This is a genomic window from Estrella lausannensis, from assembly GCF_900000175.1.
GTDB classification, from domain to species: domain Bacteria; phylum Chlamydiota; class Chlamydiia; order Chlamydiales; family Criblamydiaceae; genus Estrella; species Estrella lausannensis.
In genome coordinates this window covers 221,052-336,394 of the sequence record NZ_CWGJ01000011.1, presented here as the reverse complement: position 1 = coordinate 336,394, position 115,343 = coordinate 221,052, and the positions used below count along the sequence as shown (strand labels likewise).

Here is a 115,343-nt window from a genome sequence, read left to right as displayed (position 1 = left end):
CAGATGCGGTCGTTTTTTCCTATTCAGTGGGCGAGCTTAAGCAAGAAATTCTTCTCCCCCTTATCGATCGGGCGTGGGAGTCTGCCGGGCAGCTGCTGCTGATCGTAGAACCGGGCACCCCTGCCGGGTTTGAAAGAATCCGCTCCATTCGACAGCACTTGATCGATAAGGGGGCGTTTCTGATTGCCCCATGTCCTCACCCCGGGGCCTGTCCGATGACCGGTAGCGATTGGTGCCATTTCGCGGCCCGGGTCGAACGCTCCTCGCTTCACCGCCGCATCAAGGGGGGGACGATGGGTTTTGAGGATGAAAAATTTTCATATGTCGCTGCTGTTAAACAATCTGTGATATTACCCGGATCCCGGATACTTGCCGGTCCAGAGATTCACTCAGGGCATGTGACACTCAAGCTGTGCACTCTAGAAGGGCTGAAGCGCGAGACAATCTCCAAAAAGAGAGGCGAACTCTACAAGCTCGCCCGCAAAGCCGAGTGGGGAAGCTCTCTGCCTTAAAGACCAATCCCGTTTGCGCGCACCTTTTAATTCAACAATATGAGACACTTGCGTCAATCCTTCCTATTTCACATGTCTTTTTTGGCTCGTAAGAAAGTTAATGTGGTAATAGCCTTACAACCACTTGTGTGATAATGAACTTAAACAATAGATGTTAAAATTATAAACACTTTCAACTGCTTATAAATATTTTTAAATATATAATAGGAGTTATCTGTTTAGCTAAGGAGGGCAAGTATGCTCATACCTAACGCGAGTGTTGTGCGGGGAATTTACGAAAGCCACGATTACCTGAGCTATCCTGAAATGACCAAAGCGCTCGATGCGGCGCTGAAAGATCCCACCCGGCCTATCGAAGTTCCCAATAACTTTTTAAATAAAAAAGCCGAGAGCCAAGGATTTTTCTCCGGACTGCTCAGCAAAATTGCCACTAAATGGCAGGGAGCTATGATCAGCCTAAAGTGCGCTCTCAGCAAGGAGTACTCCGTCAAGTTCAACCGCGCAGTCAAACAAATTGAGACCGCCTACTCAAAGAAGATCTCCGATATCAGCAATCTGGCGCAGATCATCATGTGCAGTAAGGAGCCCATCGAAAGCACGAAGGAGATAGTCTACAAATTACAAGGGCGGATCAAAGAGTTGGAAGAGTCCGTTGAAGAAGATGAGATGTCGCTCAAAGAGATGATCGAAGCTAAAAATCTGATTATTGATGATGCAAGGGCTCTACTCAAACTGCAATCCGAGCCGCAAGAGGACACGAACTTTTTCTGGAAATTCATCGGCTTTTTCACTCCTCAAAAAACCGATCCCGCCAAAGCTCTGATGGAGGAAATCAACGACATCGATGCTTCGTTCCCGACGGGCAACATCTCCGAAGATCTCATTGAAGCCTACGAGAGAGAACAAGTCGAAAACTCACAGCTGCTCACCAGCATCCAACTCAAGAAGAGACACATCACCCATGTTCAACAGCTATTAGTAAAAGAGCAAGAGCTGCTTGTAGAGGCGCAGGCTCTTTTGAAAAAGGCGGCGGCTCAAATATCCAAGGCAGCTCAAGATATCGAGCGGCTGCAGCTGGAAGACTATTTTGACGAAGACGATCTCGAGGTTCCTGACATTTCTCTAGATTCAGCCGCACCCATGACGCCAAAGGAACTGACGCCCCAGGAGAAAATGATGGAAGATATCGGCAAGGATATCAGCACCAAGACTGGAGTCAAAGAGCTTTCAACGCTGTTTAAACTGCTGCTTGGACGATTTCCTGAAGACGCGGTCAAAAACTGGAATTGCGATGACCAGGGGAAATTCTCACTGGAGCTGAAACAGTGTTATCAACTTTGGATACCGGGTGGAAGCCTTCCCGGGGGGGCGGTGTTACTGTTTGGCGATCCCGGTAGTGCGCTCATCAAGGGTAAACTGGAAAAGAACAAATTCACCTTCGAGAGCGGCATCAGCAGCTATGTAAAAGTGTTTCCTCTCGGCTTCATCAGTCCTACCCTGGATACGATTCATTTCCAGGATAAGACCGATATCGCTCTGTCAGGAGCCTATCTTGGACAATCTGAGACCAAGCATAAAACCTTCACTCAGCTGAAAAGTGATTGGGGCTCGAAGGGATCGATGGTTCCTACCGATTACCCGGGAGGGTATCAAAAGTTCCTGCAAGATAAGATAGCCGAGGGCTAAACGCCCTCATTTTCTCTAGCCGTGAAGAGAGTACAAGCAGGCTTCGATTCCGGTTATCCAACGTCTACATCCATCTCATCATTGTCAGAGGCTTCAACTTTTTGATAGATGTAAAACTTTTCACCTTCGTATCCGTGTCTTTTTCCTCTGATGGCCTTACTGACGTAGGAAAGATCTGTGATGTGTTTGAGCTTTGATTGCATATTAGCTTTCAGAAGATCACAGATTTTTTTATCACCAATTTTGGTGGTGGAAAATTGGATAGCGACGATGCCTTGATTGCGCACTCCTTTTTTAGCCTGATCTACAAGTTTGTAGAGAAAGTTATTCACCCACTCGTCAATCTCCGGGTACCTGGCAGTGGACTGGGTGTTCCCGTGGTCTTTATATTTCTCATAATCGAAAAAAGGCGGAGAGGTGATCATCAAATCGCTTGGCACGCCATCAACTATCAGCTCTTCTTCGCTGAGATCTTCCATGGGTTTGTCGTATAATTTGCAGGTAAATTGATAAGGCTCTCCCATCTCCCGGTCAAGCACTTTGAGACATGCGTCAAATATGTTTTTGTAGCGAGGTGTTAAATCCTTGTTGGGATCGGTGCCGATATAGCGGACAACTTTAAATTGTTTGGCTGCCGCCATCGCGCCAACAAGCCTGTCTCCCCAACCCGTACAGAGATCTAATATTCTTGTGATATTGCCTGCCACGTTAGATTGCTTTAAGTAGTTCAAGACATCAAAAACGGCTGCCGGCCGAAATTGGCCGGGAGCGTTCATTAAAAAATCGTTCGTAATTAGAGGTAGCCCGAGGCAGAGGTAGGGGGCTTTCCCCTGAGCGTGATACTTAAAAATTTTGGTGATTTTCTTCCAGCGGAGTTTCTCATCTTCCCATTTTTTGGATGGAGACTTGTCTATTCCTGTGGATGCTTTGATGCGCTCTTCGTTCATGTAGAAAGCCGACATCTTCAGGCCTGCTTGCATCCCGGTGTATGTCCTGGTAAAATCATAGTTTCCAAGATTGAGCAACAATTTAAAACTCTCGGCTGCAACATCTGCGGTGATCACGGGATTGGAGCGGCATTGGCCGTTGTGCAAGTGTGGTAGTTTGTATTGATGCTTGGTGATTTCATCTGAAAGAAGCTCTCCAATCCGCTCATAGAACGCCTCCTTCTCCTCTTGGGTGACATCCAGTGTTTCATTCAGCTTTTTCTGCATCCAACTTTTCAGTGCGTCGAAATCGAGGGAATACACACCGTCACCTTTTGTTTTAGGGAACGTGAAGCCCTTAACCATCGCCTCGATTTTTTCCTCAACACTATTAAAAACTTGAGCGACCTCTCTTGTCTTCGGAGGAGGATTGATGCCGGCGAGCGCTGTAGGGTTTAGCCCTCTCCAAGGGCCCATGCCCCCCATCAGCGGTTGAGTTTGAGGCAGATTCAGGGAGGCAAAGCCGCGCAAGGGAAGTTGATTTTCCAATGCATTGGAAGAAATACGAGGGATAGGCGCAGAGAATTTTCTCGGCTCAATGCATTCACTATGCATGGCGGCAGAGAAATCAAATTTTTGCCTTTTTAAGGGAGAGGCTCTCTCCTCCTCTGCAAAGTCCCGTTCCCTGACGCGTGCAGGGAGGGGGGGAGAGCAGATTTCCATCATTGTCGGATAAGGGTAGATGCGCAGGGGAGGCAGCAGATTTTGAAAAATCGGAACCGCTCCCGCCGGTAGCGAACTTTTCCCGATCGTTGATACGAAACGTTTTTGTAGCACGGGAGGAGGTATTTCCCGCGGGTAGGTATTTTCCTGGTTTTGTTTCTCAAAAGCAACCGTAGGAGGTATTTCCCGGGGATGGCTATTTATCTGATTTTGTTTCTCATAAGGAACCGTAGGAGGCACTTCCCGCGGGTTGCTATTTTCCTGCTTCTTCTGAGGACCGGGAGCTAATAATTCAGCCCTGATTTCTTTTAATGTTCGGCATTTTTGGCAGGAACCGCATTCGTTGTCAGGGGTGTCTTCCCCCTTTTTTCTGTTCGTGTTTTGCCAGTGTTTGAAATGTTGCATGGAGGCAAAGCAGGAGGAAACGAGTTTGGACAAGGCAGCCTGTTCGCTGCTGAGTAGCTCAGCGACGTACTGCTTTTTTGTGTCGAAAGGAATGCAGAGGTTGTGCGGTCCGATCAGTTTCTCGGCATATTGCTTAAAGAGATTGAAAGCCGTTATCGTATCAGAAAAATGAATTGCTTGCGGCGACTTATCTGCCGCAAAAAGAATTGTCCCGCACTCATGTTTTTGCATGTAGGGGAGGGATATCAGCCAGATGTATTGGTTTTTAGCGGGATTTTCCTGAAGATTTTTAATTTTCTCCCGATATCCTTTGATCTTGCGGCAATTTACAGGGTGTTTCACCACGATAAGCCTGTCGCGCAGTCCTAGGGCGTTGCAGATATTTTCAACGGCCGTCATTTCACGCGCCCCCGAAGCGGGATTGAGCATGTAGACATGCAGCGGATAGATATGCATTCCCTGGCGCTTAGCCCAGATAAGGGCGGCTGTGCTGTCCGTCCCTCCCGAGAAGGGGATGATAACGCGGTTTTTAATAAGCGGCACCACCCGAGGAGTCGCGTCCATCTCTCTGCCTTCGATGATATTTTCGGTCGGCAGGCCATGGTGTTGGCAAAGAGCCTTGGCATACTCAAGCTGCCCAGGCGGAACTTCCATAGCCTCGGGTAAAGTCGCGTAATTTTCATACATCCGAATCGCTCGGGAGTTGTCCAGATTAGCGATTGTTGATCTATTAGCCGATGGGAATGTTATATTCATGAATATCCAAACCTTTTTAAATTAAAAAAAGAGGAGGATGAGCTTTTCTTTAATTTATTTCAATAAGATACGATAGTTAACAAAAGCGACTCTATTTGATGAATATAAATATATTGTATGGTGTAAATTGTAGTCTTTTTGTCTATCGCAGGTTTATCAGCGCGCTAGTGAGTTGGAAAACAAACTCTGTAGGGCTAAGCGGGCACTGAGACGCTCACGGTGCTAATCGGCGAGCGCCTTCAGAAGAAGGGATGAGTAGGATTTTAAAAGCACTCTTCCTGTAGCAATCACGGGGGCATCCGTTTCATGAAAAAAATCATCGGGAGGTGCATTGGCGGTGTTGACAATTACATACCAGCGCCACCCGGTAGGCAGGGATGGTAGATGCACCGTAGCGTCGTAGTCATGAGCGTTGAAAGCGACATAAAGATGCTCTCCTTGGAGAGAGTCTTTGAGTGTAAAGGCCAAAAATTGGGTCTCTTCCTGCCAATTGGGATTGTGAGGCTCGCGCGAGTGCCAGTCGATATCTTCTGGAGTCAGAAACTCTCCTTTATTCAACACAGCATGCCTCTTTCTGAAATGGATCAGCCCTTTTGTAAACCGATAGAATGGGTTGCCTTTGATTGAGCTCCAATCAAGCCAGTTCAGTTCATTGTCTTGGCACCAGGTGTTGTTGTTGCCTTTTCTTGTAAGACCTATCTCATCTCCCATGTGTAGCATGGGGATGCCTTGAGAAATCATTAATGCTAAATGGAGATTCCGCATCTGCCGGGATCGCAGGGCGATTATGGCTTTATCCTTTGTCTCTCCCTCCACCCCGCAATTCCAACTGTTGGTGCTGGGGTTGCCGTCCAGGTTGTTCTCTCCGTTCGGCGTGTTGTACTTTTGATTGTAAGACACCAGGTCTCTCAAACTTAAGCCATCATGGGAGGTGATATAGTTAAGGGAAGCCAGGGGAGAGCGGCCATTGAAAATATCCTGAGAGCCGGATATACGGCTTGCAAACTCTTGATTGACGCTCTTGTCGCCTTTGATAAATCTTTTGACAATGTCCCGATATTTATCGTTCCACTCGCTCCAGCGGTCTTCGGAAGGGTAGAAATTACCAAGGCGATAAAGGCCGGCGGAGTCCCATGGCTCGGCTATCAGCTTCAAATCGGAAAGAAGAGGGTTTTCTGAGATGGCTTCGATCAGTGGGGGGGAATCCAATACCTCAGTGTGTGTACCGCGCGCGAAAACTGCGGCGAGATCAAAGCGGAATCCATCGACGTGCATCTCGCGCGCCCAGTAGTTTAAGCATACCAGAATAAACTCCCTCACCATCGGATGATTGCAGTTCATCGTATTGCCGCATCCACTGTAGTTTTGGAAATGGAGTTTGGGATCAAGATGGTAGTAGACCGCTATGTCAACGCCTTTAAACGAAAGGACAGGGCCTAATTCGTTTCCTTCGGCAGTGTGGTTAAAGACGACATCAAGAATGACTTCGATGCCATTTTTATGCAGCTCCCTGACCATGAATTTAAATTCCTCTTCCGCCTGGCAGTAACCGTCTTTTGTCGCAAAACGGTTGCAGGGGGAGAAGAAATTGACTGTGGAATACCCCCAATAGTTGTAGAGACGCTCTCCGTTAATGGGGTTGAAGCGGTGGTATTCACATTCGTTGAACTCTTGAACGGGCAGAAGCTCGACAGCGTTCACACCAAGATCAAGCAGATAAGGAATCTTTTCGACAACTCCCAGGAAAGTACCGGGGTGCTTAACCTTGCTTGAAGGGTGCTGGGTGAAGCCCCTGACATGCATCTCGTAGATGACCAGGTCTTTTCGAGGAATCTGCAGTTGCTTGTCCCCCTGCCAGTCAAACTCCTTGTGAGCGCGGACGAGACCTAAAGGGCGGTAGTTGTCGTTGGAGCCCCAAGCGGAGGGCGTATTGACAGCCCTTGCATAGGGATCGAGGACTAACAAATCCTGTTCCGGCAAAAGCTTGGCCGCCTTGCTTTTCTGACGCACCCGGAAGCCATAGCACATTTGTGGGGGAAGGTCTTCGACAAAAATGTGCCAGATATCACCTGTTTTATTGATTTTCGGGTTTAGCTTGATTTCGGCAACGAGATCATTGGTCTCCCCTGAGAAGAGACAAAGTGTTACGGCATCGGCATGTTTTGAGTAGAGCGTAAAGTTTACCCCCTCTTCTCGCTCTTGAACGCCAAGCGGCAGGGGGCTCCCTTCAGCAGTTTTGAATTTGTAGCTCATCTCTCTCCCGTTAAAACTGCTTTCACCATCTTTTTAAGCGACTTATCTAAAGCGATTCTTTCAACAGGCTCTTTGAAGCGCACTCTCCAGTTCAATGCTCTTCTGTCGTTGGCCGGATCATTGATGCGGGCGGATTCTTCGCTCTCAAAGAAAAGCGGCGAAGTTTCAGGAAAATATTCCTGGAGGGGATTGATGTGAAACAGGCTGCTGCCCCCGTGCGAGAGCCTGAGCACTGCTTCGCGCATCTGATCATCATACCGCTCACTGTAGAGGATGGAGTTGGCTTCAGCAAAAGCTTGTGCTGCCAGTTTATTGGATTCCCACCAGCTTTTCATCGTCTCCGTATCATGTGTCGCGATGGTTGCCATGCTCATGGCAGGATAGGACGAAACCGGCGTGAAAATGGGGTTGACGGGATCTGTAAATTCCCAGCGTAGAACTTTAGTTCCAGGCACTCCCAGTTGCTGCAAAGTAGAGCGCACCTCTTGCGGGACCGTTCCTAAGTCTTCAGCGATGGGAAGCAGTGGACATTCATTTAGAAAAGAACGGATGACTTTTGTCCCGCGAGGAATCCAAAGGCTCTCATCCCGAGGGACAAAGAAGCCTTGCGTCGGCTTTTCTCCGGGAGGCACTCCCCAAATTCTGAAAAGCCCCACAACATGATCGAGTCGGTACAGATGGTATATTCCCGCCACAACCTCCAGCCTCTCTTTCCACCATGCCAGGATTTTATCTTGTGCTCTGTCCCAGTCATAAAGTGGAAAGCCCCAGTTCTGCCCGTCTTTGCAATAGGTATCGGGAGGGGCTCCTGCAGTCAGATCGATTCGGAAAAGGTCTTCATTCAAGACAACGTCAGCGCTTCTTTCCGCAATTAAGATAGGAACATCCCCTTTGATGAGGATGCCTTTTGCTTCGGCATAGTCGCGCACCTCGCTCATCTGCTGAAAGCAGAGGTACTGAACAAACGCGTGATAATCCGCATCTTCAAGAAGGGCGTTATTCACCTCTATCTTTCCTTCGCCGAGCGCCTCATCCCCTCGCATTCTGATGGCTTTATACAGGGAGAAGCCCTCAAGCCAGGGATGCAGGTCTAAGAACTTCTGATAGCGCCCGCTTTGCATAAACGCCCGCCCTTCCTGCTCGAAAAGGTCGCGCAAGAAAGCCTCTTTCATTTTCATCACAGAGGGGTAATCGATAGCACCCCTGTTGATGCTTTTTTTTATCCGCCCACCGTCAAAACCTCTGAGCGCGCTTAGTGAGAGATGAATGGGGTTGAGGGCAAAGGCGGATACGGCGGAGTAGGGGCTTGCCTCTCCCTGGGTGTCATTTAGCGGCAGCAGTTGGATGATGTTAAATCCAACCTCCTGGCACCAGTCGATCAGAGGAAGCAAATCGAGATATTCTCCGACCCCTGTGCTTTTTTCGCTCCACAGGGAAAAGAGCGGCACGGCAATTCCATGATGATGCCGAAAACCGATTGTTTCCCATTGTTTCTTCGCTGCAAGGTCTTTGGGCAGTGTCATCTAAAGTTCCAGTGCTGACGGTTGGATATCAATATTATATGTCTAGAGAATGCCCGCTCTCAAGTCAAGGAATTTATTGATGTTTTCAGTTGCGGCAGAGTTTCCAAGCCTGCTAATATGGAGATGGCGGCGTTAAACGAACAGGTGCATTCAAGAGAGGAGCAGTCGTTATGAATCACGATACCGATCGCAGCATAGCCTATTTTTCTATGGAGATAGCCCTAGAGTCTTCGATGCCGACCTATAGCGGGGGCCTCGGGGCGCTCGCCGGCGACACTATCCGGTCCGCGGCCGATCTACGGGTTCCGATGGTAGGAGTCTGTCTGCTCTATCGCAAAGGGTATTTTTTTCAAACGCTGCAGCAAGACGGTCAACAGTTAGAACAGCCCACAGAGTGGGTGGTGGAAAACTTTTTAACCAAGACCCCCGGAAAAGTCTCCGTCATGATCGAGGGGCGGCAAGTCTTCATCGAGGCCTGGCGCTATGAAGCTGTTTCCAGAAAAGGGTTCACCATCCCAGTCTATTTCCTTGATACGGATCTTGCGGAAAATAGCGATGAAGATCGCAAGTTAACCTACCACCTCTATGGAGGGGATTCAAAATACCGCTTGTGCCAGGAGATTGTCCTCGGGATCGGCGGGGTAAAAATGCTAAGAGCGCTCGGCTACAGCCACATCAACACATTCCACATGAATGAGGGCCATGCCAGCCTGCTGACAGTGGAGCTTCTCGATGAATCGTGCAAAGAAGCGGGAAGGACGGATATAAACCAGCAAGATATTGAAAAAGTGCGCAAGATGTGTGTCTTCACCACGCACACGCCGGTTCCGGCTGGTCACGACCAGTTCCCCTTGAGCCTGGTTGAGCAAGTCTTGGGCAGGCACTCGATTTTCGAGATGAAGAACATCTTCTGCCATGAAGGCAATCTCAACATGACCTATCTGGCCCTGAACTTAAGCGATTACGTCAATGGAGTTGCTAAAAAGCACGGCGAGATTTCGCGGCTGATGTTTGCCTCGCATACCATCGATGCCATCACCAATGGCGTATACGCGCCCTATTGGGTCTCTCAACCCTTCCAGACCCTCTTCGACCGCTATATCCCAAATTGGCGGGAGGACAATTTCGCTTTCCGCTACGCATTGAACATTCCTACCGGCGAAGTCTGGGATGCCCACCTGAAAGCCAAAAAGCAACTTTTCGATTTCATCACGCAAGAGACCAACATCGCGCTCGATATCCACACCTTCACCATCGGCTTTGGCAGGAGATCGGCAACCTACAAACGAGGCGATCTGCTCTTTCGTAACCCCGAGAGGCTTAGGAGAATTGTAAAGGAGGGAGGCAAAATCCAGGTCATCTATGCTGGGAAGGCCCATCCCAAAGACCAGGAGGGTAAAGCCTTAATTCAACGCATTTTCCACGCCATGCATGACCTGAAGGATGACATCAAGATTGTCTATCTTGAAAATTATGATCTGAAACTTGCCAGGCTGATGACATCCGGCTCAGACATTTGGCTGAACACGCCCCGCCCCCCGATGGAAGCGTCGGGAACTTCAGGGATGAAGGCGGCGCTAAACGGCGTGCCCTCCTTAAGCATATTGGATGGCTGGTGGATCGAAGGGTGCATCGAGGGAGTCACAGGATGGTCAATCGGTCACTCGCATGAGGACTATCCATACGATCCAGACCAACATGATTTCACCAAAATCGACGACGAGGATGCCGACTCCCTCTACAATAAGCTGGAAGGAGCGGTTATTCCCCTCTATTATGAGAATCGCGATGAGTTCATCCACATTATGCTTAACAGCATCGCCCTGAATGGTTCCTTTTTCAATACGCATCGCATGGTGCAGCAATATATGCTCAACGCGTACTTAAGATTCCGCGCTATGGGCCGCTTTGAATAGACTTTAACAGTTTTTTCACCTTAGCAAGCGGATGGGTATTCAGCACATCCTCCGCCTGCAGCCACCCTTTGCGAGCCATCGACACACCCTGCGCATAATGGAGCAAACCCTCTTTGCTATGGGCATCGGGGTTAATCGAAGCGAGCACGCCTTTTTCTTTTGCATAGTGCCAGTGGCGCCAGTCCATATCGAGCCTGTCAGGGCTCGCGTTAAGCTCAATGATCTTTCCGTTGTCCGCGGCCGCGTCGATCACCTTTTTAACATTCAGAGGATAGGCGTCTCTCCTGAGAAGGAGCCGGCCGGTTAAGTGGCCTACCATTGTTGTGTATGGATTTTCAATTGCCTTGATAAGCCGTTTTGTCTGTTCCTCTTTACTTAAAGTGAAGAACCGGTGGATTGAAACGATAGTGAAATCAAGCTTTTCTAAAACGGCTCTCTCATAATCTAAAGATCCGTCCTTCATGATATCGCACTCCACCCCTTTGAAAAGGTGGATCTTTTTGTTTTTACTCTCATTGTATCTGTCGATCGCTTCCATCTGTTCAAAAAGGCGCTCCTCAGAGAGGCCGCCGGCCTGAACGCTCGACTTGGAGTGATCTGATATGCCGAGATATTCCCAGCCGAGTTGAGCGGCAAACTCCGCCATCTGCTCTAAAGTATTTTTGCCGTCAGAGGCTGTTGTGTGGACATGAAACACTCCCCGGATATCGGTTTCCCGGATCAATTGGGGTAAATGGTTGGATTCTGCCGACTCGATCTCTCCCAGCCCTTCCCGTAGCTCAGGTGTGATATAGGACAGCCCTAATAGTTTGTAGACCTCTTCTTCGTTTTCGGCGATAAGCTCATCGTCATCTTGAGTCAGCCCCCACTCAGACAGCTTCATTCCCATCTTTTTGGCACGGTTTCTGAGTTGAATATTGTGCTCCTTCGAGCCGGTGAAATAGATCAGGTTGAAAGGATAGGTGTCGTCTCCCGTCACCCGCAGATCGACTTGAATTCCCAAGCGATGCTTGATGCTCGCTTTGAATTTACCTTTGGCAAGAGTCGTTTCCACCGATTCCATCGAGGTGAAAGCTTCGATCAGCTCTCGGGAGGGGCCTGAAGCGAGAATATCGATGTCCGCAGGGGTTTCAGCGAAGCGTCTGATGCTGCCCACAATGTCGACATGGCTGACGCCGGGGACAGACATGAGTCTCTCCTGAATAGCCCGCGCTACCGGCTGGATTTCGCCATAAAGACGCCTCTCTTTCCATTTGGCGTGATGCGATAGCGCCTCCAGGAGGTTGTGCTCCATCTTCTCTCCGAAATGCGCTAGCTTGCTGACTTGGCCCTTTTCACAGGCGGCCTTAAGCTCTTCTTTGGAATTTATTCCAAGACCTTCATGCAAGAGACGCACTTTCTTTGCGCCCAGCCCCTGCAGCTCCATCAGTTCGATAAGGCCCGGAACGATCTCTTTTTTCAGCTTTTCGAGAGCGGGATGGGTTCCTGTACGGTAGAGGATTTCAATCTTTTCCTTTAGGGCCTCTCCGATTCCCGGCAAGTCTGCCAGCTTATTCTCCTCTATTAGGCACGAGAGGCTCTCCTCGCTCAATTCCAGGCTGTCAGCTGCCTTCCTGTAGGCGATCACCTTGTAGGGATTTTCATCTTTCAGCTCGAGCATTTGAGCCATTTCTCTCAGCTTATCGGCGACTTGATGTTTATCCATGATCTGAACTGCTTTATAATCTGTTGAATTATCGGTATGAAACTACGTAGCCCACAAAGATTCAACAGATAGTTAACGCCCCAGCCAATTTACGCCTTTGTTATTAATATGCAGTGTCTTACCATAATTTACGCTATTTACTGCATATTACTTGCAGAAGAACCCAAAAATCGAGTTAGAATAGTTCGTGCTCTGTATACCGGCAGCGTTTAAAAATTTGACAAAGGGGCTGTGAGAGAGCGTCGGGATTGAAAGATTTTCTAATAGTAGGTGACTTGTCATCTTTCAATTTTGAGGAGCTTCCTCTTTGCCAAAGCCAAATTTTGAAACACTTTCGGTATAAACGTTTTGCTACACCATTGACAAAAGAGGGAGAATAATGTCTTTAGTGTCCGTTCTAAAAGAGTTTAAAGAGTTCGCCATGCGCGGCAGCGTCGTGGATCTAGCGATCGGCCTTATCATCGGTGCCGAATTCAGCCGCATCGTAGATTCTTTCGTAACCGATATCATGATGCCGCCCATCGGCTACCTGATCGGTGGGGTTGATTTTAGCAATCTAGCCTGGACTCTCACAATAGGAAGCGCTGACTCGGCTCCTGTCAAGATCAACTACGGGCTGTTTATCAATCATGTGATTAATTTTCTGATCATCGCGGTAGTTGTATTTGCTGTTGTCAAAGGAATGAACACGCTGCGCAAGGCGCAGACCAAGGAGCGGGCCACCACCAAAAAGTGCCCGGACTGCCAGATGGATATCCCCCTGGACGCCAAAAAATGTGGTCACTGCTGGTCTGAATTTAACCGAAAAAGCGCAGTATAGCCATGCTAGGTGATCGCTTCGGAGAACTCAATGAAGAGATTGCCGCATGCCGAAGATGTCCAAGGCTTGTCACTTTCCGTGAGGGAGTCGTCCCCAAAAAGTGCTTCCAGGAAACTTACTGGAAAAAACCGGTTGCCGGGTTTGGTGACACGGAGGCTTCGATTCTCCTTCTGGGGCTAGCTCCCGCTCCTCATGGCGGCAACAGGACAGGCAGAATATTTACCGGCGATCAATCGGCGCGCTTTCTGATGAAAGCGCTTTTCAATACGGGACTTTCCAACCAAAACCACTCGGAACACGCAGATGACGGGCTTGAGCTTCGGGGGGTCTACGTGACCGCCTCGGTAAAATGCGTCCCCCCACAAAATCGCCCCTCTGCTCTGGAAACCAAAAACTGCAGCGCTTTCCTGCAGAGGGAGTTTCTTTTGCTCAAAAGGTTGAAGGTGGTGCTCGCCCTTGGCCGGCACGCCTTCGAAGCCTATTTAAGTCTTGCCGCGAAAAGGGGAGAGTTAAAGAGCGCTGCCTTTTCCCACGGCGCTTTTATTCCTTTTAAATCACTGCCCCTGCTGATCGGCAGCTACCACCCTAGCCCTCAAAATACAAACAGGGGACTTTTAACGACTCGTATGTTAGAAGAGGTTCTTGAGCGAGCGAAGCGGGAATCCGGATGGGAGCAATTCAAAAACAAATAGCGGTTCTGACGTGTGTTTCCCTGCTGGTTGGGACAGCGGAGGTGTTTTCCTTCTATGACTACCGTTTCGAGGGCACTTTTTGGCTGCTTTGCTTTCTTGCCACCGCCCTGATTTTTGGCTATCCAACGCTTCTGAAGGGACTCAAGTCCCTCTTAAGGCTTCAATTTGGCAACATCAACCTCCTGATGACCATCGCCTTCCTGGGCGCTTTCACTTTAGGTGAATATCCGGAGGGAACCATTGTGATCTTACTTTTCACGCTGGCAGAGCTTTTGGAGAGTTTTGGCATCATGAAAAGCCGCAAGGCTCTGGAAAACCTGGCAGCCCTGATTCCCAAAACCGCCTACCTCAAAAAAGAGGCCAAGGAGGTGGCAGTCCATGAGCTTAAAGTGGGAGATGTTGTGGTGGTCTTCCCGGACAGGGCTATTCCGGCCGATGGTCAAGTGATCCTCGGCGTCTCGGCCGTGGATGAATCGGCCATCACCGGAGAGCCCTTCCCCAAAGATAAAACAGCGGGAGACTTGGTCTTCGCCGGAACCTTCAATCTAAAGGGCCTCCTCGAGATGGAAGTGAGCCGCACCGAACAAGAATCGGCCATCGAGAAAATAAGGCGGATCACCCTCAGCGCAATGGAAAAAAAAGCGATCGCTGAGAGGTTTATCGAACGCTTTGCCAGGATCTACACTCCTTTGATCCTCTGCATGTCGCTTGCTGTGTTTGCCTTTTCGTCCCTATATCTCAAATGGCCCCTTGCCTTAGCGATCAAGCAGGCGCTTGTCCTCCTTGTCATCTCGTGCCCTTGCGCGCTTGTGATTTCGACACCCATTGCCTTCTTCTCATCGATCGGCAACGCCACCCGAAGCGGCATCCTGATTAAAGGGGGAAAGTGGCTTGAGGCTTTAGCTTCCGTCAACGCCTTTCTCTTTGACAAGACAAAGACTTTGACCAAGGGAAAACCTAAAGTGGCCGCGGTGATCCCCATGAACGGGACGTCGAGAGAACAACTTCTCGCCTGCGCCGCAGGTCTCGAGAGCTATTCAAGCCATCCTATCGCCGAGAGTATCATGCGCCTCGCTAAAGATGAGGGGTTCTCACCCCATCCCGTGGAAAAATTTGAACAGATCTTGGGCCGGGGTGTCAAAGCAGACTGCCTGATCTGCGGCGATCGACACCACTGTATCGGAAAGCTGCAATTCATTCTTGAAGAACATCATGTGCCTCCGGATGTGATTGAAATGATCGACAGTCTCGAGCGCCAAGGGAACAGTGTGATTGTTCTGAGCTCATTCCGCGAGGTAAGGGGGATTTTGGCATTCCAGGATGAAATGCGGGAAAGCAGCCGGGAGTGTATCAATGAACTTAAAGCCATGGGAATCGTGCCGGTCCTGGTGACGGGAGATACCCAGCGGGAAGCCGAAAGGGTGGCGGATAGTCTGGGGATTAAAAAAGTGATTGCCGAAGCACTTCCTGACCAAAAAGCGCGTGTGGTTGAAGAAGCAATCCGTGAATTTGGTAAAGTGGGCATGGTCGGTGATGGCATCAATGACGCGCCAGCCCTTGCTTTATCAGACGTTGGGATCTCTTTCTCGCAGAATGCCAGTGAGATAGCGAAAGAAGCTGCTTCAATCATCATCTTGTCTGACCGCTTGCAGCTGCTGCCGGAGCTGATTAAATTGGGAAGAGCAACGGTCGCCACGATCCGATTCAACACGGCCTTGGCTATTGCTACCAAGGCCACGGTACTTGCTTTCGCCCTTGCCGGCTTTGCCAGCCTGCCTCTTGCAATTTTTGCCGATGTCGGCATTACGCTTATCGTCATCGCGCTCAGTTTAAGGCTTTTCAACTGGCGCTCCGATAAAAAAGCAGGAAGTGCTAGAATAGGGTAGGTGCTTTGCAACCAGGAGGGTCGTGATGAAAGGATTGATCGCCCTGCTTACTCTATCTTTTGTCTTCGCCTCATTTCCGCTGACAAGCCAAGAAGTCGCCGCCTCCTCTCTCTCCACATGGGGCAAAGGGCCAGGACCTTGTGTCAAATACATGGGCAGCCGGCCCTACCAGGGAAACTCACGATACGCTCTAAGATTTTTCAGCTCCTGCCCGGATAAGGTTCTTATCAACGTCTGTGTCACCTATGATGACGGGAGTAGTAAGTTCTACCCTTCCGCGAGGCGTGTGCCGGTAGCTGGATCGATGGAAATCTATACAGAACCCTGGAAACGGCCCGTCGATGTTAACTTCACCTTCGGATATTATGCGGCGGAAATTCCGCCCCCATGCAAGGCTGTCTCCCTAGTGAATCCTTCTTCTTAGGGAAATAGGGGAGGCGATACAGGACTGTTGCCTATCTCATGAGAGTTCCCAGGCGCTCGGCCACTTGTGCCATATTCGGCCTTTGATCCGGCGAGACGTTGATCATCTCCTTCAGAAGATTATTCAGCTGGGCCGCCTTCTCCTTATCCATTCCATTCACCACCAAACTATTTGTCAGAACATCGACATACTCGCTCAAAACCTCCACTTGCTTGTTCTGATTCTCCAGCGGCTGCTTATCGAGCGTAGCTTGCCTTGGAAGGCGACGGAACAGTTTGTCAGAGAGGCTGGGTTCGTCGATGCCGGGAAACGCTTTATGATCGACGATCAGTTGCTCAACACCGCGCCTCTTATCGAGAGCCAGCTTTGAATCGCGGTCTCCCTCTTTGACTGGGACGAGGGGAGCGCCATGTTCTAAAAGAGGGTCTTCCAGGGTGCGGATTAAAACGAGAGCTGCACTGAAAACGTCGCCAGCCTGACTAAGTTTTCCCTCGGGAGGGGCAAAACGCAAGTTGCCTTTGTAGGTTTTTTCTTCTCCCGGGCGAACTTGCTCCGCTTTCCCGAAATCGGAAAGCTTCAAGGATTTTTCACCGGTGGCCGGATCTTGATAGATGAGGCAGTTTTCCGGCTTCACATCGCCATAGGCATAACCGGCACTGTGCAAGTCTCTCATCCCGCGCGCATAATCGGTGCAAAAACTTAGGCGCTGCTGCAGGGTTGAATCGCTTTTCCTCAGCTCTTTTTCAAAGTCGTTCACAGCCGCGTCCACTTCAAGGGCAAAGGTGCCACCAAACTTAGCCCTGTCTTCGACAACTTTCGACTCCACCGCCAGGTACTTCCCATTCGGAACGCGGCTCTTGATATCCTCCATTTTAGCGTGTTCGCCCTTCAGTGCTTTTTCTTTGGAGAAGAAGTATTTTCGGACGGGGACGTAAAAAACTTTTTCGGGCGCTTCGCTACCGCTCGCCTTGATCGAATTTTTGGGAATAAGCACGTGTTTTTCAGCGCCGCTCGCCAGCACTTTGAAACCCAATTTATCGAGACCGACTTTGTTGGTCTTAAATTCTTTGGGGCTTGGAGCCCGCTGCATCAATTTACCAACCCCTTCCTGAAGGTAGTTGACTGCCTGGCTGATTTTGCTAGCTCCCACTCGCATGTGATCCATCACGTCACCTGAATTGATAAATTTGAATGACACTTTTAGAGACCGTTACCGAATGCAGTCTCTTAGACATAAACACCGCTTACACTTAATTATAATTAAAAAATAATTGATTTACCACCAATCTTCGTTTGTTAACTAAATCTTAATTTAAAATAAATTTTACTTGATTATTATTTTTTAAAGTTAAACAAAGAGGTGATGTATGACGTTTGAAGTGACAGCAAGCCGTGGACGCGTTGCGGCTCAGATGAATAGAAACGAACAAGAAGTCGATCCTGCAGGCGAGACGGGGCAGAAAGCGGGTGCTGTAGCTCTGAAAATTTTGGCGGGTCTAGGAAAAGTGTTGGGATTTGTGGCTGCGATAGCAGGGGCGGCGCTCGCCACAAAATTCGCGATCTCCAGCGGACTCATCGTTCCGCTTGTCCTCGCAGGGGCGGCAACAGGTACTACCCTTCTATATTACACGTCGGTACTCTGCACCAACCCCATCACGTCGCTTGGCGCCGTGGTCACTCTTCCGGCTGCCGGTGTCGCGTTTGGCGCACCTTTTGTGTTCCCCGCATTTGCAGGAGCGCTGCCGGGAATAGGTCTCATGAATTTAAGCTCATGGGCCTGGAAAGCGCTCGCCTAAGAGGCTGTCCCAGGGTTGCACTGCGAGAGGAGGAAGGGGGTCGCATTCATTGTGTTGAGCTCCTCCGCCTTCTTCCAGCTAAAATCCATAAGGGTTTCCGGGTTTTGATGAAGAGGGTAGATGCCGTCGGCTGCATAAATTAATCCAATTTGGTAGAGGTAGAAGGGGGCGCCCCGCAGTCCGCGCTGGGATTCTGCTTTTGCAGTTAAATTGGCGATAAAGCGCATCTTTTCAAATCCCATATCGACCTCTTCGGCCATCTCTCGTCTAAGAGCCTCCTCCACTGTTTCATCCGCCTCGACTTTCCCCCCCGGCAGATCGTATTTTCCGGCATGAGGTCCACCCACTTGCCTCACTGTCAAAATTGTATCGCCCTGGTGCACCGCTGCATAAACACCCGTTCGGAACTCTTCAGGCAGCTTAGGCAGAGGATGGGCATCGCGGAGGTGGAGTCCCATGACAAGATCATCGATATAGCCACTGACGGTTTTAAGATGCCGGGTGAGATATCCCTCCACCCGAAAGCCCCATTTTTTATAGAGCTGGATAGCCCGAGTGTTGGTAGCTCTGACATTGAGTTCGATTTTTTCGAGGTTGGGATCTTTTTCGGCCCATTCGATGAGCGCTTGCATTAGCAACATGCCGATTCCTTTACCCTGCCAGTCAGGATGCAGGGCAATCGTTAACTCGGCGACGTGCGACAGGTTTTTTAGGGGATGTTTCAGCAAATAGCCATGACCGGCAATTTTTTCCTGATCTTCGGCGATAAGGTAGACTCCTTGTTCGCCGCTCTCCAGCCGCTCAATAGTTTCCCGAAATTTTTGCGGGTCCAGCTCAGCAGGGATAGAGCAAAGATAGCCTGGGTCGGCAGCGATCGTTCTTTCGGTTTCCGCAAGCGACGGGGCGTCATGGGGACGGGCCCTCCTGATATTAATTGCCATTGTATTCTCCAGACAAGGAACATGGATAGCCCTGCATCATATCATGAACTCCATTTATTCCCCCTGCTTCAGTGGTGCCCGCAAAAAAAACTTGTCGACAATTAAAAAGTTTACTAACACATCTTAATAAAACATTCATGATAATCTTAATTTGTGTTAATCTGGTGCGATTATAATTTTCCTTAGTTTATAATAAGATTGTCTCAAATCCTAATAATAAGGACTCCGCTATGAACATCTTCGGCTACTTTTTCGGGGGCAAACCTGCCACAGAGATTCCCCCTGTTGTGGAAGAGAGACCTGAACCTTCTGCCCGCGAGACGCAGCAGGTTACGGGAACAGACGAGAGAGGGCGTCTTTATACGGAAGTTACCAGGCAGACAACTAATGTAGAAAACACAGAGGGAACACCCAGCCCATCAACCGGTTTTTTCGGCGGTCTGATGAACGTGGGCGGATATGTCGCCAATACTGCCGGAATTGCCGGTGGGTATGCGGCCAATGCTGCGCTGAAAGCGGGTGCTTTCGCGGCAGGGAAGTTGAAGCAGGGCACGCATGGTGCAGTCAAGTGGGCGTTGTTCACGCCGGAAGGCCAACAGCAGTTTAAAGATAATTTGGTCAGAATCAGCGGCAACGAGCGCCTCGTTCAAGTCGTGGATGCAATCACGCCCGGCCTTGCGCAAGGGGCTTTCCAACTTCTTGATAACCACCCCTACTATTCCTATCTAAAGCCCTTATACGATGGCGAAAATGACTTTGTAGAAAATTTACTGAAGACGGTGCTGCTCAAAATCGTCAGCAACACAGCGACCGACATCGAGCAGAAAGCGCTTGTTCAGTCCGGCATTTTAGCTGAAGAAGAAGTGACTGTTCCCAATTTAACCGTAGCTGTCTTAAGCAACCTGGCAGAAGTGGTGAAAGGTGAGTTTGATAAGATCGCCCTCAGCCACAGCCAGTACCAAGAGCTGATGGATATGGAAGATGGAGAAGAAAAGACCGCTGCCATCCGAGAAATCTTCAGACCAGGAGCCGAACAACTTTTGAGAATCGGTTTTCCCGGAGGTGCCGCCGACCTCAAAATTAATTCCTATATCCAGGACTGGGCATTCTCGAGCATTCAAAACGCTCTTGCCGATTACCTTCAAGTTATCTACCAGCAAACAGTCGTTCCTTCTCATCACGAAGAGAGAGATCTTGAAGTCTTCAAGGCAGAAGGGGGACAGGCTCTGAAAGCGTTGGCCAAGATGATGGCCGACAAGGGCACGGATGGGGCCAAAACGCTTATCAAGCAAAACAAAGATTTTATTGTCGGATTTTTAGATCCTGTTCTTCAGGGAAGAGAAACTGCGCTTGTCAAAGCGTACCTCGCCACAGAACTTGAGCAGTTGGCCGGGTCGAACGATCAAAGCATCCAGTGGCTGTTTACGCTGCTGCACAATAACTTAACTTCTTTCAGCGTGCGCATTTTAAGCAAATTAGCCGAGACATCGCCCGATCAGACGGAAACTAACGTCACTGCCAAAGCTTTGAAAAACCTTCTCACTATCGGGGTGAACTTCTTTGGAGAAGACGGAAAAGCGTTTGATATCGAGCTTGCCAGGATCAATAAGCTCACCGACGAGAAAGAGATTCAGGCGGAGAAGCAGAAACTGTTCAACCCGTTCATAGAAGAATTCTTAAAAAAGACCGGCCTTGAAGGCAACCCTATGGTAGAGAAGTTTAAAGAATCTTCGCTGCCCTACCTTGTTGAAACGCTCTATACCGAAGCAAAAAAAATCTATCCGGATCAGTCTAAGGAAAAGGCTGCTCTGGAGAGAGCACTGAACAGCAACAAGGCTATCGAAGGATTGAAGAAAGAGACCGCCCATCAATCCAAAAAGAACAAGATACAAGACCGTCAAGCGCAGGTGGAAGACTCGGTCGAATTGCCGGATACGCTCTCCACTGCTTTTTTCGGCTCCACAACTGGTCTGGGAGCTGACTCCGTCGCAATTCTGCCTAAGCAAACAAAAGGCGTTACCCCGCCGACAATTCTTGACCAAGAGATAGAAGCGGATTTGGTGGAATCGCTGCTTGAGGTGGATGAGGCTACCGATAAACTGGAATTAGGTTGCGGCGCGATTGCAAAGGACATCAAAGAGGTGGTAATCGGCTATATCACCAAAAACAAAGAAGCAGTTGCCGATGCATTTGCATCCTACCTTGGACCCTCTGCTAATAACGTCGCCGGACAGGAGCTTGCTGACGCCCTTGCAAAAGTGCTCGGATCTTCAGACACGGCGACAGAAAAGACGTTGGAGTTTGCCGAAAGCACGTTAAAGACGGCTCTTTTCAAGATTTTTGTGCTAGTTGCCGATAACGCCAAAGAGCAGGCGCTCGGGGAGAACAAAAAAGACCCTGTTGCAGCCGGTTTGCACAAAATGCTCTCTCTGGTCACAAAAAAAATTCCTTCGCTTGAGCCCGAAGTAAAAAACATCATGAACTCTCAGGTGCTGACCAAGGAAGAGAAAGACCACTTGATCGTAGCTCTCTTCAATCCCGTGGCCATTGAACTTCTCGCCATGGCGGGCGTCAATGAAGACGGCAGCCTGAAAGTGAAAGATGCTCTCCCCATACCCGAAATTTTGAAACCCTTTGCCTTAAAGGCAATCACCCAGTCGCTCTTGCCTCAGCTGATGAGCCGCGTCTATCTGGACATCACCTCATCGCAGTATGAACTGGAGAAAAACCAAGAGAAGCTGGCAGCCCTAGTGCCCTCGGCGCAAGGAAGCATCAAGACAGTTGCGGACTATATCGCCAAATACGTTCCGTTCTACCTGAAGACCAACGCTGACACGATCACGAATTTAGTCTTTTCCAGCGGAAGCAAGTACCTGAGCTTTATGGATCCTGAAGCGCAGGCGGAAGTCAAGAGCCTGATCGGCCGCAATATCACGGATTTCACGAAAGACAAAGCGATGAATCCTGTCTGGCAGGGGATCGCCACTTATGCGCAGGCGTTCTTAACTAAGGCTTTCTTGGGTACCGCAGAGAACATCAACCTTGCAGAATCGCAAGGCAAAACAGCTAAGACCAACCCTCTGCTGATCAACTTGCTGATGAATGTCATGGAGGGCGGCGAGAAACACTTCAGGCATATCTCCAATATGCAAAAAGCGACGGGTAGAGATGAGGCGCATACTCTAACTTCGGATGAGGTCAAAGAAAGTTTTGCCTCAAACGGCCTTCTGCACCCAGCTCTCTTGATGGACTTAAACCCTGATTCGACACCCGAGCAGAGAGTGGAGATGCGGCTAGAGCACTTCTTTAAGCCGCTCGCGAAGAACCTGATCGCTCTCTCAGGTCTGGATAAATCGCGCGACTTCCCGATACCGGAAGCGTTGAAAGACTCCGGCTGGGAGCTTTTTCAGGATAAGATTTTACCAGAAGTGCTGATGGGGCTTTATAACGAAACCTTAAAACCGCAGAACATTGTCCAGATCATGAGCAACCTGATCGACAATCTGAACCTGGCTTCGGAATCTTTTGAAGAAGCCTCTGCAGAAGTCATGCTGCCGGTCGATGAGACACAGACAAAACTGAACCAGCAGATCGGAAGCCTGATCAAGTCGTTCGTCGACATGCTGCCGACCTCGGCATCGCAGACCCTGTTCAGTATCAAGCAGATTAAAGATATGTCTTCCGAGGCAATCGGAGATATCGTCCGCCGAAAGACCAACGCGACAAGCTTGCTTGATGTTGTCAACGGACTCTTGTCTGGCATTACCTTGACGGCTCCCGATGTCAACGATCCAAGAACTCCGGAAGAGATCGCCCGTGACGACTTGAAAGCGTCCAAAGTGCTACAGTCCAAACTGACCACATTTATCAGCTCGCAGGCTAAAAAAACCGCCCGCGACTGGATCACCAACAAATGGGATGCCTTCCAGAAAAATTTCGATAATACCGTCGAAAAATACCTGGGAACTCCCGGAAAAGCGGTAAAGACCTTCTTCGACTGGGTGTTCGGCTCGATCATGCGTTTTATCATGCCGGTACTCGACTTTATCGTCTTTAGGATGATCTGGGCGTTAGTGGATTTACACATCTGGAATAAATCGGGTGAGATCATCAAAAATTCCAGAATGGATATCCACGAGAATCTAGCTTTCAAAATCACCGAGAAAGCGACAGCGGCCATCAAAAGGCAATTGGAAGAAGTGCACAGAGAACAGGAGCTTAAGAAGCAGCTGGAAGAAAAGGCAAAGCTGGATGATATCCGAATGGCAGAGGCGATCAAGAAGAAGATCAAACTCAACCAAATTCCCACCGCTCCAGTAGCTTAAAAAAACAGTCATCAAAGACCCTCCTCAAGGAGGGTCCTTTCTAAAAATTCCCCATCTGACTTCTTTATAATTTTCCTTTATTGAACTACTCTGTAAAATAGTCTCTTTGCAACAGAGCTTTTGATTAAACCATGAAGAATCCACTACACATCGTATCCCACAATAATCAAGAAGATAGGGAAACTCCCTTCATTCCCCGCGCTGAAAAAGGTGATACCTATCGCATCGTGACACTAGGATGCCGCACCAACCAGTATGAATCGCAGGCCTACCAGGATCAATTAAGGGAAATGGGGCTTAGAAAGGCCGAAGAGGGCGAGAGCGCTTCGCTATGCATAGTCAACACCTGCACCGTGACCGAACAGGCGGAGAGCTCCAGCCGCTACGAGATCCGCTCGCTTGCCAAGGCAAATCCCGGAAGCAAAATTTTAGTGACCGGCTGCGCGGCAGAGAGGGATCCCGACTCCTTTAAGGCCCTTCCCGGTGTGCATGCGGTGATCGGCAATGCCAAAAAAGATCAGCTTTTAGCGTCCGTCTTCGATGAGGCAACCTTGCCGGAGTTTAGCATCAAACGTTTTGAAGCACACACGAGAGCCTTTGTCAAAGTGCAAGACGGCTGCAACTCCTTTTGTTCTTACTGCATTATCCCCTATGTGCGTGGAAGATCGCGCTCCCGTTCAATTCCTGAGATCTTGGTCGAACTTCGGGATCTTGTGCAGAACGGGTTTAAGGAAGTGGTTTTGACGGGTATCAATATTGGGGATTTTGACGGCAAGGACGCGTCGGGCAATCCCTGGAAACTCGCGCAACTTGTCCGCGAAGTGGATAAAATCGAGGGGATTGAAAGGATCCGCATCTCTTCGATCGACCCCGATGAAGTCGACGACGACCTTCAGGATGCCGTATTTAACGGAAAGAAAACCTGTCCCTCGATGCATATCGTTTTGCAATCCGGCTCCAACGCCGTGCTGAAAAAAATGCGCCGCAAATACACGCGCCAGATTTTCTTTGAGACCATCGACCGTTTAAAAGAGAATCCCGACTTTACCTTCACAACCGACGTGATTGTCGGCTTTCCGGGTGAAACCGAAGAGGACCACTTAGAGACTTTGGATGCGATGAAATATGTACGCTTTGCCAAAGTGCACATGTTCCCCTACAGCGACAGACCAAGAACGCTTGCGTCGAAGATGCCAAACAAAGTACCCCACGAGATCATTCAGCGAAGAAAAGCCGAAGTGCTGGCTGCTGCCGAGCGGTACTCTTTTGATCTAAGAAGCTCCTTTATTGGAAGAGAGTACACTGTCTTGACCGAGAGCCAAGATCCCAAGCGCCCGGGCCATATGATGGGTCACACGGAAAACTTTCTCTATGTCAGCTTTCCCTATGAAAACACCAGATCGAATGAGATTGCAAAAGTCAGACTCTTAGAGAACGCGCCTGATTGTTTAATCGGCCAAGTGGTGAGGGGAGCTTAAGAGATGCGTATCGAAATTAGAGACCGCTATAAGCCATTTACCGATCAAAGAGGGGCGGAGGTTCTACTTCCGAACTCTTCGTATGGGTTGACTGTCTACCCCTGCAAAGTCTTCATTCACGACTTGACTCGAGATGCCAAAACGGTCGCTGAAATCGATATCGCACTTCCGGGGCCCTCTGATGAGTTCGTCACTCAGCTTGACCTCGAAAGGGGAGAGATCGCTGTCTTTGGAAAATGCGCCAAAACCTTCTTCCGCTACTTTATCTCTTTTGCCGATGGTAAAATTCTTTTCATCAAAAACAAGCCCGAGTCTCTATTCGAATTTCACATCGTCGAAGACACCCAAAACCTCATCTCCACCAATCAAGAGATTGACTCCCGGGTACCCATCATCCCGGAGAGGCTCTCCTTCGGCTCGTTTAAGAAACAGCATATCGACACAGTACTCAAGAGGGGAGACTTAAGAGACATTTTACCTCTTTGGCACGCACTTGCCAAGGTAACTCCCGCACACAAGGCTGCCAAAACGCCAACCACACTCCTTTCCAACCTCGCAGAAGCTGTTTCTGCAAGGAACAAAGAGCTCGTGACGAAAGAGTTCAAAAGCCTGATCAGAGCCGGCTTCCGCTCGCTACTCTATCCCCAGAAAAAGGACAGCCTGCACCAAGGCTACAGCAACGACGTTGTTCAGGCCGACTCCTCACTGGCACTGATCCATGAAGGCGCCTGCATTATCCGCTCGCTGATCCTGGAAACAGCCGGCACAACGGTCGCTCCTCTTCCTTTTTTACCCCCACCCCTCGCCTCAGGCAGGATGACCGGAGCCTCCATTGGCAGCAACGCCTACTGCTCGCTGGAGTGGCGGAGCGGCAAGCTGACCCGCATGCTCCTAACAGCTCAGGAGCCGCTCCAAATCCATCTCGCCTTGCCAAAAGATATCGAGTCCTTTAGAGCTAGAAACTTGAAAAATGGCATCACTTGGAAACAACCGAGAGATCAAAAACTCGACCTTTCCGAAGATTCAGCACTCTACCTAGACCGCTTCCAGCATTAGCGTCTTGTCCTTATTATGAGTGGGAAAATTCAGCTATTGCGGTCTTTAGAAGTAAAAGAAATGATAAAATCCAAAAAGCAAGTCGCTCATAAACAATGATTTTAATAGAAGATTGTTATAAAGTAAGCTGTCTTTGAGTAGGAGTAAAACGTGAAAAAGTATTTGTTGTCTTTTGTCATATGCTTATTAGCAATAAATTTCGCTTTGCATGCGACGCATCTTGATTACGAAGATATAAAAAAGATAGAAAATTGCATATCGAATGATAAAAGTTGGCACCCTTTAAACTATGCAATAGAAATTAATGATTACGAAACCGGATTAATTATTTGCAAACATTCGGACAACGTAAATGTTGTTGATGATGGTTTTAATCCTATCAATAGGATACTCCATAAAGCTAGTAAAACAGTCAGTTTAAATAAACCTGCAGAAACCCGCCCAAAATTAGGCGAAGAAAAACTGAAGTTAATATGGGCTATACTTAAAAAGGGAATTAACGTTAATTACACCCCATCAAACTACGGTATTCCCCCACATTCTGCTACCTCATCAAGTTCATTTACCTATATATGTTTTTTAGGGCTTGAAGATCTATTCCATGAGTTCGTTAAAAGAGGAGTTAATTTAAACCAGTGCAAAGGTGCTCCTTTAGTTGCAGCGATTAAGGCTGGGCAGATGAAAATAATTCAAAATCTACTCGAGGAAGGAGCAAATGCAAATTTTATAGCATTGAGACAGGCAGTTATCTCTGAAAACTTCGAGGCTGTCAATATATTAGTTCAATTTGGTGCTAACATCAATGAAGGAAATTTATTAATGACTGCCATTTGTCAAAATAAAAAATTAGGAAACTATCTAAAGGGGATTCAAATGCTAAAATTCTTGCTTGAGCTTGGCGCTAACCCCAATGCAATAGCACCTGGAACTAATGATCCTGTTATAAAAGTTGTTTTGAAAATGCCTTCTGACACTATAGAACAGAGGGCATATAAAGTGGATGTTATTAATATATTAATAGAGCACGGAGCATCTATACATTAGATTGTATTTCACTCGATCGTTAAATTTTAAACAAAGAAAGCGCTATACCAGTTCAACTAGCACCTCATATTATGTGACGGTCTTGTGTGCTCTAGATAAATTCCTTTAGTCTTAATACCTGCTACAACAGGCAGAGCCTGTTACTATCTATTGTTTTTAGTCGCTTTTAGCTCTGGAGTCAACGAATAGGACAGTTATTATGATTGCTTAAGGAACTACAATTTAATTTAATACGAATCGATCTCCAAAAACGTATTTGAGATCGAACAAGGAGGGTGTGTTTTATAAATTGGGATAATCACTGATTTAGGAGGCGGCTAGGGCTAGACAATTTAGACCCAGACTGATAGTGGAGGCACACGATTGACTTACACTAAATTGATTCGAATCTGAACGATTCAATATTTAAATAATGATTTAAAAAATCCACCTGTAGTTATCATAAAGTTTTGGCTTAAAAGAACAAGAAACTTTCGAGGCGAAGCGAGTCATTAGCAATGACAAGAGTGTTTATCGTATCGTTTGGTGAAGCAAAATGCCGCCTTTAGCAGTGGTATTTTAGGATAAAAAAGAGGGTTTACAGGAAAAGAGGAAATAGATCTCGTCTTGCCAAAAAATATCGAGTTTCTTAGATTTAGAAACCTAAAGTTTGATGAAACCTGCAAGCTATAAAGGAAATCGAACAATTGAGTTCAACGCGGACTCATCTTTCTTTATAGGCTGCTTTTAGCGTTAGTGTTCTTTCTGTCTATAAACTAGAATTTCTTCTACAGAAGAGTTTTGTGTTTGTATGGTATGCAAGGAGTGGAAATGAAAAATATGAATAGATTTTAATCTAACTATTTACATAATACCACTTTCAATCAGCAAAAAAAACTATTCCTCAAAGAGTGGGATTATGAATGAATATCTTAATGCCGTTTTAGAATCCCAAAAAATAACACAGAACGAAATTAAAAATTTAAATTATCTAGCACAAACGATTAAAAAGCAGATTTCTATATTAGAAGGACATCCGCAATTTTTTATTGGGGGGTCGTTTGGCAAACAAACAATGATTCGATCTCGATATGATTTAGACCTGCTCGTTTATTGGCCTAGTTCAGCTAAACAATATTCTATCAAAGATCTATACATCGCCGTTGGGGATATCCTACAGCAATATTATCGTCCTGTAAATTCAAAAAACGTTTGTTGGGAAATACCGTTCAACGGAGGATTTCATATTGATGTCGTCCCTGGGCGAGCTTTAGACTCAAACTTCAATGAAGCAAATCTTCATCGCAATGACACAGGAACAACACTTAAAACAAGTTTGAAAGCACAAGTGGATTTTGTTGCAAACTGTGGTAGAGTCCCGATTATTAAATTGTTGAAACTCTGGAGGGTGAAAAAGCAAGTTCCCTTTAAAAAATCTTTCCTACTAGAAATCATGGCAATTAATGGATGTGAGGGAAAAGGCTATAACGACTATCAAGATCAGTTTTTTACAGCTCTCAGGTATATTCGAGATAATATTCTTACATGTAAGATTCAAGATCCAGCCAATAGCAACAATTTTCTTACAGACGATCTTACCCCTGAAGCACGGATAAAGATTAGAGATGCGGCAGAGCTAGCAATTTCTGCACGATTATGGGACCATATTTTCAAATAGTAATAAGCAAAAATGACAAGAACTAAGGCTAAAGGGATCGCAAAGAAATCTTCATCTAACTCTCCTATCAAGCAAGTGAGAAAGGTGCATTCTTCAGCACGAATCCAGTTATTCGTAAAAGCTGGTGGCAGGTGTCAATTTTGCAATAATGATGTCATGAGCCACCATTTGACTCAGATGCCTGGAACTTTTGGAGATATTGCTCACATTGTTGCCTTCAAAGAAAAAGGCCCTCGTGGAAACGATTTAAATAGACCCAAAGATATTAATGCTATTACCAACCTAATGCTTCTCTGTCTAGACTGCCACAAGTTAATTGATGATTTCCCTCTGAATTATCCTCGTAGCACATTGGAGGCTATTAAAGAAGAACATGAGACCAGAATCAAAACTTCAACAGAGATTTGTCCTGAGAAGCGCAGCGCTGTTCTTATTTTCACATCACCTATAAGAGGACAAGAGGTTTCAATACGTAACGACCATATTCGGCAAGCAATGTATCCATATTATCCTGTCTCATCGAAATGTACGCAAATTGATTTAACAAGTCTGAAAGGCCAGAAAGAAACTCCTAATTTCTTATCGTTGGCAAAAACTCAAATCAAACGAGCTGTAGATTCTCTATTCGATGTAGGAGGAGAAGCTGAAAAATGCATGCACCTATCGGTCTTTGGAATAGGGCCAATGATACAATTGATGATTCTTGGCTCAACATTGAGTAATAAAGTGCCAGCCTGCTTTTATCAAAGACATCGAGATACAGAAGATTGGACCTGGAAAAATGAGGGACAACCTGCAAAATATAAACTTTCGAAAATCCAAACAGGAGACGTCAAGGATCTTGTGGCCTTAATACTATCCCTGAGTGGAACTATTCCCATTGCAAATCTTCCCACACTTTACAAAGAGAATGCGTCAATTTATGAAATCAAATTGGACGAACAAATTCCAAATCCAATGTTTTTAAGACAGTATGCTGATCTCGAAGCGTTTAGATCTATCTATATTGAGACTCTAAGGGTTATTGCGGATGCTCATGGCTTACAGAAGACTATTTCGGTTTTCCCAGCGGTACCCGCACCAATTGCAATTTTGTGCGGAAGAGAAAGACTCCCAAAAGTAGATCCAAAACTTCGCGTTTATGATTTTGATCACACCAATAAAGGGTTTAAATTCCAGGGAATTATTGGTGACTAAAACACACAAAAAATACAATTTAATCACAGTGATTTCGTATAGACCTTTTTAATCGTAGTAAATGGCTATAATAATCACACAAAAAAAGAGAATTGCAATGCCAACAGAATCTGTTACTCATCAAGAGTACGTAGATCTTTGTAAGAAAATTTGGAGATTAAATCACCTTTACTTTGTAGAGCATAAACCAGAAATCAGTGATGAGGAATTTGATTTTCTTTTAGATAAGTTAGAACAAATCGAGAAACATCATCCTGACTGGGTGACACCCGATTCTCCAACCCAAAAAGTGATGGAATCTGTATTAGGGCAGTTCAAAGAAGTCAAGCACATCACCCCCATGCTCTCGCTGGCTAACACCTACACCAAAGAAGAAGTGGAGGATTTTCTAAAACGCGTCCGTAAGCTGACAGGTCATGAGAAGAACCGCTATTCCCTGGAGCTGAAGATGGACGGCATCGCCGTCTCGATTCACTACCACAATGGCAAGCTTAAAAGAGGTTTGACAAGGGGCGATGGCAAGACAGGCGAGGATATTACCGAAAACATCCGCACTATCCGTAGCCTTCCGCATGAGCTCAAAGACAATAGTACGATCGAAGTGCGCGGCGAGATCTACATGCCCCACAAAGCCTTCGAAAAACTGAATGCCCATCGCAAAGAAATCGGCGAAGACCTCTTTGCCAATCCCCGCAACGCCGCCGGTGGGTCGTTAAAATTGCTCGATTCATCAGAAGTTGCCAAACGGGAGCTGGACATTGTCTGCTACGGCATCGCGGAAGAGACGCTCGGAGAGCTCAAAAGCCAGGGAGAGGTTTTGAAAACACTGAAGCATCTGGGGCTTCCGGTCGTTTCCATGCACGGCACTGCCGAGAGTGCAGAGGACATTTTCACCTTTATCGATGAGGTAGAGGAAAAGCGGGCGCATCTTCCCTTCGCGATTGACGGTGTTGTCGTCAAGTTAGACAGCCTGGGCGATCAGAAAAAACTCGGCGCCACCGGAAAAACACCCCGCTATGCGATCGCCTACAAGTATAAGGCGGAAGAGGCCGAGACAGTGCTGCTCGGTATCACAGTCCAAGTGGGTAGGACGGGCATTTTGACGCCAGTAGCGGAATTGGAGCCAGTCTTTTTGGCCGGCAGCAAAATTTCAAGAGCCACATTGCACAATGCCGACGAGGTGCTCAGGAAAGATATCCGTGTAGGGGACAGGGTCGTCATTGAAAAAGGGGGCGATGTCATCCCCAAAGTCGTGCGCGCCATCGCGGAAAGTAGGAAAGAGGGGAGTCAACCCTGGCACATGCCCTCGACCTGCCCCTGCTGCGCTTCCGAAGTGGAAAAAGTGCCCGATCTGGTGGCGTTTAGGTGTCCCAATATCTCGGGATGTCCGGCGCAGAAGTTGCAGCGCCTTCTCCATTTTGTTTCCAAAGGAGCCATGGATATCGAGAACATCGGTGAGAAAGTGGCTGAGCAGCTCATGCTAAAGGGCATGGTGGACAAACCCTCTGATCTCTATCGCTTGACTTACGATGACTTGGAAAAGCTAGAGGGCTTTAAAGACAAATCGATCAAAAACCTGCTGGGGGCCATCGAAAAATCCAAAGAGACAACTTTGGATCGATTCATATTCGCGCTCGGCATCAAATACATCGGCCAGCAAACGGCTCATACCCTTGCTAAAAGAGTGGGTTCACTCGCTCAGCTGCAGTGGATGTCCCACGAAGAACTCACCGCAATTGAAGGGATTGGCGACAAGGTAGCCTCCAGTATCCAGGCATTCTTCAACTCGAAGGAGCATCAGCAAGAAGTGGAAAGGCTGCTCCAATCCGTTCACCCGAAGACAATCGAAGTTGCGGCCTTTAAAGGCCACCCCTTTGAGGGTAAGACCTTTGTTTTGACCGGTTCACTGCAAAATTATACCCGTGACGGAGCGGGTGGACTCATCAAAGAGAGGGGAGGACTCATCGGCAGCTCGGTCGGTAAAAAGACAGACTTTGTCTTAGCAGGAGCTGATCCCGGTTCAAAAATCGACAAGGCAAAGAGCTTGAACATCCCCGTTCTGACAGAAGATGAGTTTATAAAAATGCTATAGGCGCTCTATACAATTTTTACCCCATCGACTATAAGAGGCAATTTCGAAGCAACGGAATTGAGATGATCCAGCCAGCAAAGAAACGACTCGCCCTGACAGCCCTGTCGATGGCAATAGCTACCTTTTCACTCCTGACAGGCTGCTCCGAAGAGTGCGAATGCCCCGATTTTAAAAAGGCAAAAGCCCTGCTAGAACCTATCGATGGTTCCAATGTAAAGGGCGTTGTCACCTTTATAGAAGAGAAAAGGGGAGTCAAGATCATCGCCGACTTCACCGGGCTAACGCCAGGAGAACATGGGCTGATCATCCATGAGTCCAACGCCTGTTCGGGACCGGGAGCGATGGATGCAGGACGCCATTTCAACCCCTCCAAAGCCCCTCATGCAGGGCCGAATGACAGCCCGCGACATGCCGGCGATCTTGGAAATGTGAAGGCAGATAGCAAAGGAAAGGCCCATCTGGAAAGACTGGACTTCGTGATTCGTCTGGACGGTCCCGAATCGATCTTGGGCAAAGCGATTGTCGTTCATAAATATAGGGATGACTACATCTCCCAGCCGGTTGGAAACACCGGTGCCGGACTGGCCTGCGGCCTCATCTTTCCGACAGAGTCTGTGCCGAAGTGAAATCAAAAATGCCTTCCATTTCGGCACGATTCAATGTATATCGAAAGTGTCACAAAATTGAGGCTTTCTCAACGTAAAATTTGCGACATATTCGATAGAAGAGACTGCCCACTGACTCAAACCGTATGTTCTGCTACTCCCTATTTGTGGAAGACCCCTAAGGAGTCCTCTGATGAAAAAGAAATTATTGACGCTCATGAGCGTTTTTGCACTCAATCCCTTTTTTCCCTTGAAAGCCGGTCACACAGAGGTCTTTGTCACACTACAGCCTGTAGGAGGCAGTCAAGTGAGCGGGCAGGTGCGTTTTTCGACTAAAAATGAGGGAGTGCATATTTATGGCTATATCGAAGGGCTTAACCCGGGAAGTCACGGACTGCATATCCATGAGAAAGGGGAGTGCCCAGCAGGCGACAGTGCGTCAGTAAGTTCGCCTAGTGGCGGAGAAGCGGGACATATAGCAGATCTTGGCAATGTCAGTGCCGATGAGGACGGAATAGCCGATTTTCATATCGAGACGAGCACAATCTCCCTCGAAGGCCCCAAGTCCATCGTCGGGAAGACTCTCATCATTTTGGAAGGGGAGAGTGCCGCAGGAGGAAGGGTTGCCTGCGGCTTAATCCATGACCAAATTTAAGAAATAACCCGAAGACTCGTTCCGATAGAGGCGGTCAGATCGCCGAGCAGCGTGTGGTGGTTAAAGCTCTTCACCTCCACGTTCTGCAGTGTGCCGACCAGGTGTCTGGGCCCTTTGAAGACCACGTTTTTCCAGCATCGGGTGCGGCCTTTCAGCATCGTTTCGTCGCGTTCGGTGACGTCTTCAACTAACACTTCCACGGTCGTGCCGAGCATTTCCTGGCGGTGGCGGCTCATGATCTCTTCTTGCAGATCAAAGAGGAGACGATGCCTTTCGGCCTTCACCTCAGCCGGAACATCATCTTTGAAGCGCATCGCTGGAGTTCCTTTACGGGGGCTGTACTCAAAGAGGAAGGCAACTCCGTACCCAATCTCCTTCAGCGCATCATACGTCATCTGAAACTCTTCGTCAGTTTCTGTCGGGAACCCTACGATGATGTCTGTGCCCAAAACCACTTCCGGATAGATCGAGCGGAAAAGAGCCACTTTTTCCATATACTCCTCTTTAGTGTACATCCTGTGCATCTTCCGGAGAATGCGGTTGGATCCGGCCTGGAGGGGGAAGTGGACAAATTCACAAAGGGATGGCAGGTCTCTCACCGCTTCCATCAGCTCTCGTGTGATGTCTGTCGGATGGCTTGTCATGAACCTGACACGCTCAAGACCTTTAATCTGGTCAACACGGTAGAGCAAATCATGAAACAGGCAGCTCCACTCAGGCTTGTCTTTGCCGTAGCTGTTGACGTTCTGACCAAGGAGCGATATCTCCTTATATCCCTTATCGACCAACATTTGGCACTCTTCGATGATGCTCTCCGGAGAACGGGAGACTTCAGGGCCGCGGGTGTAGGGGACGACGCAATAGGTGCAGAACTTGTCGCATCCACGGATGATGGAAACATGGGCCTTGACTTTGTCGTTGCGGCTGGCTGAGAGATAGTCGATCTCATGCTCAAATTTGGCGTCGGTCTTCAAAACCTTCGTTTTTTTAACTAACACATCATCCAATACACTGTTTAATTCATGGATGTTGTTGGTACCGAGCACAAAGTCGATTTTCGGGAGTTTTTGGAACAGGGTCTCCTTCTTGGCGTTGGCCATGCATCCGGTGACACCGATAATAGCCTCTTTTTTAAGGGTTTTTCCCAGTTTACCTATCTTACCCATTGCCTTGCGTTCGGCAAGATCCCGGATAGAACAGGTGTTGAAAAGGAGAAGATCGGCTTCATTTTCATCGTCCGTTCTCTCTAAGCCGCGCTGCCTGAGCATGCCGGCCATGACGTCGGTATCCAGTTCGTTCATCTGGCATCCGTAAGTCTTTACGAAAAATTTCTTTACTTCAGTTTCTGCTTGTTTGTCTGTCATGGCTTTACTTGTCTTTTTGTCAAATCAATGCTACAGTTTAGTCCATTAATACTCTTTTTTCAAGGGTTCTAAAGAAAGGTTCTTAAAAAAGATTGGCAAAAATTGTTGCCAGCTGTATCATTGGACTACCCTGAAAGAAAGTATTATTTCTGCACACATACACCTATAGGTTATTGAACGATGACTCCTAAAAAAGAAGTTGCGCAATTGCAAAAGACGCACCTGGTAAAAAAAGAAGGACATCAACACGGTTGGTTAATTCTTGATGCCAAAGGAAAGACTCTCGGCCGCCTTGCAGCTGAAATCTCAAAAATCCTGAGAGGGAAACACAAACCCTCCTTTACTCCCAGTGTTGACATGGGAGATGGCGTGATCATCATCAACGCCGAACATGTTAAAGTCACTGGAAACAAAGAAGCTCAAAAAATGTACTACACGCACACAGGTTTCTTAGGCGGACTCCGCGAGACCAACCTGCGTACGATGCGTGCAAGAAAACCTGACATGATCATCGAATTGGCAGTCAAAGGGATGATGCCTAAGAGCCGTTTGGCCAAAGCGCAAATGAAGCGTCTCCGCGTGTTCGCTGGCGAACAGCATGCGATGGAAGCGCAAAAGCCAATTCATGTAAACATCTAATGCGAGAAGGAGATACCCCTTGGCTGACGAATATATAGACACAGGAAGAAGAAAGACTGCCGTAGCATCTGTGCGTATGCGCAAAGGAACCGGCAAAGTCGATGTAAACGGCCGCGAGTTTAAGGATTATTTTCCTCTCGAACTGCAAAGAGCGACAGCAATGGCTCCTCTGACACAGAACAATCTGGAAAAAGAATTTGACCTCGTTATCCGCGTTAAAGGCGGTGGAATCGAAGGTCAGGCCACTGCGATCCGTTTAGGCATCGCCAGGGTGTTGGTTCAGCTCAACCAAGATCTGAGACATGGCCTGAAAGAAGTCGGTTACCTGACTCGCGACTCCAGAATGAAGGAAAGAAAGAAATACGGTCAGAAGGGAGCAAGAAAGCGCTTCCAGTTCTCGAAACGTTAACACTATATTTCCATTATATGTTATGACTATCAGCCCGGTACGCTCCATAAGTGTATCGGGTTTTTTTATGTAATCTTTAATTTTATAATTTTAAATATTCAATATTAAAGGAGTCGTTATGATGCCAATCAGAATAGGAGAGGAACCTCTCTCCCGCCAAAATCTTCCAACAACAAGACCTACACCCATGGGAATGATGGATGGGCGCACTGTCACTCATATGCCTTCAGCAACATTAACTGACAGAGTCGGCCATGTTGTTCCTGGCCAAGGCCACCATTTTTCTCCGGGAAGAGTGAGCGGACTAGACCACAGCTTCTCGACGACGCGCCTAGAGCACCCAACCTTAAGCCCAACTCATTTTGGCCGCAGGCACGATGCTTTCCGTGTTAGGGAAGAACCTATGCTGGTCACGACTGGTGGGCACGGAAGACATGCGCACCTTGTCAGCTCCAGATCCGGCTTTAGCGGTTGGGGTACAACACTGCTCGTGATCGCTGCTGTCTTCCTCATTTTCCCCGTCCTTCTGATCGGACTGGTTGGCTAAGTCGTTCTAAAAGCAGCCCCTTTAAACGGGCTGCTTTTTCTCTCTTTCAATTTAAACTCAGATCTTCCGGAATCATTGAAATCGTCGCGTATTTCCCACCCATCTCTCTAAGAAGAGTTTGCCAGAGTTTTTCCGGCGGGGTATGGAAAATATGCTTTTTAGTGGCGGGGTACAAAAACCAGTGGCCATCCAAAAACTCTCGCTCCAGTTGACCGGCACCCCAGCCGGAATAACCGAAGCAAAGAAAGATACTGGGACCGCTCGGGTCGGCTATGCACTCTTGGAGAAACTGCAGGTCACCGCCCAGCTGGACATTTTCACAAATTTCGAGAGTCTGCTGGGGGATTTTTGAGGAGGTATGCAGAAGCATCATCTGGTTGGTCTGCACCGGGCCTCCCGCCCTGATCTGGACATTGGGGTTGGAAAGCTCCTCCACGTTGATGATGTCTTCCGGCAGGTCAATCGCGAGCGATTTGTTGATGACGATTCCGAACGATCCGTTCGGATTGTGCTCGCAGACTAACACGACAGACCTGAAAAATATGCCGCCTTCAATATCGGGTGTGGCGATCAGAAAGGTTCCTTTCTGAATCTGGGCGTAAGGGACGTTTTCCATGGGTTAACACCTGTCTTTTGCGGTTAGTGTGAGCAGCATCGTGGCTGGCAGCAAGGACTCAGTTCGGTTTCTCGAACGCGGCACTCGTTTAGCTGAGTATTATAGAGTTTCAAGTTATCTTCGATCTCCGCCGTTCTGCGGAGGAGCTCGGAAAAGACCTTGGAAAACTCCAGGTTGCGAATCAGGCATGGGTTGCCGCAAGGCATTCCCGACTCATCGAGTATCATATTGACGCGGGCGAGCGATGTCTGGATCTGATCCACTTCCTCATTGAAGAAGTTGCGGAACTCCTGGGGAGATCTAAGCGTATAGAGCAAGTTAACGCGCCTTGCCCTGATGCGCTGCCAGTTTTTATCCAGATGGAAAAGAACCCCATAGTGGTTGATGTCGTTCATGACCGTCTCTCCTTTGGAAAGAAGCGAGGAGATCTGCAGGTATAGGTCGTCTCGCATGACAACTTTGCCAACGGTTCCTTTGCCGTTCTTAACGGTGGCCACAATCTCTTTTCCGTCCTCCGTCATGGAACGGGCGTTATCGGCAGCATCGGCCAGGGAGTTGATCGTCTCATCGATCTTGGGCCACGAATCTTTGGCGCTGGTCGTGATATCGGTGACGTTATCCAAGATGTCGCCCCACTTATTGGGCTGGTCGAGCGTCGCGCTGATGTGCTTGATGTGGGCGATTGTTTTGCCCAGATTGGGGATGATATGGGCGTCTTTGATGTCGTGGATGACTTGGATCACCTCGTCGAGGGCCTCTTCGAGCTTATCCGCCACCTCTTTGAACTCCTTGAAGGTCTCTTCGACGCTTCCCGTCTCGTTGGCGTAGATCACTTCGTTTGTGATCAGTTTTACCTGCTGATCTTTTCGGGCCGGCAGGGGAGTGATGTTAACAGATTTCTCGCCAAGGAGGCCTGATGTTCTTAAAGACACCTCGTCAGTGTTATAAACCTCAACGCTCGAGTCGACAGCGAGTGTTAGCTCATAGACATACACGATGCCGTTATGAGTCTGCCGAGGATAGGGATCTTCGATGATCTCGCGGATGTCAACGACTTCTCCAACCGGTCTACCGCCGAATGTGACTCGGGTGCCCTCATTGACCTTGTCGATGTTGGCAAAGCGCACGCGCAATACTCTTCCTTCATTTCCGACAGTGGGATGGATAAAAAGAATGATGAAGACGATCAGGCTTATTGCAGCGACGACAAAGATACCGATCATGAAATTTTTCGTCTGGTCAATCATTTTTTAAAGATTCTCCCTTTTTAATCTCTTGCGCAGTGGTGGAGGTCAAACTGGCGTTTTGAAAGAACGCTTGGATCTGAGGGTCTTGAATTTTGAAGAAATCCTCTTTCCTGGCGATATGAGATATCGATTTATTATGGTGCAAAGCCAGCCGGTCACCTACGTAAAGCGCTGATTTAATGTCGTGTGTCACTACGATTGACGTCGCCTGAAGCTGATGCTTGGTTTCGATGATCAGCTCGTTGATCTGCATCGCCGTGATGGGGTCTAGACCCGTCGTCGGTTCATCATACAGTACGATACGGGGGCGATAAGCGATCACCCGTGCAAGAGCAGCCCGCTTCCTCATGCCGCCGGAGAGATCAGAAGGCATTTTAGCCTCTGTGCCTTCAAGCCCCACCAGATGCAGCGACTCAGCGACACGCTTCTGCAGCTCTTTTTCGGTGAGACCCAGCTTGTGCTGCCTTAAATAAAAAGCGACATTCTCACCGACCGGGAGCGAGTCAAATAGAGCCCCGCTCTGAAAGAGCATTCCCATCTGCTTGGTGATCTTCTGCTTTTCCTTACGGCTGAGGGCATTGAGGTTTTTTCCCTCGATCTCGATGGAACCGCTGTCGGGTGTTTCGATACCGATAATCTGACGTAAGAGAACACTCTTACCCACGCCTGAGCGCCCCAAAATGACAACCGTCTCGCCATCTTGTACTTCAAGATCTAAGTCGCGCAGCACCTCGAGAGGGCCATAGCTCTTGCGCAGCTTCTTAACAACGATCATTAGAAATACATCTCCAGGTATTGGTTGACGTAGGAGTAGGAGTCATTCAAGAACATCGTCAGGAAGAAGTTGGCGATTAATATGACGGAGTAGCAAATCACAACGCTATTGGTTGTCGCCTGGCCGACACCGGCGGCACCGCCCCTTGTCGCTAGGCCGCGATAGCACGAGATAGTCACGATAATCACACCGAAGACAAATGCTTTTGTCAGGCCTGAAAAAAGGTCAAAGTTCGTTAAGTGAACGGGGAGGGGATCCATGAAGGTGGAGTGGGGCATCCCATAGTAGAAGACGGCAATCAGGTAGCCGCCCAAAATGCCCATAATGGAGCTGAACATCGTCAGAAGCGGCATCATCAACGTGCCGGCTAAGAATCGGGGAGCGACCAGATAGCGAAGGGGCTCGACCGTCATCGAGCGCATCGCGTCGATCTGCTCGGTAACACGCATTGTACCGAGCTCGGCGCACATCGCCGCTCCGACGCGGCCGGTCACCATGAATGCCGTGAGTACGGGACCGAGCTCGACTAGCATTGCCTTAGAAACCATGATTCCTGTCGCGCCCGCAAGACCTTTGTCTTGCAGCTGAAAGAAGGACTGCGCGGCAAGCACCATTCCTGTGGAAAAGCCGGTGATGGCCACCACAGGCAAAGACTGCACGCCGATCGCATAGAGCTGATCGCGCAAAAGCCACCACTCAGGCGGACGTCTGAGCGACACCCAAATCACGTTGATGATCAGGTACGTATAGTCGCCCAGCGCGCTTATAAATTTTACCCAGGAGTCATTCATCTTTCAGCCAGAGAATCCACAGTCACGAAAGTTTACTAAGCACATCTTTCGCATCTTAGGAGATCTAAGCGAAAAGGGCAAGCTTACAAAAGCGTGAAGATGTCTGCAGGCTGTAGGGTACCGTCCGACATCATTTATGAGATATGCTGATAATCAGGGAGTTCAATACCGATTTGCTGCATCCGCTCGAGCACTTGCTCCATGCTGGGTCTTTTATCCCACCACGGCTCTGTCATCTGCGATACTAATTCGCACAGTTGTTGCAACTTGACTTCATCCGCATTCGCATCCATCTTGATATTGGGGGCAACATCATCGAGGGTGATTTCTTCCTCGATTGATTCAGGGCTTCTTCCTGCAATCAAAGTGATAAAGACCAGCCCCATGTTCCTTACATCCAAACTGCGGTAAAAGTCGTTAATGTGGGCTTTTGCATGCATAGTAAGGGGTTGAGTATCACCTTTTTCTAACAACTGTTTAATCAACTTCTCGTCTTCCGTTAAATATTTAGGGGAGTCCAGAACGTTCGAATGAACCTCTCCGTCTGCAAGGTGCGCGCTGTCAAAATCGCAAATACAAAACTGGAGCTGTCCTTTTGATTTACCGAATAGAATGTTCTCAGGCTTCATGTCTCTGTGGACAAAGGCGGGCTTGGCATCGCCCATATCCCGATGCATGTGGGCTAGTCCGAATGCTAAGTCAGCGACTCCCTTCATGAGATCATTATAGGAAATCTCTCTTTCCAGGTTTGTAATATCACTTTCAAACAGCGTAAACACCTTGACAGTTCCTTCCTCCGCTGTGATTTTAGCCTGGGGCTGCAGACCGGGAATCGACTTGACCTCTTTGCCTGTTATCGGGTTGATATAAAGGGATTTCAATTCCGATTCATTGCTGCTGGATTCGGCATCGTGGAGAATTTTGACGGCTTTCTTTGTGTTATGCGACTGCGATTTATAAGAAACCACTTCTCCGCCTCCGCCAACACCCACAGTTTCATGGCGATGAAGCTCTTTTTGAACAAACGAGCCAGATTTTTTAATTTTCTTAAGTTGTAATCGACTTTTATTTTTCGAGAGCTTGGCTTCAATGGACTTAGACTTTTCCAGCAGAGGATTCACATCTGCTTTTTTAGGTTGATCCGGAGGCGTCGCACGCACCCTTTCTGCTTCGACATCCCTAAGCGCATCGATTGCTGTTTTAAGGTTGGTTTTCAAACCTTGCATTGATCGCAATGTGTCCGGCTCGACCTTTTGGTGAATTTCGTCAAGTACCCGTGCCAATTCTTTGAGGTTAGGCTCTCTTGCGCCCTTATTATCGGAGGCCCAGTCTTTCAGAGAGTTTGCCAGCTTCTCGCCGATTTTACGCTCGAGCCGCGGGGTGTCGAGAAGTTCGGCCAGCGCCTTAGTGAGAGTTTTCTGCTTCTCTGAAGCATGACCGGCTCCTTTACCAGAGAGGGCCTTGACTCCTTTTTTAGAGATTGACTCAGCCGATGCCTGTTTGACGACCTCCACTCGCGGAGGGCTAGACATCTCTTCAGGTTTCGATGCGCCCTTGCTGGATGCTTTGGAAGCGACAGGGGAGTGACTCGTTGCTTTTTCACTGACGGGGGGTGATACTTTAGGTTCAGGTTTCACGATAGCCCGTCTTGAAAAAACCTTCCTGGATGCGTTGGAGACCCCATGAGAGCGGCTCTTTGACTTGTCACTGATGGGAGGCGAAACTTCAGGTTCAGGTTTTATAACACTTCGCTTTGCAGCAACCCTATCAGACGCTTTGGAAGCGCCATGAGAGCGGCTCTTCGCTTTATCACTGGCAGGAGGCGAAATATTGCTTTGCTGTTTCGACTCCGCATGTTGCATCGGTTTTTTCGGGCTCAAGCTTAACGGCGACTCTAATTTGGAGGCTTCCAAAGCTTGAGCTATTTTGAGCACATTCTGTGCTTTGTTCACTAAGTTCTTAGCGATGAATTGATTGGAAGAAAGGCCGTTGCCGAGATTTGTGATGGACGCCAAGCAGTTGACCAATTCTGCTTTCTGATCTGCGGTTATGGCATGCGCTTGCATGCAATCATTTACAATAGAGGCAATTTTATCTAGGGAGGGCTTCGCATCTTGATTGACACGATTTTTAGGTAGCTCCATTTCCTTGGCGAAACTTTGAATCAGACCATAAGCTGTATTGATATTCATGTTGCCCTCATAAATAATTACTATTTTTAAGAAGCAGAATAAACAACAACCAATAAATCTACTGACTAACTATATAATAACTGAATTTAAATTATTTTTTAAACTGGATTTGTTTTTGCGGAAAAGGCAGGATTTGGGGCTATTTTCTAACATAACATAGATTATCAGACCTTACAAAATGAAGAAAAAGGAGGTGCCCCCCCCCCTCTTCCTTAAACGACAGCTTACGGTATAAGACCGCTCGCTTTTTCCAGCGAAAGCATGAGATGACGCGGAATTTCACAAGGAACTCCTTGCGTGACGGTAATTCCGCGTTCATTGAAATAATGAACCGCATTTTCCAGGTGCCGCTCCGGGCAAAGGAACCCCTGCCGTAGGTCGCAATAGCGGAAATCGACAGAACCGTCTTGCGAAGTCATATCAAGAATATAATATCCAGCTTTCTTCAAGTTGCGTTCAGTCTTTTCAAACTCTGACGAGTTACAAGAAACCGATGGGAACCCACTTCTAAAATCGGAAACCGCTGCCATATTTATCTCTCTGCCATTAAAGGTCTTTTGTGTCTTTTTCGATATGTTTAGTATGTGCTAGACGCTCAAATTGGAACGTGCCGTCAGCTGTTTTGAAGAAGATTGCTGCCGCAATATAGACTTTGAGTTTTTTGCTATCGATAACATCGATTTTCCAAATCATCCGCCCCTCTTTTTTTAGTGCAGATTCAAATGCATCAAGCTGCGAGGAGCGTATTTTATTGGTGATAATCGGTATCACAACCGAGGCAATCATCTCATATTCTTCATCCTCTTTCGCGCGGGACGAAACCTTCCCGCTGCGTGGGGATGTGACGGAAGGTTTTATGCGCCTAGCTCCGACGACCGTGTAGTCTTTGTGGTTCGCCCAATAGATCAGCTCCGTGAGATCTGCCTCATGAAAACGGATTTTAAGGCATTCGTTGCTGTTCATAAAAACCTTCTGTAGGAATGATCGATTTAGCGCTCAAAAACGAAATAGTCGCTGGCTGTTTTAGAGACGATGGCGGCGCAGCTGAAAACTTTGAGCCTCTTTTTCCCCTCTTCTTTGATCTTGCAAATCAATTTTCCGTTTTTCCTTAATGCTTCCTCAAGAGAATCAAATTTCGATTTACGCACTGTCTGCGCAACCGTCGGCATATAGAGGGAGACAATCAAAATATTGGTGTTGCCAGTCTTTTTGCATCGGGTTGGTTCACCTCTCGCTACACCGCCGTTGTGTTCGGAGGCGCGAAAGATCAGCTCCTCGAGATCGCCCGTATGACATTTAACCGTAATCGATACGCTACTCATAAAAATCCTTAACCATAAAAACGATAATTTAGATATCGTCAGTTTTGTTCAATTTGAAGAAAAAATAAAAAAATGTCCCAAGAAAGTAACAAGAAAGCGATAAAAAGTAAATAAAATTGGAGTTTGATTCGGAAGGACTTGGCAACCACACATGTCTTGCGAATCGTAATTTTCCCCTGAATATAACAGGTATCTTCTATGCGATGGATGACAGTTCCTATAGCTGCAATCAAAGGCTTTGTCAAAGACGAATGCTTTTTGAAAGCTTCCGCACTCACCTATTACACCCTTTTTTCCATTGTCCCGGTGTTGGCTGTCTTATTTGGCATAGCCCACGGCTTCGGCATCGAAGATGTTCTCAACTCAAACCTAAAAGTGGTGCTTTCGGACCATCCCGAAATTGCGGCTAGGTTGACCGAGTTCATTGACTCCACACTGAGACATGCCAAAGGAAGCCTGATTGCCGGCTTCGGCATTATCTTACTAATCTGGTCGGTCATCCTTCTGTTCAGCACTATCGAAACAGTATTTAACAGCATTTGGAAGACTAATTCGTCAAGGACATTCGCCGCCATGCTGCGCGACTACCCGCCCATCATTCTCTTTGCCCCTCTCTTTTTTGCATTCATCTCCTCCTTTTCAATCTACATTTTCAATGACATGGCCCGCTACGCCAGAATTTTTGGTTTGGAGCACATACCGGGAGGTTTTGAGACCCTCTGGATTCAGGCGACAACCTTTGCCTTGAGCTGGCTATTTTTTGCCTTCCTCTACATTTTCATTCCTGCAGCGCATGTGAGACTGGCTCATGGGGCACTCGCGGGATTGATAGCAGCTATTCTCTTTTACCTTCTACAGCAGAGTTTCATAGCCTTCCAGGTAAACCTAACCAGTTACAGCGCCCTTTACGGCAGCTTTGCCGCACTTCCCCTTTTTCTGCTCTGGCTGCAGTTCAGCTGGTGGATTGTGCTGCTCGGCGCAGAGATAGCCCGCCACCTGCAGGACAGCGTTCTGCTGTCGGAAAGTCAGGCAGATGGGGAAAAAATAGCAGCCGCCCTTCCGGCAATTGGCTCACTGCTGCTGGCAGAGTCGTGGAAGCGTTTCGAGACACGTTCCCCTCCCCTCTCACCCGAGGAGTTTTCAAAAGAGTTTCAACTCTCCCCTTCCCTCTCGCTCCAGCTTTTTTCCATGCTGGCGCACGCGAATTTACTTGTGAAAGTAACCCATGAAAGACATGAGGTGGAAAGCCGCTACCAGGCAGCATGCCCCTTCGGAAGCATTTCGATGTATCACCTGATTGAGGCGCTAACGCCCGATTTGGTGCGGAAAGAGGCTGTGCTTTCAGGGCGGAACCCTCAATTTTTCGTCCAGGAATGGAATGCTTTTTTTGATGAACTTAAAAAACGCACTTTTCTTCCTAACAATCAACAGCCTAAATAAAAAACAGCTGTCGCGCAAATGTCAACAAAACAATCTTGTCTATTTCGGTATAGTAAACTATCTATAAAGTAACCGTGTTTTTCATTAAATAACATTTGATTTAATGTTAAATGATCATATAATACCTCAAGAAAAAACAAAAAAAATCACTCAAACAACACCTTACGTTAAATAGGCCTACAGTTTACTAGGCCCTTAGGACTCAGCAAAACGATAAAAGCCTGAAGGATACGATAACAACCGCAATTCAATTAATTAGTTTTTCTAAAATTGAGACCACAGGTTGAAAACAAGTTCTCTGATTTCACTCCCTCATAAAAACCTGTTCATTCGCAAACATCTAAAAATTCTTAATTTTGGCTTCGCCCCCTGCCCGAGGTAACACTCTAAGGTACCGTCGCATAAAGTAATAGGCTGCCAAAAATGATAGAACATAAAAGTAAAAATAGGTACGCATGCAACCAATCCACCACACTAGCCAAATCAATCACGACCAGCCCGCACCCCTTTCGAATCCCCCGTCACCGGAATTGAATGCTGACAATCGCACTGAAAGGGTTGGCAAGCGCCTAAGGGATGCAGTAGCCCAACCGGAAATCCCCACAAAGAAGCGGCGCATCCAGTCCCTGGAAGACCACAACTTAAATGAAATCGATGAGCGGATTGTAGAGACATCAGCTCCGATCAAAAAACTGAAAAAATCCGATGCGGTAGACTCCACTACCAAGAGAAAAAGAACGATTTGGACAAAAAAAGCGCTCCAGTTCGTGGTTGAGAAAATTTCCCTTTTCAAGGTCTTGCAAAAAGAGTCGCCGGATTCATTCGATAAAATTCTACAGCTGCTAACCCTCATGCTTGAGCTGGGGCGGTCAAAGGGGATCGGAGCCAGTCTGACAGAGGGTCACTACAAAGGGGCCAACTTTTTGTGGCTTACCACATATTTCAGCGATTGGAAGATTGCACTCAATATAGCAGAACTCTTTCCCGAACTTGATGTCAACGCTACGCCGGAAGATCCACTTTTCAAAGGACACACCTGTTTATACAATGCAACCATGAAGGGAGATTGGCACTATGCCTTTTCGCTTTCTGAGACACGACCTCTCATCGACTGGAGCCTTTGTCCTGAAAACACACAATCCCCTCTTTGGTGGGCAGCTTCTCAGGGTAAGTGGGAGATTGTGCGCCAGGCTCTGACTGCAAGTCCTTCTCTGAATATCAATGAGGCTCCGAAAGACGGGAACGAAGAAGGTGTTACTATTTTTCTTCTAGCCTGCGCGCAAGAGTCGTGGGATACCGTGCAGTTTATGCTCGATCTTAACTTACCAATCGATTTCGATGTCGAGGCAAAGCCTACAAGCCTCCTATCAAGCGGCGGCACCCCCCTTTATCTAGCCTGCTCCGATCAAAAGTGGGATATCGCCACTCAAATCCTTCGTCTTGATGCCAATCTTGACTGCGATGCCGCACCTCGGTGGGGGCCAAGCGTGGGGATAACCCCTTTTTGGAGCGCATTATGTAAAAAACAGCACGATATGGCCAGGCTTCTGCTAGAGCGTAAACCCACTCTAAATCTGGATGCTACCCCCCTTTGGGCGCCCCAACTGTGGACAACATCCTTCCGCTTTGGGACTCATGAACCTTCCAAGTTCATCTTGGAGCATAAAAATGCTCCGGATCTATCATTATCACACTTTGGTGAGATAATGGGTGATATTACTCCCATGAATCTTGCGCTTATGACTGACAGAGGGTTCGCTAAGTTGCTAGTTATTCTTGGCGCCAGCAAGTATGGATCTAAATTTGACTCTTTACCTGATCAAGATGGCAAATCATACAGCGCTACCGAAATACTCGAAGCGATAATGAATGAGTTGCACTCTACAAGAGTTAAAATCTTTGAACTTTTGTATAATCAATGGAACATTTCGGAAATTGATGCGTTTGAAGAAATCCGCCGAGCCGGATCTATCCAGGGCCAAGACTCCCCATTCAATCGCATCAGGCGCAAACTGGCCCTGCAGATCCTTCTTGATGATCACCCCGACATCATCCCCATCAAGGGATTGGAAGACCATATGGATCGCTTTGCCGACCTCGAGAATGCAAGAAATTGGCAGGCGAAAGCAATTATCTCCTCGTTGGCTTATCGGGAATATCGCTGGAGCAATGAAATCACCAAGTACATGGCGCCAAAAGCGATATCAGACATCAAAAACATGATAATGTACTGCCTGGATAGCGAGCAAAAAAAGAGAGGCACTGAGTACACACAATCTCTCAGGCACAAAATCATCGAGCAGATTGGCAAAGAGCAAGAAGGTGAGCCAAAGCTCACAAAAGCCTTCGTAAAAAAGGCGATCCGCACGGCTGTCGATTTTCACAGCACAGTGAATAAATCATAATCATCCAAAACCAACTTATTGTAATCATATGCAACCTACTCAAGACCGTCTATTTATCAATCAGCAAGCTGCTCTTTATCAAAGCGAAACCTCTGCCCCGAGCAAGAGAGTCCGCGAGAGCCTTGCTGAACGCACTGAAAGTGCTGCCAAGAAACATAAGATCGAAACAGGCGAGGCTTCCCAGATTCCCGCTGATTCGGTCATGAAAGATATATCTGATGCAAATGCACAAGTTGCCATGCAGATCGAGAGCGTCAAGCATGGAAATCCTGTGTTCGCCCCAGCATTCTCTACAGAAGTTGCTGGGCAGTTAAAGTTGCAAGAGGAAATCCTAAATTTCATCGAATCGGTAATTAAAACTGTATCCTCTAAAAGCGCAAATCAATCCGCGCTGGAAAGTGCGGAGAGAACCCTTACTTTTCTCCATTTAATGCATGAGCTCGCCTCGGCCAATCGTCTAAATGATGTGCTGGCAGGCGGAGAATTTGAAGGAACTTCCATTCCCTGGTTTCTGGCACATCATGGGAAATGGGAGCTCCTCACGAAAATGGTCGATAGTAATATCGATATCGATTTTAACAGCTCGCCAACAAGCGGAAAACATCAAGGAATTTCTGTTTTCATAGCTGCTATTGTTAAAAAACAACAGAATCTTGTGCGCCATATTCTAAGCAGCAAAAAAACGATCGACATCAACGCAGTTATCTCTGGCGGCCCCTTCGCCGGAGCTAATGCGCTTTACCTGATGGCGGTGAAAGGTCAATGGGATCTCGTGAAGGAGACACTGGCCGCCTACCCGCGTGTCGATATCAACGCCCGCATCCATAATATAGAGGCACCTGGGCCTGTCGGGGCTAATCTCATCCATATTGCTGCCGTAAATGCGCAATGGGATATTGTCAAGTCGTTGCTCGTCAGCAGACAGGATTGCCAGGTGAACAATCGGATCCATACAAAAGCTTGTCCCGGAATAACGCTGCCAATGATTGCCGCCCGAGAGGCGCAATGGGACGTTTTTGAAACGATCCTCAAGATGCACCCAGGGCTAGACATTAACGCCGCGATCACAGATGGCAATCAAGCAGGCTACACAGTTCTATTTTTCCTTGGTTTGGCTAAGCGCTGGGACCTCTTTTCCACCGTCTTGGATCTTTATCCCTATGCTTCAGTAAGTGCGACAGCTCACCAAGGTCCTCTGAAAGGCTTAACCCCTCTTCTGATGGCGGCTGAAATGCAGCAATGGCCTATTGTCGCAAAAGCAATCCAATTGCAGCCCAATGCCAATGTCGATACTAGTTACGAGAGATCCCTTTGCAGAGGAGCTACTCCTTTTTGGCATGCTGTTAACCATAGGCAATGGCCCATTGCTCTGACAATGCTCTCGATCAATCCTTTTCTAAACGTCGAGTGCGGTTCTGAGGCAACCTCGCCGTTAACTTCCGCCCTTATGAAAAATCAGCACGGCTTTACCAAACTTCTTTTGCTTCTCGGAGCTAAAGATCCACTGGAGGGTATAATGATAAAGAGCCCAACAAATGGTTTGCTAACCCCTCTTCCCATTGAGTTCATCGCCCAAACTTCGCGGAACGCTTTAGAGCAGACGCGCGTCAAAATCTATGAAACCCTTTATAACAGCTGGAACCGCCCGGAAAATGATTCGTTTGCCTGGGTAAGGAGCAATAAAGAACTGCGCAGTCAAATCGCCTGCGAGATTCTAATCGCAGAGCACCCTGAGATCCCATTCTTCCCAGGATTGCAAAGAATCGTCGAAAAGTGGGTGAATCTAGATGATCAAAGAAACAAGGCCGCAAAAGAAAGAGTCGCTATTTTGGCCTTCAGGCAATATCGCTGGAATAACGGCATATTTGAAAGCCCGACGCCGAAAGTGGTCAGGGAGGTTAGGCAACTGATCGTTGAATTGATTGCCGAGGTGGAAAAAAGCTATCCATTTGAGTGTACACACGAGACGCGCCGCAAGATTATCAAGCAGATCGGGGGGGGGCAAAAAGGTGATCCCCGTCTCACAAAATCATTTGTGGAGAAAGCCATCAAGAGCGCTGTCATGCCGGAAAATCCCGTTTCCCCAGCTAGATAATTTTACCGCAGGCGATTGTAAATTGCGTACAATCGCCTCAATCCAAAGAAGGGATTGGAAAGGCATAAGGATCTCTTTACCGACTTCGAGAATACAAGAAATTGGCAGGCAAAGAGATGTGTCGCCACTTTGGCTCATCGGGGTTATCGCCGGAGCGATGCTATTAGCAAGTAACACGCTGTCGACTTTCACAGCACAATCAATAACTCATAATCATCTAAAACCAACTTTTGTGATCTTATGCAACCTACTCAAAATCGTCTATTTATCAATCAACAAGCTACTCTTCAGCCTATTGAAACCTCTGCTTCTGGCAAGAGAATCCGCGAGAGCCTTGCTGAACGCACTGAAAGTGCTGCCAAGAAACATAAGATCGAAACAGACGAGCCTTCTCGGATTTGCGCTGGCTCGGTCATGAAAGATATGTCTGATGCCAATGTGCAAGTTGCCATGCAGATCGAAAGCTTCAAGTATGGAAATCCACCCTTCGCCACAGCAGTCCCTGCAGGAGCTGCAAGAGGATTGGGATTGCAAGAGGAAATTCTAAATTTCATCGAATCTGCAATTCGATTCGAATCCTCTGGAAAAGCAAATCAATCTGATATGGGCATCAACGATAAAGCACTTGCTTTTCTCTATTTAATGCATCAGCTTGCCTCGCTCAATCGCCTAAATGATGTGCTGGCAGATGGAGAGTTTCAGGGAACTTCCATTCCTTGGTTGTTGGCATTCAATAGAAAATGGGACCTTCTTGAGAAGATGATCGTCAATAATATCGATATCGACTTTAACAGCTCGCCTGTTATCGGACAGCAACACGAAAACTCGATTTTTCTGCTTTCCATTTTTGCACAGCAATCGAATCTTGCGCGCTTCATTCTAAACACCAAAAAGCCGATCGATATCAACGCAGTTATCAGCGAAGGTCCCTTTGCCGGAGCTAACGCTCTGTACCTGATGGCGATTACCCATCAATGGGACCTTGTGAGGGAGACATTGGCTGCCTATCCGCATGTCGATATCAACTCCAGCTCATATCAACCGCTGCCAGATACGCCTCTCGGAGCTAAGGTCATCCATCTTGCCGCCCTATGCTCACAATGGGATATTGTCCATTGGTTGCTCTGCAACAGGCTTGATTGTCAAGTGAACAAGCCAATCGATACAATTCATGAGAAGGGAATAACACTGCCACTACTTGCCGCGAGCCATGGGCAATGGGACGTTCTTGAAACAATTCTCAAGAGGCATCCAGTACTCAACATCAACGCTGCGATCACAACTGGCGATCATGCTGGCTACACTATTTTATCTATCCTTGGTCTCCATAAACGCTGGGACCTCTTTTCCACTGTCTTGAATCTTTACCCGCATGCCTCAGTGAATGCGTCACCTCACCACGGTGATCAAAGAGGAATGACACCCCTTCTGATGGCGGCAGAAGCCCAGCAATGGCATATTGTCGCAAAAGCAATCGAATTGCAGCCCGATGCCGATTTGGATACTACTTATGAGAGATGCCCTTTGGGAGGAGCTACTCCTTTTTGGCATGCCGTTAACAATAGGCAGTGGCCCATCGCCCTGACAATGCTCTCAATTAATCCTTATCTAAACATTGAATGCGGTCCTGATTCGTTCTCACCGTTAACCTCGGCTCTTGTAAATAAACAGACCGGCTTTGCCAAACTTTTCTTACTTCTTGGAGCCAAAGATCCACCGCAGGACGACCTGATAAACGGCACGCTAAATGGTGTGCAAACCCCTCTTCCGATTCAGTACGTCGCCCAAACTTGGCGGAGCGCTTTAGAGCTGACGCGCGTCAAAATCTATGACACCCTTTATAACACCTGGAACCGCCCGGAAAACCATTCTTTTGCCTGGATAAGGAGTGATAGAAAACTGCGCAGTCAAATCGCCTGCGAGATTCTAATCGCAGAGCACCCTGAGATCCCATTCTTCCACGGGTTGGAAAAAATCGTCGAGAAGTGGGTGAATCTCGATGATCAAAGAAACGTGGAGGCTAAAGAAAGAGTCGCTATTTTGGCCCTCAGACAATATCGCTATAACAATGGCACACTTGAAAGCCCAGCGCCAAAAGTGATCAGAGACATAAGACGACTGATCCTTGAATCGATTGCCGAAGTGGGAAAGAACTATCCATTTGAGTGCACAAACGAGGTGCGCCGCGAGATTGTTGAGCGGATCGGGGTGGAGCAAAAAGGTAATCCCCGTCTCACAAAATCGTTTGTGGAGAAAGCCATCAAGAGCGCGGTCATACCGGACAATCCCGGCCCCCCCACTCGATAAGCACAGCATGGGCGATTGTAAATTAGATGCAATCGCCTCTTCTCCTTACAAAACGCATTTCACTCGCTAGTGTAATCATATGCAACCTACTCAAAATCATCTATACGCAAATCAACAAAGCGCTCATCAAGAGGGTGAAACCACCGCCCCCGTCAAAAGAAACCGCGATACGCTTGAAGAACGCACTGAATCTACAGCCAAAAAGCGCAAAATCGAAATGAATGCGGATGCTCGAATCTCCCCTGATTCGGTCGAGACAAGTTTATCTGATAAGAACGCGCGAGTTGCTATGCAAATCGACAGCGTCTCGGAGGGAAGTCCTGCCTTTGCCACACTGTTTACTACAGGAGCCGTAAAGCATCTGAGTTTGCAAGAGGAAATTTTAGAATTTATTGAATCCAAAATTAAAATCGCATCTTCTGCAAGATCAAATTCGTCTCAAGGAGAAGGTTTTGAGCGATTTTTCGCCTATCTCAATGTGATGCTTGAACTCGCCTCGACCAATCGCTTAAGTGATGTGCTGCAAGATGGAGAGTTTCAAGGAGCTTCCATTCCCCTCTACCTGGCAAAAGAATCGAAGTGGGAGATTCTGCAGAGAATGATCGATAGTAAAATCGACATTAACTTTGGAAACTCTCTTGCAAGAGGGCCATACGAAGGAGCTTCTGTTTTTCTGATTTCCATTCTCGCTGCCAAATGGGATCTTACGCGTTTCATTGTAAAGAATAAAAAACCTATCGATGTCAATGCAGTCCTCTGCAAAGGGCGTGCAGCCGGAGCAAATGCGCTCTATCTGCTGGCATATTTCAGGCGTTGGGATCTCGTGAATGATATTTTGACTGCCTATCCGCATGTCGATATCAACGCCCGTCCCGACCAGGAGTTTTTACATGCGCCCGCGAAAGCAACCGTCATCCATCTTGCTGCTTTGGGTCGGCAATGGGATATTGTCAAGTCGTTGCTAAACCGCTGCTCTGAGTGCCAAATGGACACAGTGCTCGAGTGCAGTCAATGGCATGGGCTAACGCTGCCAATCATTGCCGCTGCCGACAAGCAGTGGGACGTGTTGGAAATGATTCTCAAAAATTATCCAGGACTTAACATCAACGCCGCACAAACAGGCGGTGAGCAAGAGGGCTGCGCTGTTCTATATTTCCTTGCCAAGTCCCGGAAATGGGATCTCTTTTCTACCGTCTTGGATCTGTACCCTCATGCTTCGGTGAGTGCGGCAGTTCTTCAAGGCCCTGACAAGGGACGGACTCCGCTTTTACTGGCGGCCGAAATGCGGCAGTGGGAGCTTGTCGCCAAAGCCCTTAAATTGCAGCCTGATGCCGATGTAGATGCTAGCTGTCAGAGCACCGGTTCCCTGGTGTTTACACCTTTTTGGTACGCTGCCAACAACCACCAGTGGCCCATCGCGCTAAGCATGCTTTCAATCAAACCGCATCTAAACTTAGAGTGTGGTCACGAATTGAACTCTCCGATAACAGCCGCCCTGAATAATAAGCAACATGGGTTTGCCAAACTTTTTTTGATTCTTGGGGCTAAAGATCCGCTTCCCGATTCGCAGGAATTTGGCGCTATGCATGCCGCGCAAGGTACCGTTCCGCCGGCGCAGATCGCCAGATATTTACGCCAGTCTCTGGAAGAGACGCGTGCGAGAATCTATGATGCCCTCTGCAATGCCTGGGATCAGCCGGAAAACGATACGTTCGCCAGGATAAGGCAAAATAGTGACTTGCGCTCGCAAATCGCCTGCGAGATTCTACTTACAGAACACCCTGACATACCGCACTTCCAAGGGTTGTCCACCCTCATTGACAAGTGGGCAAATCTGGATGAACGGCGAAATGTTGCAGCCAAGGAACGAACGGCTATTTTGGCCTACAAGCAATATCGCCGGAACAATGGTCTATTTGAAAGACCGATGCCAAGGGCGATCAAAGACATCAGGCAACTGATCATTGGATCGATTACCGAGGTGGAAAAAAGCTATCCGTTTCAGTGCACACGCAGCACACGCCGCAAGATTGTTAAGCAGATCGGAGTAAAACAACAAGGAGAACCCTGCCTGCCCCAAACTTATCTGCTGAAGGCCATCACGAATGCGGTCATGCCGGACAATTCTGTTTCCCCGGTTCGGTAGCTAGCCCAACGGCAACTCACCATCAGCTCGAAGTACAGCTGCTAATTTTCCAAAAGTGCATTAGCACCCAGTCTGAAATGAACAGACAGAGCTGGGTGCTAATTACCTATGTACCCCTCATTCTCCTCCCCCCGCTTCGGCAAAGCCTGTATTGTGAGTCACTTAAAGTGAAGAAAAAGGGTGGGCACCCCTTTCTTCGATGATATTTCATTATTAATTTAATATAAAAACAAACTGTCAAATAGATTTACAATATAACAACCGTTTATAATTATAAAAAACCACAAAAGGTTTTTTATGAATGTAGGCAGGGAAGTCTCATTTATTCAAGCCATCCAACATTTCGAGAAAGATATCTCACGCATGGAGGGTAGAAACGACTCGCTTGATCAACTGGTGAGCGAGTGTGCCTCCAGGATTGAGGGCAATCTGGATCTTTGTACTCTGCACAACCACTCACTCCTCACTTCCATTTCACACATCAAGCAGATCTCCGAATCCAAAAGCTCGCCAGGCGCCAAGGCTAAAGTCCAAGCCGCCTACAATAGGATTCTGTCATCAAACACCCAGCAGTTTAAACAGGAGATGGAAGATTTTTTTTCCAGCGTGCGCTCTGGTGGTGGGCAAATACCTGCGAGGTTAGACTTCATCAGGAACTCAGAAAATCTAAACGACCTGAGTGAAAAATTAAAAAAATACCTAACAACCGATGAAGGCATGGCATTTGTCATGGCGCACTCAGACGAGGAGCTCTTGCGCGAGATTCTCTTTGTCACCGAGTTTACTCCGGACAGCCCGATATCGCATAAGCTGATCCAATCGGCTATCGATCACGATAACGCGGCAGCTGTTAGAGCTCTTATTGGAACGGGTGTCCCCTTGCGCCAGGTTATGGCATATATCAGCGTCAACTCTCCACAAACTTTGGTCATAAGTTGTTTGAAAAGCCTGATTAGGGAAGACGCTTCCAAGCTGGGTTTCTCAAAAATTAGCCAAAGTGACGCTCGCATCAGCTCTGGGCCGTCTAAACCCAAGTCAGACGTTATTAATTATATCGGTTCCGGAGTAGAGGGAATAAAAAAAGGCAGTGAACTTTTAGAGGCTAATATCAAAGTGCGCGAGGAGCACTACGAGAATCCCACTAAAGAGCAAAAGGAAGAGATTAAATCACAGAAGGACCTACTGAAAAGGATCAATCTCGTGGGAAAGACGGGAGGTTTTGTCAAAGCACTCGCTATAGCTCTCAGCCAAAACCCTAAACTTGAAAAGGAATTGGAAAGCTTTGTCAAAGAAAAGAGAGTCCTTCAAGAAGAGCTTAGGAATAACCCTGCCAACGCATTTGAGATCGAGAAAAAAATTAAGGCGGTGGACGAAAATGCAGCCGCTTTTACCCACTTGGTTGTCAACATGCAGAGATCTCAAAAAACATCAGTTGTCGAAAAGGGAATCGGCCTGGCAACCGGTGCGATCAAATATGCGAAAGCGGCCGATGATTATCTCGTCACGATGAAATCGCTGACGCTGATCGGCGAAGCTGCGACAGCATGGCAAAACTGGCTAGGCTACAAAGAAGGCGCCATCAAAGCACAGCACCTCGGCCAAGTACGGAATAGTTTGCACGAAGCTATAAAAGAGTTAGTCGACCTGAAGCACCACTACCCTGGAAATAGCGCCATCCAAGTTCTTATCGATTTAAAAAGGCAGCAGCTTACCTCGCAGCTTAATTCGCTAGAGCAAGAAGAGCAGCAGCTATCACGGAAAGGATACTTTCTCATCGGTGCAGCCGCAGCGGGTCTCTTCTCCGTTTGCGCTATAGCGACAGCAGCTTGTATGTATGGTGTTAAGACCTCCGAGCAGGAAAGTAACGCTGCAGAGCTCCAACAAAATGAATACGCATTGCTCACTGTAGGCTGGGGGCTTGGGCTTGTAGCGAAACATCTACCCTCAATACCGGAGGGGAAATTGCTGGGTAGTTTAATCGGCGGTAAACTCGGAGAGATTGCCGATAAGATCGCGCAACCTATTTGGAACCAAGGAAAGGTAAGTTTAGCCCATGCATCCCTCCTCGGAGAAAAAAGCGACCTCTCCGGCAGATTGACCCAATTGGAGAGAGCCTGGATGGATGGAGACCGAAGCGAAGAGACCTATCACAGCATGATACAGACGCAACAAGCAATCGATGAGGTCAACACTAAGATTGAAAATTTTGAACTGGAGATGAAATCGGCAAAAGAACCTTCATACGATAGTTTGATCAAAGAAAAAAAAGAGTTGGAAGAGTTGCGAGAGCGCCTTGATAAAGCCTGGCTTGAGGGCGACAGAAGTGAAGTAACCTATGAAAAACATACCTCCACTAATGATCGACTGCAACACCTCATAGCCCTCATTCCTAAAACCGCACTTGCCCAAAAGCTTGGGTTGCGGGTGAATGAAGTGGAAGAGAGATTATCGCTCATCCAAGAAGCTCTTTCAAAAGACGGTGAAGAGCCCTTTTTGGAAGAGTTTCTTGCCGGAGTCGGGGTCGACGTCTTAGATTTTCGAGATAATCCTGCGTCGGCTCTTTTAGCCGCATTTAAAAGCTGAGGGGCATCATGAAAACTCACCAGATTACCGTGATAGATAAACTACTGAAAAAAAACGGCTTCATCAGCAAGTTGCGCTCGCAAGAAGACGGAGACGACTCCTCGTGCATCATGCTTTCACTCCCTGTGGATTTACAGGGAAGAAAAAGAGAGATGCTTATCAAAATAGAGGAGTTCGAAGGCATAGGCCATCTTAAAAGTGCTGCTGGCGTGCAGCTGATTTCAATCTTACCCTTTAGCCTGATCGCGGGTACTGAGCAAGCGACCATTCAGGCCGTTAACTTCTTCAATCGGGGACTCCCGAGTCCCGTGTTTGTGTTTGATGAGGCCCTCCGCAAAGTCTTCGTTAAATATTCGTTTCTGACACCTGCAGAAGGGGCGACAAAGGAGATGTTCATTCCCCTGCTAAGGTCGCTCATTCTATGGATGGATGCGGGAAGCGAACCGATCGAGAGGGTTGCGGCAGGAGAGGATCTTCTCAATGTAATCGAGAACTCCCTCTCAGAGACTTAAATGCGGAAAGATTTGAAAGCATCTCATCACAGAAGATGTTGAGATGCTTTCCAGTCGACATTTTAGAATATAGCCGCGGCTAGAGCGCCCACTATATAGGATATTAAAGCGATCAGACTAATATTTTTCACATACCAGCTAAACGTAACTTTCTCCAAAGACATCAATGCGATACCTGGTGCCGAGCCGATGACCAGAATGCTTCCGCCAACACCCACGCAATAAGCCAGCATATTCCAAGTCGGGTGGTCTTGCGGGTAAATATCAAGCCCAAACATCCGGATGGTCGCTGCCACTAAAGGAACGTTATCCACCACCGCCGAAAGCATGCCGAGCATAAAGGCGAAGATGTTTTCCGAAGGGAAACTTGTCCTGACCCAGGTGGCAAGAGTACTCAACACCCCGAAGGCTTCCAGGGCATCGACCGCAAGTAATATTCCCAGGAAAAACATGGCCACCGAGAAGTCAATTTTGGAAAGGATATGCTGGATGCGCAGATGCTGCATTTCGCTGTCATTGCGGTGTACGACATCGGTAAAGGCCCAAAGAACGCCCACGCCGAGCAGTATTCCCATGAAAGGTGGCAAGCCGATCAGCGCCTTCAAAACAGGAACCAACACAAGAGCTAATACACCAAGAACTAGGATCGTAAAGCTGTAGGGAGTCTTCCGCTGCTCCTCCCCTTTCGGTACTGAAAACTCCAGATTCACTTTTCTTTTAATGCATAATCCAATCACGACAGTTGTAAGGACGCAAGGCACAAACAGCGATTTCATGATGGCAAAAGTGGATATGCGGTCGGCGATCCAGAGCATCGTCGTTGTGATATCCCCGATCGGAGTCCAGGCCCCGCCGGCGTTGACAATCGAAACCAGTGCCGCAGAGAGAAAAATCCTTGAATCCCTCTCCGGGATCACCCTTTTAAGTATGGATATCATCACTATGATGGTTGTGAGGTTGTCCAAAATCGATGAAAGAAGAAAGCCCGCGAAAAGAATGATCCAGAAAACGACCGTTTTCGAGCGGAAGTTCAAAAATTTTTCGACTGACTGAAAGCCTTTATGACTGTCAATGACTTCAACAATCAGCATGGCGCCTATGATAAAAAATACGACCTGGCTGATATCGGCCAAATGGTGGTATAGCTCGTGCGCCTTCTGCGCATGGTCGCCATCCCCGATAATAAAAAAGAGCGCCCAGCAAAGCACGCCGGTTAGGATCGCGGTCGCAGCCTTATCAAAAAAGCGGTGTTCAAAAACAATACCGAAATATCCTAGGATAAATAAGACAGAAGCCCCAATCATCTAATTTTTCTCCATCTTCTTGGTCATAAAGAATATAAAACAACAAGTCTAGTCTCAAACTTATTTAAAAGCTAAAAAAAATTACCTTTTTCACTTTAAAGACTGACAAGTCCTTTAAAAAACCAATTTAAATATTTGATTGTCATGTAAAATATCACTTCCCTTATTCACTTAAGACTGTGATAATAGGAAACTTAAAGGGCATTTTCAAAATCCGATCGGATTAAAATTGCCCGATTCTGTTTCGCTGACACCTTTGTAGAGCCTCTGGCGCATGCCGGAACAGAGGTGTTTGGAAGTCATCTTTTTGAGGTAGGTTTATGAGAAAAGGATTGAAGCTGACCCTATTTACACTGGCAGGCGTGCTGACAGGCTCTCTGGCCTTACTTCTCATGACGCCCTCTCTCCTTAAGACGGAACCGGGTAAAAAACTCGCGCTGTCATGGCTCAACAAGGATATTCCAGGTGAGTTTTCAATTCACCAACTCGACCTGGGATGGTTCAGCGGCCAGAATGTTCAGGGAATCAGCTACACAAGTAAAGACGACGCGGTGTCAGTGAACATTGATGCCCTGCAACTCAGCGACTCCCTTTTTTCGCTCCTGTTTAAAGGCGGTATCAATAGCTCGCTTCAAATTGAAAACATCAAAGCCAGCATTATCGACAAAACAGACGCGAACGGTGCTAAATCCCCTCTGAATATCACAGGCGGAAAGTTAACTATCGAAACGAAAGGACAAGGCGATCACTACTCCATCAACGGTTCAGCGCATCTGACCGACGGCAATAAAGCAGAGGAGTTTTCCTTAAGCGGCCGCATTCCAATCGACTCGCCTCTCGCCAAGCCGGAAGATATCCATTTCGATATTGTCAACCTTCCCTCAGCCCTGATCGACTGGTTCCTATCCCTCTCAAGCGGCACCGAGAGTAAAAGCGCTGAGCTGCTCTTTGGCAAGCAGGTAGATATCGCATTAAATCAAAGTGCAAAAGACTTGAGTAAACCCGTCCAGCTGACGATCAGCTCCCAAAATGTCCAGGGTACGATGGACTTTGCCGTCGACCCATCGGGACAAACTCTGGAGGGAAGCGGCATCCTTACAATCAAAGCGACGCCGGCACTGGTACTCGAAGCGTTTCGTCAAGGAGGAACAGAACCCCTGCTAACACTGGGCAGCTCCGCAGAGATTAAGACAACCCTTCAGCAAATGCGTCTTCCGTTGAAAAAGGGGCTTCCAGAGGTAGTAAACTTAGCGCTTATCGACCTGCTCTTAGAAATTAAGCCCACGGATCTCTACGTCAAAAATTCCCCCCAACCTATTCAACTTAGAAATTTTGCGCAGAAGATCCACCTTGCCGAAGGAAAAATCAGGGCAGAAGCACTCACTCAGTTAAGCACCGGTTTCGGGGAAACAAAAATTGCCGCCGAAGCTATCGCCACTCCCCTTGCCAACAAAAAAGGGATCGCGGGATTTGAGAACCTGCAATTTAGCCTGAAGGGAGACGGCATTCCTCTTGATATTGCAAGTCTTCTCATCAACTCGAAGGAGTCCTTGTTTAGAGGGGACAAGGCCGATGTCGAAGCTTCTTTAACCTATAACGAGTCCATCGGAGAACTTTCTCTTTCCATTCACTCAAACACCCTCGAAGCCACTCAGTTGACATTCGCTATCGGTGATGAGATCTCCTTGCAGAAACCAGCCAAGATTAAAAGCCATATTTCCAAAGAAGCCGTTACTGCTTTTTTTCCTCAGGCTGTCACCATGACCGGTGGCGACCTCCAAGCAGAGGGTGTGCTTGAGAATGTGCGCCTTCCCAGGAAGGCCTTACAAACAGGGCAGGCTCTGGACGCTCTTGCGGAAACGACTTTTAAATTCCGGGGCGACTTTCGGGGGCCTCTCACCATCACAGCAAATCAAGAGAGCATTACGGTAGCGGACGCCTCCCTATCGCTCGAGGGAAAGAGTCGCTCTCAAATAGCCTTCGATATCGAGACGACCCTGAAAGCTAATTTGCAAGCTCCCTATAGAGCCCTGATAAACGAACCCATCAAAGCTTCCGCTAAGGGAAAAGTCATTCTCTCCAAAAAACAGCCGATTTCACTGAGCGAAGTGAACCTACACGCTGCGTCTGATAATCTTGACCTGCACTCCCTTTTCTCTTTTGCCGATGGCAAAATCAAACTTATCACACCGGCAACCTTAACAATCGGCGTGACGCCTGAAGCACTCTCCTCTTTCGAGTTTTCTAAAAATGGCAGCTTTAACCTGAAGAAGAAAGCCACTTTCACGGCGACTTTAACTCCAGTCGCTGAGGCAATCGATTTAAAAGAGCTGGCCACGAGTGATCTCTCCGGCAGCATCCGCGCGGATCAGATGAACTTTTTCTCGAGAGGCAATGAGATTATCCTCAAGGAGATCAACATCCCCCTTGAGCTCTTGGGAAAGGAGAGCAAAATCCGTTTAACACCGTCGATGAAATCCTACATCCCCAAATTGAATAAAGAGGGCTCTGTCGCTGCTAAAATTGCCGTGAAAAACTGGGCAGGAGCGCTTGCAGGAAACAGGGACGGAGTCTCAGTCAAAACGCGACTGCAGCTGCTTGACTTTCCGACAGAGATTCTCTCAATTGCAGCTCCCGGGGATCTTCCTGGACTTTTAGGGCCGGTCTTCTCTCTTGATGTCGAGACCGTCTATCAAGATATCCTCGATATCACAGCAACACTCCAGGCCGACGATCTTTCAGGGCAACTTTTTATCCAGACAGACACTCAGCTGGCCCCGGTCAAGGATAAAACAGCCCTCAAAATCCAGATGGGATTAACCCAGCGCCGGCTGGAGCTGATGTCAACGTTCTTCAAAAATGATGAGAAAACCAACATCAGACTGGCAGACACTCCCTCGATGACAATGACCCTTTCATCGGTCGCTCTCCCCGGGTTCGAGCCATCGACTCCCCCATGGAATCTGCTTGCCAGAGCCGCGTTCAAAGCAAATCTTGATATCGAACGCCTCAGCTTCAGTGATCTAAAGCGTAAACAAGCAGTTCATTTAAAGAAGATTTCAGCCGAATTGGAGACCGAAGATGTGAGCAGGACGCTGAAATTCACTCTGAGAGCCACCCCGGCCGAAGCCGAAGAGTCCACCGGTTCCCTTCTTTTAAAGGGCTTTATCACGGAAGCTCTCACTGAAGGCGGAGCATTTAACAAAGAGGGCCTTACCTTAGATGCGTCCCTGATGGCAAAATCCTTTAAGACAGCCTCCCTCTGCGAACTCTTTTGCCCCTACCCTGCCGTGCCGACAAAATTGGAGGCGCTACTCGGCGACCAGATCGAAGCTGACATCAGGCTTCAAATCAAGAAACAGGAAGGACCTGTTTTCGGAGCGGTGCAAGGGATCAACGGCAGCATGAAACTGAATGGCTACCTACGAGAAGGTCGTCTAATGCTCAAAGAGCCTCTCTTAGCGACAGTCAAAGCCACGCCACTGCTTGGAAAACACGTCTTGAGCGATATCGCCCCTTTTCTAAAAGGGCTTGAGTCCTCCAGCGCGCCGCTCAAGTTCACCATACACAACGAAGGCTTTTCCTTTCCCCTGTTGACCTTCGACGTCAACGAGATCCAAGTGAAAGATGCCAGTTTAGAGACAGGGAAGATGATATTCCGCAACTCACCGGAGCTCAGCTCGTTGATCGGCATGCTTAAAGGGCCGCAAAAAGACTATGAGTCGATATGGCTCACTCCCCTCTATTTTTCGATGAAAGACGGCAAGCTCAAGCTGAGAAGAGCTGATATGCTTCTCTCAGATACCTACCACTTGGCAAGCTGGGGGTCGGTGGATCTTGCCAATGAAAGGGTCGACATGATTATTGGCGTTGCGGCCGATACGATCACCCGCGCTCTTGGCATCCTGGGACTTAAAAAGGAGTTTATGCTGCAGATTCCTTTCAAGGGCCCTCTGTCAAATCCCAAAATTGATAAAACCAAAGCCGCGGCAAAAATTTCTTCCCTCGTTGCCTCCAAGCAAGGGCCGGAAGGTCTTATCCTGGGTACATTCATCGATCTGGCCAGTGGCGGGCTCATGGAGCCGGATGCTCCTCCTCCCACGACAAATCCCCTCCCTTGGTCAGATACCTTGACTGAGTCGGAGCCACGAGAGTCGATTCAAAACGGATCTGATGGCAAGCAAAAGATGATCAATCCGGCCGCGGAAATAGAGAAAGGAACGAAGAAGCTGATCAGAAAGCTATTCCAGTAGCCCTGAAAAAACAAGCTCTTTGCCGCAAGGGATATTCGAAAGTTGTGGATGAAAGGCTAAAGGAAGAAATATACAAAATCTACCCACTTGACTTAACTGGGTAGATTTTGTAGAATCAGGGTATGAGACATTCAAAATATAAAAAGCAATTAGAACCCTTTCAGCATGTCCCTTTCTTCACAGCTCAGCAAGCTGCGGATCGGAACGTGCCAAGACATGCGATCGCTTATTTAGTCAAAAAAGGTACTTTGGAAAGAATTTACCCAGGGACATATCGCTTTAGTGAATATGAACCCGAAGTCGACTTTCAATGGGAAAATCTGGGACTAATAGCAGCGAGTATGCCGGAAGGAGTCATCTGCTTGATTTCTGCTCTTTGCTATTATGAATTAACAGATCAGGTGATGCGAGAAATCTGGATTGCTATTCCGCACAAATCTTATGCTCCTAAAAGGCCAAATACAAAAATCATCAGGATGCGTAACATCTCCCTCGGAAAAACCGAAATTTCTTTTGGTGAATATAAGGTAAAAATTTTTGATCGAGAGCGTTGTGTCATTGATGCTTTTCGCTACTTAAGCAAGGAAATTGCTATTAAAGCTATTCAAAGATATTTCCAAAGTACATACTACAAGCCTGACCCCAAGAAATTAGGCGCATACGCAAAGACATTACGCGTCAACATCACCCCTTATATTTTATCCTGTACAACATGACATCAGACTTGGAAAAATCTTTTAAAGCTAAGCTACGCGCAGTCGCAAAAGAAAAAAAGCGCGATCCGGCAGAACTTTGGCAAACTCTGACGCTAGAGCGTTTTCTCGCACGCCTGGCTAAATCAGAGTACCGCAAACATTTTATCTTGAAAGGCGGCATTCTCCTATCAAAATATATAGAAATCGGAAGGGAAACGACAGATTTAGATTTTCTTGCAAAGAAGATAAGTAATGAGCTCAACAGTTTAAAACTTGTTTTTGAGAAAATCGCAAACATTAATTTACAAGATGGCTTTCTATTTCAAGAAATTAAAGTTAGCGAACTTACCCATCCACATATGGGATATCCAGGAGTGGAGGTATCGATGATGGCTTATTTTGGAAAGACAAGGTTTAAAGTCGCAATTGATATTGGTTTTGGTGATATTGTCGATTCTATTGAATACTCGATTCCGCTTACAAAATCCTCCAAAGGCAGCCTTTTCGAAGGAAATATTACGCTCTCCTGCTATCCCAAAGAATTTATTTTTGCAGAAAAGTTAGAGACAATCATACATCGTGGATCATTCAATAGCCGTATGAAAGACTTTCACGACCTTTACTCCATGATATCCTCACAGCCATCCCTTGGTCATGTTGAAGAGATTATCCGTACGGTATTTGAACATCGAGAGACACAGCTTGCTCTGCCAATTACTCATGACGCGGATGAATTGAGCCGATTACAGATTTTTTGGAATGAATACTTGAGAAATTTACGTACGGGAAATTTAGCACCCCTCCCCGAAAAGATCGCTGATGTTATTGCTAAAATCAACAATTGGTTACGATTGAATACTGGGTTATTCACTAGATAAGCGTCTTTTAATTCTTCAAAATCTGCCCAACCATAGAAATCGCGTAGGTTTTAAAGAATTAGTGCAAATTCAGGCCTTGCCACAAAATTTCAGATAGGAATCGGCCTCTTTTTGATTTTTGAAAATAAGAAACTGGGTGTGCGGGTATTTTTGTCTAAGCTCATCAATCCGCGCTCTCTTATCCTTGTCAAAGTTCCAGGTATATTTCAAAATCCCCCAAGTAACAGATCTCAAGCTACCGAAGTCTTTTGTGTAATTAAATACTCTTTTGAAAAGTCTCAAAAAACAGACGATACGGGAAAAATGGAAATATACCGAAACAACTTGAAGAATTGGTCTTTGGCTGCGTCGGGCTTAATTAAGAATTTTCGTTCTCACTCGCGCCTTGCCTCTCGGCAATGGTCGCTCGCTCCGGACAAAAATTCTTAAGGCCCTCCTGGCCAAATTTCCAATTCTTCAGGTTGTTTCGGTATAGATCAGAACCTCTGCCTTAGCAAACCTCATTTCGAAAGTCGAAAAAGAACACCCTTCAACTATCCAAGCCTCTTCGCTCAGAATGGCTTGCTGAATCTCTATAAATTCCCGTTTATCTTTCTTTTTTCCATCCGGCTCAAACATATGCCTATCTAGATGGTGAACGGGAATCTCTAAAATTCTACCTAGATTGGAGGCAAATGTAGATTTTCCGCTCCCAGGAAGACCAATGACAGCAATTTTTTTGGGTGGGATTTTTTTCATTGAATGAACTCGCTACATTTGTGCTTTGATGGGCAAAGAATGATGCACAATCAAACGGACTGACGCGCTGGACTTTCCTTAACCAAAAGCGAAAAGGCAAGAGAGGCAAGCATGAACACAACGGCCCCGATCGCCTGGACCCAAAAGCTTCCAAACACACCCAATAGATAAGCGCCGATCGCCGGGGCCAGAGCCCCGCGCAAGGCGACGGTGATGATATTCAAACTGGTATAGGGACGGCTCTCTTGCTGCCCCGCAAACAGTGGACCGGACATATTCCACGCCAGCTCAGAGCCTGCCTGCATGACCCCGTAGACGATATAAGAGACGTAGATAAAGCCAATACCCCATTTGGCCGCCATTAGAAACAGTGGGAATAAGACGGCGAGTAAAGAGACGACTGCTGAAAAACGAAAAATACCGCCGTCATGGAGCTTTCGGGCGAAAAATGGCGAGGCGGCGGCGTAGCTGATTCCCTTGCAGAGAGAGAGAGCCAGCGCAAGCTCGACATAAGTTAAATGGAGCTCGTCGACAAAATACACGGGCATCGCAGGCTGCAAAATCATCAGCCCCGACCCTAAAATCATGAAGGAGGCCTGGAAGGCTGCAAAATCAGGCCTTTGCCTCAAAAGGCTGAAGGAGCGTTTCCAGGGATCGGTAAAGAAAGAGAGGCTAATGTGCCGGAACGGATTACTCTCGAGCGGAATGACCTTGTCGTTAGTGGTGGTGATTCGGAGGACGAGAAAGGTCGAAGTCAGCGAGAGGAGGGAGGCCCCAAAAAATATCCATTTCCAGCTGTACTGATAGTGATCGAGAAAAAAGGCAAACACAAACGGGAGAACCGCTCCCCCGAGATATCCGAGCGATGAGCCAAAGGCAAACGTTTGCTTCTGCTCCGCCTCACCTAAATTATTTTTCATCAGCTCCAGCCAGGCTGGAACTGTTCCTACCGCCATCGCCATGTAAAGACCGTAGGCTGCCAAGATAAACCCAACACTTTCTACAAACGGGAACAGGAGAAAAAGGGCGATTCCGGCGAATCTTGCTACCAAAATCGTCTGCGTCAACCTGAGCCTTGTCATCAAATGGGTAAAATAAAAAGAGGCAATCGATGTCAGAGGTTTTAGCGACACTAAAACGGCAAGCTGGAACGGGGTGGCGTGCATGTCCTTGTACAATATGATGAGAAGCATATTGTAAATTGCCCAAAGCGGGGTATCTAAAGCTCGTATGGCCAAATAAGTAAAGCGCGTCCTTACAGCCAGCCTGCTTTGATTGCTATCCGATACGGAAAGATGGTGCGTCATCAACAAAACATGATAATTAAAAAACTTTCCACCCTTAAAGTGATCTTACTTTGCCGACTCAAGCAGCACGAGATGAAGTGGTAAAGGGCTTAAGGAAGAGTCTACCAGAAAAGGAAGCAAAAATTCCCGAAAAATCGACTCAAACTTTTTAGTACGACAGGCTCTCTATACCGAATCAACTTGAAGAATTGGAAATTTGGCCAGGAGGGCCTTAAGAATTTTTGTCCAGAGCGAGCGACCATTGCCGAGAGGCAAGGCGCGAGTGAGAACGAAAATTCTTAAGTAAACCCGACGAAGCCAAAGACCAATTCTTCAAGTTGTTTCGGTATAAAAAAATCCCCAGAAAACAAAGTTTACCGGGGATTTTCATTTAACAAATAAAGAAATCGCTATTTATTTTTCAATTCCTTAAAAAACTTATATCTTTCAATAAAGCTCTTCGTCACATCCGCAATGCTTTCCTGAAGTTGATCCTGGATCTTCTGTGTCGATGCGACTTGAATACTGTCTGAATTCCAGGTGATAGCCTGCATGAACACGCCTTCGCTCAGCTTAGCTCGGGTCAAGTGCACTTCTTCAAAAAGACGGCCATCTACAGAAAAAGCATATCCTTCCGGGATGTTGTAAATGATCACTAGAACTTGGAAGAAGGGCAGCGGGGGCTTGCCGCTTTCGCTTCTGCCGGCAGGATCGATACCCGCATCTTTAAATTGCTTTTCGATCTCGCTTTTCAGCTGGTCGACAGGTATGTCAATTTTAAGATCGTCGGGTTTACTGATTTCCAGCTCCACCAATATCGAGTTGGATAAATTAAGCATGTGGTCGGATCCAATCCACTTACCGTCCTTCTGTGCTGTAATTCCAGGGTAGGTGTAGTGATCCTCGGCAGCTTGTGCATGCAATGCAAATAGTGCCATCAATGTCGTTAGAAGAATTTTCTTCATGCTGTTCCTTTCCTATTGGTTTGATTGAGGGACTGACACACCTTGCGCAGCATCTTTAAACTTGAATGATTTTAAAAAGTGATCGAACTCTCCTAAATTCACCCTGTCTTCTTTCGAGACTCGCGACAGGATATAGATGCTTTTGTTGTGCACAAAAGCAACTCCGTGGATGACGATCCTGTCGGCGCTCTCTATTGTAAATTTCACAGCTTCGTCACCGTTGAAGGCCATTTGCTGGATATCCTTCAAGGTATTTGTCGGAGCGTTCGCCACCAGATCTTTTACCGTATCTTCCAAAATTGTAGGATCTTGCGAGGGGTTGTAATCAGGGGGGAACTGAATTTGCGTCACCATGAAGAGTGTTGCGTCAAGCGCTTCAGACACTTGCAGCTTGTATATTTTGAGCTGCTTACTCTTGGGATCTAAGGCGTTGTTCGAAGCGGCGCGCGGTGGTGTGGGAAAGCTGACTTCGTATTGATGGCTGGGATCTTCATGGACCTTCCATTGTGCAAGAGCCTCTTGTGCAGGGGGCTCTGCGCTCTGATATTTCCCCTGATTGGAGCCTCTAACAAAAAACAGTACAGCCAGACAAACTACAACGATAGCAAGCAGAGGAACAGTCTTATTCATAGCACAGCCTTGTTGGTTATATACCTAATCTTCCTGTTGTATACAAAATAGGGGTATATCCCGAAAGAAAAAAAACCAAGACGCTCCATGCTGAAGAAGCTTTAAAATAGGGCTTATCAGAACCCCGCATTCCTCCATATTCTTACTTTTTCTCTTTAAGATTGCGCCTGAACGCGCTATATTCCGTGGCGTCTCCGGCCTTTACCCAAACTCACATCGACTGCCAAAAATAGTGATTTCAGTTTGCGGACGATTTCATGCCGGGACACGCCATCAAGACACTCACATCCTCTAACCGTAACGAAGGCTTTTGCTATGACACGAAGTCTCATGAAACAGTTGCTTCTCTTCGCCATCTCTTTGGGTTTAAGCGCTTGCGGCAATAAAGAGAGGGCCGATACAGCATTAAATTCCACAAGCTTAGTCATCGCAGCTGAAGACGACCCACACTGTTTCGACCCGCGGCTGATGCGAGACACCTGTTCGATCAATATCGCCCACATGCTGTATGAAGGTTTGTTCTTTCTCGACAACGAGGATACCCCCAGACCAGCTCTGGCAGAAAGGGTGGCAGTCGACCCATCGATGACCACCTATACATTCACGCTAAGAAACGCAAAGTGGTCCAATGGCGATCCGATTGAGGCAAAAGACTTTGAGCTATCGATCAAATCTATTATGGATCCAAGCCATCTGTCCCCTCATGCCAATCAACTCTACATGATCAAAGGGGCTAAAGAGGCCAAGGAAGGAAAAATCCCAGTCGATAAAGTGGCAATCAAGGCGATTGATCAGAAGACGCTGCGGATTGAACTTGAGGAGCCGACACCTTATTTTTTAACACTCGCCGCCACCCACTTCCTCTACCCTGTTCACGAATCGACCCTTAACGGCAGCGCCAACCCGCAAAAACCTGTTGTTTCAGGGCCGTTTGAAGTTGTCTCTTTTGCACCTCAGAACGAATTGATTCTGAAGAAAAATCCTCATTTCTGGGATGCGGCACAAGTGAAGCTGACCCACATTAAAGTTTTGCCTTTAAACGACCAGACAGCGCTTCAACTTTTCAAGCAGGGAGAGATCGATTGGGTCGGTTCCCCCATTGGAAGACTGCCTCCTGATGCCGTGCCCCGCCTCAAAGAGGAGGGCAAGCTCAAAGTGAAAGAAGCTCTCGGCACTTTCTGGATCAGAGTCAACACTTTAGATGCAACGCTCCGATCGAAACAACTGCGTCAGACTCTTTTAAACCATATAGACCGCGATAAAATTGTAGAACATATCACTCAAGGGGGGCAAGAACCAGCCCTGGCGGTCGTTCCGCCTGCGCTTTGGGGGAAAATGGACGACGAATCTGCTGAAAGGAGAACGGCACCGCTGAGCTCTTTGAAGTCAGAAGAGAGCCTACCCACACTAAGCCTGATCTATATCCACAACGAACGCAATCATAAAATTGCCCAGTTCTTACAGCAGGAGTGGAAACAAAAGCTCGGTATTGCCCTCCGTTTGGAAGCGCAAGAATCGAAGTCTTACTACGAAAGAGTGGGGACGGGTAACTTCCAACTCAGCATCGGCTCTTGGTTTGCCGACATCCCCGATCCGGTGAATTTCCTCGATATCTTCAAATTCAAGCACTTAAAAACCAACGGCACCGGTTGGGAAGATGCGAGATATATCGCCCTTCTGGACAAAGCAGCCAAGGAAGGAGATCCAGGCAGACGACTTGCTCTTCTCAGGCAAAGCGAAGCGTTGCTGCTCGAGGAAGCTCCTGTGATTCCTCTCTATTTTGCTGCATGGAATTGGGTTGGTAATCCAAAGCTGCAGAACGTACACCTCTCCCCTATCGGATTTTTTGATCTGCGTCACGCCTATAAAAAGGAAAGATAGCGTGATTTTGTTGAAGGCGCTTGTCGGACGAGCTGGCTTTTATTTAATCACCCTTCTTTTTTTGCTGACCGCAACTTTCAGTTTAATGAAAGCCATACCGGGTGATCCTTTCAGCGACGAAAAGGGAATGCCAAAGGAGGTTTATGAAGCCTCCGTCAAACGCTATGGACTTGATAAGCCCTACCTGACCCAGCTTGGCTACTACCTCGGCTCAGTCCTAACCTTTGACTTTGGCCTGTCCATCATGACACCGGAGAGGTCTGTCAACGCCATTATCAAAGACAGCTTTCCGGTCTCCTTAACCCTTGGCCTCTCTGCCCTATTCCTCGCCATAGGAGGAGGGCTCCTTTTTGGAGGCATCTCAGCGGCGGTAGAAAACAGAGCTCTTGACTCCATAACCATCACGGCCACCACCTTGCTTGTCGCTATACCCAATTTCTGTGTCGCCATCCTACTGCAGTATACGCTCAGCGTAAAGCTTGGCGTGCTACCACTGGCGCGCTGGGGAACTTTATCGCACGCCGTCCTTCCAACATTGGCTCTCTCGCTCTTCCCCATGGCGTACTTGACACGTCTGATCCGCGCCAATATTTCCGAGGTGCGCTCACTTGCCTTTGTCAAGACGGCTTATGCCAAGGGACTAAGCCCTTTCCATGTCGCTTCCCGCCACATCATACCCAATGCCCTACTGCCTGCGGTCGGGTATCTGGGACAACTCGCAGCGAACATCATCGTCGGCAGCTTTGTCATAGAGAAAATTTTTTCCATTCCGGGAATCGGTGGAGCCTTGGTCAAAAGCGTGCTAGGCAGGGACTACCCGGCCATCATGGGTTTGACAGCTTTCTTTGCCTACATTCTTTTTGCCTCAGTCTTTGCAAGCGACCTCCTTGCCTACCTGCTGGATCCAAGAATCCGCCGCCGGGAGGTCTCTTAGCCATGCGCGTCTATCAGAAGGCTGGCCTATTCCTTTTACTTTGTCTCATCGCTGTGTCTCTCGCAGGCCCTTTTTTCTCAGGACACCCCTATGATGCGATCGACCTTGAAATGAAGAACCAGCCTCCCGGAGCGGTATTTGTTTTCGGCAGCGATGATCTGGGGCGGGATGTGTTCACAAGAACATGCATCGGCCTTCGCATTTCGCTCCTGATCGGTGCCGCTGCCGCCATCATCGATCTTTTCATCGGAGTGACCATAGGCGCTTTCGCTGCTCTGTCCGGTAAAAGAACGGAAGCTCTTCTGATGCGCATCGCCGATGCGATTTATGCCATGCCCTACGTCTTGATCGTGCTCTTTTTTTTGCTGGTACTAGGTCCCGGAATTCTTTCGATGATGATCTCGCTTGCCAGCATCGGATGGATCACCTTAGCCAGGATTTCACTCAACCAGTTCAAAGTGGTCAGCGAAAACGACTACGTCAGATACGCCAAAGCTCAGGGAGCAAGCAAAAGCTGGATTTTAAGGAAGCACCTGCTTCCAAACTCGGCTAAGACTATTGCCGCTGCCATGACGATGACCGTGCCGACGGCCATTTTCACCGAGTCTTTCCTTAGCTTCTTGGGCTTGGGAGTTCAGGCGCCCATGGCCAGCCTCGGCACTATGATCAGCGAAAGCGTTTCAGCCATCGAATACTATCCCTGGCGGATCATCCCGCCCTTAGTCGCTGTCGCTTTATTAATCTTGAGCTTCAACCTGCTTGCGGAAATGAAAATGGAGGCATCATCGCATGAGTCCCAATCTGCTTGATGTAAGAGGCTTTACCTTGAGGAAACGAAACGGCGAGCCGCTCCTTAGCAATATTCATTTTTCGGTCGGGGCAGGAGAAATTGTGGGAATTGTGGGCCCTTCCGGATCAGGAAAAAGCACCCTTGCCAAATCCCTTCTTGCGCTACATGAAAAAGAATCCCTGCCCACCCATGAAGGGGAAGCTCTCTTTAAAGGAGAGGATCTTCTCAAGGTTTCTCCCAAGGCAATGCGAAGGATCCGCGGAAGAGAGATCGCCATCGTTTTTCAAGAAGCCCAGTCCGCCTTAAACCCACTCATGAACATCGGAAATCAAATCAAAGAAGCGCTTAGACAAACAGGGATAAAAAGCCGGAGCGAGCTTACAGAGTGCGCCCTTGACCTTCTTAAAACTGTGGGTCTCTCGCAAGACGAGCTCCAAGCCTATCCGCATGAGCTAAGCGGCGGGATGCGCCAAAGAGCGCTAATAGCCATTGCCCTAGCTCAGAAACCCGACCTACTCATGCTCGATGAACCCACAACGGCGCTCGATGCCACCCATAAAGCCCGGATATTGGATCTGCTTGCTGGGCTTAATCAAGCGCGGGGAATCGCCATCTTACTGATCTCGCACAATCTGGCGGAGGTAGCCGCCCTAGCACACCGGGTGATCGTGATGGATCAAGGGTGTATTGTCGAGCAAGGAACCTGGGAAACAATTTACGAATCTCCCCAGTCAAAAGCAGCTCAGGAACTTACCCTATACTTTGCGTGAACATATGCTCTCAATTATCAATCTCAATGTTGCTTATACAAAAGAAAAAATGGCTCTGTCAGAAGTCAGCTTCGATATCGGCGAAGGCGAAATCGTTGCCTTGATAGGCGAGAGCGGAAGCGGTAAATCCACCATTGCGAAAGCTATTGTAGGCATTCAACCCAGTCCGAAAGGCACCATCTGCTATCGGGGGGAATGCGTCGAGTCGATGTCCCGTCTGAAAAAAAAGCAAATGCAGAAAGAGATTCAGATCATATTTCAAGACCCCTACAGCGCACTCAATCCCAAAATGACCGTTTCCGAAGCGATCATGGAGCCTCTTATCATCCATCAAATGACTGATCAGCAGCATCCCGATTTCATCGCTAACCTTCTTCAAAAAGTCCTGTTGCCTAAAGAGTTTGGTTCTCGGCTAACCTCCAGCCTGAGCGGAGGGGAAAGGCAGCGAGTCGCAATAGCTAGAGCCCTGAGCGTTCGTCCCAAACTCATCATCATGGACGAATCCTTAGCTTCTCTCGATATCAAAACACAGCATGAAATCGCTCTATTAGTTCAAAACCTCAGCCGGGAAGAACTGCTCTCCATTCTGTTTATCTCGCACGATCTGAACATCGTACAAAAGATCGCTGGGCGGATGGGAGTTTTGCTGAAAGGAAAGATGGTCGAATGGGGCCCCTCCCCACTCCTCTTCAGCCATCCGAAGCATCCCTATACCAGGTTGCTTTTTGCGTCGAATCCGAGCTTTTTAAAAAAAAGAGGCGCTGTGGAGGGACTTCCACCTTTGGAGAGACGGTGCTCTCCGCCGGCCAAAGAGGGGCGTTGCCCCTTTTTAAACAGTTGCGCCTCGTCTATTTCTCTCTGCACCCTGCAAGAGCCGGATCTTCGCGAGGTGGAGCCCGCACATTACGTGCGGTGCTTTCTTTAACGAATATCCTTGCGACTACCGCTCAAGCTAGCGTACAGGAAACGCGGTGATGACGTTGTTGTTCTTGTCGGTGACAACGCGCAGCGCATAGGCCTTCTGCCCTTTCGTATCGGTTCCAATCGGCTTGTTAAATCTGTACTGATGGGTCTTGCGCCCCTGCCCGTGACTTGAGGGCCTGACAGACCCCTGTTTAATCGTCTTGGTGGCAATCGAATCCAGTTTTTTCATCGTCATCGACTTGTTGAAATGGGAAGTATTAGGCCCGCTGCTCGCCTTAAACCAGTGGCGCTGCTTGATGTGCGCTTGGCTGTGCTGCGAGATTTTCGCCTCAAGACTCTGTTGCGCAACAAAAGCACCGGCACAAGCGATAAAAAAGACAACCCATCGACCAAACATAATTTCTCCTTTACAAAATTGAATTTAGTTATTAATATCAACAAGATTTTAGTTAAATTAAATTAACAACTAATTAAGTAATTAAAAATATTGGGTAAACAACATGAATATTACACAATTCACAAAATCAAACACTGATTGCTTTCTGTTTCTCATGGGCAATATGCCGCTTAGCACTGCTTACAAAATGAGCTGCACCTGCAAAGCTTACCACCAAATGTTTACCGAGGTATTTAAGGAAAACAGAGAGGAGTGCTGCCTTCTGCTCGAATCGGGAAAGAATTACACAGCAATCGTCGAGCCTTGCATCCTTGAGCTTAAGACTGCGCTGATCGGGAACTTGTTGCTCAATAAGGAAGCTTTTGAGAATTACGTGGGAGTGCTCAGCAGAACCATTGCGGAGAACTTCTCTGAGCCGGCCTTAACGACCGACCCGGGCTCGGAAATTTTTGCCGAGTGCAACCTTCTCATCAATGATATGCCGCTCTTTCAGCTTTTGTGCCGGCACGGCTTCTTTACACACCTCGCACAAGCATTTTTGGAAAAGCATAAGGCCCATAAGAACAACCACCTCTTTTTTCTCTTCTGCAAGGACATGGTCAATAAGTTCGGTGCACAGCATCCTGAAGAATTAGAAATTATTTTCGAGATGCTTTTGGAGGGATGGAAATCAGCATTTTATGACCAATTTATGCAAGAGTGCAAAAAGTCGCCTGAATTCACAAAAGCGGTGATTACCGATCTGCAAACGTTCGATCCTGCCTATCTCTTAGACCAAGAGGATGTCAAGGGGCTAGTGGTGATTGATAACGCGCTAAACTTGCACTTCAAAGGACGAACAAAATTGTCTGAACGTCTAAAAGACGATATCCCCGTTCTCTTTAACGACCTGGTAAACGATCTGACAGCTTTACAGCTGTAAGTGACGGCACTTATACCGAAAGTGTCTCAAAATTTAGCTTTCTCAAAGTCAAATTTTGAGGCACTTTCGGTAAAGAGACCCTTTAGATATAAATTCTTTCCTAAAACAACCAATTAAGATATAGTTGAAGTTATTTAATACACTTCAACTAAATTTTAGGTTTCTTTGTCTGTTAATTACATAAATTCAGCTCCCTTCGACGTCATCAATACGATACTCCATCAAACTGATCTGAAAGCATTGCTCAATTTTGGTGCCACGTGCGCGGAATTTCACGGGTTAGTCTCGAGTGTATTCCACCACAATAGAGACGACTGCAAGACCCTGTTCTCCCGCAGCACCCAATATAGTAAAACAGCGGGAATATCCCTCGCCACTCTCAAAACCGAGTTCGCCGCCGATCTGCTTTTTCATCGAGATTGTTTTGCAAAATTTGCGGCAGCTGTCAGCAAAAAAGTTGCCTGTAGGACAATCGAACTGTTGGAGAGCGGGGGCGACGAGATCAGTGAGATCACTAAAATCATTCAAGACGATGAGTTTTTCAAGCTCTTGGAAGAGCACGGCTTCAGCGCCCACTATGCTGATGAGCTCCTCCGATGCCACCAGGAATCAGGTGACGACACTCTCTATTTTAATGCCATTCTCTTCGCAATTGAGTCGTTCCAGGAAAAGCACCATCTCCAATCGCTGAAAATCCTTTTCGACCGGCTCTATACAAGCTATCAGGAAAAGCTATTAAGCTCGGTGCAAGAGCGTTGTCTTAGCGACCCTGTTCTTGCCGCTCAAGTGAAATCGGGAACTTATCGCTTTACTGTAGACGAAATTCTCTATGAAGAAGATTTTATGGCCCTGGTCAATCTATACGCCAGATGGGCTAAAGCGACCAGCAGCCGCCTTACGATACGGATAAAACTGGCTAAAGAAATACCTGCGCTGATTAAAACGCTTGCGGAAGTCGAAAGCTTCTAAAATCAATCGCATGATTTGAGTTTGGTGCCCCTCCTCCGATAGGATCACATCACATAGCGAGGCTCTTTGGCAAGCTCGAGCTTTAGCGTCAGCGTTGTCTCGTTCACAATCTCTTCCGGTCCATAAAACTGAATGGGCCCTGGGTAGTGGTAGTCGTCCTCTGTGGCCCAATGGCTTCTCCGCTCTTTAAAGAAGAGAAAGGGCTGGCCGCTCAAATCCACTAGTGCCTTTTTAATCACAGGCTTTCTCTTCCCCTTCCTCATCTCAAGGGTGATCAACGAAGGCAGCGGGACTCCAAAAGCTTGCCACTCCGAAGGGGGGGAGGCAAGATTACGTATGCACGCGATATACCCCGTCCTCTTCTCCCGCAGAAGGGAAGCTGCCGTCATTCCCAAGGCGTAGCAGTAGTTGGCATCGAAACAAGAAGGGAGGCAAGAGCGGCCTTCGTACCCAAAAAACAGAGGCACCGGTGCAAATTTTCCCTTAAAGTCGCCCCTCGCTTTTTTCTCTTCAAGCTTCCTGCCGACCAGTTCAATCAAAAGACGCTCCGTTTCGATTTTCGAGACTTGGACATTGCCGTGAGGGTCTCTTTCCTCCAGTAGCTGCTGCTGCATTGGTGAGGGTAGCGCCAGGAAAAGGCTCTTCGCCCGGTGAGAAAGCCTTTCAAGGATTTGTTCATGGGAGGCCTCGTCTGCCATCTGAAGATTAAGTTCGTCAATCAACTCCCGAAACTCAGGGATGAATTCGATCAGCCCCTCGGGAATCAAGATCGCCCCATAGTCTTTTCCAAGCTGTGAGCGCTTAGCTACAAGCTGAACAATCTCATCGACAATCTCCCCGAGAGTCTTCCCCGAAGCTGCCGCCTCTTCGCCGATGATCGCCATATTCGGATGCGTTTCAAGAGCACACTCAAGCGTTAGATGGGAGGCTGTCCGGCCCATCAGTTTGATGAAAAAGGTGTATTTCTTCGCAGAAAGTGCATCGCGTAAAAGAGCCCCAATCGATGTTGCAAATGTTTTAGCGGCCGTATCGAATCCAAACGAGGCTTCAATCATTTCCGATTTGAGATCTCCGTCAATTGTCTTGGGCACCCCCACCACTGAAGTAGAACACCCGTTAGCAAGAAAATACTCTGCAAGTAAAGCGGCGTTCGTGTTGGAGTCGTCTCCGCCCACGATAACCAGGCCATCGAGGTGGAGCTCAAGGCAGCTTTTTTTGGCTTTTTCAAAATCCTCGGGCTTCTCGATTTTTGTCCTCCCCGAGCCGATGAGATCAAACCCTCCCTGGTTTCTCACTCTGTCCACATCCTGGTGGTTAAGCTCTCGGTGGATGTTATTGATGATTCCGGCAGGCCCTCCTAAAAATCCGATCAGGCGAGAATCTTTGTGCAACCGCTTCAAAGCATCAAACAGGCCGGCGATGACATTGTGTCCGCCCGGGGCTTGCCCGCCGGAAAAGACAACGCCCACATTAAGCGGACCGCCAGCGCTCTTACCCCCTTGTGCGAGCTCCACAACTTCCGCATGACTTAGATGCGGGAAGTAGGACTTCACATCGTCTGATAATCTTTGGGAGCGGGGTATGGGCTTTGTCACAAGACTCTCGGCTTGCAGCACTGAGGGAACAATTATTTTAGCTTTTGAACGCTCTTGATTTAAGAAATACATGTATAGAACCGTCTATTTAAGGGTTTCTTTAAACCACTGAATCGTCTCGTCGATAGAACGCTGCTTTTCGTCGAAATGCGAAAAATCGTGATCGGTCTTGGGCAGGCGAATGAACCGCGACGGGGCGCTGGCGCCCTTTCTGATACGCTCATAATCGTGAGCATGCTGCATTGTCACTTTGGTGTCTTCCTCGCCATGAATATGCAAGAGGGGGATGGAGCTTAACTCTTTTAGCGGGTTCTCGACACTAATGCGCATAAACCGCTCAAAAAACTCTGTGCTGCCCTGTTGTCCGTTGATCCGCATCATCTCACCCGCTTTTTTAGCGTCGACCGAATGGCTCAAAAGAAGCTGCCAATGATCCCGCCATTGCTCGCCGGAAAACATAGGGCACCAAAGAGTTAAACTTTTGATTCGTTTGTGCTGAGCGGCCGCTTCGACTGCCACGGGCCCGCCAAAAGAACGCGCCATGATGCCAAGTCTATCCGGATCAATCCCCTTTCTTGTCGTCAGGAAGTTGAGGGCGGCAAGTGCGTCTTCGACATAATATTCCGGCAACATCTCAGAGAACGCTCCGTCGCTGTCGCCCGACCCCCTGAAATCCATCCGGAAAGACGCGATCCCCTCTCTACACAGTTTAGAGGCGATCTCAACGTAGACGCGGTCTTTACCAATCTTGTTGCCTGCCAGGCCGTGGCAGAAAAAGACACAGGGCGCATTTGATAGATTAACGGGGGTGTGAAGCAGCCCAAAAAGCTTCATCCCTTTGATTTCCAGTGTAATGCTTTCGCGCTGTTCCTGATGCATGTGTCCCGACACTAAAGTTCACTTAAAGTTTATACCGAAACAACCTGAAGAATTGGAAATTTGGCTAGGAGGGGCTTAAGAATTTTTGTCCGGAGCGAGCGACCATTGCCGAGAGGCAAGGCGCGAGTGAGAACGAAAATTCTTAAGTAAACCCGACGGAGCCAAAGACCAATTCTTCAAGTTGTTTCGGTATAATATCAGTTCTAACATTCCGGAACGTTCGCTGCAAGCCCGCCAAGAGAAGTTTCTTTATAGATGTGCTTCATATTGTGACCGGTCTCCCGCATCGTCGCGATGACATGGTCGAGCGAGACTCGGTGGATGCCATCGCCATTTAATGCCAACACCGAAGCGTTTATCGCTTTGATAGCACCCATGGTGTTGCGTTCAATGCAAGGAATCTGCACAAGCCCCATGACCGGGTCGCAGGTCAATCCCAAGTTATGCTCCATTCCAATTTCTGCTGCATTCTCGACTTGCATGTCGCTCCCCCCCAGCGCAGCCGCAAGCCCGGCAGCTGCCATTGAACAGGCGACCCCCACTTCACCCATACACCCCATTTCAGCCGCAGAAATGGACGCTCCCTCCTTATATAGGATGCCAATCGCGCCGGCGACTAAGAAGAAAGTTACGATCCCATCTTCAGTCGGGTGATCGGTGAGGCGGGTGTAGTAGTGTAAGACAGCCGGAATGACCCCTGCCGCTCCGTTCGTTGGCGCAGTCACCACTCTGCCGCCATTGGCATTCTCTTCGTTGACCGCAAGAGCCCACAGGCTGACCCACTCCAAAAACGAGACCGGATCCCTGGAGGCTTCCGGTGACTTGGATGCCAGCTTAAGATAGATATCCCGTGCGCGACGCCGCACTTTAAGCCCTCCGGGTAAGACTCCCTCTTTTTCAATCCCCCGCTCCACACACTCTTTCATGACATCCCAGATTTTGAGGACACCCTGCGTAATTTCCTCATTTGATCGCCATGTCATTTCATTGGCTAACACAATGTCGCGAATGGATTTGTTTTCTCGGCTGCAGTGCTCCAGCAGCTCGCCGGCCGTCTTAAAGGGGTAAGGAAGGGGGTGATTTTTCTCTTCCAGCACAGAACTCTTCGAGGCAGCCTCTTCATGTTTAACGATAAAGCCCCCACCAACCGAGTAATAGACGTGCTGGTTGATTTCGTTGCCCGCGGCATCATACGCGGTGAAGCGCATTCCGTTGGGATGCGTAGGAAGCTGCTTGTCCATGTGGAATTTTAAATTACGCTCTTCGGCAAAGGGGATCCACTTGTGCTTTAGCAAATGAATCCGCTGTTCGCGCCTGATCGCCTCCAGCCGGACATCGATTGACCCGGGATCTACCCCTTCAGGCGTTTCCCCTTCAAGCCCCATCAGTACGGCAATATCCGTACAGTGCCCCTTACCGGTCAAAGCCAAAGACCCATAGAGCTCGACGACAATTTGTTCCGTCAGCGAAAGCTGCTGATTTTCCTTGAGCTCTTTGACAAACATCAAAGCCGCCCTCATCGGCCCAACGGTGTGAGAACTCGAAGGCCCAATCCCAATAGAAAAGAGATTAAAGATGCTGATGGCCATAATCAACTCCCAAGTACGACTATCGACGGGAAAGGCGTTTACCTATCCCTGACTACATCGTAGCACACTGGAATATATCGGTAGATGAAAAGAATTGTTCAAAAGATGAAGTTAGTGAAGTGCGACTAGAAATAACACGAAGTGTTATCTACTTTGATCTAATTAGAATTTTGTCATGATTGTTATAAAGGAAGGAATAAAAGGCTGTAGCGGTAGCCGGGCTCGAACCAGCGACACGCGGATTATGATTCCGCTGCTCTACCAACTGAGCTATACCGCCACAAAAACAAAATAGCGGGGGAAGGATTCGAACCTCCGACCTTTGGGTTATGAGCCCAACGAGCTAACCCCTGCTCCACCCCGCGATATCGTTTTGTTTATGCCAAGATATTACCAAACCGGTTTATTTCGAACAAGGTCTTTGTAAAGAAAGTACAAAAAACAGTGAAATCACTTCCCTCTTAATCCCTAAAGCGTTGATTTTGTAGGTCTAACGAAATCCCTCACTTCCCCGCCCAGATGCAAGAGAGGAAGCAGTTGTTGCCAAGTTTTCGCTGAAGCACCCTGATTATCAAGGACAAGGCGCACACCAGCCCGCCCCAACTCTTCCCGCTTTTGATCGTTTGCAAGAAGCTCTCGCACACTTTTGGATAACTCTTCTATCTTGATCATCAGCCCGGCACGGTATTTTTGCGCCAGCAGCGTAAATTCCGGCTGCTTGAACATGTGAGGTCCAAATAGCACCGGAACATTGAATGGCATCGGTTCAATAATGTTGTGCCCGCCAATGGGTGTGAAGCTGCCGCAAACGACCGCGATATCTGTGATTTGGTAGATAGAACCCAAAAGCCCCATCTGATCCACCAAGACCACGGCCGTGCTCGGACCCGCGGATTCTTTGGAAATTTGGGTGAAGGAAAGGCCGGCCAAACGCAGGGCGCCCGCCACCTGGACGAATCGCTCCGGATGCCTCGGAACAATCACAATCTTAGCTTGCTCCTTCTCATCCAGCTCCTTAGCCAAGTTGATGGCGAGCTCCTCCTCTCCAGGGTGCGTCGAGGCGAACACCACCGTCTTCACACTTTGAGTCACGCCAAGCCGGCTTCTTAACATCTCTTTTTCGCTTTCGCTTAAAGGCTTAATTTTTGTGTCGAGCTTGAGGTTGCCTGTAATCGATATTTTTTCCTTTGGGACTCCGAGAGCTAAAAAGCGCTCCTCATAGTCTTCGCTTTGTAAAAGAAACTGATCAATAGTGGAAAATAGCCGGTGGCTAATGAAGGGAAACCTCTTAAACCTTCGAGCGGATCTCTCAGAAATCTTTCCGTTAACCAAAGCAACCTGCGCCCCCCCCTTTTTGGCTTCATTCACGAGATGGAACCAGAAATCGGTTTCGGTAATCACCAGGAGAGACGGACGGATCTTCTTAAGAACCCTTTTCATGATGAAGGAGATGTCAAAGGGCAAGAAAAGGATATGGTCGGCCTGGGGAATGCTTTTTTTTGCCTCGTCGTTTCCGGTGAGCGTGATGGTGGTGACAAGGAGCGTACAGCCGGGAACCTCTTCCTTGAGCCGACTGGCCAGCGCAGAAACCGCTTTGACCTCTCCCACAGACACGGCATGGACCCAGACTACCGGCCCCTCGGCTGAAAGAGAGGGAAATCCAAAGCCCAATTTTTGCTTAAGAGCCCGCGGCAGAGCGGGGTTTTTGCGAAACCGGTAGAAAAAACGCGGGAGCGCAAGGATAGCTCCCACCGATACAAAGAAGTCCCAAAGAAAAGAAAACACTGTTTAGCCTCGCGCTTAATTTGAGTGCTTAAAACGCACCCATTGCAGGCATTTTAACAAAAGAGGACCTTTAACTGAAGGTTTACAGCTTAAGAGGAGAGGTGGAACTGTTCGGTAGCACAAAGCGTAAAGCTTTGGGGTTGGAGCATTTAGAAACCCTCCCCCCTTCAAATTTCAGATAGTCGTTCCCATATTCCCAGTAAGAACCAGAGCATGAGACGCAGCTCGGTTTGCCCAAGGTTTGCAGTACCTCTTCCTGTGTACTGCCCAAGGTGATGTATTTTTTTCCTTCCGGACTGATGATGAGATTGCCGGCAAGAGGAGATCCCCAGACAAGAAAGAGAAGGCTTATACTGGCAATTTTAAACATTAAAACCCCTTAGAGGCAACATTTTAAACGTGAACAACTATACTTGCAGGTTAGTTTTACAGCCATGAAAAGTTAAGGGGGTGCCTGCAAAAACGGTCTCTTGATTCTAAAGGCCATAAACTAGCCCATGTTGCTGCGGCAACAAGTGGATTATGGGATTCAATTCACTGGAGTTTTTTTCATCCTCAGCTGATGAGATACGCACCCATTGCCTTGCCCGATATGCATCCCTTCTGTATAATCACCCCGAACAAAGGATTGGTTAATGTCTGCATCACAAGAGACAAAAAAGGTCATTGGCGTTATCCCCGCGCGATTCGGAAGCCAGCGGCTCCCCGGAAAACCTCTCCTTCCCATTAAGGGAAAGCCTCTGATTCAACACACATGGGAAAACGCCCGAAAAGCCAAAAATCTAAGCGCCCTCATCATTGCGACAGACGACGAGCGGATTAAGAAAGCCGCAGAAGAGTTTGGCGCTTTAGTGGTGATGACTCCAGAGGAGTGTCCCACAGGCAGCGACCGCATTGCGTGGGTCTCCAAACACACCCCCCTCTTCCATGATGCGGAAATCATCGTCAATATCCAGGGTGATGAACCTGATATTAACCCTGCCGTGATCGAAGATTGCGTCGATGCACTGATTGAACATCCCGATGCCTCTTTGGCCACCGCCGTTGTCAAGATTCACTCCAGGGAAGAGGCCGAGTCTCTATCTGTTGTCAAATGTGTGCGCGATGCGCACGGCTACGCACTCTATTTTTCGAGAGCGCTCATACCGCACAGCAAAAATGGATGCTACTGCCCTGACACCGATTACTTCAAACATATAGGCATCTATGCCTACAAAAAGCCTTTCCTTGACCTTTATCCCTACCTTCCTAAAACGCCTCTGCAGCTTTCAGAGGATCTGGAGCAGCTACGCGTTTTGGAAACAGGACACAAAATCATAACGATCCTGACGGAGCACGATTCCTTAGGGATCGACACAGAACAGGACTTAAGAAGAAAAGTAGAGCGGACCACATGACAGTGAATTATATTTTCGTGACGGGAGGAGTATGCTCCTCCCTAGGCAAAGGGTTAACAGCAGCATCAATCGGTATGTTGCTTGAAAAGCATGGCATCAAAGTGGCGATGCTGAAGCTGGATCCATACCTTAACGTCGATCCAGGCACCATGAGCCCCTACCAGCATGGCGAAGTCTACGTGACAGACGACGGCGCCGAGACAGACCTGGACCTCGGCCACTACTTCCGCTACACAGACTCCCCCCTGTCAAGAGCCTCCAACGCCACCTCCGGACAGATCTATAATACAGTCATCCGTCGGGAGCGCCGCGGCGACTACCTTGGAAAAACAGTACAGGTGATCCCGCACATCACGGACGAGATCAAAAAGCGCATCCATGAATGCGGCACCCAAGAACCCGGCATCCAGCTTGTGATCGTAGAGATCGGCGGTACCGTCGGCGACATCGAATCGCTACCGTTCATGGAAGCAATCCGCCAATTCCGCCATGAGAACAAGAGCAGGTGCTTAAACATCCACCTCACCTATGTGCCCTTCTTAAAGGCTGCCCAAGAGTTTAAAACAAAGCCTTCGCAGCACTCCGTGCAAATCCTGCGCGAGATCGGCATATTCCCTGATATTATGCTCTGCAGATCAGAAATGACCCTCCCGGAAGATGTAAAAGCTAAGATCTCGCTTTTCTGCAACGTCTCGGAAGAAGCGGTCATCGAAGAAGTCGATGTCGAGCACAGCATTTATGAGGTGCCTATTAAGCTGCACGAGCAGGGCCTGGACACCATGATCGCCAAATTCTTCGACTTTAAAACGAAACAGATCCATCTCGGTGAGTGGGAGCGCTTGATCGACGTGATCAGGAACCCCAAAGGCAAAGTCACCATCGGCGTCGTCGGCAAATATGTACAGCATCAAGATGCCTACAAGTCAATTTATGAAGCACTGAGCCACGCTGCGCTAGATCAGGGCTACCGCCTGGAAATTAAGCGTTTTGAGGCCGACAAGCTCCCGCAGGATTCCGACAAATTCAAGCAAGAGATCGCAGGCTGCGATGGCTACTTGGTGCCGGGCGGTTTCGGAGAGCGCGGTTTTGAAGGTAAAGTGAAAGCGGCGCAATTTTGCCGGGAAAATAAAATCCCCTACTTTGGCATTTGCCTCGGCATGCAGGTTCTCGCCGTGGAATTTGCCCGTCATGCCGCCAACCTTGAGGAGGCAAATTCCACCGAAATCGATCCCAACACCAAAAATCCGGTCATTTCGCTTCTCTCGGAGCAACACATCGTCCAGGATTTTGGCGGAACGATGCGCCTCGGAGCTTATCATTGTGACCTCAAGGAGGGTTCGCTTGCCCATAAAGCCTATCAAAGCAAGCACATCTCCGAAAGACACCGCCACCGTTTCGAGTACAATAACAAATACCTGCCTGAGATGGAAAAAGCCGGCTTTGTCGTATCGGGCAGGCTGAAAGAGGGACACCTCTGCGAGATCGCCGAAGTTAAAGGACACCCTTGGATGCTCGGCGTGCAGTTCCACCCTGAATTCAAGTCCAAGCCAACAAAACCGCATCCCCTTTTCAATGATTTTATCAAGGCAGCGATCGCCAACCACCGGAGCCATTAATCTTTCATGAAAGGGATAAAAACACGCATCATAGCGATCGACTACGGGCAGAAAAGGATAGGAATTGCCTATTCCGATGAGACGAAATTGATCGCTATGCCCAAAGAGATGATCCTTACCGAAAGAAAACTGGAGAGGACTGCTTTAAAGTTTGCAGAACTCATACGCGCTCACGAAAAGGAGCTTGGCTACCAGGTAGAAGAGATCGTTATCGGCAAGCCTCTCTTGATGAGCGGCAAGAGCGGGCTTATGGCCGATGAGGTCAAAGCCTTCGTCGAGCTGCTCTCCAAAGAGTTTACGTGCCCCATCATTGCGTGGGATGAGAGACTCTCCTCTGTCCAGGCGGAAAGAGCGCTGATCGAAGCAAACCTGTCAAGAAAACAGCGCACCAAGCACGTCGATCAAGTCGCCGCTGTCATTATCTTGCAAAGTTATCTCGATCACAAACACATAGCAAAAGAAAGACAGACCTAACCGCTTCGCAGGGAGGCCTTCATGGCTCAGCGCTATATCCGTCCATTTTTCCGCTCCACCTGCATCGCGATCTTTTTTTTAGGGAGCACTGTCGAAGCCGGATTGTATGAAGGGGCCTGCTTTGCCAAAGAAGCGAGCACCTCTCACCTCTTGATAAGAACCGAAGAAGGCATCCTTATACGTCCGGAAGAAAAAAGGAGATGCTACGCCATCACACGATCGGAAAGCGGCGAGGACTGCCAGGAAGTCATACCCTGCCAGTGGAACTTAGTTGACGAGGGAATAGGAACGATTGAACTGGCAGCTGAAGAAGAGGGCACCCTCATCCCCCTCATGGAGCCCATTCATTTAGACGACATCCCTTATGCCACTCAAGCACTCGCGACGAAAGGATACACACTAAACCCTCATGTCGATAAGGCTATCTGGAACAGCCTGCTTCCCTACTTCCTCCCGGAGTCCCATCCGGCAAAGGAAGCGCTCGATAAGATATTCACCGTCAAGGAACGGGTCACCCTGAATGAGAAGTCTTTGAAAAAAGCGGGATTCAAAATCGTCCAAAAAGGCCAGTGGAGCAAAATGATTGTAGCCGGCCACCGCTACCTCGATGGGTATTTAGTGAAACTCTATACTGACGATGAACCGGACACAATTGATTGGGCTAAGTGCAAAGACAGGGTCAAAGGCGCCAAATCAGCCTCTGTCTGCATATCCAAAAACAATTGGAACCACCTCTTTAAGGTCCCCCAAAAATGGATCTACCCGCTACCTGCCGAACCTTCCCCGCCCCATGACATGAAGCGAAAAAATTTCATCTTAGTCGTCGAGGATATGCGTCTCATACCCGAAGAGGCCAATAAGACGCGCTGGGCATCTAAAGAGATCAGCAAAGAGCAGCTAAAGGCGCTTTACTGGCTTCTTAAGCTCGAAGGACTTCGCGACTGCGTTTACCCATTCAACCTCCCCTTTTCCGTCGATGGACGCATCGCGCTGATCGACACGGAATTTCATCATGAATGGCCGGTGCCCTTTGGCAAGATGACTAAATTTTTAACGGGGAATGCCCAGAAATTCTGGGCGGAACTTTTGGAAAGCGGTGGATCGGCACAATAATTTTTTGCCGTCGCGAGAGGCTCCAAAGCGCCTCTAAATTTTGGCGGTGGGAAAGGCTAGGGAATTGAACGAGCTCAAGTGACTATTAACGCTCTTCAAGCATTAGGCCACTTGCAATCTTTCAACCTTGGGAAGCCCTCTCATTATCAAAAGCCAAATTTCGCGTCACTGGCGGGGTATTTTATCTGGACAGATGGGAAGACCCCTTCTCTGAAAAGATCACCGTATAGTTATCGATCGCGATAAAATCCCTGATCACTTTACGCAACTCTTCCTGCCCAATCTTTTCGCTGATCGCCGCGGCCTCGACAATCGTGTCGAGCACCCAATCTGTTTCCCGTTCATTGACGATAAACAGCTGGAGCATCTGTTCGTTTTCGATGAGTTGTTCATGGGGATTGGACGAGAATTTCTTAAGATATTCGACCTCATCCGCTGTCGGCCCCTCCGCCTGCAGCTTCTCTAATGCCGCAACCACAGTTTTTTCAAGAAGGGCAGGGCTCGTTTCCGGAGTTCCCTCCCGCCCGCGTAGTTGGATGGTGATCCACGTCTCGTCGATGTAAGGATAAAAGGGAAAATCGTAAGACACGTAGGTTTGATTGTTTGAACGGCTATCCCTGCTTTTGAACACTTTTTCTAAGCGCCTGTCAATTAGCTTGGAAAGCAGAAACAGCTTTTTGAAATTGGTTTCGCTGATCTTCGTTTTCAGGGGAAATGTGATCCGGGTCAGCGTTTCTGTCGGGCCAAGCTGCAACGAGGGCACTTCAACTCGTGTGACTCCGCTCGGAAATTGCGGGGCGCCATTTTCTTTGGCCGTCATCAAGAACCGATTCTTCAACTGGAGTGGAATGGTTGCCAAATACCTTTTCACTAAAGAGACAATCTCCTCCTGTTCAAAACTACCCGTGATAATCGCAATAAACTCACCGGGATCGCCGAAAGATTTTTCATAAGCCTCTTTAACACCGGCCAGATCGGTCTTGGCCTTCAGCGTTTGAATACTAAGCTGCCTGAATCCTTTATAGTAGGCTGTGTTCAGGGATTTGGAGAGATAATCGAACATCCTGTTGGCGTCATAAGGCTGAAACTTAAGGGTATCGGTGAGATAGGACTTTGCCTGGGCATAGCCCTCTTCGGTAAACTGCGGCTCGGTAAAGAGCCAGTTAATCATCTTGAATAACGTCTCGACACCTTCTTCGGAAGCCGACCCCTCGATGGTGCGGCTGAAAGGGTAAATATCATTCGTCAACTCGACAGAATTGCGCCACATTAGCGAAGAGATCTGATCAGGGCTTAACTTGCCAAAACCCGATTCCCAAAGAACATCTGTCGCGATCCGCGCGTTAGCTTTCTCCTGCTTGATGAAACTGGTCCATCCACCTTGAGCAATAAGCCTGATCTCAAGTTCATCTTCGTCAGCTGCCACTTGCTTTAGAATGACGCGCATCCCGTTAGACAGCTGCATTTCACAAAGTTGGTGACCTTTAAACTCGCGGATTTCAATCCCTTCTTTCACCTCCTGCTGTAGGTGGGTAGAATCCTCCTGCTGCTGCGACCACGATATCGCCGGGGCTTGGGTCAGAATTGCAAAAAGAAGCAGAAGTCTTGAAAACATGAATTTCCTTGCTAAAAGTCAAAAAACGCTAAGTTTCATCGTCAGATGAGTATTTTTCATCATAAAATGCGCAGACGCCAGCAACCTAACTAGACAGTTAGCGCTGCACATAGAATATATTGCCCGTTTAATATTAAGATTTGATAAACCTTTTACAATAAAAGAGAAAAGACAAAACCCTCCGTCCAGATTTTTAGGCAGAAAACTGAATTCATATGCTTTACGTAGAAAGGCTATCCCTCTTAAATACCTGTGAGAGAGAGCAGATCCGACTTGATGCCACTCGCTCAAAGGCCGTACCCATAATTTGGACACCGCAAGTATCCTTAATTTTATAATTTACGGACAGATCCATAAATTGCGTATTGACCAAAGATCCTTAAGGATGTAATATTTTTGACTATCTGCCCAGGTGGTGAAATTGGTAGACACGCCAGATTTAGGTTCTGGTGCCGTAAGGTGTGTAGGTTCGAGTCCTATCCTGGGTAAATCTCTTCATGAAAAACAAATCCCCCTTTTCTTTGCTGGAATAAAGAGCGTTCTCTTTGCCAAAAGCCAAATTTTGAGACACTTTCGGTATAAAGTGAAGCGCATGCAAACTCTTTGGAGATTATGCCCCCGCAAAAAGTAATGGAACCTAAAGCCTCCTTTGGAATTGTACTAAGCCAAGACAAAAAGCAGCTGCTCTTGGTCAAAAGAAAAGACGTTCCAATTTGGGTGTTGCCGGGGGGTGGAGTTGACCCAGATGAAACTCCGGGCAACGCCGCCGTGCGAGAAGTGCTTGAAGAAACTGGTGCCGTATGCTCTGTTGTACGAGCGATCGCAATCTATTCCCCTCGCGGAGCCTTCACCGAGACAACCTATCTCTACGAGCTTGAAGAGGTAAATCCCTCCAAGCGCAACCTGATTCTGACGGAGGAATCGGTTGATGTGGGTTTCTTTCCCCTTGATAAGCTGCCATCTCCTTTTTTTTCCATCCATCTGCAGTGGCTGAATGACGCCATGACCTCAAGTGACGGAGTGATCGAAAAACCGATAGAAGGGATAACTTTGACTAGCATCCTGTGCTTTGGTGTGAAACACCCTATCCTTTTGCTCAGGTTCTTTTTCTCGCGGCTTAAGCGCTACTTAGAGAATGTCTCAAGGCCAGGATAAGCCTTTTGTCTCTTAGGCGGAAAACAGGATGCAGCGTATAGGGGTGTTTTGAGTAAAAAGGGTCTTCAAAAGGGATAATGTATTGATTCGCCCCTATACCTGCACGGATTTCTATGACTTGGACGGCTCCTTAAGTTCGAAAGAGTTCCCGACGGGTTTGGCCTTCTCTTCCTGCTTGGTTGATGCCGCCGCTTTGGCCTTCTCTTCGGCCTCTTGCTTCTTCATCTCAGCAGCTTCTTGCTCCCACTTCTTAAGCTTAATTTCTTCAATCTTGCAGGAATAACCTTCTCTATGGAACATGTGCTTAAACTTTTTCCACTCTTCCATGAACTCATACAAAGTCTTCAGTTCGGGAACCTGCTTCATGCAGACAGCCAGGAAGAGAAGTTTATGTGCCGAAACGACCTTCTCAGCAGTGTCTTGCTCATCGGGCTTTATCTTCTGCTGCAAAAAGTACTTCATAATCAGATCGGAGACATCATCTGACATCTTTTCTTTCTGCATGATCCAGCGAATGAACTGGTTTTTATCCTGAACTGTGTCGAATTTGATCATCTTCAGTTCGGAAATAGCTTTGTGCATCGTCTCTACATACTGGTCAATCAGGTCGTATACCATGTCATCATGGTAAATTCCGCAAGGCATCTGGCAATGTCCATGCAGCCCCCCGGCGGTAGCGATAAGAAATGCTGCGGTCGCGATTATTAGCTTTTTCATGTTTCACTTTGTCTGATTGTTTGTCTTAAGATGGTCTTGGAAGGTTTGTGGTCATTCTTATAAAACCGCCCAAAAAAAATTTGCAAGACAAAATTTCAAAACTCTCATAATGAAGATTGTTGCGTCCATTTAATGATTTTTCAACTCTAAAAAACACATATGGAATGATTTAGAGAAATATTCGCTGGGAAAACCGCTGCCGTTTGCATTTTTTTTTGAGCAATTGTGGTATATCAGTGTGGAACCAAAAGCTGTCTCGCAGGTTGAACGGCAATATCCATTGTAAGATGAACGATATGGGAAACATTCTTGAAAGGCTCTTTTTTAGCACATGGTGGGTGTTCGCCATCTTTGTTATCTCCTTAAGCCTGTTTGAAAGAGGCCTGTCGCAAATTCACGGAGACGAGTTGCAGCTCAACCACCAGATCAACGTCCTTCAGGCTGAAATCGCCGATGCACAGCTTATCGGAAAGAGAAAACGCGACAAACTCTCCTCCATCGAAGACCCGGCCTGGATAGAGTTATTGCTAATCAAACACCTAGGACTCATCCCTGAGGGATATCATAAATATGTTATTGAAAGCGGTTCTTAGGAGGAAATAACGACAACTATGGAATCGCCCCTACTCCCGTTGACCATTTTTATCCTTCTCTTCCTGTCGGCCTTTTTTTCGTCGTCGGAGGTCGCCCTTTTTTCGCTCTCTCCGCAGCGAGTCAATTCCTTCAAGACATCGCACAATGCGCGTGAAAAGCTCATCGGATCGCTGCTGCACAGATCGAAAGATCTGCTGGTGACTGTCTTTATCATGAACACGCTAGTCAATATCTTGCTCCAAAACGCCTCTTCAGCCTACTTTGAGGGACTGGGAGGGTGGGCGTTCAAAGTAGGATTGCCGCTCTTTCTCACGCTGGTGTTCGGTGAAATAATCCCCAAAACATACGGCATTGAAAACAGCATTTCTCTCTCTTATAAAGTCGCCCCGTTAATCGCCCTCATCCAAAAGGCCTTGACCCCCTTGAGGAAGATTGTTGTAGCCATTACCTACCCGGTGTCGAAAATCCTATTTTTCTACCTGCGAAAAGCCAGCCCCATCAGTAAAGACGAATTGACTCATGCCCTTAAAGCTTCCAAACTGCATGGCGTTCTGACAGACGAGGAGGCCGCCCTTTCGCTGGGATACCTCAACTTGCAGACAAGGAACGTAAGGGAAGTGATGCGGCCCAAGGAGGATATTCTTTTCTATGATCTAGAAGAGCCCCTGACAAAGCTTGAATACCTGTTTATGGAAAAAGAATGCTCCAGAATACCCGTTTGTAAATCGGGACTCGACCAGGTAGTGGGTGTCATGACGATCAAATCCTACTTTCTGAACAGACCCAAAATCACAGCGCCCGAGCATCTGCTCCGCTTCGTCGAGCCCTCCTTTTACGTCCCGGAAACGATCACAGCGCGCGTTTTGTTAAAAAAAATGCAGAAATACTCCAAAACTTTTGCATTGGTAGTGGATGAGTATGGAGCGGTAAGCGGTGTCATCACCGATGAAGACTTAGCTGAAGTCGTTGTGGGAGAAATTTCCGATGCCCGGGATGAAAAGCAGCAGTATATCCGGCAGAGCCGCACCGAGATTATCGCCACCGGCCGATTCGAAATCGATGAGCTCGAAGACGTGTTCGGTTTTGGGCTGAACAATCCAAGCGGCATGGTCACAGTGGCCGGATGGCTGACGGAGCGCGTCGGTGAAATTCCAAAAACAGGGCAAAAATTCGAAAATGAAGATTACCTGTTCCAAATACTTGCGTCAGACCCGACAAGAGTTAAGAAGATTTATATCAGGAAAAAGTGATCGAATATGAGCGGTGAAGCGCTATTTTGGCTTGTTTGCAACTTCCTCACGATTGTCATCTCCGCATTTTTTTCTATGCAGGAGATGGCATTTGTCTCCTTCAATAAGATCAGACTGCACTACTACGTCAGCAAAAAAAAGCGTTTCGCTCTCTGGCTGCACGCTCTTTTACAAAACCCCACATCCCTTTTCTGCACAACCCTGATCGGGGTCAATGTCGCCATGTTTGTTGGGTCTGAGTGTTCAAGGGAATTTTATATCGCGATGGGCCTAGATCCCAATATGGCTCCCTTTACCCAGGTTTTCTTGGTTGTCATCTTCGGCGAGCTCGCACCGATGTTCGCCGCAAGACACTACCCTGAAGATGTGGCAAAGCTCGGCATCGGTCTTGTCTATTTCAGTTCCAAGCTGATGGCTCCCTTGATCTTTTTGCTCAGCTTAATTGCCAGAAGCGCCAACATGCTCATGGGATCCAAACAGGTGGAAAGCTCTCTTTTTCTAAGCCAGGATGAGCTGCAGAAGATTTTAGAAGAGCAAGACGAGGAGATACCGCATGAGCGCGAAAGTGAAGACACTGCCTCGGCCGTCAATGTATTTTGCTTAAAGAAGAGAACGGTCATGGAAGTGATGTTCCCGTTAGAGAAGGTCCCTTCGCTTCCATCGAATGCCACCTGCGCCCAAATGATGAATCTCTTAAAGAAGACCCCTTTTGACTTTATCGCGCTCTACCACTTCTCCAAAGACAATGTAATAGGAATCGTCAAACCAAAGGACGTACTGGGCCTGACTGAGACAAAAAGAATCCGCGACTATGTCGACTCCCCTTGGTTTATTACCGAAAAAACTCTTCTCACCGACGTTTTGAAACAGTTCAAAAGAACCAAAGAGGACCTGGCGGCAGTATTAAACACATCCGGCAAAGCTGTCGGGATCATCACTTTGGATGCTATTTTAAAAGAGATATTCGGCGGCGGGGAAGGAAAAAAGCCTCACTCGCTAGGCACTTTTCATCAATTGAAAGATAAAACAATTCCTGCCGACATGACGACCGGTGAATTTTTCAGCAAGTTCCACATTCGATTGTCCGATAACGAAAAAGACACCTTGGGCGATCTGATCGCCGAGAACCTCTCTCACCCCCCTGAAAAGGGAGACAGTGTCTCTCTTGCAGGCGCGGATCTGACGGTAAAAGAGACTTCGATGATGGGGATCAAAACCGTATCCGTCTCCACCAAACCTGAGTAGCGGCTCACGGAACTGATCTCGGCAGCAAGCCTGTAATTAGAGACTGCCCACACACATCTCACGATTTTAATTTAAAGGCAGTCTCTAAGGCGTCAGCTATTTCTGGCCTGATCAAGCATCTCGTATATCGAACCGTTTTGATACCTGTTCATTTTCAATGCGACCTGATGCGGAGCGTTGATCAGGACTGCTCTCAGAACCTTGCCGGGCTGCCTTAGGCCAAACCAGCTTGCATACCAAGTGATGTTGCCAATGATTTTTTGGCCTTCAGTCATCTCGTCCTCGTTCCAGTAATAGTTACCCGCCATCTCCTTTTCCATAGCCAGCCTTTCGGTCTCTATCTCACCTGAGAGAGTTTCAATTCTGAAGGGCACATTGCAAATAGCCTTGTTGAAAGTGCGGTTTCCATGACGCGCAAGCACCCCCTCGCCACTCAAGCCCTTGTCTTCATCCATCAAAACTTTAACAATCGTTCTGGTGACATTGTGCGCGTGTTTAAAGACCTCTTCTCCCGTTCCTCCGTGATAATCGGCCCCGAGCAAGATATCTCCACCCCATTGAACATGATCCTCGTGGCTCTTGTCATAAAAGCGAAGGTGCTTTACATCGACTGCTACATCGATCGCTTTTTGATTGATTGTGCGCACCGCCTCTTTCATCCTCTTATTGACAGTGGGATTGACTTTGGGAGCGTTGAAAGAGGTTAGAACCACTCTCTTAACCTTTCTCCAGGGGCTGCCTTCTTCTGACGCGGCGATTTTTTCCAGAACGGATACAAGGCCTCTCTGACAGTCGCAAGCCCCCAAGCTGTGGCCCGTCACACGTAAAGTCACGCTATTGCACGAAGTTCCCTCCAGGTACTCTTCGACCATTGCCTGGATTTCCGCTTCCCTCGCATCGTATGTCACCCTGCCGACACCCTGGTGGTGGAAATCGCGCACCCAGGTCATGCCGCTGTCGACATTCGCACCCGCCATGCTCCCCCTGAAAGCTAAAAACACATCTTCGCTGCTTGAATCAGGATTTTTTGGCCAGATGGACTGATGCTCATTCAGCGGAGCGATTACATGCGCAATGACAGCATCCTTTTTACTCGGGAGCGATTTGGCAACCTTGTAAAGCTTGGGCACCGAAACGTCAGCCGCACCGAGATTTTCAATCATAGGCATCGGCAGGATCAGCCCCGGCTTTAGCTCTTGGTAAGCCAGCGACTTTCCGATCCACTCACCCATAGCCAACTCCGGATAGGTCAGATCGAGATCCTTCCACGATTCCATCAGGATAAGAGCGTCGATGTCTTTGCCAAACAGGAAAGTCTCGTAATCCGTAATCTCTGTTTCTCTTATTTTGGCCTTGACATCCCGAGGATCTTTCGCGTTATCCAAGACTGTTTGCGGTACAAAATCCTTTTTGATGTGGAACAACACATCCAGCCCCTCGTACCCCAACTGACTGAAAGAAACCGTACGGAAGGCTGAATGCAAGAAATTGATTTCGTCGGTTGAAAGCTGATCGAACGTCTTTTTGCCTCTGATTTGCAGGTAGAGCCTATCATTGATCTGATACAGCAAATCACCTGCGCGGTAGGAGGTCAAAGCTCCGGGTTTATCGAGCCTGACATGTTCGAACAACATCTTCAGATCGTTTTCAGTGACCCTCGACGCGACAGCGATCATCGCCTGCTTGATGTCTTGGAGGCTAACCGCTTTTTTATTAAACAAGCTGTATCTCTTAAAAACACCGTCGGCAAGATGAGTGCCAAAGGTCTCTTTCAGAAAATGAAAAAAGTAATGAACAGCCTTCAGGGCGGAGAGATCGTCTTCAGCTTTCACGATAGCACCCTCTCGGAACGTCACCGGATCGGTGTTCCGGATGTGCTTTGTCTCGTTGTCTCCAGACGCTACCCACTCCCTGATATAGCGAATGATGTAATTCACCATATTGCAATGCCCTTCCTCTAGGCCAAGATCTCTTCTCGCTTGCGTTTTATCGATTATAGAGGTGAAGAGATCCGAGGTTGTCTCAATGTTGTCTGCCTCTGCGGCCTCTTCTTGAGGAAATTCAGGTAGGGTCTCCTCCTCTCTTCCCTCATCACAATAGACTTCCAGCTCCTCTCGGACTGTCTGATTAAGGATCTTTTTTTGCTCAAGGGTTGTCTCTGCAATTCCCTTGAGTTGTTCTAAAATTTGATCCTGATCTTCATTTTGGAAGCTGTCGACGAAGTCTAGCGACGACTGGTCCAATTCGATGACCTCGGAGGTGCCAGCTACACCTGCCAACTCCGACAGCCTGGCTAACATCAACGCAGCGTCATCCTCATCAAGGGTGAGTGTCTGTGCAGCCGGATCTTTCTCATGTACGGGCTGATCAATCGAAGGAAGCTCTTCTGCCTTTGAAAAGGAGGGTTTGACCGTGTTGAAAGCTGCCATATCAAGGGCTCTTCTCACCGCAACTCTTTCTACGAAATCGGAAGAGTCTAAGGAACGGGCTCGACGTCTGGTTTTTTCTACCATTCTCTTGACTGCAGGAGAAGCCTTCTTCTCTGCGTCTTGGCCGGGTGCCTCAGCGGTATTGACCAATTCCGGCCCGAGTGCTTTTTTCTCTTTGACTTCAGTCTCTTTTCCACCGATTTTTTTTGCAGGAACCCTCTTCTTTGTGGTATCTATCGCTAGCAAGATCTTAGGTTGATCTGAATTGGCCGAAAGCCCAGGCAAAGCCCCGTTCGTCTCTTTAGTGGAATCTATTACAACGTAGAAATGGTTCACCAATGAGCGAAAAACGGCCGTAGTGGCAAGAAACAGGGAAGCGACCGTCGCAAGCAAAGTGAGTGCAATCGTTACAATTTTTTGTTCTAAAGTGAGTTCGCTAAATTGCTCAATCGCATGATACTTTTCGCTGAACGGATTGAAAATACTGATTGCATTCATATATTACTTTCTACTTTGAGTTTAATTATATTTAGCTGTAAACACTACTACGGTTATCGATATATTTCAAACAAAATAAACTCTTTTGAAACCATGTAAGTACCGGAACAAAATGTTTGAATTCATTGTCGTGACGATATGTTTAATGATTAACGCCATTTTAGCGTTGTCGGAAACAGCTTTTATCGCAGTCAGTAAGCCGACTCTCAAATCATTAGTTCGGCAAGGCAATGAAAAAGCCAAGCTGATGCTGCAGCTACGGGAAAATCCGGAACGAACTCTGTCTACTATTCAAATCGGCATCACTTTTGTCGGGGCCTTTGCCGCGGCGGTCGGAGGAGCTGGAGCCGAGGAGAGTATTTCACCCTTGCTGATTCACCACTTCGGGATTGGAGAGGCGATGGCTGAGATTTTGGCGATTATACTGATCGTCATTCCTCTGACCTACGCAAGCGTTGTGTTAGGAGAGCTGGTGCCCAAAACCCTTGCCCTAAGAAGATCTGTCTCCATAGCCTTTTTAACAGCTCCCTGGTTGAATCTTACAAGCCGTCTTATCCATCCCGTTGTGACTGTTTTTGAATGGTCCACTAAAAAGGTAGTAGGCCTATTTCCCAAAGAATACTTGGATTCTGAGGACACGGAGTTAAATATTGGCCAGTTAGAAGGCGACTTATCACCATTAAATAAACAATATATTCTGAATATGGTGAAAATTGAGCGAACGACGGTCAAGGAAATATTTGTAAAATGGAAAGATGTTGTCTTTATTGATGTAAAAAACTCTTTAGAAGAAGTCGAAAAAACAGTCATTGCGTCAGGACACACAAGACTCCCAATCGTTAAAGAAGGAAAAGTTATAGGAATTTTAAATTCGAAAGAATTTCTGGCCTTTCAAAAAACAGGCCACACCGATTGGATCTCTTTATGCAGGCAGGCAATCCACGTGCAGGAAACTACCCTTATTTTAACAGCGCTACGCCATCTGCAAGAAAAAAAAGCCCATATGGCTATTGTCTATAATGCCTCTTCCGAATCAGGAATAATCACCATGGAGGCTATATTCGAGGAAATTGTAGGAGATATATACGACGAAGATGACGATGGAGCCATTCAAAAGATACTAGGGCGCGTCCACAAATTCTAAGTCGCTCTTATGAGAAGTCTCTAGTAAGTATCCGTCTTTCAAGGACGTTTTACAGAAGAGACGATGATCTCCGCCGCCGCTTCTATCTCTTCCCGGGTGGTGAATCGTGAAAGAGAAAAGCGTAGCGATGAGGCGGCAAGGCGTGGGTCGATACCCATGTTAAGCAAGATGCGCGACGGCTCTAAAGCGCCTGAAGCGCAAGCGGACCCGTGGCTTGCAGCAACACCCCGTAAGCTGAGAGTAGAGAGAAGCGTCTCCCCCTCAATCCCTGGAAATGCAATATTCGAGGTATTAGCAACCCGCTCCCCTTGCCCATTGATCGAGAGATTTGGCAGTTGCTGAAGAAGCAGCACTTCAAAGAGGTCGCGAAGCTCCCGCATCCGCATCTCGGCCCCCTCCAAAATCGGCTCCAACATTTGGACCGCTTTCGCAAGAGCTACGATTGCCGGGGTGTTCTCTGTCCCCCCCCGTTTGCCAAACTCCTGTTCCCCTCCCGTCATTTGCGAGGCAAACCGAAGCCCTTTCCTGACGAAGGAAAACCCTATCCCCTTAGGGGCATGTAACTTATGACCACTAAAACTCATGGCAGTAACACCTGCGGGAATTGAAAAACGCTCTTTACCAAGCAGCGCCGCCCCATCGACAAAGAAGGGAATCCCCCTCTTTTTGGCCAATTCGGCAATTGCTTCAATATCTGTTTTGACACCGGTTTCATTATTGATAGCCATTAAGGCGATCAATTTTGTGTCCTTTGTCAGGGCCGATTCCACCTGCTCTTTCGTTGCCGCACCAAAAAGTCCGGGATGGATATAAGTGACTTGTGTCCCTTTTTTTTCAAGATGGGACAGCGTGTTGATCACACAGGCGTGCTCAACGCTCGAAGAAACGATATGGCAGCCTGGGTGGACTTCGGCAATTCCCCGCAAAATCATATTTACTGATTCGGTAGCGCCTGAGGTGAAATAGATCTCTGTCGGTTTAACGCCAAGATAGGAAGCAATTGTGTAGCGCGCCTCAGACAAAAGCTTTTTTTGAGACTGACCGGCATAGTGCATGCTGGAGGGGTTGCCAAGCGACTTCTCGATCGCATCAAAGTAAGCTTGCTTAACCGCGGGATCGATCTCTGTCGACGCGTTGTTATCTAGATAAATTCCTTTTTGTGCTGTCATCGTCTAAAACCTTAAGAAGAACGACAGTTATATTATCATAACCGCCTTTTCTTTTGGCCTCAGAAACTAGAGCCTGCGCACAATCATCGATTGTTGGGCTCTCTCTAATGATCGCTTCTATCTCCTGAATGGATACCAGATCGGAAAGACCGTCGGAGCACATGATGAAAATATCATCCGCCTGTACTTCGCGAGAACCGACAGCCGGCACGATACTCGATTCGGTGCCAATGGCTCGGGTGAGGATGTTCTTATAGAGGAATTCCTTAGCTTCCGGCTCGCTCAGATAGCCCAACTCCACCAGTTCACTCATGAGCGAATGATCTTTGGTGAGCTGCTGCAGCCCTTCCTTGCCGAAGTGATATATTCTGCTATCGCCTACATGGGCGTAAATCACCGCCTCCGGGTGGAAATGGACGCAACAAAAAGTCGTTCCCATTCCTCCGAGCTGCTGATCGGATCTGCCCATCTCGTAAATGGTTTTATTGACCTCTTCGATGCTCTCTTTGATCGCGTCTTTCATTTCTTTAAGACTGAGCTTTCGTGATGAGGAGGTCAGGACTTTGCGGATGATTTCAAGGAAGTTGAATACCGCTTCCTGCGAAGCGATCTCCCCTGCTTGGTGACCTCCCATTCCGTCGGCAAGAACATAGAACTTCTCTTCTGGGAGCTCAGCCCAGATATCTTCATTATTCTCACGGACTAAGCCGACATCGGAAAGTCCAGAAGCTGAAATTTTGTATGACATCAACTGGAGGACCATGCGTCTCTGTATGAAAAGAGATTTATAATCATTTTTTCATCTTATCAGCCTGTCTATTTAGAGGCTAGCTGAAAGAGGATATATCGCAGTGAATTCAAAATTTGGTTTAAGAAGCAATACTGGCCCTGAGCTGCCAAAGTCGAATTTTTCGTTCAGGGATTTATCGGTCTGTCAAGTACTGGAGCCGATCATCAGGGAGCTGACGCCATTGAAGAAGGCGTGAAGGCCGTAGGAAGCGGAAAGCGACCCCCATTTTTCGTAGACAAATCCGAGATAGAGAGAAAAGAAGAAGAGGGAAGGCAGTATCACGAAGTTGCCTGCACTTTGGCTTCCGGAAAAGTGAAACAGAGCAAACACAAGCGATGTGATAGCTATCGCAGGAAATCGGGGAAGAAAGCGCCTTAAAAAATTCTGAAGGTACCCGCGGAACAATATCTCTTCGCAGACCGGTACGATCAAAGTGATGGTAAACATCATCAGAAAAAAAAGAGGCGGGTGGCTCTTGGCTCCCTTCAACTCCAAAACACTGGTTTGTTCCTCCGGTTCGAGGTGGAAAAGCTCCATCAGGAGATAGTTCAAACCAATGGTGATCAATAGCATCTGCGGATACGCGATGAACCACGATAGCGCTCCCTTTACCATCACTGCAGGTGAGAAGAATGACTGCTTGGGAAACAGATTTCTTCTTGCGAAGAGAAATAGGGCTAACGTAACTCCATAAACCATCAGGAGACCGTTCAATAGACGGATTGCATACCCATCCAAGGGAATGTGAAGCAAATGTGCGGTTTTTTGAATGATCGCACCTCCTGACAAAGAGGCTGCCAGCGTGACTGAGAAAAAGAGTATGAATGCGATCAGAAACTGAAAAACAGACACAAAAGGAGTCGATCGAACGGATTTTTCAGGGTAGCTGTAATAGCCTATCCTTTTTGCGAAAACAGCTGTAAAAAAAACTAGGGCGAGCAGTATCAGGAACGACTCGACAGATAGATTCTCTTGCGCTTCATTCATAGCTAATGAACCCTTTAATGCTCTTGCTTTATTGTGATGCGATCACTAAATTAATGCAACAACCCCCCATCTACGATGGGGACAAAGATGGAGGAGCGCTTACCTTGGAAAACATCCTGACAACAGTGGCTTTAGCCTTCGTCATAGTATCTATAGCACTTGCCCTCATTGGAATAGGATATCTCGTCACAGGAAAAAACAAAATCAGACTGGGTTCCTGCGGACGAAATCCACATCAGGACAAAGACGGAAGCTGCGGTACAAAGAGGAGCTGCTCTCTCTGCGACAAGGATGAAAAGGAGCAAAAATGACCTACACTAAATCTGCCCCTGAAACTATTCAGGAAATGTTTGGGAAAATCGCAGCACGCTACGATCTTTGCAACAAAGCCCTTTCATTCAATTTGCACAGATTGTGGAACCGCACTCTCGTCAGGGAAATTTTAAATGGCACTCCCCCCTCCAAGATACTTGATCTTTGCGCCGGAACAGGAGATATCGCCATCGAATTTGCCCACCAGAGCAAGGGAGCGGATGTCACCTTGCTTGATTTTTGCGCCCCTATGCTGGATGTCGCCAAGGAGAAGGCGCAATCGGAAGCTTTCAAGGAAGCAGTCTTTTCCTATGTTGAGGGGGACGCGACTCTTCTGCCTTTCAACGAAGGATCCTTTTCCAATGTGTCGGTGGCCTATGGTATCCGCAACATCCAAAACCCACTGAAATGTGTTCAAGAGGCCCACCGTGTACTTGTCCCCGGGGGAACCTTGGGCATCCTGGAGCTGACCAGGCCCAAAAACCCTTTGGTTGGCTTTTTTCACTCCCTCTACCTGAAAACCTTTGTCCCGATGATTGGATCGCTCGTCACTCAAGATAAAGAGGCTTACCAATACTTAAACAAAAGCATCAAGCAATTTCAAACTGCCTCCGCGCTAGAGCGGATGCTCATTGAAACCGGGTTTGTCAATGTGCGCACCATCCCTGCCAGCTTAGGGATCGCTAGCATTATCGTAGGTACTAAAAGCCCGTCTTGAGACTGATCATTTGCACCTTGCCAAAAGTGCCTCAAAATTTGATCTTTTGACTTTGAGAATGGCTCAATCCCGAAAGCATTCTCGCCGGCAAAAACCAAATTTTGAGGCACTTTCTGTTTACAGCCGATTACAGAAAACAAATCATGCGATTTCAACTAAGGGGCAATTTATTTCTCTCTAGCTTGCCAAGAGACGTTTTCGGAAGGGAGGGAAGTATTAACTTCTCCTCGATACGCTCATAGGGAAACACGGAAAGATTATACTCTTTCAGGAGGTTATCAATGTCTTCTTCTGGCAACTCCTGAGACAAAACGAGCACAAGCTTACTCCCTCTTCTGGAATCACTTTTAGGCACCACATAGCAGTCTCCATGCACCCCTTTGGAGAGCTTCAACTGGTCAATCAGCCGCTGCAGCGCTGAAATATCAACGTTTTCTCCCACAATCTTCACGATATCATCTGCCCGACCAAGGATTTTGAGTCCATCCCGATCAATGACTCCCCGATCTTTTGTGATGAAGCTCCCCGCAACTTTCGGATCGACAAAACGTACGGAATCCCCTTCAACCATTCCATAAAGGGAAAAAAGCGACTTTCCAGAAAGTGTCAGTAGATTATCCTCGTCGACAGCAATGCTGAGATGGGGCAGAATTTGCAGGCGAGGATACCCCTCTTGCTCAAGGGAGCTTAAGGAAGCTGTTGCGACCTGCGAGGCAGCTTCAGTCATACCGTAACTCGGCAAAATGCGCCACCCGAGCGCGCGAGCTCTCCGATAAAGAGACTCTTCAAGTGCCCCTCCGCCAATCACCACCGCCCTTAGATAGCGAGGCGAGGTAAACCCCATGACGACAAGATCATAGAGTTGGGTGGGTACTAGCGAAGTCAGGGTGGCTTTAGTCTCGCACAACGTCTGATAATATTGAGCCGGAGACCAGCGTTCTTCACTTGGTCTGAACTGAACCACTTTCGAGTTGGTGAGCAGAGCTCGTATCTCAATCCCAAGGCCTCCCACATGAAAGAGAGGCAAAGGATTGAGCCATATATCGTTGGCAGATGCCTGCAGGTGTTGGTTCACGGCCGCCGCAGACAGAGAGAGTGCCTCTCTGGAAAGGGCCACCCACTTACTCGTGCCTTCTTTGGCAAAACTTCCCGACGAGGCGATCCAAAGATGAGGTGTTGCAAAGGGGTGTTTCCACAAAAGTTCCTGAATACAAGAGATGCGTTCTCGAGGAAGGGCCGGGTTGATGAGAACCGGCGCTTTATCTTCCTGGAAAAGATGCTGCATCGCTAGCTCCAGGAAAGTTTTGGGAGCAAGTCATCGAATCCCCATCCAGTGCCTGCCGGTGCTTGGAAGTGCGGTGAAAGGGGGCCGAGCCTCTCTGAAAAAGCATCCGTCTCATATTGGTGATGGGATTTAAGCCCTGCGGTCTCAAGCGGAATGCTCTTTTGCATTACCCCTGCGACATAAGCTGCCTGAACTTGCCCCAAGGGGTGGCCAAGGTAGCTGGTTACCACAACTTTTTGCTCCGGATGCATCTCTTGCAAAAACATCTCTTCATTTTGCTTGGCCGGCTTCATGACTAAGATAGGAATCGATTTGTCACTAAAGGCCTCTTCGAGGCGCATGTCTTTGGCAAAAGGAATACGCGAGCGCTCCATGGCTTTTATCCACATCTCGCGGTCAAAGCGGGTCGGATCCTCCAGAAAATCGATCTTCTCTTCAAGAGGTTTTAAGCGATTGAGGGCATCGGGAAGGGAGCCAGCATCTAAACGTTCATTGAAATCGATACGGATTTTAAACGGATGGTGTTTAAGTGCCCCGACCAACTCATCCAGAAAGTCAAGGGCGCTTCCGGCCTTGATTTTAAGGGTGTCAAATCCTGAATTTGCGATAGTTTCCAGAAGTTTGTGGTCCTTGTGTTCGTCTCCCGACAAAAGGAAGTGGCTCTTCGGTACGGTAAGGCCCTCGAGTGCGTTGACGCCTTGCCTTCTGAATTCTGCGTCTTTTGCGGCAAGCTGAAGAGCACGGAAGCCGAGTGCTGTCGGACGTCCGCTCTTGAGCAGTTCAATCTCCTGATCAAGCGAGAGATCGCCGAACTCCTCCCAAGGGTGCAGATCACTATAGCCGCTAGAACCGTCCGGAAAGGAGAATCGCAAGAGCGCTCCCTCTCTTTTATGATTCAGCAGTCTGCTTGAGCGGATGTTCTTTAAGCGTAGGGAATAGGGGTGTGCCAAGATCTTAAACATAAAAATACACCAATAAGCCGATGGATAAATACACTCCAAAAAGGAGGTGAATCAGCGCTGCACGGGCAAGATAGCCGTTGTACTCTGTAGAGGGCGCTGTGCGATATATCGCTCTGATGAGCGTGATAGAAAAAGGCAGAAGCGTCAGGGGTAGATAAAAGGCGATGTTATAGCCGAAAGAGGGCCAAAAAAAACCCAGGGCAAAGGGTAAAAATAAATAAAGGGCAATGAGCGCTCTTGATGCCTTCATTCCCAGGCGAGTAGCGAGGGTTTTTTTATCGGCTATTTTGTCCTGCTCGATATCCCGTAAATTATTGATGGCGATCATCACTGTAGCTAAAAGTCCTACCTGCAGCCCGGCAAGAAGCGCCTCCGGAGAAAACTCTCCCAGTTCTACATAGGCTATGGAGACAACGCTGACTGGTCCAAAAAAAATCAGCACGAAAAGTTCGCCAAGGCCGTGGTAGGCCAAAGGAAAGGGGCCGCCCGTGTAGACATAAGCTGCCAGAGCAGAAAGGCAAGATATCAGGAAAATGGGCCACCCTCCTTTCAGATATAGAGGGATCGCCGTCAGAAAAGACAAAACGATAAAGAGGGTTCCCAAAAGCATTACGGTCCCAGGAGAAAAAAGTCCGGACTGGGTCACTCGGCAAGGTCCCAGGCGGTCTTTGGTATCCGCCCCTTTTTTGAAGTCTAAAGCGTCGTTGAACAAGTTAACCGCTATCTGCAGCGACAAGAAGGTGCTTAGCGCTGAAATGAGGATCGGCACGCTGAACTGACTTGAAGCGGCATATACGTAAGCGATAGCCACTAAAACCGGTGCAATCGAAGCCGTCAGCGTCTTCGGACGGATCGCCATGAAAAAGTAGGCGCCTCTCTTAGCAAGAGAGGCGGGTTGGCCGTATGACATCGTGCTCTCCTTCAGGGAAGCCTTTTAAATTTGGAAAAATTGGGTTTTCTCTTTTCCAGGAAAGCATTTTTCCCTTCTTTGGCCTCTTCCGTCATGTAATAGAGCAACGTGGCGTTTCCTGCCAAATCCAGAAGTCCCATCTGCCCATCGCAGTCGGCGTTCAAGCTTGCTTTGAGGCATCTTAGGGCGAGCGGCGAGTGCTTAAGAATTTCTCGGCACCACTCCAAAGTCTCCTCCTCCAACTGCTCGACGGGAACCACTTTATTGACGAGCCCCATCTCCAAAGCTTCCTGAGCGTTATATTGACGGCACAGATACCAAATTTCACGCGCCTTCTTCTGGCCGACGATACGGGCAAGGTAGCTAGATCCGAGTCCTCCGTCAAAAGAGCCCACCTTAGGACCTACCTGTCCGAAAATAGCGTTCTCTGCGGCGATGGATAAATCGCACACCACGTGCAGCACATGACCGCCGCCGATCGCATAACCGGCAACTTGGGCAATGACGGGTTTCGGGATGGAGCGGATCTGCTTTTGCAAGTCGAGCACATTCAGACGCGGTATGCCATCTGATCCAACGTATCCTTTATCCCCGCGAATCTTCTGATCGCCGCCCGAGCAAAACGCTTCAGTGCCCTCGCCAGTCAAGATGATAACCCCGATAGATGCGGACTCCCTGGCATGGTTGAATGCGTCTTGCATCTCGATGACTGTCTCCGGGCGGAAGGCATTGCGCACATGGGGACGGTTAATGGTGATTTTGGCGATTCCGTCTCCGGTTTCTTCGTACTTAATATCCTGATATACTTTAATCGGATGCCAAATTTCTGTTTTTGTTTCCACTGTCATGAGAGCCTCGCAAATTACAGTTTGTTGATGAAGTGATTGACCGCACTGATAAATAATTCTTTAGATTGCCATGGTACGCGATGGTTCGTTTCTTTGGCAATAAAGGTCAGGGAATGCGGATTTTTCAACTTGAGCGAAAGAGCCATGTCGCGAAAGGTAAGGTCATTTTCCCCCGAAATCACAAGAATAGGGATATCTAGCTTTTCCACCATAGCTTTGAAATATTCCTGCTTTCCCAAACTCCACTCATTTAAGGCAAAAGACAGCGCCGACTTGTCGAACTGAGACTCTCTGCGCAAAACTTTGGGCGCGCCTTCAAAGAGCGGTCGCCTGTCCCATTCATCACAGAATTTTGAAAATGACTCGATCTCCATCCGGGCAGAGAGTTTCGAGTCCTCTTCGATCCTTGCAAGACGCTGCTCTCTGTCTGTTAAGCCAAAGTGGGTCGACACAAAAATGGCTGCCCGGAACGATGATTCTTTCCTTTTGAGAGCTTGCAGGCCGAGCCTGCCTCCCATGGAATAGCCAAGCAGCACGGGCTTCTCCCCCGGCCAAAGCTCCCCGATATAATTGTTTAGCACCTCTCCCATCGAATCCAGTGGATGCTGCCACTTAGCGCACTCGCCAGGAGAAAAAAAGGAAGGGGCGGCCAAATCAAGAGAGGGCGGCAACTTCCCCTTAAGAAAGTGAAAGTCGCTGCCTCTGCCTAAAAACCCGTGCAGAGCGATCAACCGGATCATGGCCTCATCTCTACATTGAAAGCATCGGACTGATCCTGCTCCGGGACGATTTCAACAACGGCATACTGAAGAAGTTCGGGGCCGATGATAGAAGTCTCGACCTTTGCATAGCTAAGACCGAACATTCTGGGCCAGTGAGCGAACCCAAGTTCGTGATTATTTTGAATCAGCGGATTCTTGAAGAGTTTGCGGAAAAGCTTCCCTCCCCCGTTGTTGATGATAAACAGGGTGAAGGCGCCGTGGCAATCTTTTAAGGCAAAGAAGGCGTTCAAATCATAGAGCGCGGTTAGGTCCCCCATGAGGGCGATATTTTTCTTTTGGGGATGGAGAAGTCCTAAAAAGGCAGAAATTTGGCCATCGATTCCATTTAAGCCCCGCACCGCGTAAACTTCTTCAAGGGGGGAAGCAGTGGTCGCATGAAGGTCCCACTCCCTAATCGGCAAACTGTTTCCTAGAAAGAGGCGGGAATCCAGCGGAATTATCTTAGAGAGTCGATGCACAAGCGTCTGCTCGGCGCGCGGATATTTTTCGTAAAGCGCTTCCATCTTGCTTAAAAGCGCCCGATCCCTCTCCATCCAGTCCTGCGCTTTTTTGGCAAAACCGCCCTCCGGCCTCCAGTGAGGAGATTGAAACCGGGAGAGATCGGTGTGGAGCAAGTCTCCCCATGAGGATCCCGCAAAGGGATTTTTGCTGACGCTGAGTAGAGATATCTTGCCTTCTAAAAATTCCGTATCCCTGAAAAGGCGCGATGTTGGAACGCCTCCCAAGCGCAGAACACCATCTATCGGGTACCCGAAAGCGGCGCTTTTAACTAGGGCGTCATCGCCATAGGTGATGAAAAGGTGTTGCAAGTCTTTGTCGGCCCGCAGCCGGGAGTGCCCTTCCAGGAGACATGGAAGTTGATAGTGCAAAAGAAGGCGTTTGACTGCCGCGGCCTCTCCGGGACTTAACGCCCCGGCCACCGCGAAGGGGTATTCGTGCTTTTCAATAAACGCATGCACCGCCTCCTGATGCTCTTCCCTGAAGAGGGAGCTGCTCTCTTGGCGGGATTCAAACCGAATATCTGGGAAGCGACTGTAGTCGTGCTCATAGGCCTCTTCAAGGCAGAGGTTGATATGGCACGGCTTTTTTAAGTCCCAGGTGTGCAAAAGGGGTTCTGATTCAGCTTCGAGATCTTCGAAATGAGGGGTGTATAGCCCAAAAATTCTCTCCTGCTCTGCAGTTTGCGGTGCTCCGCTGCCGCGGAATCTTTTGGGGCGGTCCGCGGATAAAACGACAAGCGGAAGACCTGAGTAGTAAGCTTCCATCACCGCGGGCATCAGCTCACCAACAGCGGTGCCCGAGGTGGTGACCACACAGCAAGGCTCTCCGGTCGCCATGATTTTACCCACAGCAAAAAAACCGGCCGCCCGCTCGTCGTGGAAAGAGACGATGTGGAAGCTCTCCTCCGCTGCGATCAAATCAATCATACCCGCGTTGCGCCCGCCCGGACATATGCAAAAATGGCGGATGCCGATTCGAGCCATCGCCTGAACTAAGTTGAAGGTCAGGTCCTCATTTAAACGCTGAGCATCTGTTCGATCGATTGAAATTTGCTTTGTATCTCGTCCCATTCTTTCTCCACCTCGCTTTCGTCAGTGACTCCCCCACCGGCAAACATCTCGATATTTCCATCATTCCACTGAATGCTTCGGATCGCGACCAGGCATCTTGCCTCACCTCTCTCAGGAATGATGCAGCCGGCAGGCGCCCCAAACCTTCTTCTTGGTATTAACCGATCGGCCTCCATCAGCCAGGCAGCGCCCTCTTTTTGAGGATATGTCCCAAGCGCTGGCGTGGGATGCAGCTTTTCAACCAGCTCTTTAAAAGGCGCCTCAGCCCGGGCTTTCACTTCAATCGGCGTGTACAGATGGAGCAGCTTTCCGTAAGGAATCGGACAGGTCTGGCCAACCGCGACTTCGCCATAGGGGGTTAAAGCCTCTTTAATCCCCTGGGTCACAAGTGTGTGCTCGACAGACTCTTTCTCTTTGAAATCCGGGGTAGGCCTCGTTCCTGCCACGGCATCCACGTAGATCGTGCCGTCTTTTCTCACAAACAACTTCTCGGGGGTGACGCCAAGCATTCCATCGTCGGCATTCCAAAATCCGTAGAGAAGTCCCCGCCCTCGTTTTTCAAAAGCACTCCTCAGAATGCTGAAAATTCTGCCACTATCGATCGTTCCGATGGATTGACGCCGGCTGTAAGGAACTCCTTTTTGCAGCTGTCCGCTCTCTATCTGCTTTCGCAACAGGTTAAATTGAAGCTGATAGGGCTCTTTTTCCGGACGACTCCAGACAAATCGCTCTTCCTCTCGGTGCTGCGCTGAGTTTAAAAAAGCTTGAAACGCACATTTATCTAAAAAAAAAGTTTCCTGATGGACACAAAAGGGATCTTCGCAATTAAGAAAAAAGGGTGGAAAGAAAAAAGCAGGCTTGAAGGGATTGGGCTCGCCCCGCCACTGCCGCTTACCGGTACCAATCAAGAAGCCGTCATCGCATTCGATTAAGCTTGCGCACTTACCGAAACCTTCCTTATCCAGCATCTTGAATTCCTGCTACTTTCACCAGGCGACGATCCTAGCGTTTCAACCGAAATGAGTAAATAAAAAAGAGAACAAGATACGCTATGGATTTTTATCACGTATCCTGTAGAATGGAAGGATTAAAACCGGGAGAAACAGGAAAACGATAGGAATGAAAGGTCTTTTCAGTAAGCTCTTCAATCTTTATGAAGGAGAAGAAAGAAACGCCTTTCTCTTCACTCTCCTTGGCTTTTTGTGGTCGCTGTCCATTAACTTGGGCCTCAAAAACGCCGATGCTCTCTTTCTGATTCACGTAGGCGCCGAATACCTGCCCTATGTCTATATCGCTACTGCTCTCGGAATGATTCTTCCCGCGCTTATCCTCATCCGCATCATCAACGCAATCGAACCGAGCCGAATATTTCTATCGGTCATTGCTACTGCTTTCTTTTTTTACACGCTTTTCTTCCTGGCGGTGTTGCACTTTGGCGAACTGCCTCCCGCTTGCTGGTTCGTTTTACGCTTTGTCAGCTTTCAGATGGAAGCTGTCCTCATGACTGGCTATTGGACCTTCCTTGACCAGTACCATAATATGCAAGACGCCAAGCGAGTCTTCGTTCTCTTCTCTTCGGCAGTTTTCTTAGGCCAGGCAGTCACAGGACTCATCATGAGCCTGGGCGTTTTGGAATTCTATCAGATCCTACTGCTGATCCTTGTGCTGTTTGCCGTCACCGCTACTCTGACAATTTTCATCAGAAAAACTATCCACGTTGCCCACGATGATACAGCTATTGACGAGGCGAGCGAATACAAAAACCTCTCCGTCGCTCTTTTCATCAAGGAACTTTTCAAATCACGCTTTGCCCTCTTTGTGATGGCAAACAACTTCTGCATTTACCTGATGTGGATGACGACAGAGTACAACTACATGTCTTTCTTCGATCAGGCGTTCGACCCGCCGACCGGAACGGGAGCTGTCGATTCCGAACAGGCGTTCATCACCCTATTTCTCGGCCGAATTATATTCGCCGTCAGTGTCATCAACTTGTTGTTTGGCCTATTTCTCTATAGTCGTCTGATCCGCCGCTTCGGAGTAGGAGCCTTGCTGTTTTTTTCCCCTGCCCTACTTTTGGCAGCATACACCGGATGGATTTCAATCGGAGGCCTGGCCTTTCCTTTGATAGCCTATTTCGTGGCGGAGGGCACGCTCGAGGTGGTCGACGACAGTAACTTCAATCTCCTTCTGAACGTCATCCCCAAAAAAATTAAATATAAGGTGCGCGTGGCCATCGAATCGATGCTAGAGCCGATTGGCATGCTCACCTCGGGCATTCTCCTCATGATCACGGGCTTCAACACTCTCTATTTAGGTCTTTTCGTTGTAGCTATCCTTCTTTCACTCGCCTTCATCATCCGGCGCAAATACCCTTCCGCCGTAGTCGCAAACCTGACAGCTTCCGCGATCCACTTCGAAAGACCAGCGGAGAAATGGGCTGCGATGATGGACTGCGATGAAAGGAAAGAGGAAGAAATAGCCCTTTATAAGCTTCTCGCTTCCGCAACGGAAAAAGACAAACTTTTTGCCATCGAGGCTATCTTTCTGATGGGAGAGGAGTCCTTTTTCAATCTTTTACTAAGCGACGAGATCTCCTTCACGCCTTTGATGAAGCAAACGTTCATCCGCTGCCACGCCAGAAGTGCATTTAACGAGTCATTAAAGGCCAGGCAGATGATAGTCGATTGGTCTAAAGATGAAGCGTTGCCTTCAGTCCGTGGTGAAGCGCTGTTTTTCCTCGCTTCCCACCACAACATCGAAGTTTCCGAACTTGTCCAATATGCAAATTCGAAGGAGCCTCTCTTCAAGGCTTCCTACCTACTCGCAAGAAAAAGGTCCCAGCAACGGCCTGACGGTGGGGGAAAATGCTCCATCGCATGGGATGCCGAAATTGACAACATGCTTTCGACCAACGACATGGAGGCTATTATAACAGCGCTCCGCCTCCTTGGAGAGGATTCCTCGCATCAAACCCCCTATCGGCTGTTACCCTATCTAGAGCACCCGTCGATCCAGGTCCAGAGAGAAGCGATCCAATCGATGGCAGCCATTTTAACTCCCAGTCAGTCAGACTTTGCAGTTCCGCTGCTCAAATTCTGGAAGGAATCGAAAGACCCCTTTTTCAGACACTATCTCATAAAAGCTTTAGGACAACTCTCCAACTTGGATCTGTACAGAGAAATGCTGGAGAGTGGACAGGTGCTGGATTCTAAAGAAAAACAGCTCTTCGAAGAGATTCTGAGAAAAAGCGGCCCTCCCGCGATCCCGATGCTGGCTTCGGTCCTTGAGGCGGAGCAAGTTTCCGATTCATGCCGGGCGCTATCAGCTAAAGTTCTAGGCCACCTTGATTTAGAAACTCTCCATACCCTCCTGCAAAATGTGGTGGACAAGGAGATCGAAAAAGCACGCTTCTATCTCACCCATTCTAGAGCCTATGCGCCAATCCAGGAGACAGCACTCGATAAACTGCTTGCGGGAGGGCTCTCCTCTGCCTTCAGCGCCAAGATAGAATTCATTATCCACCTTCTTTCGTCTGCTGGGGAAATCTCCGATCCCGAAGCTGTGTGTAGACTTTATAGATCAAAAAATGCTAAGATCAGAAGCCAAGTCATTGAGACACTTGAAAAAACGTGCAAAAGAGCAATTTTTCGGAAGCTAAGACCGCTGATCGAAGAACAAGGCTTTAGTGGCACCAAAAGAATTTTAGGTAACGACAGCGGAGCTGTTCTACCCCTGGAGGATCTTTTGAATTTTCTAGCTGAATCACCCTCTCTCTCCGATCAAATCATGGCTGCTGCCGCCTTGAGCAGCTTGCATCCTCAAAAATCCCGGGAATCATTAAAAGTTCTTGCCCAAAACAACTCACCCATCATCCAGAGTTTTGCTAAGGAGCTATTAGGAAAAATTTGAATACAAAACCAAGCACGGCAGCCCACACGCTAATCGAAAAGTCGCTTCTGCTCAAGAATACCTGGCTCATGGAAAGCCTTGAGTTAAGCCAGCTGCTTTCCATCGCTGACAAGCTCACCTTCTCCAAAGCCGGCGCAGGCGAAGTTGTGTTCGACTCCGGCGAGCAAGCCTACAGTATCTTTTTTATTTCTAACGGCTCAGTGCATCTTTCGGCTCAAAATCAAAATGAATCTCATATCATCGGACGTGGCGACTTCTTTGGCGAGGAGTCTCTCCTCTCAGGTCTTCCAAGAGCCTACAAAGCTGTGGCTGGCGAGCCGACGGAAATGTTTACCCTCTCAAAGACCAATCTCTTAGCTGTACTGCACGAACATCCCGCCCTAGCGGTCGATCTTCTTGAATCTTTTGCTTCCTCAATGCAGTTTCGACAGCGAAACTTCAAAGCAGGAAGTTTTTCACATGGAGGTACAACATGAAATCTCGATTTAAAACCTTTACTTTGCTGATGCTGACGCTGGCATCTCCCCTGCTGGCAGTCGAAGGCTCCAGCCAGAGGCCGGCGCTTCAAGCGGTCCCGGTGCCAGAAAGCGGGCGATCGCAAGCAGCTCCTCAACGAGATGCCGGACGTCCTCAGGTTGTTCCTGGGCGTGATGCTATGCGTAACAGGGACAGAGGCCATGCCGTTGTCGGTAACCGCATGGAAAGAGTCGAGAGAGTGGACTGTAGAAGAGCGCGTCGCCCCTGCTACCCACGAAGAGAGTGCGTGGTGGTTGCCGGCAGATGGGATCCGGTTCTCTATGAACCTGTCCGCTATGTAAGGCGACCGATTGTCAGGGAAGTGGTGGTAGTCGACGAGTGCCCATGCTGTTACAACCCTATTTACGAAGAATGCGACTCGTGCGAATGCGGTTTTGAATTCTCCTTCAGAGCCAGCAACCGCCGCTGTCGTTAATTCACTTTAAGTTTCAGAGCAACAAGAGGGCAGCTTTGCCCTCTTGTGCATCACAAGAACCCGCCCAAGCCCCTCCTCTTTTCGAGGCGCAATCACCCGTCCGCACTCCTCGATCCCCCGGATAAATTATACCGAAAGCATCTTGAAACTGGGGATTTTCGCTTTGATAAACTCCTGGGATCGTAAAATTTTAAACAACTTACGTTAGATCACTTAAAATCGCCCGCCAAAACAATTTTCTCTTTGCCAAAAACTCGAATTTGCGACAACTTCGGCATGGAAGCCAAGATAAATTTTGAATAACACGTGGTGTTCCGAGAAGTTTTATAGGCCGCTTCACCAGCAAAGTTTGCCTATGTGAGTTTAAGCACAGGCTCTACTCCCCCTGGGGAGAGTTTAAAGGATAAAAAGGGAGGAAGCATGAATAGTACAACAAAGGAAGGGACTGTGAGCGCGAGGCAAGTGCAAAATCTGATGACATATCTGGCGAACACCTATGTTCTCCTTCTAAAGACGCATAATTACCACTGGAACGTGGAGGGCGCCCGCTTCTTTACTCTTCACCAGTTATTTGAAAAGCAGTATCAGGATCTTTTTGAAGAGAGCGACACGGTCGCTGAAAGGATCCGCGCTCTGGGTCGAAAAGCGCCGGGAACGATGCGTACCTTTTTAAAACTGGCCACTATCCGCGAGGGTGATCAGGAAGATCTCTCCGAGAACGAAATGATCGAGGATCTCATGCGCTCGCATGAAGAACTTTCGACTGAGCTGCACACCTATATTGCCCAGGCGGAAGAGGACAAAGACCAGGGAACTTTAGATCTTTTTGTTCAGGCGCTACGCAGCCACGACAAGGCCGTTTGGATGCTGCGCAGCCATCTCCTCACTAATTAGGAAACATACCGGGGATTCGGGGGAATACGGAAAAACTCCCCTCCGAACTCCCTCAGCAACACGGCATCCAGATGCTTACCGAGAGCGGGATGCTCCTTCGTCAGCCAGCGACGGAATTTATAAAATTTCTGAAAAATTTCAGGTTCGTAAATCGATTTCTCGGCATATTTCGGTGCGAAATCAAACTGTCCGACATCAAGATGCGCTGGCGCCCCGTCAATAACACCGGTGTTTTGCATCAGCGCCGGATCGTTGTCTGCAACACCTCTTCGATATTCCCCAAGTATCTGCATGACGAGCGCATCCAAAAATTGCTTAGCTTCCTCCACTCTTCCCTCTCGCATCAGAAAGTCCAGGTGAGCTGTCAGCATGATGCCCTTCTTCTGTATCAGAAACTCATACTGGTCGATATCAACTGCGTGCCTGCGATTCATTTTATCGATGAGGGTTACCCTCTTGCCCAATCCTTCGGTTTTGTTAAGGTGCACATAGATCAACCCGGTCTCTTCTTTGGCGTGATTAAACGCCACTACCCAGCTCTTAAAAACGCCTTCCAGCTTGCGCTGTTTATGCGCGGTGCGGCTCATTCGGTGCTTATGGACGGAAGGAATAAAGTCAAACTGCTTCACCCACTCGGCTTGCCTGTAGCGCTGGTATTTAAAAAATTTAATGACATATTTGCCGTCAGCACTCTCGAACACATAGGACTGACACCCCTTCCCCAAATAATGAAACTCTTGGCTTAAAACGGTGTCGACCAACTCTTTTTCCTCCGCGGAGAGAGGGTGAGTTACCCATCTGTCATCAAAGCCAAAGGAGGAAGAGATATTCTCCAGTGAGAATCCGTCAGTCATCTTGTAGTACAGGCGGCCGCCGCCCAGGTACAGGCGGCCGCCGCCGTAGGCTGCCAGAAGGACGAGGAGGGCAGAGAGCCACCATTTGTAACGTCTGATAATTTTCATGCTTTTTTTCCAGTCTGGGAGTAAAAATTGGTTTGACTCAGGAACATTTTAGCAAAACAGGGTCACTGATGACAAGTTCCATCGGCGGAATGGATGTTTGCTAAATTTGGTTATATACCGAAAGATCCGCAAAATGTACTGATTTGATTAGCGACCCGACTCTAAAACACTTTCGGTAGTGTGCCCAATTCAGCACACAAATCGCACGATTTCAGTTTGTGAAAAGTCTTTCAAAACCTGTGGTCACTTTTATAAAAAAAATGTATACGAAGGATACTGATCCCATCAGAAAACAAAATTAAGGATCTCCCATGCTCACTAATGGATCTATGAAGACCGACGAAGAAACACTCAACCCCACCCTGATCCAAAGAGCGCTCTCCTATCTAGGGTATGCGCAAAAGATCTACCTTATCTTTTCAATCGTCTTCATCGCCGTTTTGATCATCGGCTACTTCCTCATAGGAGCCTATTGGGAGGACTTGCAATTTTTAAAGCGGGAACTTGCCGGTCTGAGGCTTCAGCAGCAAGCGGAAAAAGTGCTGGAGAACACCGTCAAACACAAGATCCTGTCTTATCGCTACCATCTGGGGGACGACGAACTGAAGAAAGATCTGGTGGAACTGCAGGCGACCATTTCCAAAAGCCTCTCCAGTCTGATTGAGCATACTAAGGCAAGTGAGAATCTTCTCTCGATCAGCCCTGAAGCATTTCAGCAAAAGCAGCAGAAAGAGGTTTCACCGCTTGAGCTTCAGCGCCAATGGGAGGAGTTTTCCAATACTGCTTTCGAGATGCAGCCTGACATCAGCGAAGCGTTTCATATCGGTTTTGTCGACAACCAGCAAGAGCTTTTGAATTTCATCGGCGAAGTATCCAATATCAGCTACGATCCTCAGGCGGAGTCGCACCACTTGATACAGATGAATTTGCTGCTGCTGCCCAACATTCAGGATCTCACCTCTCAACTGATGATCTTCGTTTTCTCGCTTAGTCAGAAGCAGACCATCTCCATTACCGACCACAACAGGGTAATTGCCCTGGCGTCCTTGCTCAAAGATGACCTAAACCAGCTAAAGCTGCAGTATCAGAAAGCTATCATCGCAGAAGTGAGCGGCAATAGGACCAACGAGATTAAAAACAACATCAATACCACCTACGTCTCTTTCTCGGAATCTGCAAGGATCTTTTTAAGCTTGGTCGACTCCCTTTTAAGAAAGGAAAAAAAGGGCGAAGGAGAAGACCCACTCGAAATTTACTCCGATCTCTATCTTGCGGGAACGAAATTGATCAGCAAAGATAACCAGCTTTGGGAATCGATCAACAAGCAGCTGGAGAGGCTTGTTATGAAGCGCTATGATGCATTGATAAACAAAGCTCTCAGCATCTTGCTCACTACCGTCATTTTAGTGGGAATCGCCATCCTTTTTTCCTGGGTCGTCATCGGCGAGCTAAACCGCTACTACTCGGGCGTCTACACTGCCGTTTCCGAGTTCCGCGACGGCAACTTAAAAGTAAGAGCCCCTGTTGCCTATGATGCCTCCTTCAGTAAGATCACGACCGTTTTAAACCAGCTGGCATATACCTATGAAAACCTCATCAGCCAGCTGCAGATCTCGGGAGTACAGCTCACATCGTCGATTACCCAGCTCGCAGCGGCCTCGAAGAATCAGCAAAGCACCGTTTTCAAGCAAGAGTCGACAGTGAAAGAGATCCTCGTTACCGCCGGAGAAATCTCATCGACATCCAAGCAGTTTGCCAAAACGATGAATGAGATCAGCGATGCGGCAGAAGGCACGTCCTCCCTCGCAGCCCTCGGAAAAGAGGGTCTTGGAAAAATGGAAGAGTCCATGAAGCAGATGGTCGAGGCTTCGCAAAGCATCGCCTCGAAGCTCGCGGTGCTAAACGAGAAAGCTCAAGAAATCACAAGTGTGATCACGACAATCACCAAAGTTGCCGACCAGACAAACCTTCTCGCTCTGAACGCTTCCATCGAAGCGGAAAAGGCGGGCGAGCATGGGAAGAGCTTCTCGGTGATCGCACGCGAAATCAGGCGCCTTGCCGACCAAACAGCGCAAGCGACACTGGACATCGACAAGATGATCACGGAAATGACCTCTGCTGTCTCCGAAGGGGTCATGGGCGTCGACAAATTCTCCGAAGAGATCACAACGGGAGTCGGACAGGTATCCACCGTCTCCGGCCAGCTTTCGCGCATCATCGAGCAGGTGCAGCAAGAGACGGCCAGCTTTGACAGCGCCAACAAAAGGATGCAGGCGCTATCGCTTGGGGCTGAGCAGATCAACCAGTCAATACTTCAGTTGAATGAAGTGGCCAAGCAGACTGCAGACTCCATCCGCGAATTTGACAGCGCCATTTTACTGATCAAAGATGCGAC

At 48.1% G+C, this 115,343-nt stretch carries 93 protein-coding genes and 3 tRNA genes (2 of these 96 cut by a window edge); 54 read left to right on the top strand and 42 right to left on the bottom strand.

From position 1 onward, the window contains the following. Both ELAC_RS04435 and ELAC_RS04430 read left to right on the top strand, forming a co-directional pair. Positions 1–512, top strand: the 3' portion of a protein-coding gene (locus tag ELAC_RS04435; protein ID WP_098038070.1) for a small ribosomal subunit Rsm22 family protein. Its footprint begins 448 nt before the window's first position; 512 of the gene's 960 nt are visible here — the last part of the coding sequence; the start codon falls outside the window, past its left edge; its stop codon occupies positions 510–512. Positions 513–749: 237 nt separating this feature from the next. Then, positions 750–2,198 carry a hypothetical protein gene (locus tag ELAC_RS04430; protein ID WP_098038069.1) on the top strand — a complete coding sequence of 483 codons (1,449 nt, stop codon included), beginning with the start codon at positions 750–752 and terminating at the stop codon, positions 2,196–2,198. Between the two features lie 53 nt (positions 2,199–2,251). Here ELAC_RS04430 and ELAC_RS04425 read toward each other — a convergent pair whose 3' ends face one another. The 3 genes from ELAC_RS04425 to ELAC_RS04415 all read right to left on the bottom strand — a co-directional run bounded on the left by ELAC_RS04425 (position 2,252) and on the right by ELAC_RS04415 (position 8,784). Next, complete coding sequence (locus tag ELAC_RS04425) at positions 2,252–5,008, bottom strand: 7-cyano-7-deazaguanine synthase (RefSeq protein WP_098038068.1); 2,757 nt, start codon at positions 5,006–5,008, stop codon at positions 2,252–2,254. A 222-nt stretch (positions 5,009–5,230) separates the two neighbouring features. Then, entirely contained in the window at positions 5,231–7,261 is a 2,031-nt protein-coding gene (locus ELAC_RS04420) for a glycogen debranching protein (RefSeq protein ID WP_098038067.1), read from the bottom strand. Beyond that, positions 7,258–8,784: a 4-alpha-glucanotransferase gene (locus ELAC_RS04415; RefSeq protein WP_098038066.1), complete on the bottom strand. Its 1,527-nt coding sequence runs from the start codon at positions 8,782–8,784 to the stop codon at positions 7,258–7,260. Before ELAC_RS04415 ends, ELAC_RS04420 begins: the two co-directional genes overlap by 4 nt. Positions 8,785–8,954: 170 nt before the next feature. Between ELAC_RS04415 and glgP the strand changes: the two genes are divergently transcribed. Then, positions 8,955–10,700, top strand: a complete 1,746-nt coding sequence (gene glgP, locus ELAC_RS04410; protein ID WP_098038065.1) for an alpha-glucan family phosphorylase — start codon at positions 8,955–8,957, stop codon at positions 10,698–10,700. Here the strand turns inward: glgP and polX are convergent. Beyond that, positions 10,681–12,405, bottom strand: a complete 1,725-nt coding sequence (polX, locus tag ELAC_RS04405; RefSeq protein WP_098038064.1) for a DNA polymerase/3'-5' exonuclease PolX — start codon at positions 12,403–12,405, stop codon at positions 10,681–10,683. The two genes, glgP and polX, sit on opposite strands and share 20 nt — an antisense overlap. Positions 12,406–12,784: 379 nt before the next feature. On the opposite strand from polX, the gene mscL reads away from it, so the two are divergent. The 4 genes from mscL to ELAC_RS04385 are packed head-to-tail and all read left to right on the top strand — an operon-like array spanning position 12,785 to position 16,227. Further along, positions 12,785–13,225: a large-conductance mechanosensitive channel protein MscL gene (gene mscL, locus ELAC_RS04400; protein WP_098038063.1), complete on the top strand. Its 441-nt coding sequence runs from the start codon at positions 12,785–12,787 to the stop codon at positions 13,223–13,225. Between the two features lie 2 nt (positions 13,226–13,227). Then, a complete protein-coding gene (locus ELAC_RS04395; protein WP_098038062.1) occupies positions 13,228–13,917 on the top strand; it encodes a uracil-DNA glycosylase in 690 nt (229 codons plus the stop codon). Then, positions 13,893–15,803, top strand: coding sequence for a heavy metal translocating P-type ATPase (locus ELAC_RS04390; protein ID WP_098038061.1), 1,911 nt, complete (start codon positions 13,893–13,895; stop codon positions 15,801–15,803). Before ELAC_RS04395 ends, ELAC_RS04390 begins: the two co-directional genes overlap by 25 nt. 25 nt (positions 15,804–15,828) lie before the next feature. Then, a complete protein-coding gene (locus tag ELAC_RS04385) occupies positions 15,829–16,227 on the top strand; it encodes a hypothetical protein (protein WP_098038060.1) in 399 nt (132 codons plus the stop codon). A 31-nt stretch (positions 16,228–16,258) separates the two neighbouring features. Here the strand turns inward: ELAC_RS04385 and ELAC_RS04380 are convergent, their stop codons facing one another. After that, the gene (locus tag ELAC_RS04380) at positions 16,259–17,392 is read right to left on the bottom strand and encodes a protein kinase domain-containing protein (RefSeq protein WP_098038059.1); all 1,134 of its coding nucleotides are present in this window, start codon (positions 17,390–17,392) and stop codon (positions 16,259–16,261) included. Between the two features lie 202 nt (positions 17,393–17,594). Here ELAC_RS04380 and ELAC_RS04375 point away from each other — a divergent pair, with 202 nt between their 5' ends. Beyond that, positions 17,595–18,023 carry a hypothetical protein gene (locus ELAC_RS04375; protein WP_098038058.1) on the top strand — a complete coding sequence of 143 codons (429 nt, stop codon included), beginning with the start codon at positions 17,595–17,597 and terminating at the stop codon, positions 18,021–18,023. Here the strand turns inward: ELAC_RS04375 and ELAC_RS04370 are convergent. Then, positions 18,020–18,964 carry a GNAT family N-acetyltransferase gene (locus tag ELAC_RS04370; protein ID WP_098038057.1) on the bottom strand — a complete coding sequence of 315 codons (945 nt, stop codon included), beginning with the start codon at positions 18,962–18,964 and terminating at the stop codon, positions 18,020–18,022. The genes ELAC_RS04375 and ELAC_RS04370 overlap by 4 nt on opposite strands. Positions 18,965–19,194: 230 nt before the next feature. Here ELAC_RS04370 and ELAC_RS04365 point away from each other — a divergent pair, with 230 nt between their 5' ends. From ELAC_RS04365 to ELAC_RS04325, 9 genes are all read left to right on the top strand, one after another. Beyond that, positions 19,195–23,289, top strand: coding sequence for a hypothetical protein (locus tag ELAC_RS04365; protein ID WP_098038056.1), 4,095 nt, complete (start codon positions 19,195–19,197; stop codon positions 23,287–23,289). 131 nt (positions 23,290–23,420) lie between these two features. Then, positions 23,421–24,767 carry a tRNA (N(6)-L-threonylcarbamoyladenosine(37)-C(2))-methylthiotransferase MtaB gene (gene mtaB, locus ELAC_RS04360; protein WP_098038055.1) on the top strand — a complete coding sequence of 449 codons (1,347 nt, stop codon included), beginning with the start codon at positions 23,421–23,423 and terminating at the stop codon, positions 24,765–24,767. Positions 24,768–24,770: 3 nt separating this feature from the next. Next, positions 24,771–25,823 (top strand): hypothetical protein, encoded by a 1,053-nt coding sequence (locus tag ELAC_RS04355; RefSeq protein ID WP_098038054.1) that lies wholly within the window; start codon positions 24,771–24,773, stop codon positions 25,821–25,823. A gap of 150 nt (positions 25,824–25,973) precedes the next feature. After that, positions 25,974–26,867: an ankyrin repeat domain-containing protein gene (locus ELAC_RS04350; RefSeq protein ID WP_098038053.1), complete on the top strand. Its 894-nt coding sequence runs from the start codon at positions 25,974–25,976 to the stop codon at positions 26,865–26,867. An 898-nt stretch (positions 26,868–27,765) separates the two neighbouring features. After that, a complete protein-coding gene (locus ELAC_RS04345) occupies positions 27,766–28,524 on the top strand; it encodes a nucleotidyltransferase domain-containing protein (RefSeq protein WP_098038052.1) in 759 nt (252 codons plus the stop codon). A gap of 12 nt (positions 28,525–28,536) precedes the next feature. Further along, positions 28,537–29,721, top strand: coding sequence for an HNH endonuclease (locus tag ELAC_RS04340; protein WP_098038051.1), 1,185 nt, complete (start codon positions 28,537–28,539; stop codon positions 29,719–29,721). Positions 29,722–29,818: 97 nt separating this feature from the next. Then, positions 29,819–31,813, top strand: a complete 1,995-nt coding sequence (gene ligA, locus ELAC_RS04335; RefSeq protein WP_098038050.1) for an NAD-dependent DNA ligase LigA — start codon at positions 29,819–29,821, stop codon at positions 31,811–31,813. A gap of 62 nt (positions 31,814–31,875) precedes the next feature. Next, the gene (locus ELAC_RS04330; protein WP_239414360.1) at positions 31,876–32,439 is read left to right on the top strand and encodes a superoxide dismutase family protein; all 564 of its coding nucleotides are present in this window, start codon (positions 31,876–31,878) and stop codon (positions 32,437–32,439) included. A 172-nt stretch (positions 32,440–32,611) separates the two neighbouring features. After that, complete coding sequence (locus ELAC_RS04325) at positions 32,612–33,073, top strand: superoxide dismutase family protein (protein WP_098038049.1); 462 nt, start codon at positions 32,612–32,614, stop codon at positions 33,071–33,073. On the opposite strand, the gene miaB is transcribed toward ELAC_RS04325, so the two are convergent. Beyond that, positions 33,070–34,437, bottom strand: a complete 1,368-nt coding sequence (gene miaB, locus ELAC_RS04320) for a tRNA (N6-isopentenyl adenosine(37)-C2)-methylthiotransferase MiaB (protein WP_098038048.1) — start codon at positions 34,435–34,437, stop codon at positions 33,070–33,072. The genes ELAC_RS04325 and miaB overlap by 4 nt on opposite strands. Before the next feature lie 180 nt (positions 34,438–34,617). On the opposite strand from miaB, the gene rplM reads away from it, so the two are divergent. The 3 genes from rplM to ELAC_RS04305 all read left to right on the top strand — a co-directional run bounded on the left by rplM (position 34,618) and on the right by ELAC_RS04305 (position 36,032). Next, complete coding sequence (gene rplM / locus ELAC_RS04315; protein WP_098038047.1) at positions 34,618–35,076, top strand: 50S ribosomal protein L13; 459 nt, start codon at positions 34,618–34,620, stop codon at positions 35,074–35,076. 19 nt (positions 35,077–35,095) lie between these two features. After that, positions 35,096–35,485 carry a 30S ribosomal protein S9 gene (gene rpsI / locus ELAC_RS04310; protein WP_098038046.1) on the top strand — a complete coding sequence of 130 codons (390 nt, stop codon included), beginning with the start codon at positions 35,096–35,098 and terminating at the stop codon, positions 35,483–35,485. Between the two features lie 118 nt (positions 35,486–35,603). Next, complete coding sequence (locus ELAC_RS04305; protein WP_098038045.1) at positions 35,604–36,032, top strand: hypothetical protein; 429 nt, start codon at positions 35,604–35,606, stop codon at positions 36,030–36,032. A 46-nt stretch (positions 36,033–36,078) separates the two neighbouring features. Here the strand turns inward: ELAC_RS04305 and ELAC_RS04300 are convergent, their stop codons facing one another. The 8 genes from ELAC_RS04300 to ELAC_RS04265 all read right to left on the bottom strand — a co-directional run bounded on the left by ELAC_RS04300 (position 36,079) and on the right by ELAC_RS04265 (position 42,975). Next, positions 36,079–36,648 (bottom strand): YqgE/AlgH family protein, encoded by a 570-nt coding sequence (locus tag ELAC_RS04300; protein ID WP_098038044.1) that lies wholly within the window; start codon positions 36,646–36,648, stop codon positions 36,079–36,081. 23 nt (positions 36,649–36,671) lie between these two features. After that, positions 36,672–37,895, bottom strand: a complete 1,224-nt coding sequence (locus ELAC_RS04295) for an MlaD family protein (RefSeq protein ID WP_098038043.1) — start codon at positions 37,893–37,895, stop codon at positions 36,672–36,674. Beyond that, complete coding sequence (locus ELAC_RS04290; RefSeq protein ID WP_098038042.1) at positions 37,888–38,670, bottom strand: ABC transporter ATP-binding protein; 783 nt, start codon at positions 38,668–38,670, stop codon at positions 37,888–37,890. Before ELAC_RS04290 ends, ELAC_RS04295 begins: the two co-directional genes overlap by 8 nt. Further along, on the bottom strand, positions 38,670–39,461 hold the full coding sequence (locus tag ELAC_RS04285; RefSeq protein WP_098038041.1) for an MlaE family ABC transporter permease: 792 nt from the start codon (positions 39,459–39,461) through the stop codon (positions 38,670–38,672). The genes ELAC_RS04290 and ELAC_RS04285 overlap by 1 nt, the downstream gene beginning before the upstream one ends. Positions 39,462–39,595: 134 nt before the next feature. Further along, on the bottom strand, positions 39,596–41,653 hold the full coding sequence (locus tag ELAC_RS04280) for a protein kinase domain-containing protein (protein WP_098038040.1): 2,058 nt from the start codon (positions 41,651–41,653) through the stop codon (positions 39,596–39,598). 224 nt (positions 41,654–41,877) lie between these two features. Beyond that, complete coding sequence (locus tag ELAC_RS04275) at positions 41,878–42,183, bottom strand: hypothetical protein (RefSeq protein WP_098038039.1); 306 nt, start codon at positions 42,181–42,183, stop codon at positions 41,878–41,880. Positions 42,184–42,199: 16 nt separating this feature from the next. Next, complete coding sequence (locus tag ELAC_RS04270) at positions 42,200–42,616, bottom strand: hypothetical protein (RefSeq protein WP_098038038.1); 417 nt, start codon at positions 42,614–42,616, stop codon at positions 42,200–42,202. A gap of 26 nt (positions 42,617–42,642) precedes the next feature. Continuing rightward, complete coding sequence (locus ELAC_RS04265; RefSeq protein ID WP_098038037.1) at positions 42,643–42,975, bottom strand: hypothetical protein; 333 nt, start codon at positions 42,973–42,975, stop codon at positions 42,643–42,645. A gap of 198 nt (positions 42,976–43,173) precedes the next feature. Between ELAC_RS04265 and ELAC_RS04260 the strand changes: the two genes are divergently transcribed. From ELAC_RS04260 to ELAC_RS04225, 7 genes are all read left to right on the top strand, one after another. Further along, positions 43,174–44,415 carry a YihY/virulence factor BrkB family protein gene (locus ELAC_RS04260; RefSeq protein ID WP_098038036.1) on the top strand — a complete coding sequence of 414 codons (1,242 nt, stop codon included), beginning with the start codon at positions 43,174–43,176 and terminating at the stop codon, positions 44,413–44,415. A 455-nt stretch (positions 44,416–44,870) separates the two neighbouring features. Further along, entirely contained in the window at positions 44,871–46,820 is a 1,950-nt protein-coding gene (locus ELAC_RS04255) for an ankyrin repeat domain-containing protein (RefSeq protein ID WP_098038035.1), read from the top strand. A gap of 28 nt (positions 46,821–46,848) precedes the next feature. Next, complete coding sequence (locus ELAC_RS04250) at positions 46,849–48,915, top strand: hypothetical protein (RefSeq protein WP_098038034.1); 2,067 nt, start codon at positions 46,849–46,851, stop codon at positions 48,913–48,915. 414 nt (positions 48,916–49,329) lie between these two features. Continuing rightward, positions 49,330–51,222 (top strand): ankyrin repeat domain-containing protein, encoded by a 1,893-nt coding sequence (locus tag ELAC_RS04240; RefSeq protein WP_098038032.1) that lies wholly within the window; start codon positions 49,330–49,332, stop codon positions 51,220–51,222. A gap of 79 nt (positions 51,223–51,301) precedes the next feature. Next, on the top strand, positions 51,302–53,368 hold the full coding sequence (locus ELAC_RS04235) for a hypothetical protein (protein ID WP_098038031.1): 2,067 nt from the start codon (positions 51,302–51,304) through the stop codon (positions 53,366–53,368). Between the two features lie 297 nt (positions 53,369–53,665). After that, positions 53,666–55,951 carry a hypothetical protein gene (locus tag ELAC_RS04230; protein ID WP_098038030.1) on the top strand — a complete coding sequence of 762 codons (2,286 nt, stop codon included), beginning with the start codon at positions 53,666–53,668 and terminating at the stop codon, positions 55,949–55,951. 8 nt (positions 55,952–55,959) lie between these two features. Beyond that, on the top strand, positions 55,960–56,463 hold the full coding sequence (locus tag ELAC_RS04225; protein WP_098038029.1) for a hypothetical protein: 504 nt from the start codon (positions 55,960–55,962) through the stop codon (positions 56,461–56,463). Between the two features lie 62 nt (positions 56,464–56,525). On the opposite strand, the gene nhaD is transcribed toward ELAC_RS04225, so the two are convergent. Continuing rightward, on the bottom strand, positions 56,526–57,767 hold the full coding sequence (gene nhaD / locus ELAC_RS04220; RefSeq protein WP_098038028.1) for a sodium:proton antiporter NhaD: 1,242 nt from the start codon (positions 57,765–57,767) through the stop codon (positions 56,526–56,528). A 320-nt stretch (positions 57,768–58,087) separates the two neighbouring features. Here nhaD and ELAC_RS04215 point away from each other — a divergent pair, with 320 nt between their 5' ends. The 3 genes from ELAC_RS04215 (at position 58,088) to ELAC_RS04205 (ending at position 63,593) form a co-directional block, all read left to right on the top strand. Continuing rightward, positions 58,088–62,020, top strand: a complete 3,933-nt coding sequence (locus ELAC_RS04215) for a hypothetical protein (protein ID WP_098038027.1) — start codon at positions 58,088–58,090, stop codon at positions 62,018–62,020. Between the two features lie 122 nt (positions 62,021–62,142). After that, entirely contained in the window at positions 62,143–62,736 is a 594-nt protein-coding gene (locus ELAC_RS04210) for a type IV toxin-antitoxin system AbiEi family antitoxin domain-containing protein (RefSeq protein WP_098038026.1), read from the top strand. Continuing rightward, complete coding sequence (locus tag ELAC_RS04205) at positions 62,733–63,593, top strand: nucleotidyl transferase AbiEii/AbiGii toxin family protein (RefSeq protein WP_098038025.1); 861 nt, start codon at positions 62,733–62,735, stop codon at positions 63,591–63,593. Before ELAC_RS04210 ends, ELAC_RS04205 begins: the two co-directional genes overlap by 4 nt. Positions 63,594–64,049: 456 nt before the next feature. Here the strand turns inward: ELAC_RS04205 and ELAC_RS04200 are convergent, their stop codons facing one another. The 4 genes from ELAC_RS04200 to ELAC_RS04185 all read right to left on the bottom strand — a co-directional run bounded on the left by ELAC_RS04200 (position 64,050) and on the right by ELAC_RS04185 (position 67,212). Continuing rightward, positions 64,050–64,331: a P-loop NTPase family protein gene (locus ELAC_RS04200; RefSeq protein ID WP_098038024.1), complete on the bottom strand. Its 282-nt coding sequence runs from the start codon at positions 64,329–64,331 to the stop codon at positions 64,050–64,052. Between the two features lie 50 nt (positions 64,332–64,381). Further along, on the bottom strand, positions 64,382–65,638 hold the full coding sequence (locus tag ELAC_RS04195) for an MFS transporter (RefSeq protein ID WP_098038023.1): 1,257 nt from the start codon (positions 65,636–65,638) through the stop codon (positions 64,382–64,384). Between the two features lie 389 nt (positions 65,639–66,027). Beyond that, entirely contained in the window at positions 66,028–66,582 is a 555-nt protein-coding gene (locus ELAC_RS04190; RefSeq protein WP_098038022.1) for a hypothetical protein, read from the bottom strand. Positions 66,583–66,594: 12 nt separating this feature from the next. Beyond that, the gene (locus ELAC_RS04185; protein ID WP_098038021.1) at positions 66,595–67,212 is read right to left on the bottom strand and encodes a hypothetical protein; all 618 of its coding nucleotides are present in this window, start codon (positions 67,210–67,212) and stop codon (positions 66,595–66,597) included. 315 nt (positions 67,213–67,527) lie between these two features. Here ELAC_RS04185 and ELAC_RS04180 point away from each other — a divergent pair, with 315 nt between their 5' ends. Genes ELAC_RS04180 through ELAC_RS04160 form a run of 5 tightly spaced genes read left to right on the top strand, consistent with a single transcriptional unit; the run spans position 67,528 to position 72,512 of the window. Beyond that, positions 67,528–69,093, top strand: a complete 1,566-nt coding sequence (locus ELAC_RS04180; RefSeq protein ID WP_098038020.1) for a peptide ABC transporter substrate-binding protein — start codon at positions 67,528–67,530, stop codon at positions 69,091–69,093. A 1-nt stretch (position 69,094) separates the two neighbouring features. After that, complete coding sequence (locus ELAC_RS04175) at positions 69,095–70,027, top strand: ABC transporter permease (RefSeq protein ID WP_098038019.1); 933 nt, start codon at positions 69,095–69,097, stop codon at positions 70,025–70,027. 2 nt (positions 70,028–70,029) lie between these two features. Then, a complete protein-coding gene (locus tag ELAC_RS04170; RefSeq protein ID WP_098038018.1) occupies positions 70,030–70,836 on the top strand; it encodes an ABC transporter permease in 807 nt (268 codons plus the stop codon). Then, on the top strand, positions 70,817–71,587 hold the full coding sequence (locus ELAC_RS04165) for an ABC transporter ATP-binding protein (RefSeq protein ID WP_098038017.1): 771 nt from the start codon (positions 70,817–70,819) through the stop codon (positions 71,585–71,587). Before ELAC_RS04170 ends, ELAC_RS04165 begins: the two co-directional genes overlap by 20 nt. 49 nt (positions 71,588–71,636) lie before the next feature. Then, positions 71,637–72,512 (top strand): ABC transporter ATP-binding protein, encoded by an 876-nt coding sequence (locus ELAC_RS04160; RefSeq protein WP_158227801.1) that lies wholly within the window; start codon positions 71,637–71,639, stop codon positions 72,510–72,512. 27 nt (positions 72,513–72,539) lie between these two features. Here ELAC_RS04160 and ELAC_RS04155 read toward each other — a convergent pair whose 3' ends face one another. Then, positions 72,540–72,908, bottom strand: coding sequence for a hypothetical protein (locus ELAC_RS04155; protein WP_098038015.1), 369 nt, complete (start codon positions 72,906–72,908; stop codon positions 72,540–72,542). Positions 72,909–73,011: 103 nt separating this feature from the next. Here ELAC_RS04155 and ELAC_RS04150 point away from each other — a divergent pair, with 103 nt between their 5' ends. Next, positions 73,012–73,830 carry a hypothetical protein gene (locus tag ELAC_RS04150; RefSeq protein ID WP_143406434.1) on the top strand — a complete coding sequence of 273 codons (819 nt, stop codon included), beginning with the start codon at positions 73,012–73,014 and terminating at the stop codon, positions 73,828–73,830. A gap of 165 nt (positions 73,831–73,995) precedes the next feature. After that, on the top strand, positions 73,996–74,799 hold the full coding sequence (locus ELAC_RS04145; RefSeq protein WP_098038013.1) for a hypothetical protein: 804 nt from the start codon (positions 73,996–73,998) through the stop codon (positions 74,797–74,799). A gap of 44 nt (positions 74,800–74,843) precedes the next feature. On the opposite strand, the gene ELAC_RS04140 is transcribed toward ELAC_RS04145, so the two are convergent. The 7 genes from ELAC_RS04140 to ELAC_RS04110 form a co-directional block, all read right to left on the bottom strand. Beyond that, entirely contained in the window at positions 74,844–76,466 is a 1,623-nt protein-coding gene (locus ELAC_RS04140; RefSeq protein ID WP_098038012.1) for a diphosphate--fructose-6-phosphate 1-phosphotransferase, read from the bottom strand. 12 nt (positions 76,467–76,478) lie between these two features. Beyond that, a complete protein-coding gene (locus ELAC_RS04135) occupies positions 76,479–77,273 on the bottom strand; it encodes an alpha/beta hydrolase (protein WP_098038011.1) in 795 nt (264 codons plus the stop codon). Between the two features lie 203 nt (positions 77,274–77,476). After that, positions 77,477–78,862 carry an L-serine ammonia-lyase gene (locus ELAC_RS04130; protein WP_098038010.1) on the bottom strand — a complete coding sequence of 462 codons (1,386 nt, stop codon included), beginning with the start codon at positions 78,860–78,862 and terminating at the stop codon, positions 77,477–77,479. Positions 78,863–79,069: 207 nt separating this feature from the next. Continuing rightward, a tRNA-Met gene (locus ELAC_RS04125) sits at positions 79,070–79,142 on the bottom strand. A 12-nt stretch (positions 79,143–79,154) separates the two neighbouring features. Further along, positions 79,155–79,227, bottom strand: a tRNA-Met gene (locus ELAC_RS04120). A 103-nt stretch (positions 79,228–79,330) separates the two neighbouring features. After that, on the bottom strand, positions 79,331–80,647 hold the full coding sequence (locus tag ELAC_RS04115) for a 3-deoxy-D-manno-octulosonic acid transferase (protein WP_098038009.1): 1,317 nt from the start codon (positions 80,645–80,647) through the stop codon (positions 79,331–79,333). Positions 80,648–80,729: 82 nt separating this feature from the next. Further along, on the bottom strand, positions 80,730–81,017 hold the full coding sequence (locus ELAC_RS04110; protein WP_098038008.1) for a hypothetical protein: 288 nt from the start codon (positions 81,015–81,017) through the stop codon (positions 80,730–80,732). Positions 81,018–81,282: 265 nt separating this feature from the next. Between ELAC_RS04110 and kdsB the strand changes: the two genes are divergently transcribed. The 4 genes from kdsB to ELAC_RS04090 are packed head-to-tail and all read left to right on the top strand — an operon-like array spanning position 81,283 to position 85,247. Continuing rightward, a complete protein-coding gene (gene kdsB / locus ELAC_RS04105) occupies positions 81,283–82,044 on the top strand; it encodes a 3-deoxy-manno-octulosonate cytidylyltransferase (RefSeq protein WP_098038007.1) in 762 nt (253 codons plus the stop codon). Further along, positions 82,041–83,660 (top strand): CTP synthase, encoded by a 1,620-nt coding sequence (locus tag ELAC_RS04100; protein ID WP_098038006.1) that lies wholly within the window; start codon positions 82,041–82,043, stop codon positions 83,658–83,660. Before kdsB ends, ELAC_RS04100 begins: the two co-directional genes overlap by 4 nt. 6 nt (positions 83,661–83,666) lie before the next feature. After that, a complete protein-coding gene (ruvX, locus tag ELAC_RS04095; protein WP_098038005.1) occupies positions 83,667–84,134 on the top strand; it encodes a Holliday junction resolvase RuvX in 468 nt (155 codons plus the stop codon). A gap of 21 nt (positions 84,135–84,155) precedes the next feature. Then, a complete protein-coding gene (locus ELAC_RS04090) occupies positions 84,156–85,247 on the top strand; it encodes a hypothetical protein (protein WP_098038004.1) in 1,092 nt (363 codons plus the stop codon). 181 nt (positions 85,248–85,428) lie between these two features. Here the strand turns inward: ELAC_RS04090 and ELAC_RS04085 are convergent, their stop codons facing one another. Further along, positions 85,429–86,862 (bottom strand): peptidase M16 family protein, encoded by a 1,434-nt coding sequence (locus ELAC_RS04085; protein WP_098038003.1) that lies wholly within the window; start codon positions 86,860–86,862, stop codon positions 85,429–85,431. 406 nt (positions 86,863–87,268) lie between these two features. Between ELAC_RS04085 and ELAC_RS04080 the strand changes: the two genes are divergently transcribed. Together ELAC_RS04080 and ELAC_RS04075 are read left to right on the top strand one after the other, a co-directional pair. After that, positions 87,269–87,350: transfer RNA gene (locus tag ELAC_RS04080), tRNA-Leu, on the top strand. 124 nt (positions 87,351–87,474) lie between these two features. Continuing rightward, a complete protein-coding gene (locus ELAC_RS04075; RefSeq protein WP_098038002.1) occupies positions 87,475–88,017 on the top strand; it encodes an NUDIX hydrolase in 543 nt (180 codons plus the stop codon). Positions 88,018–88,128: 111 nt separating this feature from the next. Here the strand turns inward: ELAC_RS04075 and ELAC_RS04070 are convergent, their stop codons facing one another. Continuing rightward, entirely contained in the window at positions 88,129–88,734 is a 606-nt protein-coding gene (locus tag ELAC_RS04070) for a superoxide dismutase [Ni] (protein WP_098038001.1), read from the bottom strand. A gap of 296 nt (positions 88,735–89,030) precedes the next feature. Here ELAC_RS04070 and ELAC_RS04065 point away from each other — a divergent pair, with 296 nt between their 5' ends. The 3 genes from ELAC_RS04065 to ELAC_RS04055 are packed head-to-tail and all read left to right on the top strand — an operon-like array spanning position 89,031 to position 91,823. Beyond that, on the top strand, positions 89,031–89,327 hold the full coding sequence (locus tag ELAC_RS04065; protein WP_098038000.1) for a hypothetical protein: 297 nt from the start codon (positions 89,031–89,033) through the stop codon (positions 89,325–89,327). An 18-nt stretch (positions 89,328–89,345) separates the two neighbouring features. Then, on the top strand, positions 89,346–90,578 hold the full coding sequence (locus tag ELAC_RS04060; RefSeq protein WP_098037999.1) for a hemolysin family protein: 1,233 nt from the start codon (positions 89,346–89,348) through the stop codon (positions 90,576–90,578). A gap of 6 nt (positions 90,579–90,584) precedes the next feature. Beyond that, complete coding sequence (locus tag ELAC_RS04055) at positions 90,585–91,823, top strand: hemolysin family protein (protein WP_098037998.1); 1,239 nt, start codon at positions 90,585–90,587, stop codon at positions 91,821–91,823. Positions 91,824–91,915: 92 nt separating this feature from the next. Here ELAC_RS04055 and ELAC_RS04050 read toward each other — a convergent pair whose 3' ends face one another. Further along, complete coding sequence (locus ELAC_RS04050; RefSeq protein WP_098037997.1) at positions 91,916–94,750, bottom strand: alpha/beta hydrolase family protein; 2,835 nt, start codon at positions 94,748–94,750, stop codon at positions 91,916–91,918. Positions 94,751–94,862: 112 nt separating this feature from the next. On the opposite strand from ELAC_RS04050, the gene ELAC_RS04045 reads away from it, so the two are divergent. Further along, positions 94,863–95,894, top strand: coding sequence for a hemolysin family protein (locus ELAC_RS04045; RefSeq protein WP_098037996.1), 1,032 nt, complete (start codon positions 94,863–94,865; stop codon positions 95,892–95,894). Positions 95,895–95,932: 38 nt separating this feature from the next. On the opposite strand, the gene ELAC_RS04040 is transcribed toward ELAC_RS04045, so the two are convergent. From ELAC_RS04040 to ELAC_RS04030, 3 genes are all read right to left on the bottom strand, one after another. After that, entirely contained in the window at positions 95,933–97,063 is a 1,131-nt protein-coding gene (locus ELAC_RS04040) for a cysteine desulfurase family protein (RefSeq protein WP_098037995.1), read from the bottom strand. Further along, positions 97,032–97,826 carry a Stp1/IreP family PP2C-type Ser/Thr phosphatase gene (locus ELAC_RS04035; protein WP_098037994.1) on the bottom strand — a complete coding sequence of 265 codons (795 nt, stop codon included), beginning with the start codon at positions 97,824–97,826 and terminating at the stop codon, positions 97,032–97,034. The genes ELAC_RS04040 and ELAC_RS04035 overlap by 32 nt, the downstream gene beginning before the upstream one ends. A 171-nt stretch (positions 97,827–97,997) precedes the next feature. Next, positions 97,998–98,840, bottom strand: a complete 843-nt coding sequence (locus ELAC_RS04030) for a type II CAAX endopeptidase family protein (protein ID WP_098037993.1) — start codon at positions 98,838–98,840, stop codon at positions 97,998–98,000. Between the two features lie 53 nt (positions 98,841–98,893). Here ELAC_RS04030 and ELAC_RS04025 point away from each other — a divergent pair, with 53 nt between their 5' ends. Together ELAC_RS04025 and ubiE are read left to right on the top strand one after the other, a co-directional pair. After that, positions 98,894–99,151, top strand: coding sequence for a hypothetical protein (locus tag ELAC_RS04025; RefSeq protein ID WP_143406433.1), 258 nt, complete (start codon positions 98,894–98,896; stop codon positions 99,149–99,151). Continuing rightward, positions 99,148–99,870 carry a bifunctional demethylmenaquinone methyltransferase/2-methoxy-6-polyprenyl-1,4-benzoquinol methylase UbiE gene (gene ubiE / locus ELAC_RS04020; protein ID WP_098037991.1) on the top strand — a complete coding sequence of 241 codons (723 nt, stop codon included), beginning with the start codon at positions 99,148–99,150 and terminating at the stop codon, positions 99,868–99,870. The genes ELAC_RS04025 and ubiE overlap by 4 nt, the downstream gene beginning before the upstream one ends. 151 nt (positions 99,871–100,021) lie before the next feature. Here the strand turns inward: ubiE and ELAC_RS04015 are convergent, their stop codons facing one another. From ELAC_RS04015 to ELAC_RS03985, 7 genes are read right to left on the bottom strand one after another with little or no spacing between them, the layout of a single operon-like run. Next, complete coding sequence (locus ELAC_RS04015) at positions 100,022–101,155, bottom strand: AMP-binding protein (RefSeq protein ID WP_098037990.1); 1,134 nt, start codon at positions 101,153–101,155, stop codon at positions 100,022–100,024. 2 nt (positions 101,156–101,157) lie between these two features. Then, positions 101,158–102,117: an enolase C-terminal domain-like protein gene (locus ELAC_RS04010; RefSeq protein WP_098037989.1), complete on the bottom strand. Its 960-nt coding sequence runs from the start codon at positions 102,115–102,117 to the stop codon at positions 101,158–101,160. Beyond that, a complete protein-coding gene (gene menA / locus ELAC_RS04005; RefSeq protein ID WP_098037988.1) occupies positions 102,110–103,027 on the bottom strand; it encodes a 1,4-dihydroxy-2-naphthoate octaprenyltransferase in 918 nt (305 codons plus the stop codon). The genes ELAC_RS04010 and menA overlap by 8 nt, the downstream gene beginning before the upstream one ends. A gap of 11 nt (positions 103,028–103,038) precedes the next feature. Further along, complete coding sequence (menB, locus tag ELAC_RS04000; RefSeq protein ID WP_098037987.1) at positions 103,039–103,875, bottom strand: 1,4-dihydroxy-2-naphthoyl-CoA synthase; 837 nt, start codon at positions 103,873–103,875, stop codon at positions 103,039–103,041. Positions 103,876–103,889: 14 nt separating this feature from the next. Further along, complete coding sequence (locus tag ELAC_RS03995) at positions 103,890–104,615, bottom strand: alpha/beta fold hydrolase (protein ID WP_098037986.1); 726 nt, start codon at positions 104,613–104,615, stop codon at positions 103,890–103,892. Next, a complete protein-coding gene (gene menD, locus ELAC_RS03990) occupies positions 104,612–106,228 on the bottom strand; it encodes a 2-succinyl-5-enolpyruvyl-6-hydroxy-3-cyclohexene-1-carboxylic-acid synthase (RefSeq protein ID WP_098037985.1) in 1,617 nt (538 codons plus the stop codon). The genes ELAC_RS03995 and menD overlap by 4 nt, the downstream gene beginning before the upstream one ends. Next, positions 106,174–107,196, bottom strand: coding sequence for a chorismate-binding protein (locus ELAC_RS03985; protein WP_098037984.1), 1,023 nt, complete (start codon positions 107,194–107,196; stop codon positions 106,174–106,176). The genes menD and ELAC_RS03985 overlap by 55 nt, the downstream gene beginning before the upstream one ends. Positions 107,197–107,347: 151 nt before the next feature. Here ELAC_RS03985 and ELAC_RS03980 point away from each other — a divergent pair, with 151 nt between their 5' ends. The 4 genes from ELAC_RS03980 (at position 107,348) to ELAC_RS03965 (ending at position 111,986) form a co-directional block, all read left to right on the top strand. Next, positions 107,348–110,140: a hypothetical protein gene (locus ELAC_RS03980; protein ID WP_098037983.1), complete on the top strand. Its 2,793-nt coding sequence runs from the start codon at positions 107,348–107,350 to the stop codon at positions 110,138–110,140. After that, positions 110,137–110,616: a cyclic nucleotide-binding domain-containing protein gene (locus ELAC_RS03975; protein WP_098037982.1), complete on the top strand. Its 480-nt coding sequence runs from the start codon at positions 110,137–110,139 to the stop codon at positions 110,614–110,616. The genes ELAC_RS03980 and ELAC_RS03975 overlap by 4 nt, the downstream gene beginning before the upstream one ends. Further along, positions 110,613–111,092 carry a hypothetical protein gene (locus tag ELAC_RS03970; RefSeq protein WP_098037981.1) on the top strand — a complete coding sequence of 160 codons (480 nt, stop codon included), beginning with the start codon at positions 110,613–110,615 and terminating at the stop codon, positions 111,090–111,092. The genes ELAC_RS03975 and ELAC_RS03970 overlap by 4 nt, the downstream gene beginning before the upstream one ends. A gap of 420 nt (positions 111,093–111,512) precedes the next feature. Continuing rightward, positions 111,513–111,986, top strand: a complete 474-nt coding sequence (locus ELAC_RS03965; protein WP_098037980.1) for a Dps family protein — start codon at positions 111,513–111,515, stop codon at positions 111,984–111,986. Here ELAC_RS03965 and ELAC_RS03960 read toward each other — a convergent pair. After that, positions 111,983–112,948: a hypothetical protein gene (locus ELAC_RS03960; protein ID WP_098037979.1), complete on the bottom strand. Its 966-nt coding sequence runs from the start codon at positions 112,946–112,948 to the stop codon at positions 111,983–111,985. The two genes, ELAC_RS03965 and ELAC_RS03960, sit on opposite strands and share 4 nt — an antisense overlap. Positions 112,949–113,259: 311 nt before the next feature. Between ELAC_RS03960 and ELAC_RS03955 the strand changes: the two genes are divergently transcribed. Beyond that, positions 113,260–115,343 carry the 5' portion of a methyl-accepting chemotaxis protein gene (locus tag ELAC_RS03955; protein ID WP_098037978.1) on the top strand. The gene runs 40 nt beyond the window's last position, so only the first 2,084 of its 2,124 coding nucleotides appear in the window; the start codon lies at positions 113,260–113,262; its stop codon lies beyond the right edge, outside the window.

What these genes read in the sequence shown, in the direction of transcription:
- ELAC_RS04150 (WP_143406434.1), top strand. Translation starts at nt 73,012, where the DNA reads ATGAATATTACACAATTCACAAAATCAAACACTGATTGCTTTCTGTTT.
- ELAC_RS04355 (WP_098038054.1), top strand. Translation starts at nt 24,771, where the DNA reads ATGCGTATCGAAATTAGAGACCGCTATAAGCCATTTACCGATCAAAGA.
- ELAC_RS04235 (WP_098038031.1), top strand. Translation starts at nt 51,302, where the DNA reads ATGCAACCTACTCAAAATCATCTATACGCAAATCAACAAAGCGCTCAT.
- ELAC_RS04055 (WP_098037998.1), top strand. Translation starts at nt 90,585, where the DNA reads ATGAGCGGTGAAGCGCTATTTTGGCTTGTTTGCAACTTCCTCACGATT.
- ligA (WP_098038050.1), top strand. Translation starts at nt 29,819, where the DNA reads ATGCCAACAGAATCTGTTACTCATCAAGAGTACGTAGATCTTTGTAAG.
- ELAC_RS04390 (WP_098038061.1), top strand. Translation starts at nt 13,893, where the DNA reads ATGGGAGCAATTCAAAAACAAATAGCGGTTCTGACGTGTGTTTCCCTG.
- ELAC_RS04240 (WP_098038032.1), top strand. Translation starts at nt 49,330, where the DNA reads ATGAAAGATATGTCTGATGCCAATGTGCAAGTTGCCATGCAGATCGAA.
- miaB (WP_098038048.1), bottom strand. Translation starts at nt 34,437, where the DNA reads ATGACAGACAAACAAGCAGAAACTGAAGTAAAGAAATTTTTCGTAAAG.
- ELAC_RS04130 (WP_098038010.1), bottom strand. Translation starts at nt 78,862, where the DNA reads ATGGCCATCAGCATCTTTAATCTCTTTTCTATTGGGATTGGGCCTTCG.
- ELAC_RS04040 (WP_098037995.1), bottom strand. Translation starts at nt 97,063, where the DNA reads ATGACAGCACAAAAAGGAATTTATCTAGATAACAACGCGTCGACAGAG.
- ELAC_RS03970 (WP_098037981.1), top strand. Translation starts at nt 110,613, where the DNA reads ATGAAATCTCGATTTAAAACCTTTACTTTGCTGATGCTGACGCTGGCA.
- ELAC_RS04340 (WP_098038051.1), top strand. Translation starts at nt 28,537, where the DNA reads ATGACAAGAACTAAGGCTAAAGGGATCGCAAAGAAATCTTCATCTAAC.
- polX (WP_098038064.1), bottom strand. Translation starts at nt 12,405, where the DNA reads ATGGATAAACATCAAGTCGCCGATAAGCTGAGAGAAATGGCTCAAATG.
- ELAC_RS04275 (WP_098038039.1), bottom strand. Translation starts at nt 42,183, where the DNA reads ATGGCAGCGGTTTCCGATTTTAGAAGTGGGTTCCCATCGGTTTCTTGT.
- ELAC_RS04170 (WP_098038018.1), top strand. Translation starts at nt 70,030, where the DNA reads ATGCGCGTCTATCAGAAGGCTGGCCTATTCCTTTTACTTTGTCTCATC.
- menB (WP_098037987.1), bottom strand. Translation starts at nt 103,875, where the DNA reads ATGACAGTGGAAACAAAAACAGAAATTTGGCATCCGATTAAAGTATAT.
- ELAC_RS04385 (WP_098038060.1), top strand. Translation starts at nt 15,829, where the DNA reads ATGAAAGGATTGATCGCCCTGCTTACTCTATCTTTTGTCTTCGCCTCA.
- ELAC_RS04260 (WP_098038036.1), top strand. Translation starts at nt 43,174, where the DNA reads ATGCGATGGATGACAGTTCCTATAGCTGCAATCAAAGGCTTTGTCAAA.
- ELAC_RS03960 (WP_098037979.1), bottom strand. Translation starts at nt 112,948, where the DNA reads ATGAAAATTATCAGACGTTACAAATGGTGGCTCTCTGCCCTCCTCGTC.
- ELAC_RS03985 (WP_098037984.1), bottom strand. Translation starts at nt 107,196, where the DNA reads ATGCTGGATAAGGAAGGTTTCGGTAAGTGCGCAAGCTTAATCGAATGC.
- glgP (WP_098038065.1), top strand. Translation starts at nt 8,955, where the DNA reads ATGAATCACGATACCGATCGCAGCATAGCCTATTTTTCTATGGAGATA.
- ELAC_RS03980 (WP_098037983.1), top strand. Translation starts at nt 107,348, where the DNA reads ATGAAAGGTCTTTTCAGTAAGCTCTTCAATCTTTATGAAGGAGAAGAA.
- ELAC_RS04205 (WP_098038025.1), top strand. Translation starts at nt 62,733, where the DNA reads ATGACATCAGACTTGGAAAAATCTTTTAAAGCTAAGCTACGCGCAGTC.
- ELAC_RS04345 (WP_098038052.1), top strand. Translation starts at nt 27,766, where the DNA reads ATGAATGAATATCTTAATGCCGTTTTAGAATCCCAAAAAATAACACAG.
- mtaB (WP_098038055.1), top strand. Translation starts at nt 23,421, where the DNA reads ATGAAGAATCCACTACACATCGTATCCCACAATAATCAAGAAGATAGG.
- kdsB (WP_098038007.1), top strand. Translation starts at nt 81,283, where the DNA reads ATGTCTGCATCACAAGAGACAAAAAAGGTCATTGGCGTTATCCCCGCG.
- ELAC_RS04430 (WP_098038069.1), top strand. Translation starts at nt 750, where the DNA reads ATGCTCATACCTAACGCGAGTGTTGTGCGGGGAATTTACGAAAGCCAC.
- ubiE (WP_098037991.1), top strand. Translation starts at nt 99,148, where the DNA reads ATGACCTACACTAAATCTGCCCCTGAAACTATTCAGGAAATGTTTGGG.
- rplM (WP_098038047.1), top strand. Translation starts at nt 34,618, where the DNA reads ATGACTCCTAAAAAAGAAGTTGCGCAATTGCAAAAGACGCACCTGGTA.
- ELAC_RS04135 (WP_098038011.1), bottom strand. Translation starts at nt 77,273, where the DNA reads ATGCATCAGGAACAGCGCGAAAGCATTACACTGGAAATCAAAGGGATG.
- ELAC_RS04265 (WP_098038037.1), bottom strand. Translation starts at nt 42,975, where the DNA reads ATGAGTAGCGTATCGATTACGGTTAAATGTCATACGGGCGATCTCGAG.
- ELAC_RS04270 (WP_098038038.1), bottom strand. Translation starts at nt 42,616, where the DNA reads ATGAACAGCAACGAATGCCTTAAAATCCGTTTTCATGAGGCAGATCTC.
- ELAC_RS04155 (WP_098038015.1), bottom strand. Translation starts at nt 72,908, where the DNA reads ATGTTTGGTCGATGGGTTGTCTTTTTTATCGCTTGTGCCGGTGCTTTT.
- ELAC_RS04370 (WP_098038057.1), bottom strand. Translation starts at nt 18,964, where the DNA reads ATGGCAATTAATATCAGGAGGGCCCGTCCCCATGACGCCCCGTCGCTT.
- ELAC_RS04110 (WP_098038008.1), bottom strand. Translation starts at nt 81,017, where the DNA reads ATGTTTAAAATTGCCAGTATAAGCCTTCTCTTTCTTGTCTGGGGATCT.
- ELAC_RS04230 (WP_098038030.1), top strand. Translation starts at nt 53,666, where the DNA reads ATGAATGTAGGCAGGGAAGTCTCATTTATTCAAGCCATCCAACATTTC.
- ELAC_RS04035 (WP_098037994.1), bottom strand. Translation starts at nt 97,826, where the DNA reads ATGGTCCTCCAGTTGATGTCATACAAAATTTCAGCTTCTGGACTTTCC.
- ruvX (WP_098038005.1), top strand. Translation starts at nt 83,667, where the DNA reads ATGAAAGGGATAAAAACACGCATCATAGCGATCGACTACGGGCAGAAA.
- ELAC_RS04365 (WP_098038056.1), top strand. Translation starts at nt 19,195, where the DNA reads ATGAACATCTTCGGCTACTTTTTCGGGGGCAAACCTGCCACAGAGATT.
- ELAC_RS04295 (WP_098038043.1), bottom strand. Translation starts at nt 37,895, where the DNA reads ATGATTGACCAGACGAAAAATTTCATGATCGGTATCTTTGTCGTCGCT.
- ELAC_RS04375 (WP_098038058.1), top strand. Translation starts at nt 17,595, where the DNA reads ATGACGTTTGAAGTGACAGCAAGCCGTGGACGCGTTGCGGCTCAGATG.
- ELAC_RS04030 (WP_098037993.1), bottom strand. Translation starts at nt 98,840, where the DNA reads ATGAATGAAGCGCAAGAGAATCTATCTGTCGAGTCGTTCCTGATACTG.
- ELAC_RS04045 (WP_098037996.1), top strand. Translation starts at nt 94,863, where the DNA reads ATGTTTGAATTCATTGTCGTGACGATATGTTTAATGATTAACGCCATT.
- menA (WP_098037988.1), bottom strand. Translation starts at nt 103,027, where the DNA reads ATGTCATACGGCCAACCCGCCTCTCTTGCTAAGAGAGGCGCCTACTTT.
- ELAC_RS04050 (WP_098037997.1), bottom strand. Translation starts at nt 94,750, where the DNA reads ATGAATGCAATCAGTATTTTCAATCCGTTCAGCGAAAAGTATCATGCG.
- ELAC_RS04415 (WP_098038066.1), bottom strand. Translation starts at nt 8,784, where the DNA reads ATGACACTGCCCAAAGACCTTGCAGCGAAGAAACAATGGGAAACAATC.
- ELAC_RS04075 (WP_098038002.1), top strand. Translation starts at nt 87,475, where the DNA reads ATGCCCCCGCAAAAAGTAATGGAACCTAAAGCCTCCTTTGGAATTGTA.
- ELAC_RS04165 (WP_098038017.1), top strand. Translation starts at nt 70,817, where the DNA reads ATGAGTCCCAATCTGCTTGATGTAAGAGGCTTTACCTTGAGGAAACGA.
- ELAC_RS04085 (WP_098038003.1), bottom strand. Translation starts at nt 86,862, where the DNA reads ATGTTTTCAAGACTTCTGCTTCTTTTTGCAATTCTGACCCAAGCCCCG.
- ELAC_RS04090 (WP_098038004.1), top strand. Translation starts at nt 84,156, where the DNA reads ATGGCTCAGCGCTATATCCGTCCATTTTTCCGCTCCACCTGCATCGCG.
- ELAC_RS04425 (WP_098038068.1), bottom strand. Translation starts at nt 5,008, where the DNA reads ATGAATATAACATTCCCATCGGCTAATAGATCAACAATCGCTAATCTG.
- ELAC_RS04215 (WP_098038027.1), top strand. Translation starts at nt 58,088, where the DNA reads ATGAGAAAAGGATTGAAGCTGACCCTATTTACACTGGCAGGCGTGCTG.
- ELAC_RS04200 (WP_098038024.1), bottom strand. Translation starts at nt 64,331, where the DNA reads ATGAAAAAAATCCCACCCAAAAAAATTGCTGTCATTGGTCTTCCTGGG.
- ELAC_RS04185 (WP_098038021.1), bottom strand. Translation starts at nt 67,212, where the DNA reads ATGAATAAGACTGTTCCTCTGCTTGCTATCGTTGTAGTTTGTCTGGCT.
- ELAC_RS04010 (WP_098037989.1), bottom strand. Translation starts at nt 102,117, where the DNA reads ATGTTTAAGATCTTGGCACACCCCTATTCCCTACGCTTAAAGAACATC.
- ELAC_RS04300 (WP_098038044.1), bottom strand. Translation starts at nt 36,648, where the DNA reads ATGGAAAACGTCCCTTACGCCCAGATTCAGAAAGGAACCTTTCTGATC.
- ELAC_RS04255 (WP_098038035.1), top strand. Translation starts at nt 44,871, where the DNA reads ATGCAACCAATCCACCACACTAGCCAAATCAATCACGACCAGCCCGCA.
- ELAC_RS04065 (WP_098038000.1), top strand. Translation starts at nt 89,031, where the DNA reads ATGGGAAACATTCTTGAAAGGCTCTTTTTTAGCACATGGTGGGTGTTC.
- ELAC_RS04285 (WP_098038041.1), bottom strand. Translation starts at nt 39,461, where the DNA reads ATGAATGACTCCTGGGTAAAATTTATAAGCGCGCTGGGCGACTATACG.
- ELAC_RS04395 (WP_098038062.1), top strand. Translation starts at nt 13,228, where the DNA reads ATGCTAGGTGATCGCTTCGGAGAACTCAATGAAGAGATTGCCGCATGC.
- ELAC_RS04330 (WP_239414360.1), top strand. Translation starts at nt 31,876, where the DNA reads ATGATCCAGCCAGCAAAGAAACGACTCGCCCTGACAGCCCTGTCGATG.
- ELAC_RS04290 (WP_098038042.1), bottom strand. Translation starts at nt 38,670, where the DNA reads ATGATCGTTGTTAAGAAGCTGCGCAAGAGCTATGGCCCTCTCGAGGTG.
- mscL (WP_098038063.1), top strand. Translation starts at nt 12,785, where the DNA reads ATGTCTTTAGTGTCCGTTCTAAAAGAGTTTAAAGAGTTCGCCATGCGC.
- ELAC_RS04210 (WP_098038026.1), top strand. Translation starts at nt 62,143, where the DNA reads ATGAGACATTCAAAATATAAAAAGCAATTAGAACCCTTTCAGCATGTC.
- ELAC_RS04305 (WP_098038045.1), top strand. Translation starts at nt 35,604, where the DNA reads ATGATGCCAATCAGAATAGGAGAGGAACCTCTCTCCCGCCAAAATCTT.
- ELAC_RS04225 (WP_098038029.1), top strand. Translation starts at nt 55,960, where the DNA reads ATGAAAACTCACCAGATTACCGTGATAGATAAACTACTGAAAAAAAAC.
- ELAC_RS04280 (WP_098038040.1), bottom strand. Translation starts at nt 41,653, where the DNA reads ATGAATATCAATACAGCTTATGGTCTGATTCAAAGTTTCGCCAAGGAA.
- ELAC_RS04325 (WP_098038049.1), top strand. Translation starts at nt 32,612, where the DNA reads ATGAAAAAGAAATTATTGACGCTCATGAGCGTTTTTGCACTCAATCCC.
- menD (WP_098037985.1), bottom strand. Translation starts at nt 106,228, where the DNA reads ATGGGACGAGATACAAAGCAAATTTCAATCGATCGAACAGATGCTCAG.
- nhaD (WP_098038028.1), bottom strand. Translation starts at nt 57,767, where the DNA reads ATGATTGGGGCTTCTGTCTTATTTATCCTAGGATATTTCGGTATTGTT.
- ELAC_RS04100 (WP_098038006.1), top strand. Translation starts at nt 82,041, where the DNA reads ATGACAGTGAATTATATTTTCGTGACGGGAGGAGTATGCTCCTCCCTA.
- ELAC_RS04180 (WP_098038020.1), top strand. Translation starts at nt 67,528, where the DNA reads ATGACACGAAGTCTCATGAAACAGTTGCTTCTCTTCGCCATCTCTTTG.
- ELAC_RS04070 (WP_098038001.1), bottom strand. Translation starts at nt 88,734, where the DNA reads ATGAAAAAGCTAATAATCGCGACCGCAGCATTTCTTATCGCTACCGCC.
- ELAC_RS04380 (WP_098038059.1), bottom strand. Translation starts at nt 17,392, where the DNA reads ATGGATCACATGCGAGTGGGAGCTAGCAAAATCAGCCAGGCAGTCAAC.
- ELAC_RS04060 (WP_098037999.1), top strand. Translation starts at nt 89,346, where the DNA reads ATGGAATCGCCCCTACTCCCGTTGACCATTTTTATCCTTCTCTTCCTG.
- ELAC_RS03965 (WP_098037980.1), top strand. Translation starts at nt 111,513, where the DNA reads ATGAATAGTACAACAAAGGAAGGGACTGTGAGCGCGAGGCAAGTGCAA.
- ELAC_RS04420 (WP_098038067.1), bottom strand. Translation starts at nt 7,261, where the DNA reads ATGAGCTACAAATTCAAAACTGCTGAAGGGAGCCCCCTGCCGCTTGGC.
- ELAC_RS04190 (WP_098038022.1), bottom strand. Translation starts at nt 66,582, where the DNA reads ATGAAGAAAATTCTTCTAACGACATTGATGGCACTATTTGCATTGCAT.
- ELAC_RS04025 (WP_143406433.1), top strand. Translation starts at nt 98,894, where the DNA reads ATGCAACAACCCCCCATCTACGATGGGGACAAAGATGGAGGAGCGCTT.
- ELAC_RS04140 (WP_098038012.1), bottom strand. Translation starts at nt 76,466, where the DNA reads ATGTATTTCTTAAATCAAGAGCGTTCAAAAGCTAAAATAATTGTTCCC.
- ELAC_RS04015 (WP_098037990.1), bottom strand. Translation starts at nt 101,155, where the DNA reads ATGCAGCATCTTTTCCAGGAAGATAAAGCGCCGGTTCTCATCAACCCG.
- ELAC_RS03995 (WP_098037986.1), bottom strand. Translation starts at nt 104,615, where the DNA reads ATGATCCGGTTGATCGCTCTGCACGGGTTTTTAGGCAGAGGCAGCGAC.
- ELAC_RS04250 (WP_098038034.1), top strand. Translation starts at nt 46,849, where the DNA reads ATGCAACCTACTCAAGACCGTCTATTTATCAATCAGCAAGCTGCTCTT.
- ELAC_RS04160 (WP_158227801.1), top strand. Translation starts at nt 71,637, where the DNA reads ATGGCTCTGTCAGAAGTCAGCTTCGATATCGGCGAAGGCGAAATCGTT.
- ELAC_RS04195 (WP_098038023.1), bottom strand. Translation starts at nt 65,638, where the DNA reads ATGACGCACCATCTTTCCGTATCGGATAGCAATCAAAGCAGGCTGGCT.